Origin of the sequence: Sphingobacterium sp. UBA1897 (genome assembly GCF_002337775.1) — a bacterium.
Lineage (GTDB): Bacteria > Bacteroidota > Bacteroidia > Sphingobacteriales > Sphingobacteriaceae > Sphingobacterium > Sphingobacterium siyangense.
The window spans coordinates 393,481-480,569 of the sequence record NZ_DDGR01000018.1; the positions used below are offsets into that span (position 1 = coordinate 393,481).

At 40.4% G+C, this 87,089-nt stretch carries 65 protein-coding genes; 35 read left to right on the forward strand and 30 right to left on the reverse strand.

What is annotated here, in order from left to right; translation table 11 throughout:
* Positions 1-59 precede the first annotated feature (59 nt).
* Positions 60-1,022, reverse strand: coding sequence for an isopenicillin N synthase family dioxygenase (locus B4N43_RS09925; RefSeq protein ID WP_088163168.1), 963 nt, complete (start codon positions 1,020-1,022; stop codon positions 60-62).
* Between the two features lie 276 nt (positions 1,023-1,298).
* Here B4N43_RS09925 and B4N43_RS09930 point away from each other — a divergent pair, with 276 nt between their 5' ends.
* The 8 genes from B4N43_RS09930 (at position 1,299) to B4N43_RS09965 (ending at position 13,470) form a co-directional block, all read left to right on the forward strand.
* Positions 1,299-1,739, forward strand: coding sequence for a MarR family winged helix-turn-helix transcriptional regulator (locus B4N43_RS09930; RefSeq protein ID WP_075995002.1), 441 nt, complete (start codon positions 1,299-1,301; stop codon positions 1,737-1,739).
* 40 nt (positions 1,740-1,779) lie between these two features.
* Positions 1,780-4,209 carry a 3-hydroxyacyl-CoA dehydrogenase/enoyl-CoA hydratase family protein gene (locus B4N43_RS09935; RefSeq protein WP_286734439.1) on the forward strand — a complete coding sequence of 810 codons (2,430 nt, stop codon included), beginning with the start codon at positions 1,780-1,782 and terminating at the stop codon, positions 4,207-4,209.
* A 30-nt stretch (positions 4,210-4,239) separates the two neighbouring features.
* Positions 4,240-5,415, forward strand: a complete 1,176-nt coding sequence (locus B4N43_RS09940; RefSeq protein WP_088163166.1) for an acetyl-CoA C-acyltransferase — start codon at positions 4,240-4,242, stop codon at positions 5,413-5,415.
* Positions 5,416-5,550: 135 nt separating this feature from the next.
* Positions 5,551-7,332 carry an acyl-CoA dehydrogenase family protein gene (locus B4N43_RS09945; protein ID WP_120335063.1) on the forward strand — a complete coding sequence of 594 codons (1,782 nt, stop codon included), beginning with the start codon at positions 5,551-5,553 and terminating at the stop codon, positions 7,330-7,332.
* A 122-nt stretch (positions 7,333-7,454) separates the two neighbouring features.
* Complete coding sequence (locus B4N43_RS09950; RefSeq protein WP_075995001.1) at positions 7,455-8,711, forward strand: YeiH family protein; 1,257 nt, start codon at positions 7,455-7,457, stop codon at positions 8,709-8,711.
* A gap of 771 nt (positions 8,712-9,482) precedes the next feature.
* Positions 9,483-12,080: a TonB-dependent receptor gene (locus B4N43_RS09955; RefSeq protein WP_075995000.1), complete on the forward strand. Its 2,598-nt coding sequence runs from the start codon at positions 9,483-9,485 to the stop codon at positions 12,078-12,080.
* A gap of 144 nt (positions 12,081-12,224) precedes the next feature.
* On the forward strand, positions 12,225-12,773 hold the full coding sequence (locus B4N43_RS09960; protein ID WP_075994424.1) for an RNA polymerase sigma factor: 549 nt from the start codon (positions 12,225-12,227) through the stop codon (positions 12,771-12,773).
* Positions 12,763-13,470, forward strand: a complete 708-nt coding sequence (locus B4N43_RS09965) for a hypothetical protein (protein WP_286734445.1) — start codon at positions 12,763-12,765, stop codon at positions 13,468-13,470. The genes B4N43_RS09960 and B4N43_RS09965 overlap by 11 nt, the downstream gene beginning before the upstream one ends.
* A 77-nt stretch (positions 13,471-13,547) precedes the next feature.
* On the opposite strand, the gene B4N43_RS09970 is transcribed toward B4N43_RS09965, so the two are convergent.
* Positions 13,548-16,721, reverse strand: a complete 3,174-nt coding sequence (locus tag B4N43_RS09970; RefSeq protein WP_182982209.1) for a TonB-dependent receptor — start codon at positions 16,719-16,721, stop codon at positions 13,548-13,550.
* 312 nt (positions 16,722-17,033) lie between these two features.
* Here B4N43_RS09970 and B4N43_RS09975 point away from each other — a divergent pair, with 312 nt between their 5' ends.
* Positions 17,034-18,230, forward strand: a complete 1,197-nt coding sequence (locus B4N43_RS09975; RefSeq protein ID WP_145327488.1) for an ATP-binding protein — start codon at positions 17,034-17,036, stop codon at positions 18,228-18,230.
* Between the two features lie 90 nt (positions 18,231-18,320).
* On the opposite strand, the gene B4N43_RS09980 is transcribed toward B4N43_RS09975, so the two are convergent.
* From B4N43_RS09980 to B4N43_RS10010, 7 genes are all read right to left on the reverse strand, one after another.
* Complete coding sequence (locus B4N43_RS09980) at positions 18,321-18,884, reverse strand: nitroreductase family protein (RefSeq protein ID WP_227550060.1); 564 nt, start codon at positions 18,882-18,884, stop codon at positions 18,321-18,323.
* A gap of 17 nt (positions 18,885-18,901) precedes the next feature.
* Complete coding sequence (pepT, locus tag B4N43_RS09985; protein WP_286734450.1) at positions 18,902-20,164, reverse strand: peptidase T; 1,263 nt, start codon at positions 20,162-20,164, stop codon at positions 18,902-18,904.
* Positions 20,165-20,510: 346 nt separating this feature from the next.
* Complete coding sequence (locus tag B4N43_RS09990; protein WP_240199704.1) at positions 20,511-21,329, reverse strand: DUF4197 domain-containing protein; 819 nt, start codon at positions 21,327-21,329, stop codon at positions 20,511-20,513.
* Between the two features lie 229 nt (positions 21,330-21,558).
* Positions 21,559-22,395: an endonuclease/exonuclease/phosphatase family protein gene (locus tag B4N43_RS09995; protein ID WP_075994419.1), complete on the reverse strand. Its 837-nt coding sequence runs from the start codon at positions 22,393-22,395 to the stop codon at positions 21,559-21,561.
* A gap of 102 nt (positions 22,396-22,497) precedes the next feature.
* Positions 22,498-23,265, reverse strand: coding sequence for a glycerophosphodiester phosphodiesterase (locus tag B4N43_RS10000; RefSeq protein WP_088163159.1), 768 nt, complete (start codon positions 23,263-23,265; stop codon positions 22,498-22,500).
* Between the two features lie 263 nt (positions 23,266-23,528).
* Positions 23,529-24,176 (reverse strand): HD domain-containing protein, encoded by a 648-nt coding sequence (locus tag B4N43_RS10005; protein WP_088163158.1) that lies wholly within the window; start codon positions 24,174-24,176, stop codon positions 23,529-23,531.
* Entirely contained in the window at positions 24,169-25,347 is a 1,179-nt protein-coding gene (locus B4N43_RS10010) for a THUMP domain-containing class I SAM-dependent RNA methyltransferase (RefSeq protein WP_286734646.1), read from the reverse strand. Before B4N43_RS10010 ends, B4N43_RS10005 begins: the two co-directional genes overlap by 8 nt.
* Before the next feature lie 77 nt (positions 25,348-25,424).
* Here B4N43_RS10010 and B4N43_RS10015 point away from each other — a divergent pair, with 77 nt between their 5' ends.
* Together B4N43_RS10015 and B4N43_RS10020 are read left to right on the forward strand one after the other, a co-directional pair.
* Entirely contained in the window at positions 25,425-25,799 is a 375-nt protein-coding gene (locus tag B4N43_RS10015) for a DUF3127 domain-containing protein (RefSeq protein WP_075994416.1), read from the forward strand.
* Positions 25,800-25,994: 195 nt separating this feature from the next.
* Complete coding sequence (locus tag B4N43_RS10020; RefSeq protein WP_286734455.1) at positions 25,995-26,459, forward strand: copper resistance protein NlpE; 465 nt, start codon at positions 25,995-25,997, stop codon at positions 26,457-26,459.
* 21 nt (positions 26,460-26,480) lie between these two features.
* Here the strand turns inward: B4N43_RS10020 and B4N43_RS10025 are convergent, their stop codons facing one another.
* The 5 genes from B4N43_RS10025 to B4N43_RS10045 all read right to left on the reverse strand — a co-directional run bounded on the left by B4N43_RS10025 (position 26,481) and on the right by B4N43_RS10045 (position 31,350).
* Complete coding sequence (locus tag B4N43_RS10025) at positions 26,481-27,482, reverse strand: acyltransferase (RefSeq protein WP_286734458.1); 1,002 nt, start codon at positions 27,480-27,482, stop codon at positions 26,481-26,483.
* A 15-nt stretch (positions 27,483-27,497) separates the two neighbouring features.
* Complete coding sequence (locus B4N43_RS10030) at positions 27,498-28,652, reverse strand: MFS transporter (protein WP_088163156.1); 1,155 nt, start codon at positions 28,650-28,652, stop codon at positions 27,498-27,500.
* A gap of 63 nt (positions 28,653-28,715) precedes the next feature.
* Positions 28,716-29,204, reverse strand: coding sequence for a fumarate hydratase (locus B4N43_RS10035; protein ID WP_232475629.1), 489 nt, complete (start codon positions 29,202-29,204; stop codon positions 28,716-28,718).
* A 48-nt stretch (positions 29,205-29,252) separates the two neighbouring features.
* The gene (gene fumC / locus B4N43_RS10040; RefSeq protein WP_088163154.1) at positions 29,253-30,650 is read right to left on the reverse strand and encodes a class II fumarate hydratase; all 1,398 of its coding nucleotides are present in this window, start codon (positions 30,648-30,650) and stop codon (positions 29,253-29,255) included.
* A gap of 130 nt (positions 30,651-30,780) precedes the next feature.
* Positions 30,781-31,350, reverse strand: coding sequence for a hypothetical protein (locus B4N43_RS10045; RefSeq protein ID WP_075994411.1), 570 nt, complete (start codon positions 31,348-31,350; stop codon positions 30,781-30,783).
* Between the two features lie 309 nt (positions 31,351-31,659).
* Between B4N43_RS10045 and B4N43_RS10050 the strand changes: the two genes are divergently transcribed.
* Positions 31,660-33,270 (forward strand): S41 family peptidase, encoded by a 1,611-nt coding sequence (locus B4N43_RS10050; RefSeq protein WP_286734464.1) that lies wholly within the window; start codon positions 31,660-31,662, stop codon positions 33,268-33,270.
* Here the strand turns inward: B4N43_RS10050 and B4N43_RS10055 are convergent.
* The 5 genes from B4N43_RS10055 to uvrA form a co-directional block, all read right to left on the reverse strand.
* Positions 33,260-34,423: an endonuclease/exonuclease/phosphatase family protein gene (locus B4N43_RS10055; RefSeq protein WP_244294384.1), complete on the reverse strand. Its 1,164-nt coding sequence runs from the start codon at positions 34,421-34,423 to the stop codon at positions 33,260-33,262. The two genes, B4N43_RS10050 and B4N43_RS10055, sit on opposite strands and share 11 nt — an antisense overlap.
* Positions 34,368-35,246 (reverse strand): rhomboid family intramembrane serine protease, encoded by an 879-nt coding sequence (locus tag B4N43_RS10060; RefSeq protein ID WP_286734465.1) that lies wholly within the window; start codon positions 35,244-35,246, stop codon positions 34,368-34,370. The genes B4N43_RS10055 and B4N43_RS10060 overlap by 56 nt, the downstream gene beginning before the upstream one ends.
* Positions 35,247-35,257: 11 nt before the next feature.
* Positions 35,258-35,944, reverse strand: coding sequence for a rhomboid family intramembrane serine protease (locus tag B4N43_RS10065; protein ID WP_286734468.1), 687 nt, complete (start codon positions 35,942-35,944; stop codon positions 35,258-35,260).
* 12 nt (positions 35,945-35,956) lie between these two features.
* A complete protein-coding gene (mutL, locus tag B4N43_RS10070) occupies positions 35,957-37,843 on the reverse strand; it encodes a DNA mismatch repair endonuclease MutL (protein ID WP_286734469.1) in 1,887 nt (628 codons plus the stop codon).
* Between the two features lie 303 nt (positions 37,844-38,146).
* Positions 38,147-40,987 (reverse strand): excinuclease ABC subunit UvrA, encoded by a 2,841-nt coding sequence (gene uvrA / locus B4N43_RS10075; protein ID WP_070570252.1) that lies wholly within the window; start codon positions 40,985-40,987, stop codon positions 38,147-38,149.
* A 156-nt stretch (positions 40,988-41,143) separates the two neighbouring features.
* Here uvrA and B4N43_RS10080 point away from each other — a divergent pair, with 156 nt between their 5' ends.
* The gene (locus B4N43_RS10080) at positions 41,144-42,199 is read left to right on the forward strand and encodes a DUF2157 domain-containing protein (protein WP_120335049.1); all 1,056 of its coding nucleotides are present in this window, start codon (positions 41,144-41,146) and stop codon (positions 42,197-42,199) included.
* A 3-nt stretch (positions 42,200-42,202) separates the two neighbouring features.
* Here B4N43_RS10080 and B4N43_RS10085 read toward each other — a convergent pair whose 3' ends face one another.
* The gene (locus tag B4N43_RS10085; RefSeq protein WP_070570249.1) at positions 42,203-42,877 is read right to left on the reverse strand and encodes a response regulator transcription factor; all 675 of its coding nucleotides are present in this window, start codon (positions 42,875-42,877) and stop codon (positions 42,203-42,205) included.
* A gap of 83 nt (positions 42,878-42,960) precedes the next feature.
* Positions 42,961-44,304, reverse strand: a complete 1,344-nt coding sequence (locus tag B4N43_RS10090; protein ID WP_088163148.1) for a sensor histidine kinase — start codon at positions 44,302-44,304, stop codon at positions 42,961-42,963.
* Positions 44,305-44,491: 187 nt separating this feature from the next.
* On the opposite strand from B4N43_RS10090, the gene B4N43_RS10095 reads away from it, so the two are divergent.
* A complete protein-coding gene (locus tag B4N43_RS10095; protein WP_286734473.1) occupies positions 44,492-46,864 on the forward strand; it encodes an outer membrane beta-barrel family protein in 2,373 nt (790 codons plus the stop codon).
* Positions 46,865-47,017: 153 nt separating this feature from the next.
* On the opposite strand, the gene B4N43_RS10100 is transcribed toward B4N43_RS10095, so the two are convergent.
* From B4N43_RS10100 to B4N43_RS10110, 3 genes are all read right to left on the reverse strand, one after another.
* The gene (locus B4N43_RS10100; RefSeq protein ID WP_286734475.1) at positions 47,018-47,434 is read right to left on the reverse strand and encodes an OsmC family protein; all 417 of its coding nucleotides are present in this window, start codon (positions 47,432-47,434) and stop codon (positions 47,018-47,020) included.
* Positions 47,435-47,601: 167 nt separating this feature from the next.
* Positions 47,602-48,906, reverse strand: a complete 1,305-nt coding sequence (locus B4N43_RS10105; RefSeq protein WP_286734476.1) for an SGNH/GDSL hydrolase family protein — start codon at positions 48,904-48,906, stop codon at positions 47,602-47,604.
* A gap of 25 nt (positions 48,907-48,931) precedes the next feature.
* Positions 48,932-50,155, reverse strand: a complete 1,224-nt coding sequence (locus B4N43_RS10110) for an OmpP1/FadL family transporter (protein ID WP_286734479.1) — start codon at positions 50,153-50,155, stop codon at positions 48,932-48,934.
* Between the two features lie 148 nt (positions 50,156-50,303).
* Between B4N43_RS10110 and tpx the strand changes: the two genes are divergently transcribed.
* Complete coding sequence (tpx, locus tag B4N43_RS10115; protein ID WP_286734480.1) at positions 50,304-50,804, forward strand: thiol peroxidase; 501 nt, start codon at positions 50,304-50,306, stop codon at positions 50,802-50,804.
* Between the two features lie 87 nt (positions 50,805-50,891).
* Here the strand turns inward: tpx and B4N43_RS10120 are convergent, their stop codons facing one another.
* On the reverse strand, positions 50,892-52,064 hold the full coding sequence (locus B4N43_RS10120) for a trans-sulfuration enzyme family protein (RefSeq protein ID WP_070570235.1): 1,173 nt from the start codon (positions 52,062-52,064) through the stop codon (positions 50,892-50,894).
* A gap of 488 nt (positions 52,065-52,552) precedes the next feature.
* Between B4N43_RS10120 and B4N43_RS10125 the strand changes: the two genes are divergently transcribed.
* The 4 genes from B4N43_RS10125 to B4N43_RS10140 all read left to right on the forward strand — a co-directional run bounded on the left by B4N43_RS10125 (position 52,553) and on the right by B4N43_RS10140 (position 54,551).
* Entirely contained in the window at positions 52,553-52,756 is a 204-nt protein-coding gene (locus B4N43_RS10125; protein ID WP_286734483.1) for a hypothetical protein, read from the forward strand.
* 78 nt (positions 52,757-52,834) lie between these two features.
* Entirely contained in the window at positions 52,835-53,254 is a 420-nt protein-coding gene (locus B4N43_RS10130; protein WP_286734485.1) for a hypothetical protein, read from the forward strand.
* A gap of 279 nt (positions 53,255-53,533) precedes the next feature.
* A complete protein-coding gene (locus tag B4N43_RS10135) occupies positions 53,534-53,938 on the forward strand; it encodes a hypothetical protein (protein WP_286734487.1) in 405 nt (134 codons plus the stop codon).
* 154 nt (positions 53,939-54,092) lie between these two features.
* Positions 54,093-54,551, forward strand: a complete 459-nt coding sequence (locus B4N43_RS10140) for a hypothetical protein (protein WP_286734490.1) — start codon at positions 54,093-54,095, stop codon at positions 54,549-54,551.
* Positions 54,552-54,716: 165 nt separating this feature from the next.
* Here B4N43_RS10140 and B4N43_RS10145 read toward each other — a convergent pair whose 3' ends face one another.
* Positions 54,717-55,205, reverse strand: coding sequence for an META domain-containing protein (locus B4N43_RS10145; RefSeq protein ID WP_286734492.1), 489 nt, complete (start codon positions 55,203-55,205; stop codon positions 54,717-54,719).
* Positions 55,206-55,798: 593 nt separating this feature from the next.
* Between B4N43_RS10145 and B4N43_RS10150 the strand changes: the two genes are divergently transcribed.
* From B4N43_RS10150 to B4N43_RS10175, 6 genes are all read left to right on the forward strand, one after another.
* A complete protein-coding gene (locus B4N43_RS10150) occupies positions 55,799-57,682 on the forward strand; it encodes an alpha-L-fucosidase (protein ID WP_286734494.1) in 1,884 nt (627 codons plus the stop codon).
* Positions 57,672-60,011, forward strand: coding sequence for a glycoside hydrolase family 95 protein (locus B4N43_RS10155; protein ID WP_286734496.1), 2,340 nt, complete (start codon positions 57,672-57,674; stop codon positions 60,009-60,011). The genes B4N43_RS10150 and B4N43_RS10155 overlap by 11 nt, the downstream gene beginning before the upstream one ends.
* Entirely contained in the window at positions 59,998-61,200 is a 1,203-nt protein-coding gene (locus B4N43_RS10160) for a DUF4369 domain-containing protein (RefSeq protein WP_286734498.1), read from the forward strand. The genes B4N43_RS10155 and B4N43_RS10160 overlap by 14 nt, the downstream gene beginning before the upstream one ends.
* A gap of 65 nt (positions 61,201-61,265) precedes the next feature.
* The gene (locus B4N43_RS10165; protein WP_070570223.1) at positions 61,266-62,126 is read left to right on the forward strand and encodes a helix-turn-helix domain-containing protein; all 861 of its coding nucleotides are present in this window, start codon (positions 61,266-61,268) and stop codon (positions 62,124-62,126) included.
* 216 nt (positions 62,127-62,342) lie between these two features.
* Positions 62,343-64,061 (forward strand): M64 family metallopeptidase, encoded by a 1,719-nt coding sequence (locus B4N43_RS10170; RefSeq protein WP_286734499.1) that lies wholly within the window; start codon positions 62,343-62,345, stop codon positions 64,059-64,061.
* A 76-nt stretch (positions 64,062-64,137) separates the two neighbouring features.
* Positions 64,138-65,577 carry a hypothetical protein gene (locus B4N43_RS10175; RefSeq protein WP_286734501.1) on the forward strand — a complete coding sequence of 480 codons (1,440 nt, stop codon included), beginning with the start codon at positions 64,138-64,140 and terminating at the stop codon, positions 65,575-65,577.
* Positions 65,578-65,669: 92 nt separating this feature from the next.
* Here the strand turns inward: B4N43_RS10175 and B4N43_RS10180 are convergent, their stop codons facing one another.
* From B4N43_RS10180 to B4N43_RS10195, 4 genes are all read right to left on the reverse strand, one after another.
* On the reverse strand, positions 65,670-67,139 hold the full coding sequence (locus B4N43_RS10180) for a glycine--tRNA ligase (protein WP_145327506.1): 1,470 nt from the start codon (positions 67,137-67,139) through the stop codon (positions 65,670-65,672).
* A gap of 63 nt (positions 67,140-67,202) precedes the next feature.
* Positions 67,203-67,664, reverse strand: coding sequence for a thioredoxin-dependent thiol peroxidase (gene bcp, locus B4N43_RS10185; RefSeq protein ID WP_145327507.1), 462 nt, complete (start codon positions 67,662-67,664; stop codon positions 67,203-67,205).
* A 74-nt stretch (positions 67,665-67,738) separates the two neighbouring features.
* A complete protein-coding gene (locus B4N43_RS10190) occupies positions 67,739-69,463 on the reverse strand; it encodes a M23 family metallopeptidase (protein WP_286734503.1) in 1,725 nt (574 codons plus the stop codon).
* A 13-nt stretch (positions 69,464-69,476) separates the two neighbouring features.
* Entirely contained in the window at positions 69,477-70,088 is a 612-nt protein-coding gene (locus B4N43_RS10195; RefSeq protein WP_286734504.1) for a fumarylacetoacetate hydrolase family protein, read from the reverse strand.
* A 482-nt stretch (positions 70,089-70,570) separates the two neighbouring features.
* On the opposite strand from B4N43_RS10195, the gene B4N43_RS10200 reads away from it, so the two are divergent.
* The 10 genes from B4N43_RS10200 to B4N43_RS10245 all read left to right on the forward strand — a co-directional run bounded on the left by B4N43_RS10200 (position 70,571) and on the right by B4N43_RS10245 (position 87,036).
* Complete coding sequence (locus B4N43_RS10200) at positions 70,571-71,206, forward strand: DUF6266 family protein (protein WP_286734505.1); 636 nt, start codon at positions 70,571-70,573, stop codon at positions 71,204-71,206.
* Positions 71,207-71,242: 36 nt separating this feature from the next.
* Complete coding sequence (locus B4N43_RS10205; RefSeq protein ID WP_070570193.1) at positions 71,243-71,902, forward strand: HAD family hydrolase; 660 nt, start codon at positions 71,243-71,245, stop codon at positions 71,900-71,902.
* 87 nt (positions 71,903-71,989) lie between these two features.
* On the forward strand, positions 71,990-72,478 hold the full coding sequence (locus B4N43_RS10210) for a gluconate 2-dehydrogenase subunit 3 family protein (protein WP_070570191.1): 489 nt from the start codon (positions 71,990-71,992) through the stop codon (positions 72,476-72,478).
* A 7-nt stretch (positions 72,479-72,485) separates the two neighbouring features.
* Entirely contained in the window at positions 72,486-74,201 is a 1,716-nt protein-coding gene (locus B4N43_RS10215; RefSeq protein WP_286734507.1) for a GMC oxidoreductase, read from the forward strand.
* Between the two features lie 424 nt (positions 74,202-74,625).
* Entirely contained in the window at positions 74,626-77,772 is a 3,147-nt protein-coding gene (locus B4N43_RS10220; protein WP_286734508.1) for a SusC/RagA family TonB-linked outer membrane protein, read from the forward strand.
* Positions 77,773-77,790: 18 nt separating this feature from the next.
* Positions 77,791-79,356 (forward strand): RagB/SusD family nutrient uptake outer membrane protein, encoded by a 1,566-nt coding sequence (locus B4N43_RS10225; RefSeq protein WP_088163119.1) that lies wholly within the window; start codon positions 77,791-77,793, stop codon positions 79,354-79,356.
* A gap of 513 nt (positions 79,357-79,869) precedes the next feature.
* A complete protein-coding gene (locus B4N43_RS10230) occupies positions 79,870-82,914 on the forward strand; it encodes a SusC/RagA family TonB-linked outer membrane protein (RefSeq protein ID WP_286734509.1) in 3,045 nt (1,014 codons plus the stop codon).
* A gap of 12 nt (positions 82,915-82,926) precedes the next feature.
* Positions 82,927-84,558: a RagB/SusD family nutrient uptake outer membrane protein gene (locus B4N43_RS10235; RefSeq protein WP_286734510.1), complete on the forward strand. Its 1,632-nt coding sequence runs from the start codon at positions 82,927-82,929 to the stop codon at positions 84,556-84,558.
* A gap of 55 nt (positions 84,559-84,613) precedes the next feature.
* Positions 84,614-85,780 carry a glycoside hydrolase family 76 protein gene (locus B4N43_RS10240; protein WP_286734512.1) on the forward strand — a complete coding sequence of 389 codons (1,167 nt, stop codon included), beginning with the start codon at positions 84,614-84,616 and terminating at the stop codon, positions 85,778-85,780.
* Positions 85,781-86,166: 386 nt separating this feature from the next.
* Positions 86,167-87,036 carry an alkaline phosphatase gene (locus B4N43_RS10245; RefSeq protein WP_286734514.1) on the forward strand — a complete coding sequence of 290 codons (870 nt, stop codon included), beginning with the start codon at positions 86,167-86,169 and terminating at the stop codon, positions 87,034-87,036.
* Positions 87,037-87,089 lie beyond the last annotated feature (53 nt).

Sequence of the window (87,089 nt, forward strand, 5' to 3'; positions counted from 1 at the left end):
GCCATTTCTTTTTTATATGCTGTTCTGCTCATTTAAACCAATTTAAATGATGCGGAGTTTTACATTTTTAATCCGATTTCTCTTAAGCGTTCATCCAGGTATTGACCAGCGGTATAATCTTCGTAGACTTTCGGGTGTTCTGCATCGATGCAGGAATCTAATGAAGCCAAACTCATGGCGGATTTTGGGTGTAAAAAGAATGGAATAGAAAAACGGGAAGTGCCCATTTTTTCACGTGGCGGGTTTACTACGCGATGCGTAGTAGATTTCAACTTATTGTTTGTTAACCGTTGCAACATATCACCCACATTGATGACGATATCTTCACCTTTGGCTTTGATAGGGAACCATTCTCCGTCTTTTGTCAATACTTCAAGTCCATCCGCACTAGCCCCAATCAATAAGGTGATAAGGTTGATATCTTCGTGAGCGCCTGCACGTACGGCATCTGGAGATAAGGCATCAGGATCGCTGATTGGAAAGTAGTGTATTGCACGTAGAATAGAATTACCATTGATAACATATTTTTCAAAGTAATCTTCTTCCAGATCAAGGTAGGTAGCAATCGCTTTTAATAAGTCCCGGCCTGTATCTTCTAATTTTTTATAGACCTCAGCTGTCACACCATTAAAGCGAGGTATTTCAGCCACTTCAGGATTGTCTGGAAAATCTGCTTTGGAGTATTCTTCACCAACGATCGTTTGACCGCGTTGCCAAAATTCCTTTAAATCAGGAGTCTTCGCATCTTTCGCTTTTTCTCTTCCTTTTGCTGTATAGCCACGTTGACCTGCAAGTTCTGGAAATTCATATTTTTCCTTCGTCTCGGTCGGCAAACCAAAAAACTCAGGAACTACCTGATATAATTCTTCAATCAGCTCTTTTGATAAGCCATGATTTGCAATCGTTACAAAGCCCGTTTCGTTAAAAGCCTTGCCAATATCTTGGATGAATTGATTTCGTTGTTCTTGGGTTCCTTGAGTATAATGTAGCAAGTCCAAGCGAGGTATGTTTACTAAAGCCATACGGTGTTGATGTTTGTTCAGGACAAAGTTAACGGAATTAATTTTGATTATTAAACAGGGGCTGTTAATAAAAGTTTTGTGTTTTGTTTTATTTAGTTGTATTTCAGTGCTTAAAAGTTTTCCACATTTTCTATTATTGGCAAATTCAGCTAAGAAATATGAAGCGCAGTCATGCTGACGAATATATGACAAAATTTATATTTTGGATCTTGTTATTCTGATTACTAACTGGTATATTTGTTATGCAAGCATAACAAATAGCTTGTGAGTACGCTTATGAACCAAAATCAGACAATCGACTATTTTTTAAAAACAGGCTGGCAGACAATTGCCAATAAATATAATCAAATTGCTTCGCAGTACGGTTTTACCCAGGCCGCAGGTTATATTTTGATTAACATTCATAAAGAGGGTACACCTGTTTCTCAGATTGCAAATTTGACAGGAGTTAAAACAACTAGTTTGTCTCGGGTGTTGAATAATTTGGAGTCATTGGGATTTATATACCGTGAGACGAGTGAGACCGACAAGAGATCTGTAAAAGTATACTTGACTGAATTGGGTCGGGAGAAAAGAAGAATTGCCAAGGATGTGGTGCGTAATTTCAATCAATACTTAGCGGATAATTTTTCAGAAAATGAACGTGATCAATTGATTGCTTCTTTAGCGAAACTCAATGAGCTTGCAACCAGTTACAAGGAAGAAGTAATCGTTTAGAAGTTAAACCAAATGTACAGAAGTGCATAATAAATATGTTATGATGAACAGAAATATTAGAAAAGTGGCGGTTCTCGGTTCGGGTGTTATGGGCTCGCGAATTGCTTGTCATTTTGCTAACATTGGTGTTGAGGTTTTATTGTTGGATATCGTTCCACGTGAACTGCTGCCAGCGGAACAAGCCAAAGGTCTCACGCTGGAGAGTAAGGTTGTTCGGGACCGAATTGTCAACAGCTCCCTAGAAACGGCTTTAAAAACAAACCCTTCGCCAATTTATAGCAAGTCATTTGTCAGACGTATCAAAACAGGTAATTTTGATGATAATCTAAAAGACATTGCTCATGTGGACTGGATCATAGAGGTTGTTGTTGAGCGACTTGATGTTAAAAAGTCTGTTTTTGAGCGTGTTGAGCAATTTCGTAAACCAGGAACATTGATTACTTCCAATACTTCTGGTATTCCTATTCATTTAATGACAGCGGACAGAAGTGAAGATTTTAAAGATCATTTCTGCGGTACACACTTCTTCAATCCGCCACGCTATCTTCCTTTATTGGAGGTTATTCCCACACCGCACACGAAGCCTGAGGTCGTTGACTTTATTCTTCATTTTGGCGATAAGATGCTGGGAAAATCTGTTGTATTATGTAAAGATACACCTGCATTTATTGGTAATCGTATCGGTGTTTATTCGATGTTGGCAGTTACTCATTTGGTAGAACCTCTTGGGTTGACAGTGGAAGAGGTCGACAAATATACCGGTCCCGCAATGGGGCATCCCAAATCGGCAACTTTTCGTACGGCTGATGTTGTAGGGCTTGATACCCTGGTGAATGTTGCCAATGGGCTGGCACAAAATGCGCCTGAAGATGAAGCCAAGGGTGTCTTTCAACTTCCAACATTCATCAGTAAGATGGTAGAGAATAAATGGTTGGGTGAGAAAACCAAGAAAGGGTTTTATGAAAAAGTAAAAGCTGCCGATGGTAATTCGGAGATTTTGTCTCTAAATCTAAAAACACTGGAATTTGGTTCACAGCAAAAAGTGAAATCAGCAACTTTGGAAGCCACCAAGCCTGTGGAGGATATCCGCAAGCGGATGAAAGTATATGAACAAGGGGGAGATAAAGCGGCGGAACTTTTCCGTGCCATGCATTATCCATTGTTTGAATATGTGTCCCGCCGTGTTCCCGAAATTACAGATGACTTCTTCCGCATTGATGATGCCATGCGTGCTGGATTTGGTTGGGAGTTAGGACCATTTGAAGTATGGGATGCGCTAGGTGTCCGAGAGACCTTAGCTAAAATTAAGGCCGAAGAAAAACGACTTCCAGGTCAGGATGGGGAGGTTGCTTCCTGGGTACACGAGATGTTGGAAGCGGGATGTGAATCATTCTATAAAATTGAAAATGGTGTACGTCACTATTATGATATTGCGACCAAATCTTATAAAGCTATTCCCGGAACGGAAGATCTGATCGTATTGGATCATATTCGGGAAAGTAATACAATCTGGAAAAATACGGGGGTTTCTATTATTGATCTTGGCGATGGTGTCATTAACTGTGAATTTCATACCAAGATGAATACCATCGGCGGAGATGTTATCCAGGGCTTGAATAAAGCTATTGATCTCGCTGAAAAGGAATATCGCGGTTTAGTGGTGTCCAATGATGGGAAAAACTTTTCTGCTGGCGCCAACATTGGAATGATTTTCATGATGGCCGTAGAACAGGATTTTGATGAATTGAATATGGCAGTCCGTGCCTTTCAAAATACATCCATGCGCTTACGCTATTCGTCAATACCTGTAGTCGTTGCGCCATTTCAAATGACCCTCGGTGGGGGCTGTGAATTCTCCATGCATGCTGATTTTGTTCAGGCTCACGCCGAAACCTATATGGGCTTGGTTGAACTTGGCGTTGGTGTTATTCCCGGTGGCGGTGGAACCAAAGAATTTACACTACGTGCCTCGGAGGAATTTAAGGAGGATCAGATTGTTCAGAACACCTTGAAAGATAAATTCCTGACCATTGGGCAGGCGAAAGTTTCGACTTCTGCTTATGAAGCCTATGAACTAGGCTATTTGCAGAAAGATAAATTTGCCGTTACAATGAACCGTGCCCGCCTTTTGGCAGATGCCAAAGCAAAGGCACTGGAATTGGCTGATGCGGGTTATGTTCAGCCTGCTCCACGCAATGATATCAAGGTTTTAGGAAACCAAGGATTAGGGATCGTGTATGTGGGGGCTTCATCGATGCGTGAAGGTAATTATATCTCTGATTATGATCGAAAGATCTCAGAAAAACTAGGCTGGGTGATGTGTGGTGGAAATTTATCGTCACCGACCGAAGTATCTGAACAGTATCTACTGGATCTTGAACGTAAAACTTTCCTCGAGCTTTGTGCCGAACGCAAAACGCTTGAAAGGATTCAATTTATGCTGACCAAGGGTAAGCCTTTACGGAACTAAAAATCACTACTCACGAAAAAAATAAAAATAATGGAAGCATACATAGTAGCAGGATTTCGTACAGCAGTAGGCAAAGCGCCGCGGGGAGTATTTCGCTTCATGCGGGCGGATGATTTAGCCACGGATGTTATTAAACATCTTGTATCCACTGTGCCAAATTTAAATAAAGAAGATATAGACGATGTCATCGTTGGGAATGCGATGCCGGAAGCGGAGCAGGGACTCAATATGGCTCGTTTCATTTCACTGATGGGATTGGATACGGATAAGGTCCCGGGAGTAACCGTTAATCGGTACTGCGCTTCAGGTTTGGAGACTATTGCAACAGCGGTCGCAAAGATCAAGACTGGCATGGCAGATGTTATTATCGCCGGTGGGGTAGAGGTGATGTCCGGAATGCCCTTTGGAGGTTGGAAAATTGTTCCTAATCCTGTCGTAGCAAAAGAGCATCCCGATTGGTATTGGGGTATGGGATTGACTGCCGAAGCTGTAGCCAAAGATTACAATGTCTCACGTGAAGATCAGGATGCTTTTGCACTTAAATCAAATCAAAAGGCAGTTGCAGCTATTCAAAATGGTCATTTGAAAGATGGTATTGTGCCTATCACCGTAAAGGAAAATTACTTGAAAGACGGCAAGATTGCAACGCGTGAATATGTCGTTGATACGGATGAAGGTCCTCGAGCTGATACTTCCCTGGAGGCTTTAGGGAAATTAAAACCAGTTTTTGCAGCGAATGGTTCCGTGACAGCAGGGAATTCCTCACAAACTTCTGATGGGGCTGCATTTGTCTTGGTGATGTCTGAAGCAAAAGTGAAAGAGCTTGGTGTAAAACCTATAGCAAAGCTCGTTAGTTTTGCTGTAGCAGGTGTTCCACCTCGCATTATGGGTATTGGACCTATCTATGCCATACCCAAGGCTTTGGCAAGAGCCGGTCTTAAAAAGGAAGATATTGATCTCTTTGAGCTGAATGAAGCTTTCGCCTCTCAATCGCTAGCCGTAATTCGTGAACTTGGATTAGACGAAGAGAAAGTAAATGTCAATGGCGGTGCCATCGCTTTAGGGCATCCTCTTGGATGTACAGGAGCTAAATTGACGGTCCAAGTCTTAAACGAGTTGAAACGCAGAGGCAAAAAATATGGCATGGTGACGATGTGTGTCGGAACTGGTCAAGGAGCTGCTGGTATTTTTGAGTTATTGGATTAAAATTAGCCGCTAAGAATAGCAATATAAACGAAATATGGATCTCTGATCTCATAACGCATAGAAGTATTTAAAAACATGGTGGACAGCAGCATCACTAAGCAGTGATTTCCTGGTCCATATAAATCTAAAAAGACAATGAGCGAAAATAAAGCAATTAAAGGCGGAGAGTTCGTGATTAGAGAGACTCCCTATACAGCCGTTTTTATTCCGGAAGAATTTGATGAAGAAGCCAAAATGATTCGTCAGACCTGCTTGGATTTCTTGGATACGGAAGTATTGAACAAGCTGGACCGTATCGATGCGCAAGAAGAAGGACTTATGCCTAGTTTGATGGATAAGGCCGGTGAACTGGGGATGTTGGGTGTTTCTATTCCCGAAGAATATGGTGGTTTCGGCAAGAATTTCAATACTTCTATGCTTGTTGCCGATGCGGTAGGTGGCGGGTTTTCTTTTGCTGTCGCATTGTCTGCTCATACGGGAATCGGTACGCTGCCTATTTTGTATTATGGTAATGATGCCCAAAAGGCGAAATATGTTCCAAAGCTTGCTACTGGTGAATGGAAGGCGTCGTATTGTTTGACAGAGCCCAATGCTGGATCGGACGCAAATTCGGGCCGTACTTCCGCAAAATTAAATGCCGAAGGGACACATTATTTGATCAACGGACAAAAAATGTGGATTACAAACGGTGGTTTTGCAGATATCTTTATCGTATTTGCAAAAATCGATGATGATAAAAACCTGACGGCATTTATTGTCGAGAAAGATTTTGGTGGCATCACGATGAATCCCGAAGAACATAAATTGGGTATCAAGGGATCTTCAACACGTCAGATCTTTTTCAACGATTGCGCCGTTCCTGTAGAGAATATGCTTTCTGATCGTGAAAATGGATTTAAGATTGCTGTAAATATCCTGAATATTGGTCGTATAAAACTGGGCGCTGCCACGATCGGTTCGGCACGTATGGTGATCAACCATGCGGTGCAGTATGCCAATGAACGTGTGCAGTTTAATCTGCCGATTTCTAAATTTGGCGCCATTCGTTATAAGCTGGCTGAGATGGCAACACGTTTGTTTGCTGTGGAGTCGGCATCGTATCGTGCCGGTCAAAATATTGATGATGCCTACGATGCATTGATTGCCGGCGGGATGGATGAAGCAAAAGCAAAATTGAAGTCGGTGGAGCAGTTTGCAATTGAGTGTGCGATCATCAAAGTATGGTGCTCGGAGATGTTGGATTATGTGGTAGACGAAGGGGTACAGATTTATGGTGGAATGGGTTACTCAGCAGATGCGCCAATGGAACGCGCTTATCGGGATTCACGGATCAACAGGATCTTTGAAGGTACGAATGAAGTGAATCGATTGCTTGTCGTTGACATGCTGTTAAAACGGGCCATGAAAGGTGAATTGGATCTGATGGGACCTGCCCAAGCTGTAGCTGGAGAGCTTCTAGCTATTCCAGATTTTGGTGAAGAGGACGATGCGCCTTTCGCTGCAGAAAAGAAAATTGTGGCAAACCTTAAAAAAGCTGGGTTATTGATTGCGGGAGCAGCAGTGCAAAAATTGATGATGTCTCTTTCCAAAGAAGAGGAAATCCTCATGAATATTGCAGATATTATCGGGTATGTTTATATCACCGAATCAGTCTTGTTACGTGCAGAAAAATTGCTGCATACAGGATCTGATAAAGCAGACTATGCAAAAGATATGGCTAAGATCTATCTGTATGGTGCTATTGATAAAATCAGCGCTGCCGGTAAAGAAGCATTATATTCTTTTGGAGAGGGTGATGAACTGAATATGATGTTGGTTGGTTTGCGCAGATTTACAAAAGCACAGCCATTTAATGTGAAAGATGCACGTCAGCGAATCGCTAAGAAATTGATAGATGAGAATAAATATTGTTTTTGATTGATAATAGATTATTGGTTTTGGTTAATGGCCGGAGAGAAATCTTCGGCCATTTTTGTGTTACAATCCTAGAAAGTCACTGTAATTATGCTAAATTTAACCTTTTAAACCCTAACCATTATATGACATCTTCAAGATCATTTACATTTACAGAAGACTGGGTAGTCGTCATTTTGGGGATCGCTACCATATTTCTCGCACTCTCAGGAATTGTTGCGCCAGTACCTAGTTTTTCGTGGAGTAATTCCGCCGAACTCGTCGCAACGGTTTTCGACCCGACAAATTTAATGAAGCTTTTTGAGCAGTTTATTTTTGTATTCGTTACCGCGATATTGGGCGCCTTTCTTTTGGGGAAATCTGTAAAACATTTATTCGTTGTATTTCCTGTTGTATTTATCCTTACCGTATTTGCATTGGTGCTGGCAGGGAATGCAACAGTTAAAGAATACAATCTCGAAGCTGTAATTTTTAGTTTGATTATCGGTTTAGTCATCAGCAATTGCTTTAAACTGCCTAATTGGTTTAAAGAGGCGCTCAGTACCGAACTGTATGTCAAGATAGGCCTAATTCTGCTCGGGACTACCGTGATCTTCGGGGATATCCTGAAAGCGGGATCCTTGGGGCTTATTCAAGCACTGGCTGTCGTATTGTCTGTTTGGTATTTTGCGTTCTGGATCTGTAAAAAATTAAAGATTGACAAGGAGATGTCCCTAATGCTGTCGAGTGCAGTATCTATTTGTGGTGTTTCCGCAGCGATAGCAACTTCGGGAGCAATTAAAGGTGATAGCAAAAAGCTTTCCTATGTCATTTCACTGGTCCTTATTACAGCGATTCCAATGATGATTTTCATGCCTTATATGGCGGAGTGGATGGGCTTGTCGCAAGAAGTTACCGGTGCTTGGCTCGGCGGGAGTATTGATACAACCGGTGCTGTCGTGGCTTCAGGTTCGCTGGTCGGAGAAGAAGCGTTGAAGATCAGTACCATTGTGAAATTTTCCCAAAACGTATTGTTGGGGCTGGCTGCTTTTGCAATCAGTATTTATTGGACTTATGCGAAATCGGTTGATGATGAAACCAAGCGGGATAAACCTACGCTAAAAATTATATGGGAACGTTTCCCGAAGTTTGTGTTGGGATTTGTATTTGCATCGCTGCTCTTTTCATTCGTGATATCTCCTGAGAAGATTGATGCCGTCAAAGGAAGTTTGAAAAACTTACAGGGCCTCTGGTTTACCCTGGCATTTACATCCATTGGTTTGGAAACGAACTTTAAGGATCTTTTTGCTCAAGATAACAAGAAACCGCTATATGCTTTTCTGATTGCCCAGACTTTTAATGTTATTATTACCTTATTGATTGCTCTGGTGCTATTTCGCTAAGACGCTAAGTGTTTCAAGGTGAAATAGATCGTTAAAATATGATTGTGAAGATGGCCGTCTAACTAGGACGGCCTTTTTTATGCTTTTTCATCAAGGGTTTATGCGTGAATTTTTTTCTGATTCGTAGCACAGATCTTCGTTTTTTATAAAATCGCTTGCTTCTTGATTTTCGCTGGATTGTTGGTGATTAGGATGGCTGCCTTCATGATTTTTTTCATGCTGAAAGAAATTCGAAGCACTTTTTATTTGCTTTAAGTGTCTTAAAATTAAGGTTTAATGGCTTTTTTTAAAAATATATCATTAAATCTATCAAATTAGTAGTCTTTTAAAAAATATTTATATATTTGTATCGTTATCTGATTTACAGATAAATAGGAAGGCGGGCAAAAAGGACTGACTTGATTATGAATCGAACTAGCCATGAAATTGATTTTATAAAAAAGAAATGTGATGAAAGTTGTTTGAAATTGCCGCCTGATAAGTGCATATACGGATTCGTTTATGCAGCAGGAAATAAAAGAAAATAACAAGATAAAAAGAATGAAACAAAATTACTCTCCAAAAACAAATTTATTGGTTGCTTCGGTAGAAGGATCTGTTGTTACCCTAAAAAGTGACAAGAAACGAATGTGTTGTTAAAATTTCTCTCTTACACTCTCTTATATTAGAAAAGGGAAGCCGAGGCTTCCCTTTTACAAAGTTTTAACAATGAAGCAAGTATCGATTGGCGTTGGCACTTGTTTTAGATTCACCATTAAACTGAATAAATTTATGAAAAAAAATGCTATTTTTCGAATTAGCGTCATTTTTAGCTTGCTTTTAACAGGTTCTTACCATACCTACGCGCAAGTAGAAAACCCTAAACCTATTATAAATGCCTCGTTAACAGGTACCGTAATTGACGCCGTAACAAAAGAGCCCCTGCAAGGCGTAACGGTTCAGTTGGAGGCCGTTACACACCAGGTGAAAACCGACAGTAAAGGCGTTTTCCAGTTTGTAACTGGACAAAAATTGCCATTTTCATTGATCGTATCCATTGTTGGTTATCAAACTCGTCATATCGTGGTGGACCATTCTCCAGCAGTGATTGAGCTTACCCCACGATTGGAAGCATTGGATCAAGTAGTGGTCACCGCACGCCGTCGTAAGGAGCAGTTACAGGATGTTCCGATTCCCGTATCGATTATTCGTGGCGCTGCATTGGAGGATGCAGGGGCATTTAATGTCAATCGACTGAAAGAGCTTGTACCTACAGTTCAGTTATATGCATCGAATGCACGTAATACGACGCTTAATATCCGGGGACTGGGCTCAACTTATGGCCTCACCAATGATGGTATCGATCCTGGTGTAGGATTTTATCTTGATGGTGTATATATCGCCCGCCCTGCCGCGACTTGGCTGGACTTTATTGATATCGACCAGATAGAGGTGCTACGTGGACCTCAAGGTACACTCTTTGGAAAGAATACAACAGCAGGTGCATTTAATATAACCTCACGTTTACCACAATTCACACCAGAGGCCAATGTGGAAGTCAGCTACGGAAACCAAGGTTTTATTCAGGCGAAGACTTCAATCTCGGGGCCATTGGCCAAAAACCTGGCTGCGAGAGCTTCTTTCTCTGGCACACAGCGGGATGGAAACTTGTTTAATGTACATACCAATAGGAAGATCAATGATATCAACAACCTGGGCTTTAGAGGGCAATTGCTGTTTACCCCAACCGAGAATATCAAACTGGTGCTTTCGGGTGATGTGTCATCACAAAAACCCGATGGTTACGGCTGGGCGGTTGCCGGAGTTGTAAAAACACAGCGTGCAGACTACAGACAATTTGATGCAATTATTAAAGATCTGGGCTACGAGTTGCCTTATAAAAGTGCCTTCGAGCGTAAGATAGATTTGGATACGCAATCTAAAGCTGATAATAAATTGGGTGGGGTCGCATTGAATGCCGATATCAAGATTGGAGAAGGGACACTGACCTCAACCTCTGCGTGGCGGACATGGACATGGGTCCCGCTCAATGACCGCGATTATTTAGGACTTCCGGTATACACCGTTTCAGCAGGTAATTCCGTCCATAACCAGTGGTCACAGGAGTTCAGATACTCTGGAAAAATCAGTGAAAAGGTTAGCGGGGTTGTCGGTTTATTTGGCCTTTGGCAGGATCTGGGCACAGATCCCGTACATACCGAAGAAACAGGATCTGCCTTTTGGCGTTTTCAAAAAAGCTCTACCAGTGCTTTGTGGCAGACACCGGGATTATTTGACAATTTTGGAATCAAGACCGTTTACGGGATTAAAAGCACAAGCTTGGCAGCCTATACACAGATTGATTGGGCTGTGACGCCAAAATTACATATCCTCCCAGGGCTGCGCTACAATTACGATAAAAAGGTGGCCAACTACGATAGGCAGACCTATGGTGGTTTGCAGACCTCAGATCCCGCCCTGCTTGCCTTAAAGAACGGTGTATATACCAATCAGACTTTTGATGTCAATGCGGATGCAGACAATTTCTCTGGTCAACTCTCCGCAAGATATCGCTTCAATCCAAAGATAAATGCTTACGCAACGTATTCCATCAGCTATAAACCTGTCGGTATCAACGTCGGCGGATTGCCGACAGCCAATGGAGCAGTGTTGCTGGATCTCGCCGAAGTAAAACCTGAGGCTGTCCGTCATAAGGAAATTGGTGTGAAGACGAATCCAACACGCAATTCACTGCTCAATCTGACCGTCTACCAAACGGATATCAAAGACTACCAGACCCAAGTGCAGACTCCTGAACCAGGGGTGAACCGTGGTTATCTGGCCAATGCCGAGAAGGTGCGTGTAAAGGGTGTTGAATTGGATGGAAACATCAACATCGGACATTTTCTCCGATTGAATGGAGCACTGGCCTATACAGATGCCAAGTATGTCAAATTTACCAATGCACCTGTCCCTTTAGAAGAGGTTGGCGGAGCTCAGGCTTTTAAAGATATTTCTGGTGGCGTCCTTCCTGGTGTTTCCAAATGGTCCTGGTCGCTGGGTGGCGAAGCGAATAAAAGCGGTAAGCTGATCGGGCTTAATGGATCTTACTTTTTAGGTGCAGACCTATTTCACCGTTCTAAATTTTCGTCCAGTTCTTCACCATCCCAATACCTAAATATTGATGCCTATTCGGTCTTGAACGCCAGGCTAGGATTCAGGGGATCGAATGGTATTTCGGTGTTTGTGTGGAGTAGAAATCTAACAAATAAAGATTACTACGAGCAGTTGCTGGCGGCACCTGGAAGTTATGGGCAATACGCAGGTGTAGTTGCAGATCCGAGGACTTACGGCGTTACACTGCGATACAATTGGAAACAAGGGAATTAAATCCGTAATTCATAGTATATTCTTATCGACCGTCTCCATTTTATCATGGGGACGGTTTTTGTTTTTTCGGTAATTTTGAATAGCTCCTTTTTTTATATATGGAAATTTGTATATTAAATCATCATTAAGGTGAATGATTTGCGCATGAACGAAAAAGAGCTTTTACAACACTATAAAACAAGCGGTGACTTGTCTACACTGGGGAAACTATATTCGCCCTATATGTCTTTGCTTTATGGTGTGTGCTTTAAATACTTACAGGATCCCGATCGTAGTCAGGATGCTGTGATGCAGATATTTGAAGAACTGATACCGAAGCTTCGTCAATATGAAGTCGATAATTTTAAGAGCTGGTTACACGTTTACAGTAAAAATTATTGCCTTATGCAATTACGTAAGGATAAGCGGACGACGCAGGTTGATATTGAAAACAATTTGTTTGAAAGCGAACAAAAGCTAAATGATACCAGTGAAGCGAAGTGGGAAGAAAAGGATTTCGAGAAACTGGAAGGCTGTATGCAAACTTTAAACCGCGAACAAGAGGAATGTGTACGTTTGTTCTATCTCGAGCAAAAATGTTATAAAGATATTGCAGATTTGACTGGATATGATTTGAATAAGGTCAAAAGTGCTATTCAAAATGGAAAGCGCAATCTGAAAATCTGTATGGAAAGGAAAGAAAATGGAAAATAATTATCAATTATCAAGGATCCATAATTACATCCATGGTTTGATGAGTAAAGAGGAGATGTTTCAGTTGGAACGTGAAGCGTTGGAAGATCCCTTTTTACAAGATGCCATCGATGGTTACCGATTGCAAAATGGTGTGGATGCCCGGCAATTGAGCCTATTGCAACAACGCCTGAATCGTAGGGTGGAAGATACTGTTGCAACAAGACACGCCCAGTATTTCACATGGCAGCGTTTGGCCATAGGTGCTACCGCGGGTGTACTTTTTGTGACTTTATTGGCCCTGCTATATTTTAAACATTTTAGCGGTAAAGCTGAGCGCACAACGGATGTAGAATTAAGTGAACCTGAAAATAGGGTATCTGTTCAACCTTTGCTGAATGGGGGGGATGCAACACCCCGTGAAGGATGGAAAATTTTTGAACAGTACCTCAACCAGAAGTCCGTAGCGCCTGCAGGAGGTGGCGAAATTATTGTCAATTTTACAGTCGACAAAAATGGAGTGCCCACTAATATTAGTACCGAAGGGCAACCCGATCAATCACTCTATAATGAAACGGTTCGCCTTCTCCAGAATGGACCAAAATGGCAGGGAACAAAAGGACGTTTAAAGATTGTTTTCCCCGCGAAAGCGGAAAATAATCCGGCACAAGCAGCTGTCATTAAACCTCCGCATTGTTTTGGAATTGAGAAGAAATAGAAGTGATCTGATAAAAGCAGCGAGCCATTTCTTTCATAGGAAATGGCTCGCTGCTCTTTTTATAGGGTCTGAATTACTTAAAATGCATATCTCAGGCCCAGTTGTACTTGATAAGGATTACCATTTAAGTTAGATACGCCAACGCCTGAACTCATATTATAAACATATTGTTGATTCGCTGCATCAAAGCTTTTGATGGCATATAGATTTTGTTTACCCAGATTGTGTCCTACGCCCCAAGTTTTTTTCAAAAGGTTGGCTACATTGAAAATGTCTATCGAAGCTTCGATGCCATGTTTCTTGTAAACTTTTAGATTTTTGGCCAAGTGCAAGTCAAATACGCCATAAAAACCGTTGATGCCTCCGTTACGTTCGGCTATGCGGTCGAGGTTTCCATTGATGTATTTTTTGATGCTTTGCTCTGCATTTGGATCGTCTAAAATAGCTTGAATGCCGGTTTTGATGTAATCGGGGGTGTTTTTGTTATTTGGATCGTATACGAAGGCAAGATCGTTGGAATTTACAAAATCACCGTTGACATTCCCATTGACCGCTAAAGAATAGCGTGTTCCTGCAATTCCGCTGAAACGTAAACCCATCGAAACACCCCATAATGATGGCATGGTACCATAAAAGACGACTTTATGGCGGAATTGATTGTCCGAATATGTCATCGTACTCAAGTCGCGTGGATCATCTTTGACCATCAGGGAAAGGGTGGCGGAGTTGGCAACATTACCGTTATAGGAGGTATTATCTTTTGTATCGTTCCAAGTGTAAGACATGGTGATCTGACCGTCCTTATAATAACGATAAGTTCCGTCCAGTACAACGGTGTAAGAATTATTTTTCCCTTCACTGTTCATTTCTAATACACGGCCTATTTGTTTGGTTTTACGGCTATTGGTCCAGTTGGCGGCACCATTTGTCGTGTTGATGCTCGATGCAGGAACATACACCCCACGGTTACCTTCGGCAGTAAGTCTAAAGTAAGGGTCCTCCACCATATTGCGATCTACATACATATAATTGTTGCGTCCCCAAGTTCCGTAAGCACTTAATCCGATACGTAATGAAGGTGTGAAAAAGTGATTGATGGAGATATTGGCTTTATATACCGTCGGCACTTTCACATCCTTACTATTGGTATTGATGGTGACAAGTTTTTCAATCTTTGGATTGTCCAACAATTCACGTCCCGGAGCTGTATCGGGATCCTTGCGATATCCTGCAAAATTTGGCTTGGGAATTAAGGTCGGGTCAGTAATATCTACACCGGCAATGCGTGAACCATCAAACAACATATTGTTTAACATAGAATAGGGGTTGAGGGCCGAACCGAATATACCAGCGCCAAAACGGATGATATTTTTCTTTTCTTCATTGATATCCCAGTTGAACTGCACACGGGGCTGTATCTGAAAGGTATTGATCCCATTATCGGTCGAGAGACCCAGTTCGTCATAGACCGTTTGGTTGAATGTTGCCTTCTTTAGGTATTTCGTGTTGTCTAGACGTAGGCCGCCGACAACATCAAGACCTCTTGCGATTTTAGCTTCCATTTGTCCATAAAGGCCTACAGCCAGATTGTTGACCAGGGTGTTTTCTTTGTCGGTCATATATACATCACGGGCATAGCGATAAGGAGTCAGGTTGTCGAAATTTTGCAGACCGGTAAAATAAAAGCGACCATTCATTTCGCTGCCGTAGCGGAAGTCCATGTTGGTATACATGACATCTGCACCGAAGGTATATTTGATTTTATCTGTATTATAATATAGGTTGTTGACCAATTGTAACATATTTCCGTTGAACCATTCTGGCGCGTAACGCTGACCACCAAGCTGTATTGAATTGGTATATTTATTTGTACCGTCTACAGATTGAACGGATTCGACGATCGCACGCGGAATACTGTGTGATTGATCAAATCCAGCAACATTATGCTGTGCTTCTGAGCGTTCATAGAAATGTTGTACCTTCAAATCGTTGGTCAGTTTGGAGTTGATAGACGTACGCAAGGAGGCCATTAGGCTATTGTTTATGTATCTTCTGTTGGTATAAGATTCAAAAGCATTGATCCCTGTATTGTCCCCTTCCTGTTGATTGTCCATATCGTAGACAAAGTTGTTACGAATTGTCAATAGGTTTTTATCGTTCAACTGCCAGTCAATGCGGGCAAAGGCAGCATCGGTCTTTTTCTTTTTGTCGAAAGAGCCAAACAGACGATCGGCGCTAGCGCCATATTTGCCCACAGCAATGCGGGTAAACTCATCTAAAGTAGCCTGCGTTACTTTGTAACGTGCAATATCCTCGGTTGTTTGAATATCAGCGATCTGAAGTGGGCGGGTATCCATTTGACGGTCCCAGGTTACAAAGAAATGGGCTTTGTCCTTGATGATTGGCCCACCAAGTGAAAATCCATATTGATAGGTGGAGAATTTTTGTTTACGTGCCGTTCCATTCAGGTTGTACTTGCTCGAAAGCCAGCCCGCACGAGCAAAAGTGAACGCACTTCCCGTTAAGGTGTTGGTGCCTGATTTGGTTACTGTGGTAATACTTCCGCCACCGCTGCGGCCGAACGTGACATCGTAGTCATTGGTCACTACCTTGAATTCCCGAATCGCTTCCATGGAGATTGAATAGGCGCCACCGCTGTTCCCGCCAGCGACGGTACTCCGTGAATTCATGCCGTCTACCGTAAAATTGGTCGAAGATGCTCGTTGTCCGGCTAGATTTGTTCCACTGCTAACAGGTGATAAATCAATTAGCGAGGAGAAATTACGTCCATTTACAGGCATTTTTTTGAGATCATTGGCCGTAATAGCTGTGGATGCACCCAATGTCTTGATCTTGTTTTTTAGATCAGCTGCAGTTCCCTGAACGATGACTTCATCCAATTTATTTTCGGCTGATGATAAGGTAAAATCTACATTGAGTTCGTCACCATAGCTTAATTTATAGTCGGTCTTTTTTTGTTCGGCATAGCCAACATGGTTTACTGATATGCTGTACGGTGACCCTAAAGGTAATTGTGGAAAGGTATAGATACCATTTTGATTCGTCAGTGTTGTTTGTTTAAACCCGGTAGATTCATTTTTTACCGATACAGACGTTCCTTTTACGGGGCCATTGTTGTCCATGATACGACCTGTAATGGTTGCTTCCGTACCCTGAGCCCAGCTGTTGGTTGGAATTTGAAAAAATGTAATGATGGTCAATGAGATTAACCAAATGATCTGTCTTTGCATAATAATTTCACTTTTTAGTTGATTAGTGTCTGTCACAAGTATGTTGCGAAATTATCCCTGCAAGATTGTTAAATGGTTAAGGGCTCATTATTAAATATTTAATAAAAATGGATTTAGGTTGCCTATTGCGTATAATTAATTAACCTATACACAGAGCGGGCGGCTCGGAAGAAACCGAGCGGTTTGCTATTAAAATATCTTTAAATAGATAAATATTTGTTTCTTTTGTTCAGTGCAGTGAACGATTTTTTATATTTTTGTTTTTTATAATAAACAAAATAGGCATTTTTCAAACAAAATAAACATTATCACATGGAAGAACTAGTTCAACAATTTAAACGACGCATAAGGTTTGTGGATATGAATTTTGTGCGAAATATAATGTATGAAATTAATTGGTCCGCTCGCTTAATTGGAATTAAAGGAGCAAGGGGAATTGGTAAGACGACCTTATTGCTTCAATACATTAAGCTAAATTTGTTCGACAGGTTGGACGAAGTGCTTTATGTCAGTTTGGATGCAGTGTGGTTCAATAATAAGTCTTTGCTGGATTTAGTATATGAATTCGATCAAAAAGGAGGAAAGTATCTGTTTCTGGATGAAGTACATAAATATGAAGGCTGGGCCCAAATATTAAAAAATATTTATGACGACTACCCTGAGATGAAGATCATCTTTACTGGCTCCTCCCTTTTAGAAATTCTGAATGCCCGTGCTGATTTAAGTCGTAGGGCAGTAGTTTACAAAATGCAGGGATTTTCCTTTCGTGAATTTCTTTCATTGGAAACAAAAACTACTTTCCCAATATTTAGCCTGGATCAAATTTTAGAAGAGCATAGCAAAGTGGACTATAAAATCAATGCCATAGTTAAACCTTTTCAGCATTTTGAGAAATATTTGAAATATGGTTATTATCCTTATTACCGAGAACAGCTTGATTTATATGAGATGCGAGTAATGGAGGTCATTAATATGATTCTGGAAATTGAATTGCCGCTCTTACGAAATGTAGATATCGCTTATGTTACTAAGATTAAGCAATTGCTTGTTATCATTGCTGAATCTGTCCCTTTTGTGCCTAACATCAGTAAGCTCAGTGAAAAGATTGGTATTAGCCGGACAACTCTGTTGTCTTATCTCTACTATTTGGATGAAATTAGTTTAACGCATAATCTCTATAAGGTGGGTGAAGGTATAAGTCAGTTACAAAAACCATCTAAAATTTTTCTAGACAATACCAACCTTTCCTTCTTATTTGCACATGAAAATGTTAACCCTGGAAATCTAAGGGAAACATTTTTTGTTAACCAACTTGCATTTCAACATCAGGTGAACTATGCGGAGCAAGGAGATTTTATTGTTGATGAAAAGTACACCTTTGAGGTAGGAGGGAGAGACAAGTCCAATAAACAAATTAAAGGAATAAACAATGCCTACATTGCAGCAGATGACATTGAGTTTGGTCATCAAAATAAGGTCCCACTATGGTTGTTTGGCTTTTTATATTAATAGCATACTATTTGATGCAAATGGTAGCAAGAAAAAATCAGAAGCGGCCTGGAAGTGTGGCTAGACCGCTCTGTATTTCTATATAGAGATTTACTCTTCCCAACGAATTTTATCTGCAATGGGTGTACGGATAGGTTCACGCGCCTCAGATTGGTGGTGTCCTAAGTAGAATAGACCGATACATTTTTGATTTTCTTCGAGATTTAAGAAACCACCCAAGTGATTGATTAAACCTGGAGTCGCCCAGTATCCCCCGATATTTAGCGAGTGTGCAGCCAACCACATGTTTTCAACTGCAGCAGCTGTACAAGCCAATTCTTCCCATTCAGGAACTTCGCCCGTATAATTGACAACAATCGCAATGGCAACGTTTGACTGTGTTGCTTTTTTGCCCATTGTTATTTCTGTTGCTTCAGTATATTTCTCTGTAGGTGTTACCGATTTGTAGATACGTGATAATTCGGTGCCTAAACGTTCTAATCCTTCTTTGCGGAAGATCACAAAACGCCAAGGTTGTGTTCTTTTGTGTGTTGGAGCAGCATTGGCCGCTTCCAAGATACTCAAGATATCCTCTTTACTGACTTCTTCTTCAGTAAAGGAAGCTTGAAATACGGATCTTCTGTAGTGTATTGCTTTTAATACGTCGTTTTTCATTATAATTTATTTTTCCTTTATGCTTTTTCTTCCCATAAAGATACAACATGCAAAATTGTTTTGACGGCTTTTTCCATATCTTGTACAGCTACCCACTCTTGTTTTCCGTGGAAAGCATGCCCTCCAGCAAAAATATTTGGACAAGGTAAGCCCATAAATGAAAGGCGGGAGCCATCTGTTCCACCGCGGATACTTCTTCTTTCGGCCACCATTCCTGCACGGTTGATGGCTTCCATACCGATTTCCATAATTTCAGGATGCTGATCCAGCACTTCTTTCATGTTACGGTATTGTTCTTTTACGACAAAAGTATAGGTGCAGTTTGGATATTGTTCGACAATCGATTTTGCGATGCCTTCCAGCTCATCTTCATGTTTCTTTAGATTGGCTGTAACGTGATCGCGTACGATAAATTGAATTTCAGCTTTTTCCACAGATCCACTGATATGAACAGGGTGTACAAAGCCGTCTTTTTTATTGGTACTTTCAGGTGAAAGTCGATCTTTTGGTAGTGCATCAATTACCGCACTGGCGATTTTGATGGCACTTTGCATTTTACCCTTAGCAAAGCCCGGATGTACGGACACACCATGAATAGTTAATGTAGCTCCATCCGCTGAAAATGTTTCATCCTCAATGGTTCCAGCTCTTTCGCCATCCATTGTATAAGCAAAATCTGCTGCTAAACGTTTCAAATCTGCTTTATCAACACCTCTGCCAATCTCCTCATCTGGTGTGAAAAGAATTTTGATATCACCATGTTTGATTTCAGGATGTTTCATTAATAAACGGGCAGCATCCATGATTTCGGCCACACCTGCTTTGTCATCTGCACCCAACAAAGTGGTGCCACTCGCTGTAATGATATCATGGCCAATTTGATTGGCTAGATCGGGATGTTCGGCGTATTTGATAATAATACTCTTGTCGTCAGGAAGCACAAGATCCTGGCCCTGATAATTAGGATGAACCAGTGGTTTAACATCTTTTCCAGAAGAGTCCGGAGATGTATCCATATGAGAACAGAAGCAGATAACAGGAACTTGCTTGGCAGTATTGGATGGAATAGTTGCATAGATATAGCCATTTTCATCCATTGCCGCGTCCGAAATACCCAATTCCAGCAACTCCGCTACAAGTAACTTTCCAAGGTTCTTTTGCTTTTCCGTAGAAGGACATGTTGGTGAATTTGCATCAGATTGTGTGTCAATCTGTACATAGCGTTGAAATCTTTCGGATACCGAAAAATCACTTATGTTGTTGATCTCAAATGTGCTCATTTTCTAATAGCCTTAATGTGATAAGGGTGGTCAAACTTAGATAAATTGCTTTTTATTTGCAATTTAATTTGGTTGCATTTACAAACAATTTGTCCCTACTCTACAGGTTTGATTCTATTTGTTAACAAACTGACAATAACTGAAACTCATAGGAGGGGGCACGCCCCCAATTCCCGCTGAAAGGAATTTATTGTTATCTATAATTTATTGCTACATACAATGTGCTGTAGCGCTTTTGAACAGTAAAGTTTTACCCATAGCTATGTGAACAGAAATCTTGGATGATCCCACATTAAAAAAAAACCTATCAAATCGTTGACAGGTCCTCTTTTTATTGTATCGTTCTCTATTTCTTTTCGTCTGCGTAACCAAATACTTTCTGTAAAATATTGGTATTTCTGCTGCCGCCTATGTTCTGTCTAATTTTTGACTCCTGGTCGGCAACTTTGATGAAAAGACCATCAATTGCTTTCTGCGTAACGTAGGCTGTAAGATTTGTCTCCACTTTATTGCCTAAAGGGAGGTTGTTGTAAGCTGAGGTCAATTGTGTCCAATACTGGTCCACATTGTTTGTACCCATGGCAGATTTGATAACAGGACTAAATTTGTTCGTTAATTCTGTCGATGTATTTGTTTTAAAAAACGTTGTCGCGGCGTCTTCTTTGCTGCCTAGAAGAATATTGGTCGCATCTGTAATTGTCATCTTTGAAAGTGCATTGACAAATACGGGGGCAGCCTCTTTGACGGCTCCCTCAGCAGCTCTGTTCATGCTCTGTATAAACTGATCGCATAATTTTCCCATACCAACAGCACGAAGTGTTTTTTCTACTTTCTGTGCTTCGGCAGGCATCAAAATCTTTACTGCCGCATCACCCAAAAAACCATCCTTCTTGGCTAAAGATTCGATACTCAGATTTAAACCATTGCTTAAAGCCTGTTTGATCCCCAATGAAGCATCTTTGTTGGATAAAGACGTCAAGGTGTTGGATTTTGATGCTGTTGCTTTAGTATTTGATGCTGTCGTCGTTTTAGTACTGTCGGTTTGGCCCTGACTTGCTTTTGTCAATGTTTCACTGATTTTCTTAAAAATCTGTGCTTCGCTTGCATTGGAGTAAAGTAGTCCTGAGACAAATAGTGTACAATATAATAGTGGAAATTTCATCATGTTATTGTTTTGCTGTCAAAATTAAACATATCGACTGTTAATTTATGTGAAAGTTTAAAGCAATTGCTAGGAACCATAGCTATTGTCAAGAATCGTAGCAGATGCGCTACACCGTGCTGAATCGCTATCCCTGATGCGGTATAAATAAAAAGCTGTTCCAAAAAATAAAACAGCAGATTCTAAGCGAACCTGCTGTTTGTGTTATAGGGTTGTTGTAATTAACCTGATATTATTTCCAGGAGAGCGTCGTTGCTACTGGAAAGTGATCTGAGGGGAATTTATTCATATACGTGTCCGTCAGGATACCATATTTTTTAACCTGGAAAGGTTTGGTAATAAAAATATGATCAATGCGGCCTGTTGGTCTGATGCTTTTGCCCCAGCCATTGAAGGAAGAATTGGGTTCATATTTGAATGTTGCCAGTTCATGTACGTCAGTGACTACTTTGCTATTGGCTAATGTGAAATAAGCCTCATCTTTTTCATCCACATTGAAGTCGCCGGTTAAAATCAAAGGTAGGTCTTTGGCAAACTCTTTTGCTTTTTCTAGAATCAACTTGGCACTCTCGGTGCGTGCAGTACGGCCGATATGGTCAAAGTGCGTGTTCATGAAGATGAAGCGTTTTTTGTTGGCCTTGTCTTCAAAAATACCCCAGGTACAGATCCGCGGTAGTGCTGCATCCCAGCCTTTATTGGGGTGTTCGGTATCTGTCGCCGAAAGCCAGAAAGTTCCGCTCTTTATTGCTTTAAAGCGATTTGTATTGTAATAAATAGCCGAGTGCTCGCCCTCTTGTGCACCATCGTCGCGACCAACACCCACATAATCAAATCCAGGAAGGAGCTTTTTAAGATCTTGAACCTGATCAAAAAAACCTTCTTGGATACCAAAGATATCAAAGCCATGGTATTTAATCAGATTGGTTAGCGGAACTTTGCGGTCGTTCCACATGTTGTCAACATCGACGGTATTTCTTTGACGGATATTATAGCTTGCTGCAATAAATTCCTGTGCATAAGACAGAAAGGATAGGCAGAGCGCTAAAGCGAGAATAATACTTTTTTTCATTTAGAATCTAGTTTTTAAAAAGGTACTGAAACGGTCATGCTCATTAAGTCGGCCTGATAAGTGGTCGACTGATTAGGAACCATGACTATTTCAACGGTATTGTTATTTCTTTAATACACGGAGCAACAATTCAGGTTCGTCAGTTGTAATAAAATCAATTTTCTGATTAATTAGATTTGTCATTTCCTCTTCTGTGTTTACTGTCCACGCGTTCACTTTCATGCCAAGTTGATGTGCATCTTTCAGCCATGTCGCGTTCTTTTTGAAAACCGAAAAGTGATAATCCAAACCATTTATTCCTGCGGCCTTCACCTCAGCAGGAGTTTTATCGCCTGTGAGGTATTGAATATTGGCCTTAGGCGCCAGTTCGTGAATCTTCTGACAAGCCTCAAAGCTAAAGGAAATATAATCAGTGACTTTCTCTGCTTTCAAGTTTTTAACCATTTCCACCGTTTTTGTGGTCGCTTCAAGTGTACGCTCTACCCCTAGTTTATTGATTTTCAATTCAAGGATAAGACGTAAACCTTTCAATTTTTTACCAGCGTTAAGATATTCTTCCAAGGTGGGAATAGATTCACCGTTAGGATGCTTCTTTTCTAAGAGCTCCTTGTACGTTGCTGTGGCAATATCGATACCATAGAAATCATTATCGTGGTTGACCACAAGAATATTGTCTTTGGTCAAATGCACATCAAATTCGGATCCGAAGAGCTTAAGGTCGTGGGCTGCTGTTAAAGAAGCAATGGAATTTTGCGGAAGGTGGCTGTTTTTCCATACGCCACGATGTGCAATGGCCTTAGTTTGTGCAAATAATGCCGACGATGAGATCACCATGGCTAGTGTCAGACAGCTAAAAATATGTTTTTTCATGTGATAATTATGTATGAGTGTTTGTTTTCAACGGCATAATTTGCACGTTTCACTCGTTGATTTATTCCTATTCTATTTCTCTTTTTGGGCATTATATTACCGATTAAGATGTTTATGGTAAAAAATCGACCCCTAATGATAGGATCGTTTCTTACAAAGCTGTTTAAAAGCTGATTTTACATGGACAAAAAAAGTGGTACTTTTTATCTCGATGTACAAGATCTAAAGTACCACTTTTATATTTAGGAATTGTTAAGTGTAATTTATTTTTTACCGTTCCATTCGGCCATGAACTCATCTAGGAAGCTGAGCATATAATCATGGCGATGCGCTGCGATTCTTTTCGCGGCTTCTGTATTCATCTTATTCTTTAACAATAGTAGCTTTTCGTAGAAGTGATTGATTGTAGGAGCTTCCGAATGCTTGTACGCTTCCTTATCCTTATATTCCTGAACGGGAACATTGGGATTATACATCTCACGGCCTTTGTTTCCGCCAAAGCTAAACGCGCGGGCAATACCTATTGCGCCAATAGCATCTAGACGGTCAGCATCTTGCACGATCTCCATCTCTTTTGAATGGAATGAAACTTCACCTAAACTTGCTTTGAAAGACATGTTGAAGATGATTTTCTTGACATGGTCAATGATCTCAGGCGAAATTTCTAGACTTGCCAAAAACTCTCCGGCAACACGAGGGCCGATTGTTTCGTCGCCATCATGGAATTTACTGTCAGCGATGTCATGTAATAGCGCCGCCAGTTCGCACACCATAACATCTGCTTCTTCATCTTCTAAAATTAACTTCGTATTGTTCCATACGCGTTGAATATGCGACCAATCGTGGCCTGCTTCTGCAAATTTCAACCGGTCTTGCACAAATGCTACTGTGCGCTCAATAATGTTATTCATACAATACTTTTGTTTTTTCGCGAGTACCCTCGTATAATTCGTATTCTAATAATCTACAATCTAATTTACCATTATAAAATTCTATACGTCGGGATGCGCGCAACCCGATTTTCTTTGCCAGATCTGGATTTCCAGTAAATATATAGCCTCTATAACCTTTGCATTCCTGTTTCATGAAATCTCCCATACGCTTATAGGTAATTTCTAGCTTGCTGTGTGTGCCCAAACGTTCACCATATTCAGGATTGAATAAAATGACACCTCCTTCTTTAGGAACGTGTGTTTCGGCAAAATCGCATACTTCAAATGAAATTAATTGCTCTACACCAGCAGTTCTTGCGTTCATCTTGGAGACGTTGATAGCCTCTTCCGAGATATCACTTGCGATAATTTGCGGAGCCGCTTTTTTATTGATCTGATCTTTGAGTAGTCGGCGCTCCTGGAAGAAAACTGTTTCATCATAACCGATGAAATGCATAAATGAATAGTTCATGCGTAATAATCCAGGTTTTCTGTTTGTAGCAATCAGAGCTGCCTCAATAGCTAAGGTTCCGGATCCACACATCGGGTTCACAAAAGGAGAATTACCATCCCATTTGGATGCAATAATAGTTGAGGCTGCCAGGGCTTCTAACATTGGCGCTTTTCCAGGGATTTTCCGGTAGCCATGTTTCGCTAGTGTTTCACCTGAGGTATCGAGAAAAATTTCAGCACGGTCATCTTTCCAGTACAAGTGCACAACCGCTTTATTATTGTCCGGACCTGAATTAGGGCGCATACCCTTTTTTTCCTTGATACGGTCTACGATTGCATCTTTAACCTTGACGTTTGCAAATAATGGTGTGCTGATTGTCTCATTGTCCACATTGGAACTGACAGAGAAGTATCCGTCAAATTGAATGAGTTCTTCCCATGCGATTTGACGCAATTCGTCATAGAGCTCCGTCGGATTATTGGCCGTAAACTCTTTTAACGAATACAAAATCTGAGATGCTGTGCGCAGGTTCAGATTGAGCTTGATCGTATCGTTTATACTGACCTTTAATTCTACTCCTGTAGGAAATGCCCTGACAATGTCAAAACCTAACTCTTTAACTTCCTGTTGCAAATAAGGTGATAAGCGCTTATTGCACGTTATAATAACTTTATTGGGGGTGTTGAAAACTTCCATCATATTTTGTACAAAGTTAATTAAACTCTTCCTCAAAAATTGCTTAATTTTACGCTTTAATATTTATTTTTTTGATTATGGAAATTAGAGGAAAAGTACACGAGATAGGAGCGACACAACAAGTGACAGAATCATTCAAAAAACGCGATATGATTGTAGCTTATGCCGAAAACCCACAATTTGTTGAGTATATCCGTTTTGAATCAACACAAGACAGAACGTCAATTTTTGATAACCTAGCAATTGGTGAAGAGGTAGAAGTATCTTTTAATCTTCGTGGTCGTCCTTGGACTAATAAAGATGGCGTAACAACTTATTTCAATTCATTGGTCGCATGGCGTGTAACAAAATTAGGTAATGCTGCTCCAGCACCATCTTCTCCAGGTTACGCGGATATGCCTGCTCCTGTAGATTTGGCTGGTTCATCAGATGATGATGATCTACCATTCTAATCTGAATAGGATTTTATGCACTATCGCCCTTGCGGTAGCCAATAGATTATTTGAACTGTAAACAATTCAGTTATTTACAATAGAAAGGCTTCTTCAAGAAGCCTTTTTTCTTTCATAGCATCAGCATGGGCACCTGATTTTTCTTGGCGCTGAAATTGCTTGCTATACGGTGTCGTACATCAAAAAACAATAAATATGAAATCATCCGTATTATTTCTTTGCTTAGCAGCAGTTTCGCTAAGTGCATGCAATCAAACTTCAAAAGAGAGTCCGCATGCTACAGCAGATTCTTCAGTACATGAGACCGCGGCAGTAGATACTGCTCATACATCGCAAAACTCACTGGATTGGGCTGGTACCTATGAAGCTACTATTCCCTGTGCAGATTGTGAAGGTATCAAAACCAATATCACCTTAAAGAATGATAATACCTTTGCCATCGTCAGTGAATATATTAATAAAAATACCAAGGTTGAAGATACTGGCAAAGTCATGTGGCATGACAACGGATCCGTTGTTCATCTCACGGGGAAAGAGACAAATATGAAATTGAAGGTCGGCGAAAATAAGCTGATTGGACTAGATCAGGAAGGCCATGCGATCGATGGCCCCAATGCACATCTCTATGTGTACAATAAGGTCGAAGGAGAGAAACTGTAAAACGAAGCTCCGATGAAAGAATTAGCCGCTGACGTATTTACCGTAGGGAACTTTTCGGAGAAGATACGTCAGTAAGGCACTCGCCAACAGGGTGATCACTGTTGCTGCCGGGATTTTCCACAAAGTGGATAATGGAAGCAAAGGATGAATATAATTCAGCAATAAAATATGGCATAAGTAAATGCCAAAGCTGTGAATGTCGATAAATTCCCAGAAGGGGTTGAGCTGTTCTGAGAGTTTAAGGCCTTGCACGAAGATGAATAAAAAGCCTGCACTCAATGCGATATTTGGCGAAAGATAGTTGTAAAGTGTCGGGTCAAACTCTCCGCGAGAAACACTCAGATGCGATGTCACCGAAGCCGTAATTAAACAACAGATCAGAAAAAACGTAAAACTTGATAATTTGACCATTTGGATTGGATAATTACGTAAATAATGCCCCAAGACAAGGTAACCCGCATACCCCGAGAAAAAGGTCAGGTCAAAATTAGGTAGGTAACTATTGAACCATTTATTCGTAAAAAATAACGCTGCAAACCACAATCCCAAAAAGATCTCAAGTTCCCTTTTACTGCAGTTGCCAACAATTTTGCGTATGAAAGGAACTGCAAGGTAGAGCCCAAGTATCATGTATAGATACCAAAGGTGTGCATTCGTTCCTGATTTTAAGCGAATTAACACAATGTTAATAACTTGTGGAAAACCAATGTAGTCAAAATCAATGTACCGAATAAAATAATAGAGAAGATAGACGATCGTCCAAAAAAGAAAGGGCGGGACAATTTTTAACAGACGTTTCCGATAAAATTGTCCCGTGCTTTCGTCTTTCTGAAGCAGCAGAGCGCCTGAAATAATGACAAACAGGGGTACTGCAAAGCGCGAGAAGCTATTGATCCAATTGGCATAACTCCAGTCGAATGACTCAAATTCATTGCTGTTTAGGTAGCCCGAAGAGGAATGAATCAAGATAACGAGGAATATCGCAACAATACGTAGTACACTGATATAACTGGTTCGCGCCATTTGATTATGCTATTTTTATTGACTTTTACTGTCGTAGGCTTTCAAATACAGCAGCGTTAGGAGTGCGCCAATGCTCGCCATGCCAACGCCAACAAGCGAAGGTGTGTTATAGGCTAAACCCCAGGTTATTGGAATTCCACCTAAAAATGCACCTAAGGTATTGCCCAGGTTAAAGGCAGCCTGGCCACCTGCCGCAGCCAATGTTGCAGCTTCTTTTGAAGCGCGAATTAACATCAGTTGTGTCGGCGAACCAATGGTGAAGGATACCAGTCCAGTAATAAATGCCAAAGGATAAGCAGTCCAGCCCAATGGCGATATAAAGTAAACCATCACAAGGCATAGCGCCATGGCAGAAAAACTAGCGATCGCAGCTTTGGTTGGGGAGATTGTATCGGCCAATTTTCCGCCGATAAGATTCCCGAAAAACATACCAACACCGATCAGGACCATAATCAACGGTACGCGATCAGCAGCGATGCCCGACACATTGGTCACTAAAGGTGCGATGTAACTGATCCATGCAAAAAGTCCACCGGTACCGATGGCGATAATAGCCATTAATAGCCAGGCAATTTTTTTGTTGAAGAAGTTGAGCTGGCTAAAGATGTTATTCCCTTTGGAAGCTTCAATTTTTGGCATCCAAGCATAAATTGCTGCAAAAGTGATTAACCCCAATATACTGATGATACCATACGTCAAACGCCATGAATAATGATGGCCGAGGTAGGTTCCTAGCGGTACTCCAGCCAAATTGGCAATGGTCATTCCTGTAAACATGATAGATATAGCCTGGGCTTCTTTTCCCTTTGGTGCCAACCGAGCAGCAACAACAGATCCAACACCAAAAAATGCACCATGCGGAAACCCCGCCATAAAACGGGAGAGGCTGATCAAAAATTGACCTGGAGCAATACTAAATAGGCCGTTGAAAATAAAGAAGAGCAACATTAAAAAAAGTAATACCTTCTTTGGCGGATATTTTCCCGTAAATAGGACTAATGTTGGGGCACCTACAACAACACCCAGTGCGTATAGTGCAATCAGGTGCGCGGCAGTAGGGATCTCGATATGAAGATCTTTGGCAATATCAGGCAGGATACCCATCATCGTGAATTCGGTCATTCCGATGGCAAGTCCGCCAAATGCCAAAGCGATAATTCCTTTGTTCATTGTATTTTAAGGTTGAGGTTGTACGATAATGGTACGAAGATAATAAATAGATTGTACTAAAAATTATTGATACCTTTTTTGAGGGACACAAGTAACATTTTTAGTCTTTCTTAAGATGATCTGACGTTGATCTAATCTGCTTTCCAGTACCACCGAATCCGCAGCATGATAAACAACTTTAAAGCGGGGGATATACTGGCCGGAAAGATAGCAGCCTGAAATTTTCTGCTTGCCATTCTCTTTAGTATAAATACCATCGACAATGATGGAGTCTCCACGCAAAACATAAATACCCTTTGCATGTTCTGTCCAGGATCCATTTTTGTAACAGCTATCCGGAATTGTTTGTACCTTATTGTTGACGTGCATGGTCGCGTAAACAGAATCACAGGTAAACTTGAAATCGGTCAAGGTATATTGCATCATCTGCTGTTGTCCTGGAATACTGTCTTGGACCCATTCTCCCTGTAAAAAGGGTGCGCCTTCGTTCTGCATATCCGAATTGAATTTGCAGGCAGTAAAAAAGAAAAACATACCTATGGCAAGTGCCAATAGGTATGTTTTTGTTCGTATGTTTTTTATTGAAATAAAAGTCACAGCTTATTTTAAACTTCCAACCATATCTTCTGGTTTTACCCAGGCATCGAAATCTTCAGGAGTCACATAACCTAAGCGTACGGCTTCTTCTTTAAGCGTAGTACCATTTTTATGTGCTGTTTGTGCGATTTCTGCTGATTTGTAGTAACCAATTTTTGTGTTCAGTGCCGTTACTAACATCAATGAGTTGTCTACCAATTCTTTGATGCGTTTGTAGTTCGGTTCAATACCAGCTGCACAGTGCTCTTCAAATGAAACACAAGCATCACCCAATAGGCGAGCAGACTGTAAGAAGTTTGCGGCCATCAATGGTTTGAACACGTTTAGTTCATAGTGACCTTGCGTTCCACCAATTGTAATAGCCACATCATTACCCATCACTTGCGCCGCAACCATTGTCAATGCTTCACATTGCGTTGGATTAACTTTACCTGGCATAATCGATGATCCTGGTTCGTTCTCAGGGATCAAGATTTCACCGATACCTGAACGTGGGCCAGAAGCCAACATACGGATATCATTTGCAATTTTATTTAATGAAACAGCCAATTGCTTCAATGCACCGTGTGTTTCAACGATTGCGTCGTGAGCAGCCAATGCCTCAAATTTATTTTCAGCGGTTACGAAAGGTAGGCCGGTAAATTCAGCGATATATTTAGCAACGACAACGTCATAGCCGTTTGGTGTATTTAATCCTGTACCTACAGCAGTACCACCCAATGCAAGTTCTGACAAATGCGAAAGTGTATTTCTTAAAGCTTTCAGACCATGGTTCAATTGAGCAACATAACCTGAAATCTCTTGACCTAAAGTCAATGGGGTAGCATCCATTAAGTGTGTACGGCCAATTTTAACCACGCTTTTAAACTCCTCAGCTTTTTTCGCCAATGTGTCACGCAATTTTTCTACACCTGGAATGGTAACTTCAGCAACAGCTTTGTAAGCCGCAATATGCATTCCTGTAGGGAAAGTATCGTTAGATGATTGTGATTTGTTTACATCATCATTTGCTTTTAATACAGGTTCACCTTCACCAATTTTATGTCCAGCCAATACTTGTGCACGGTTTGCGACAACCTCGTTCACATTCATATTGGATTGTGTACCCGAGCCCGTTTGCCAAATAACCAATGGAAATTGATCATCCAATTTACCTGCCAAGATCTCATCACATACTGTAGCGATCGCATCACGTTTCTCTACAGGTAATACCCCCAACTCGTGGTTAGCATAAGCAGCTGCTTTTTTCAAATAAGCAAAGCCTGCGACGATTTCGTGTGGCATTGAAGCTGCCGGTCCGATTTTAAAGTTGTTGCGTGAACGCTCTGTTTGTGCACCCCAGTATTTGTCTGCAGGTACTTGAACTTCACCCATTGTGTCTTTTTCAATTCTGAATGACATAGTATGTAAGTATAAGTAAAACGTAAAAATTAAAAGCATATGTGCAAAGCACATTATACATCACTCACAAAGTTACAGGATAATACAGTAAAGAACAAGGATTAAAGCATAAAGACACAATAAGCAGGTTTTAAAAACCAAGACGTTTTGTCAAGGAATCATTCACATGATGGAAAACCTGTTTCGGTTTTAACGTCCGCCAGGGAATTACGTTCAATGTACCACCGAAATTAATGTAATAATCTATATTTTGCTGTTGGAATTCTTCAATAACATGCTCTCGGAAACCAATACCCGCAATCCATCCGTCCTCGATATCCTGAAACCATTCCTCGTAGTAAGAGTCGTCTGAAGCATGAAAATTCAGTACATTCTCTCCGATTAGAATAAAATACTTGATCCCTTGACTGATCAATACATCGATAATCTCTCGCTTGAGCAACATGATGTCATTGTAGATTGCATCATTCCATTCACCAATCAGTTCGATAATACAGTATTGTTTTTCATAGTCTACAAATAGTATTTTCAGATATAAGGTAAGCGAACCGAATTCATCCCATTGTGGGTGCAGAAGGAAATTATAGATCTGTTTGTCAAAATCGAATTCGCTGTAGACTGTACCATAAAATGGGGATTGTTCATCTTCAGCGGCAATGTAATAGTCCCGCCAATTGTAATAAGGTTCGATTTCGTGCATAAAGTGGAATCTTTTTCAATTCAAACTAAGATAAATTTATGCGCATTTGCAAGTTAAATTATAGACATTATTGTCATCTATGGAAACTAAATGTTTGCCTCTCCAATCGGTGGTTTGCTGATTTTTTAATAAGGATTTTTCGCCAAGTGCAGCTTTGCTCTTTAATGAAAACAAGGTCGTGAATTTTTTGTTTTTAATGTAAAAATATGGGTTCAAAAACTCGTTTAACCGAATAAACTTGCTATTTTTGATAAAGTAATTAATTGTTGAATAGTTTGTCTCATCTTCGGTAATTCATGAAGATTTCCCATGCAGAAAAGTATTAAACGAAATATTTTTGTAGCCGCTACATATGCTGCAGTATTGCTTCTCGGCTTGCTGTTGGGACAAAATTATGCCGAGGAGCAGGGAAGTAACCAGAAAACCACCTTTTCAAGTTTGCGCTCCAATGGCAATTCCGATAAATTACAATATCTCATTCAGTTAATTTCCGAGAATTACGTCGACAATGTCAGTATAGACACCGTGCAGGATGAAGCCATTGAGCATGTTGTTTCCCGCCTGGATCCTTTTTCCACCTTTTTGAAACCCAATCAAGTGCTAGCAAAGCAAGAAACTCTTGAGGGAACATTTGATGGTATCGGAGTAGAGTACTTTCGCCTGAAAGATACGCTACTTGTTGTTGGGATGGTTGCAGCTGGTCCCGCTGAAAAAGCAGGTATGCGTATTGGCGACCGCATTTTAAAGATCGGAAATAAGGATCTTGTCGGAAGAAAGGTTGCGGAATCCGAAATTGAAAAACTGATCCGCGGAAAGAAGGGGACAGCTGTATTGATCTCCATTCAACGCAATGGAGTAGTATTGGGCAATCCAATAAAAGTCATTCGTGATCAGGTAAATGTTTCGAGTTTAGATGCATCGTATATGATCGCTCCGAAAACAGCTTATGTGAAAATTCGAAGATTTGGACATAAGACAGCGGATGAATTCCGGCAGTCACTCATTGACTTACGAAAAAGCGGAGCTCAAGATCTTATTTTGGACCTACGTAATAATGGTGGCGGATTTGTACATACGGCAATTGATCTGGCTGGTCAATTTTTCAAAGAAAAGAGACTGTTGATGTATACCGAGGGTGCGAATGAACTACGCCAGGATTTCTATTCTGAGAAGGCGGGTGATTTTGGTGATGGCCGGGTCATTGTGCTGATCAATGAAAGCACAGCATCAGCAAGCGAAATCTTGAGCGGTGCTCTTCAGGATTTGGATCGGGCAACGATTGTCGGCCGCAGGTCCTATGGCAAAGGTTTGGTGCAAGAGCAATTTGATTTTTCAGACGGTTCTGCAATCAATCTGACTGTCGCTCGCTATTATACCCCTCTTGGAAGATGCATTCAGCGAAAATACACACGCGCTAATTTTGATGCAGCAAAATACATGACAGGCTTCGATCTATGGACAATGGATACCGAATTCAGTCAAAAGGAAATGTTTACAACCAGTAAAGGAAAGCTTGTCTTCGGTGGTGGCGGTATTCTTCCGGACGTGACTATCCCGATTGACACCAATGAAACCAGTGCCAAGTACCGCGAGATATTTCATTCCAATGCGATCGAAGAGTTTGTTTATGATCGTTTCACGAAACATCTGCCGGCATATTCTATCGAAAATTTTATTAGTGGCTATCACTTGCCAGCAACAGAATTTGATCTATTCATTTCATATCTTAATAGCCAAAAGCGGATCGCGGTCACAGCCAAAGAAGCAAAAAACTTACATGATTTAATTCAATCCGATATCGAGGCCTTGGTCGGTCGGTATTATTTTGGTCGTGAAGCGTATTACAAAATCAAAAACCGAAGGGATAAATTTATTGAAATAGGTCTTAAAACGTTGGGGTATCAAATGCCTAAGGTTTAAGTCTAAGATCAGACCATACAGGATAATGATCCGACAATTTCTGTTTGACAATCTGATAATTCATTACCTGAAATTTCGGACTGGCAAAAATATAATCGATCTGGAATATCGGAAGCAGGGCATGATGGGTTACTCCCCAGCCATTACCTTTCTCCTTAAATGCATTATACAGCCTGTCTCCAATTAGATTGACCGAGTAGCTCATTGGCGTATCATTGAAATCACCTACCGCAATATAAGGATATTGACATTCATTCATGTGTTTCTTTAACGAATGCGCCTGTTCGCTACGAAGCTCGAAGGCATTCTTAAGTTTACGGCTCAATTTACGTGTCCTCGAATTATCCGATTCATTATTATTCGACAGATTTTGGATAAATTCCTTGTCTTCATTTTGAAGCGCAAAAGAACGTAAATGTATATTGTAAATGCGGATCAGTGTATCCTGTTTTTTGATATCTACATAACTAATCCGGTTGATTCCGTAATCGTTGTCTCTGATGGTACCTGAATCATAGATTGGGAAGCGGGATAGGACAGCCATTCCATAAGCCTCGTAATCGTTTTTAGAACTAGGCTCAAAGAAAAAATAATCATAGCCCAGTTTATCTTTGAATTCCTCTGAGAACACATGTTTTCCTTTAATCTTGCTAATATATTCCTGAAAGCAGATCACATCGGGAGATATGCTGTCAATAATTCGGACAACGTCGGCTTTAAAGTTTTTTTTCTCATCGTTTACTTTTTTGAACAAATGAGCATTGAAGGTCATGATGCGAAGGGTACGTGTCTCGGAGGATACAGGGGCATTCTCTTTGCGAATGTTCCAATGTTTAGTCAAAAAAGGCCATCCAATGAGGATTGTAACGAGTGAATAAAGTGCAATTTTCCGTTTGCGGAGTAGCCAGTAAAAGATAAATCCAATATTAATGAGGAGGATCGGAAGGTAGCCCAGGCCCATAAATGCAATGGGCCAAAAAGATTTTGGATTAATGAAGGTCGCCGAATAGCTCATAAGTAATGCAACGATCGCAAGCATATTTGCCAGGAACATTGTTTTACTTATAAAGCCCAGTTTTCTTCTTAAAAATGTCCTTTTATCCATCAACCTTGTCACCACTATTGCTTGCCCTAAAGAGCGTTTCTTTTTCATGGTTCGTTAGACTGTCGTAGCCAGAAACAGAAATTTTATCTAAGATAGCATCGATTTCGTCCTGATTGGGTAAGTCATAACGATGTTTCCGATTTGTCGGAATATTGTTACCTACAACGACTTTCATTTTTGCAGGCTTCTGTTGTTTTTTCTGAAAAATCGTAGACCAGTCCATTCCCGATTTTAGCGCATAAGTGAATCCCATTCCAAAAAGTATAACTGCAAAATACGAGATGGCAGCAGGTCGATTGGTCATCGTAAGGGCAAGAAATTCTAGCCCAAAATAAACAATGGCCACTAATTTTAGCTTAACAGTACCAATAAGCAGGAAGCGTAATTCGTACTTGGGAACCAAAGTAACAATTGCTGCCAATATCGCTGCCAGGGGGAGAGAGCCGCCCATGAGCTGCACGCTATCAGAAACGGGAATAAGTGACCCAAAGCCCACATAAAGAAGACTGCCGAGCAACCACGAAGCAATATAGACAAATAGAAATTGCCGTTTGTTTAAGAAGGTAAAGAAGATCTGACCGACCCAATAGAGCCAGAGACTATCAAAAAGTATGGTCCAGAGCTTGACGTAAACGAAATTCGATGTAACCAATGACCAGGGTTGTGCAATAAAGCTTGAGAAATTACTCGGTAAACTTAATAGACGCACCGTAGGTTCCAAAAAGCTTTGTGGTACAATTTTTAATTCGAAGAGCAGGTCTAAAAAATAAATGAGGACAAATAAACAGACCTGAATACTGATCACCAAAGGTACAGGCGAGCCAGTTTTATAGGTTTGTCTCCAAAAATCTTTTAAACCGATGTTATTCATTGCGCACGATATTAATAAATTCCTTTTCTAATCTTCCACAGTTTAAGCAGTAGATAGCCAAATAGTGCACCACCGACATGAGCCAGGTGAGCCACAGAATCCCCTGGTCTAGACAAACTCATATAAATTTCGATGAGGATAAATCCACCGATCATATACTTCGCTTTGACTGGTACAGGAATAAACAAAAATTGAAGCGGTATGTTTGGAAAAAGATAGGCAAATGCCAATAGAACACCATAAATAGCTCCTGAGGCTCCTAGCATCGGAATGAGGTAAGTTAGGGCTTCATTATTTCCGGTATTGGCCATCGCAATAAGTTCGTTTCCGCTTAAGCCGTGAAGTGGAGCGAAAGAACCTGTCGCATTATAGAGTTGTATACCATTTACAGCTGTATAAAGAAACCAGGCACCGATTCCCGAAACCAGGTAGAAATTTAAAAAACGTTTTGAACCAAGGACCTGCTCAATCATAGGACCGAACATGACCAGGGAAAACATATTGAAGAAGATATGACTAATATCTTTCTTGTCATGCATAAACATATGCGTGATCACCTGCCAGATTTTAAAATAAGGGGAGTCCGGATAATAGACCGCAAGATAATCATATGCTACAGGTACAAGTTGTGATCCAATATAAAATATAATATTGATGATCAATAAATTCTTGATAACAGGTGTCAGTTGTGGAAACATATATTTTATCTTCTAATTTTTGCCAAATTTTTCCGCTAATTCTTGCAATGTAAATGTTACAATCACAGGGTTGCCATAGATGGAGATATTGGGTGAGTGACAGGCAAATAGTCTGTCCACAAGCTCTGCCATTGCTGTATTGTCCAACGCGGTACCAGGTTTAATGGCCGCATTACGGGCAAGGCTTTTTGCAAGACTTTCGCGCTTAGCGAGCTTATACTCAGATTGATTGTTTTTGTAATCCTCCAATATTTTCTCAATCATCTTTATTTCGTCGAATCCTGTCCCTAAGTCTGCAGGAATTCCGTCAATAATATAGGAATTTTTTCCAAATTCACGAATTTGAAAGCCTAAGCCATTGATGTCCTCCAAAAGGTCTTTCATTAATTCATTATCTGCAGCATTTAGGTCCAAAGTCTGTGGAAACAAACTTTGTTGACTCAGACCTTTATGTTGGTCCAGTTGCGCAAGAAATTGCTCAAAGAGAATACGCTCATGTGCAGCCTGTTGATCGATTAGAATAAATCCAGAGTGAATCTGAGAAACAATATATTTATTATGGAGCTGAAAAAAGAGCTTTGAGGATGACTTATCTTCGACCTGAATGGCCTGTGAGCTATCCGTATGCAATTCCGGCTCCGCATGCAATGGCAGCTGAACAGATTCCTCCTCTTCGACGATTTGGTACAGGGAATCCCAATTGCTGGGTATGCCACCTGTTTTCTTACTGAGTCCTTCAGCGTAGCTTTCTGAGCGTGTGTAGCTCGAGCCAGATTTTGATTTGTCTGTATCAAATGGATTGAAGTCTGGATTAAAAGTTACCGTTGGAACGATAATTTCATCCAATGCCTTTTTTGTAATAAGATTGGTGAAGCTTGTTTCCTGTTCAAAATCCAAAGATGGCATGATATTGTACCGTCCCAACGATCTTTTTACGGCTGAACGGATAATGGCGTAAATAGCCTTATCGTCTTCATACTTAATTTCGGTCTTGGTAGGGTGTACGTTGATATCGATGCGTGCAGGATCTATGTCGATAAATAATACATAGAAAGGGAATGTTTCGGCCTGTAAAATATCTTCATAAGCATTCATGACTGCATGGTGCAGGTATGGATCACGTACAAAGCGTTTGTTGACAAAGAAAAACTGTTCACCACGTGTTTTTTTTGCAAATTCAGGTTTCCCAACAAAACCTTCTACCTTGATGATGGATGTATCTTCTTCCACCGGGACAAGTCGCTGATTGTAATTGTTGCCAAAAATATGGACAATACGTTGTTTCAGCGTCTCAGCCGGCAAATGGTAGATCTCATTTCCGTCGCTATGTAGGGTTAGGAAAATCTGTGGATTTGATAAGGCAATACGTTGAAATTCATCAATGATATGACGCATTTCTACCGAGTTGCTCTTTAGGAAGTTCCGCCGTGCAGGAATATTGTAAAAAAGATTTTTAACTAAAATATTTGTTCCGGCAGCAACAGCTTCCGGGTATTGGTTGACAACTTTTGATCCCTCGATCTCAACAACTGTACCCAGTTCATCTTCAATGCGGCGTGTTTTGAGCTCTACCTGTGCAATCGCAGCAATGGATGCCATTGCTTCGCCACGGAAACCCATCGTACGGATAGCGAATAAGTCTTCAGCCTTACGAATTTTCGATGTTGCGTGACGTTCAAAACAAAGACGAGCATCAGTTACGCTCATGCCACAGCCATTGTCAATGACCTGGATCAATGACTTGCCTGCATCTTTAACAATAAGTTTTATTTTGTCAGCTCCAGCATCAATAGCATTCTCAATCAATTCTTTAATGGCAGACGCTGGTCGCTGCACCACTTCTCCCGCCGCAATCTGATTAGCAACATTATCTGGAAGTAATTGAATAATATCCGACATATAATACAAAGTTAAGAAATATCCATATTTACAGCGTATAAACACTGATGAAAATCAACTGGACATTCCGTATGTTCTTTAAAAGCAAAAACCTTTAATGTGTTCATTTATACAAATGAAAATGGATGGCATTGATAAATAGTTGTGTCCTATTCCTCGGCCGTCAACGTCAGTGTTCGATATCTATTGCCCCTGTAAGACAAAGCCCAAGGAGTTGGAAAACATTCCTGCGCAATAACCGAGCCATCCCGGGCAAACAGCAGCCGTGAAACATAATACTTCGCGGCTGCCGTTTCAAAGGCATTACATTTCCAATTTTAAGAAACGTGCTGTTTCGCTTTTATTATTTTTAATTAAGTTTTCAGGTGTTCCTTCAAATAGAACCTGCCCGCCGTCTTTGCCACCTTCGGGACCGATATCAATGACCCAATCGGCCGATTTAACGACATCAAGGTTATGCTCAATAATCAAAATGGTATTCCCGCGCTCGACCAGACGATTGATAACGCCCATAAGGACATTGACATCTTCAAAGTGAAGACCTGTTGTCGGTTCATCAAGGATATAGAATGTATTTCCAGTGTCTTTTTTAGAAAGTTCAGTAGCCAATTTTACCCGTTGTGCCTCACCTCCCGATAAGGTTGTGGAGGACTGTCCTAAGGTGATATAACCCAAACCTACATCCTGCAGTGTTTTGATCTTTCGGTAAATACTCGGTACATTTTCGAAGAAATCCACAGCATCGTTGATGCTCATATCAAGTACATCGGAAATGGATTTTCCTTTGTAGCGTACCTCTAAAGTTTCTCGGTTGTAGCGTTTTCCGTGACATGTTTCACAAGGAACCTGTACATCGGGAAGGAAATTCATTTCGATGACTTTCAGCCCGGCTCCCTGACAGGTTTCACAACGACCACCTTTGACGTTAAAGGAAAATCTTCCTGGTTTATAGCCTCTGATCTTAGCTTCTGGAAGTTGAACAAACAAGGTTCTGATATCCGAAAATACACCGGTATAGGTCGAAGGGTTGGACCGTGGTGTACGGCCGATAGGACTTTGGTCGATCTCGATGACTTTGTCAATATGTTCTAACCCTTCAATTTTTTTGAAAGGAAGTGGAATTGCTTTGGCTCTGAAAAAATGTTTATTCAAAATCGGGTATAAAGTACCTGTGATTAGGCTTGATTTACCCGAACCTGAAACACCCGATACAACAATGAGTTTTCCTAATGGAAAAGAGACAGACAGATTTTTTAAGTTATGTCCGGTTGCTCCATGTAATGACAATGTTTTTCCATTGCCCTCACGGCGTTTCTCGGGAATCTTAACCTCTTTTGTCCCGTTGAGGTAAGCTGCTGTTAAAGAGTTCGATTTTAGGATTTCTGTTGGTGTACCTTCGGCAACCACAGTCCCACCATGAACGCCTGCAGCAGGTCCCATGTCGATAACATGGTCGGCATGTAGGATCATGTCTTTGTCATGTTCCACAACAAGGACCGAATTGCCAATATCGCGTAGGTTTTTAAGCGCATTGATCAAACGTTCGTTATCCCGCTGATGGAGCCCAATACTCGGTTCATCCAGAATATAAAGTACATTCACCAGTTGGGAACCAATCTGTGTGGCCAAACGGATCCGCTGTGCTTCACCACCCGAAAGTGTTTTAGCTGTACGGTCCAAGGTCAAGTAATTTAGGCCGACATCCAGCAGGAAGCCTAAACGTGCGCGGATTTCCTTTAAAATCTCTGTTGCAATAATGAGCTGGCGTTCATCAAGTTTGCTTTCTACCTGATCAAACCATTCTTTGATGGATGTAATGTCCATCGTTGAGAGCTCATGGATGTTTTTATCCGCAATTTTAAAATGTAAAGATTCTTTTTTCAGACGCGCTCCCGCACAGGTTGGACAGGTCACTTTCGTTCTGAAGTCATCTAAAGAAGGTGCCTCATCCGATGATTTTCCCGAAAACTCTTCCAGCATCTTAAAGATTCCTTCAAATTCAACACGATATTCACGTGTGCCATAACTTCCATAAGATACGGTGACAACGATAGGCTCTTCCTTATTGCCAAATAAAAGCTGGTCAATCTGTTCTTCAGTTAGTTTTTCAAGCGGTGTTGTAATGGTAAAATCTAATTTTTTTGCGACAGCTTTCAATACTTCCGAAGTCCAATTTTCCCGGGTAGGTCCCAAAGGGGCCAAACCACCTTTTTGAATACTTAGTTTTTTATCCGGGATAACGGCATTCTTATCAATTTCAAAAATATAGCCCAAACCATCACATGTCGGACACGCACCGTATGGGGAATTGAATGAGAAGGTATTTGGCTGTGGCTCATCATAAGAGATCCCCGATTCGGCATCCATGAGATAACGGCTATAGAATTGCTCCTGATTATCTTTCGTGGAGACCTTGATGATACCTTTCGCTGTTTTCATCGCCTGCATCACGGAAGTTTGTAAGCGCTTTTTATCTTCACGCTCTACTTTCAGACGATCTACGACGATTTCAATATCGTGTATTTTGTAGCGGTCAACCTGCATTTTTGGAACAAGGTCCAATATTTCTCCATCCACACGTACTTTCACATAGCCTTGCTTACGGATTTGTTCAAACAACTCACGGTAGTGGCCTTTACGCCCCTTAACCACTGGTGCCAGGATGTTCAGTGCCTGTCCTTCAAACTCAGTCAAAATCCGTTCGATAACCTGATCGTCCGACATACGCTCCATTTTCTTCCCAGTCACATAGGAGAAAGCTTCTCCTGCTCGGGCAAATAGTAGACGCATAAAGTCATACACCTCAGTAATGGTCCCAACAGTGGACCTCGGGTTTTTGCTGGTGGTTTTCTGTTCAATGGAGATCACTGGACTTAAGCCCGATATCTTGTCCACATCCGGACGTTCCATGCCTCCCAAAAACTGACGGCTGTAGGCACTGAATGTCTCCATATACCGACGTTGTCCTTCGGCATAAATGGTGTCAAAAGCCAAGGAAGACTTTCCGCTGCCACTTAAACCTGTGATAACAACCAATTCATTTCTCGGAAAAGAAACATCTATATTTTTTAGATTATGCGCACGCGCTCCAAATACCTGAACTTCACTTTGTTCGCCCAAATCTGGGCTTCTTTTTACTGCCATGAAAACTCCTTAAGGTCCCGTGTGAGGGATTAAATGCAAAACATGCAAAATTACAGATTTTAAAGGAATTATGCGAGCATTTCTGACTTTTGGAACAAAATGTGATATACAAGTGATTTAAAAAAATAATGTACCTTGCACAGTAAATCTAAATTTATGCGAAAATACGACGTCAGCAAACAAGAGAAACAATCGATCGACGATATTGTCCAATTTTGGAAGAAAGAGAACTTATTAGATGAGCAAAAAGCGAACGAGCTGATGGATAGTTTAGACGTGAAAAGTTTTGATTGGGGACAACTGGCTAGATATGCCTTTTGGATTGCCTTGGCATCTCTGGTCTTCGCTGTCTTTTCGTTGTTTACAGATGCATCATTCTTGGCCTTTGTGGATACACTCTACGAAGCACCTAATATCCTATTTTGCTTCTTTTTCGCTGCCGTGGCTGTATTATTCTATACGCTGGGTTTTCGGTATAAGAAACGCTATCCTTATAAAAATCTATCTACGGAAACCATGATGCTGATTGGAGTTTTCGGAACTGCGGCCTGTATCGGGTTTATGGGTAAAGTATTGGATAAAGATACGATGCACTATTCCCTGTTATTTTTACTCTCCGTGGCGATTTATGGCTTTCTTGCCGTTAAGCTCGACAGTAAATTGATCTGGACGTTTATGCTTTTGGCCTTGGGAGTATGGTTTGCGACCGAGACCGCCTACCATAGCAATTGGGGATTTAAGTTTTGGGGGATGAACTACCCGCTGCGTTTTACCATTTTTGGGGCACTGATAACCGCGTTGGCTGTTTGGGTTCAACCCAGGTTTGAAAGGCTACAAATCTTTCAGCCCATCAGTTATATTGTGGGATTGATCTATCTGATGGTATCCTTGTGGACCCTTTCTATTTTTGGAAATTATGCTGATTTCTATGAATGGACGACTGTACGTCAATACCATATGTTCTACTGGGGTATTTTATCCACTGCCGTGTCGGTATTCCTGGTTGTCTACGGCTTAAAAGCGAAAGATAACGTCAGCAGAGAAGTAGGCTTTGTATTTTTAGTGCTCAATATCTATACCCGCTATGTCGAGTATCTCTGGGATAATATCAATAGAGCAGTGTTCTTTTTAATTTTGGCCGTGTCCTTTTGGTTTGTCGGCCGTTGGGCAGAGAAATTATGGAACAAACGGAAGGAAGAGATTGCTGGATAACTCTTAAAATTGAATCGTAAATCCGACACCTCTATTCGAACTGATGCTCAGATTAGGATCCAGGCTTAAATATTTGCGGATCCGGGTAATAAAGACATCCATGCTCCTTCCTGTGAAGAAATCTGCATTTCCCCATACTTTTTCAAGGATTTCTTCACGCGTGACAAGCTGATCATTGTGTTGCCATAGAAAGAGGAGAAGTTGGGCTTCACGTTCAGTGAGCTTATATTGTTTCGAAGCATGGCTTAATAATAATTGTTCAGGATGGAATAGATAGCTCCCGATGGCGATCGATTTTGGAGTACTATTTTTCTGATTCCGCTTTAATATATTTTGTATGCGAAGCAATAGTTCCTCGGGATCACAAGGTTTAGTGACATAATCATCGGCACCGATTTTTAGTCCCGTGAGCTTATCTATTTTTTGCTCTTTGGCTGTTAAAAAGATAAAGGGTAAAGTAGGGTATAGTGCATTGATTTCTTTGGCGAGGCTAAAACCACTGATTTGAGGAAGCATAACATCCAGTATAACCAGATCGTAATCGGCTAGCTGCTGGAAATTTTCCGTAAGATCATTGGGCTGTGCTATCCAGTCTATGGCAAATGTGGATAGCTCAAGGTATTGCTTAAGCATAAAACCAAAATCGGGATCGTCTTCAACGAGTAATATTTTATTCATTTTTGTTTTCAGTAGTTGAGTTAATATAAATACTTTAGTCTATGGCCGTCTATTGTCTTTTCACAGCTTATCCTTGTTTTTGGTCATATTTCCGATGATGGGACAAGCGCATGCGGCAGCTGGATTTTAAACGTAGTCCCGACATTGGGTTCGCTGGTTACAGTAAGTTGTCCGTGATAACGATCGACGATTTTTTTTACAAGGAAAAGACCTATTCCCAGGCCTTTGGTGTCGTGAATATTGTCTTTTTGGATGCGGTAAAACTTGTCGAAAATATAGGGTAGCTCGGACTCCTCCATGCCGTAACCGTTATCCTGTATATAAACCGAGAGTTTGCCTTTCTGATCCTCAAAAGAGATATTAATCCAAGTTGCACCATATTTTACGGCATTGTTCATCAGGTTCTGAAATAGTGTTGTCGCATCATTTGGGCTCAGGCATAGTTTGCCGTCAGGCAAGAGACTTAATTGGAATGCAATAGCGGAGTTGGTCAGTTGAAAATCGTCGAAAATAGCTTGTAGTTCTGTGCTTTTAACAGGAGGCTGATCAATAGTTTGAAGATTTTCGTTAAGTGGATCAAGGGTTTGTTCCAAGCGATTTACTTGTCGTTCAATGACGGTTATAATGCTTTCGTCTGTTGATTTCCGAAGTGTTTTAGCAGCAATTTTCAGGGTTGCAATAGGTGTTTTGAGTTCATGTGAAATATTGTCGACGACATCGTGCAGTACAGTGATCTGTTTCTGCTGTTTTCGGAGATTCTGAATGGTTCTATAAAAAAGCCAAAGAAAAGCGGCCAGAATAAATAGGGTGCTCAGTAGAAGCGAAGTGAGTTCCCTGAACAATATCCAGTTGAGATTTGTCACCTCAAAGGAAGTCTTCCGGTGAACAAAAAAGGTGTACAAGATCTCCCTGCTTTGGATACTGTCTTTGACTTTCTGTGTTTCCGTTTTTTCTGTTATCCACTCGCTTGAAGAGAGTTCTACAGGCTGACGAAATGTCCCATTCGTTATGTAAACCGTGATTGGACCAGCCGCAATCTGTTTTTCTAGGTTCTTAAAGTAGATACCCAAAATTTCCTTTTTCAGGATAACATCCATTCCCAAGGGTTTAAATAAGCTGTCGACGTATCGTGTAAGCTTTTGGGATGTTTTATGGGCGTTTGTGCGGTATAGCTCTTTTAGTTTTTCGGCCGTTATCTCATGTTTAACCAATTTGATGTAGTAATCTCTTGCAATGTCTTTGCTCATTAAATCATCATCAAAAAGCCTATCATTTTCATGGAGCTTGCTCAGCTTATTTTTCACCGTGGTAAAAATATCGCGTTGTTTGAGCTGATAGGTGTTGTGTAATTGATAGCTCTGTATGCCGATAAGAACGGCAAAAAATAATGTAAAGAGAACGATATAACTTTTGGGCTTCAATTCCATATACAAATATAACTGCTGAGGGCTAAGATAATATACCTTAACCCAGTATTAACCCTTTATTAACCATTATTTGCCGTCACTATAGACACTTTTGAAGCATAGAATATCAGCATATGAAATGGCCGCGATTGTCAAATAGAATAATGCGGATAAGCTATACTAGAATTAAAAGACTAATTATTTGTACATGAAATTGATCCTATTTTTTCTGACTTTCCCCCTGTTGCTTTCGGCGCAGACTAAACAAATCGGGGGACAAGTACAGGATGCAAACAAAATTGTGCTGGCGGGTGCGACCGTTATGCTATTGGATAGCAACTATCAAGAGATCCGTGAAGTGAAGACTGACCATTTTGGAAAATTTGTAGTTACGCTGGATCATCCTAGTGGATACTATCTACGGACAACCTATCTGAACTTCAAGTCTCAGGAACTTTTTTTTCGCAGCGATACCATTTCACGCCCTTTGTTACTTGAGCTCCTTCCCGAAGCAAAGGTACTCGAAGAAGCACAGGTCGTGGGTCGAGCTCCCCGATTGATCCGCAAGTTGGATCGCTTAGAGTTCAACGTTCAGAATTCCAATCTTTCAGCACTCAATAGCTGGGATATTTTGAAGCGTACGCCATTGGTGATGGTGAATGGTGCGGATTTAATGGTCCGGGGGAACAAAAATATTGTTGTCCTCATTAATGATCGAAAAGTAATGCTCACGGGGGACGAACTGAAAACCTATCTGGAGAATACAGCAGGTAGCGACGTGCAATCGATAGAGGTTATTACCAATCCACCTGCAAAATATGAAGCTGAGGGAAGCACGATTATCAATATTAAACTTTCCAAATCCAACCTATATGGCTATAGAGGCTCGGTGGTTGCATTGGCCGAAAAAAGCAGTACCTGGAAGCAACTGTTTGGACTGACCCAGTATTATAAAAATGAAAAATTCAATCTTCGAGGTACTTATAATTTCGGACGAGGGACTTACGCACGCTATGAAACGAATTATGTTTATTATCCGAATGATCAAACCTCATGGGAAGGTGTCATGGATCGATTTGATACCAATAACAGTCAGAACAGCTATGTGTTTTCGATAGACTATACACCCGATACAACCTGGACGGTTAATGCTGGACTAAATGGTTATTACGGGCCGAAAACCTATGGTATTTATGAGGTGCCCACCATTATATACGATAAAAATCATGTACAGGAGTCCAGTTATTTTACCACCAATGATCATCAACGATCGACAAAAACGAATAACCTCTACCTTCAGGTAACAAAGAAGCTTAATTCCAGGTGGAGCATAAATTGGTCATCCTACTTCACTGACAATCATTCGACAAATGATCAAGACGTGCTGACGGCACTGCGATTTAAGGGGGAGCAACCCACAGATACCCGATTTATCAGTAATAATGGAAATAAAAATCGGCTTTTTTCTTCACAGATAGATTTCACCGGAAAAATAAAGAAGCTGGGGCTGGAGTTTGGTGGAAAATTTAGCGATGTGAAAACGACGAGTACCCTTACTTTCTTTGACGATGAATCAGGCAAGCTCGAGCAAAGGCCTGATAAGAGTAGTGTGTTTGATTACAAAGAACGTAATGTGGCTTTGTATGGCTCATTGGACTATGCCTGGAAAAAATGGAGCTGGAAAGCAGGTCTAAGGGGAGAATATACCGATTTGGAAGGTATTGTATCCGAACCAGCTGATATTAATAAGCGTGATTATTTTGTGCTCTTTCCGACATTTTACATGCAATATGCCTTGACTGACGATCAGCAGTTTGGTTTTTCCTATGGAAAGCGTATCAGCCGACCTTCTTACTCTTGGCTTAATCCTGCAAAATCCTATTACAATCGTTTTTCTTATTTTCAGGGAGATCCACGTTTAAGGGCGACGATCGTTCATAACCTCAATCTGACCTGGACAAAAAACAACTGGAATATTGATCTCTTCTACCGATTTGAAAAGTGGCCCAATATGGAAATTTCCCGCCAAGATAACAACAATCATCAACTGATTTTCCAATATACCAATATCAAGAAAGGACAAGGGGCGGGGATAGACTTAGGAAAGAGTTTTCAGCTGACCGGACGCTGGGGATTGAATCTGCAGCTAGAGGGGATGTATAACCAGAATTACTTTATGGGGACTGATGACGTATTGCACAAGAATGATGTGTATATCGGCAACGGAAACGTAAGCACCAACTATGTGCTGAATAAGGATGCCGGTTGGAACCTTGAACTGGGTAATACATTTACATCGCCCACGATACAGGGGCCATTTAATATTACAGGGTATTCAAGTACCTATGTGATGACAAATCGAAAATTCTTTAAAAAGAAATTTGAAGTAAATCTATCATTTATAGATATTTTCAAAACAGAGAAAATGACGATATCATCCAAGTACGGCGATCAAAATAATTTTTATAGGGACTATCGGGATACCAGAAAAGTAAATCTGACGCTGCGGTATCATTTTGGAAATCAGAAAGTCAAAAGCAGTAATCAACCCACTAGAACAGAAGAGCAGAATCGTTTGTAAATCAGTTAACCTTAGTAAAGTTAAATCCTTCCGATTCCCTGTACCTATTTTATTCATAATACATTGGTAAAGGAAATGGATGTAGCATTCATTAAAAACAATAATCCTCCACATCGCATGTGGAGGATTATCAGATGCTAAGAAAGTATTTTCTTAGTTTATTTTCAACGAATACGTGATATTAATACCACCAGCGGCAAGCATATCGTGTACTGAGCAATACTTTTTAACGGCTAATTCAGCCGCTTTGGCTGCTTTTACCTCATCAATTTCACCTTTTAGGAAAAAATTAATGTGAATATATGTAAATACTTGTGGAATTTCTTCCCGGCGTTTACCTTCAACTTCGACCTGGATATCGTCAATTTGTTGGCGTTGTTTTACCAGTATGCTATGGAGGTCAAAGACGCTGCAAGAACCCAGTGCCATTAAAACCAATTCCATTGGACGAACACCTTTTCCTTCACCGCCGATAGCTTCCGAGCCATCAATGTTGACTTTGACAGGGGATAATTCACTGCTGGCTTCGAAATGCACAGCTTGGTTGACACGGTTTAATTTGATTTTCATCTTATTCTATTTTATTTTTTTTGCTCGTTTAGGCTGTGGAACGCGAGACAGTAAGTCACCCTTTCTACAATCAAAACGAGTTTCTTTCAGTTCAATCTATACTAAACAAATATACAAAAAAGGCAGACGATTATTCGTCTGCCTTTTGTCAGTATATTGATCACTGTTTATTTTGAAACAGTATCAGGTAATTTAACACCACGATATTTTGCTACGTCAACTTGTGGGATCTTCGATCCATATTTTGAATTGATCGCACTGATGAAGATGTTGGCCATTAGGGCATTTCCAATTGGTGTTAGGTGGATACCATCCAAAGAGAAAGCATTTCCAGTAATATATTTTGCACTAACGGCTAATCCGTTGATGCGGACACCGCCTTTTACATTGTTCAAGAAATCGTGTACATCAGCTAAGGCCAAACCTTTTGAGTTTGCAGCAGCTTTAATAGCCGCATTATACTCGTTGATACGTTGTACGACTGTTGCCGTTTCGCTTACATCAAGTACGTATTTGTCTTCCACAGGATTCAATGGATGTAAGCCATAAGGAATTTGTGCCGCATTTGGTTTCCCCAATAACCCTGTTGAGGAGAAAGGGAGCACAAAATAATCTTGATCAGTAGCTGCACGAGGACCTGACTTTGTGGCGATGTAGATATTTGTTACCGGTGTCGGAGGGTTTGTTGCATTGACAGCCGCTAATAAAGCTGCACGGGTTACCGTCGTAAAATAAGGTGTTGCTGTTACATCAGGAATTGTGGCCAGTACGCCTTTTTGACCTCCTGCAGTTAATGTCGTTACATAGTTGCCCAATAAAGACGTGAAGAGCGCAGTAGAGGTCAATGTTGATGTTGGTCCATCTTCTACACCACCGTTAGTCGCCCAGCCTAAAGCATCGTTATTGCCTAAAGCAAAACTAAAGAACGTATGGTTTTGCGTGGTGGAATAGGCAAAATATGTTTTCATCGCATCTGCATCGGGGAGCAAACGTTCGAAGTACATATTTCCAGCTTGGGATCCCACGCCAGCAGCAAAGGCCATATCCATACGCATGCCTGGTACACCAAGGTTGTTGATCGGATCTGTATATTTTGTTAATAATTTTGGTGAAGCTGAGCGATAGGCCAATTTATCCGTTACCTGTGCCGTAACAGGCTGTCCATTGACAAGTGCTGTAAGCGTAATATAGCCAGAACCATTGGCTTGATCTTCACTGAAAAACGGCGATTTGAACTCACCACCACCCACTTGTTTTAATTGCTCCGCAATTAAATTTGGATAGGCTACCTTTTGGCCTTCTAGATACAGTCCCCCATCCGCATACCCAGCAGTCAATGAATTTCCGATGGCAACATATTTTGAAAAATTAAGCGATCCCGCCGAAGGCGTATATTCGTCCAACGAAGGCTTGCACGAGGCGATTGCTAAAAGTGCTAACGCCGCAGCTATATAAAGTTTGTTTTTTTTCATTTTAGTTGAATTTGGCTGTCAATAATTACCATTTATAGCTTACACCAATACCCGGAGCAAATATATTTGTTTTATATGTCCCTGAGAGATGACTATCTACATTAGTTGCCTGACGAGCAATGATGCGTTGGTATGCAAAAGAGCCCGTTATATCAAATTTTGACGATGGTTTAACCGTAAAACCACCAGAAATTAAATATCTATTATTATCAGGAGTTTCTGGGTACACATAATCTTTAGCGACTGGAGTTGCGATATAGCCACCACCTACGCGCAATTGTACTTTTTCAGAAGCAAGATATTCAATCCCAGCCTTGATGGAGCCTGCTTTGGTGTAATTCTTGGGTGATCGTGTATCTTGTAGTACAGGTGTATTTTCTTTATAATCAAAGTTTAATTCCTTGTATATGTCATAATCAATTACAGTGGCATCAACTGCCATCTTCAATTTTTCCGAAATTGGGAATGCAATTCCCGCAGCAAAAGTTGAAGGTAAAGGCAATTCTGCACTAAACTTATTTCCTGCAGGAAAATTACTTGCTACGGCACCGGGTACCTCGAAAATAGCATCTCCATCTTTAAGTTTGGTAACTACCTTAGAGCGATAACTTAATGATAAGGCAAAATCATTATCTAGATTGTAATGAATACCTACATTGTAACCTGTGCCAGTTCCAGTTCCCTTGAGGGTAGCTAGTCCGGCATGACCGTCTGGATAGAATACGGGAACGGAGTTTTCTAGATCAACAGTACCAATATTATAGACAAACCCTCCCCCAATACTGAAGTTATCAGTTAGTTTAATACTTAGTGTAGGTTGGATATAGATGGCGCGTAAAGAAAGACTTACTAGGCTGAATTTTCCAATCCATTCTTTCCCCCAATCGACAGCTCCTCCGTAAGGGGTATAAATACCAATACCTGCTTTCCACCAGGAGCTTTTGGGTCCAAGAGCAGCAAATACAGAAAAAGGAGGGGTAACTTGGTTTTTTGTATGATAAACTACTGTGCTTCCAATCTCTTGAAATGCGGATTTGTACATCACAGCATTGCCGGCAACTGATATGGCATTATGGTCCATTTTTGCTAAAGCTCCCGGACTATAGAAAATGGAAGATTCGTCTATAAAGTAAGCAGAACCTGCTCCCCCCATTCCCACTGCCTTGGGACTTTGTAGATTCACTTGTGATCCTTGTGCAAACAAGAGTGACGGACTTGCACAAAGTATTGAGAATAGTAGTTTCTTCATACTAGTGTTTATTGTTTGGTTAACATTCCTCTTTCAAATACAATGCTAACATAATAAATGTTTGACTAAAATTAATAAATGTTGTGTAATATTTTTTTTGCTCGTACCTTTAAATGCAAGGATACTAAAAATTAAACGATCATATTATATGGCTACAATCACTTTTAAAGGCAATCCAGTAAACACGAAAGGCAGTTTACCACAGGTTGGCGAGCAAGCTCCTGATTTTAAATTAACTGCGGGCGATCTTTCCGATAAGTCTCTTACAGACTTCAAAGGAAAAAAAATTGTATTGAATATTTTTCCTAGTGTAGATACCGGAACTTGTGCCGCTTCCGTACGTGCATTTAATAAAGAGGCTTCTCAGTTGGATAATACTGTCGTGTTATGTATATCGAAAGATCTACCTTTTGCACAAGGTCGCTTTTGTGCGGCAGAAGGTCTAAATAATGTCGTGACATTATCAGAGTATAAAGATTCAAACTTTTCTGACGCTTATCAATTGGCTATTGCGGACGGACCTTTGGCGGGTTTATTGAGCCGTGTTGTCATTACATTAGATGAAACTGGAAAAGTGTTGTATGAAGAGCAAGTTGCAGAAATTGCTGATGAGCCAAATTATGCTGCAGCGATCGCATCGTTGAATTAAGTAGGATGTGAGTGAATAAAAAAGCCTTTGCTTATGCAAAGGCTTTTTTAGTTGATGTATATTCGCTAACTATAACAAAGCGAATGTTTATTTTGTTTTCTCTAAAGCCTGCAAGATATCGTTGATGATATCTTGTTGATCTTCCAGACCCACAGACAGGCGGATACTGCCTGGTTTGATGCCCAGATTCAAACGTTCTTCTTCCGATAATTTTGAATGCGTCGTTGAAGCTGGATGCGTTGCGATTGATCTTGAATCTCCTAAATTAGAAGTATATAAAATCATTTCCAAATGATCCACAAAGGCTTTTGCTCGTTCAAAACCACCTTTGACAACAAAGGTTACAATACCGCCACCAGCTTTCATTTGTTTCTTGGCCAGCTCATATTGTGGATGGCTTGGTAAAAATGGATATTTTACATCCTCAATTTCCGCATGATTTTCCAATGCCTCGGCCAAAGCCAATGCGTTAGAACAATGGCGGTCCATACGGATGCCCAACGTGTCTAAACTTTTTGATATGATCCAGGCATTGAAAGGCGATAATGCCGGGCCTGTATGACGGATAAAGAACATCAATTTATCGATAAGCTCTTGTTTTCCGACAACAATTCCACCCAAAACACGACCCTGTCCATCCATATATTTGGTCGCCGAATGGATAACCAGGTCAAATCCATATTGAATCGGTTTCTGAAGATAAGGTGTGGCAAAGCAGTTGTCGATCGACAGAATGATATGAGGATATTTCTCCTTGAATTTACCCAACCATTCCAAATCAACCAATTCTAGACCGGGGTTGGATGGCGATTCTAAAAAGATGATTTTCGTATTTGGCTGGATCGCTTTTTCCCATTCTTCGGGATTAGCCGCGTCTACGTAAGTTGTTGTAACACCCCAACGTGGGAAGAGTTCCGTAAATAACTGATGTGTAGAGCCAAATATTGCACGTGAAGAAACGATATGGTCTCCACTTTCGATAATTCCTGCAAAGGAGGCAAATACTGCTGCCATACCTGAGGCAAAAGACAATCCTGCTTCTGCACCTTCAAGAATACAAACTTTGTTGATGAATTCTGAAGTATTTGGATTAGCATAGCGGGAATAAATCATTGCATCCTCTTCGCCAGCAAAGACCGCCCGACCTTGTTCAGCGCTGTCGAAGATAAAACTTGATGTAAGGTATAAAGGAGTCGAATGTTCGCGAAGTGCTGAACGATCGACCTGTTCACGTATGATTTTAGATTGATCTTGTTTCATGATGTGTAAAGGTACGAGATGAAAATTTTATATCCACATTTTTGGGGCATGAAATCATTTAATTTTATGAAATTTATAATGTTATTTCATTGTCTTGTAGAAGAGTTTGATTTTGGAACGCAAATCCTTGTTTACTTCTGATTAATAGTTAATAAGATTTTGAAAATTCAAAATCAGTTTCTTACATTTATTATAGCTTTTATAACAGCCAATTATAATTTATTAACCGATAAAATCCTATTTTTCTATGTATTCCAATATTAAAGTGAACTGGTTTTTCAGTTTGTTGTTTGCGGGAGTGATTGCCACAATTTTTCCTGGCAAAAGCTATGGTCAACGCGTCGATGTATCCCCTTTAACAGTTGGGCCCAAATGAATATTCCACTCTATTTATTAATCCAGCGGGGTTATATCCAGATCCCGATCAATCTCTCCTGCCGGTATTTACCCATAACAGAATTAGCCTGAAAAGGCAGAAACTCTCTAGAATGGAAAGTGGCAATAATTGGGGACTTATAGTGGATGGGTTTGGAGTATTAAAATATTATGAAAATCCCAATTCACCTAATGCATTAGGTCCGGGCAAAGCTCTTCTTAATACGAGAAAGAGTGGATTAGGTTTTACAGGAGTAGGTACTATACCATCTTTAATGTATTTTGGTATTGATGCCTTTTATCCTGGTGAAACGTAAGGTTATATGTCTGATTACAGTGATATTATTTATCGTAACCTAGGATACTATCCACGTTTTAGTTTTTAATTTATTATTATGAAAGATTTAAAAAGAGCATATTACTATTTGTTCTATTCTTTTTATAGATTTTGGGAAAAAACTTCACACCCCAAATTCTTAAGCGAGTGGAAATCTGGAGTTTGTATAGGGGCTTTAGAAATTTGGTTCATACTGTCTTTGGGCGTTTATTATACTGTTATAACAAAAGATGTGACAGATTTAAGTTTTAAAATGCCTATAGTTTTTGTTCCATTTTTGATAATAGTTTTAACAAAATATTTTGTCTTTGTCCACACAGACGTTTGGAAAGATTATGTCAAAGAATTTGATAAATTACCAAAAGAACAGAATAGAAAGGGAAGCTGGATTGTTTTTGCGATCGTGGTATTTGTTATTTCTAATTTGATCTTTTCCTTTTATTTGATGAGTCAGATTGACTGGAGTAAGTATCGGTAATGTGATCGAAGAAGATCACGGTCAGATTTTCATACTAGAATAGGCGAAGGAAAATTTATTTTCCGAGGATAATATGAATATTACATTGTAACTATCGCCCTAGGCGGCGCTAAATTTTGCAAAATCGATGATGACAGAAAATAATAGTTGGGGACTTTATGATGGATGTTCAGCTAATTATGAGTATTTATCTGTGGATACTTTATTTGATAAACCAACACAATAATGAAAATATACAATTATCTCTTATTTCGAATCTATCGTTTTTATACGGATGTTATGAAAGAGAAAGCAATTCCGCTGGTCTATGTAACCACTGTTAGTTCATTATTTATATATTTAAATCTTTTTACCATATATGGCTATCTATTATATAGAGATCTCATTGATGAAATGATATCTGGTAAATTCCAAGTGATTGTATTTATGGTGATTGTACTATGTCTTAATTATATCCTTTTTATTAAGGGAAAGCGATTTTTGAATTATAATTTTAAAAAGGATTTTAAAGGAGGACTCATGATAGCTATCTACATGTTATTAACTGCAACTAGTTTAATCTGGGTAATTAATTTAAATAGGGCTAAGATATTTGAACAGCGACGTAGAGAGCCATTGAAGGAACATACACCGAGAAGGCCATCACTTGAAGGTAAAATAAGAGAGTGGTTTAAGAACCATTAATTGATTGATTGTTGTTGACATACTGTGGGTATTTCTATAGTTGAAGGCAGCGCCGGGAAACGACAGAAAATAATAGCTGAGGACTTTATGAGGGTTGGTCAGCTAATTATGAGCATTTTTCTGGGGATACTTTATTTGATAAACCAATACAATAATGAAAATATACAATTATCTCTTATTTCGAATCTATCGTTTCTATACGGATGTTATGAAAGAGAAAGAAATTCCGCTAGTCTATGTAACCACTGTTAGTACACTATTCATAGGTTTTAATCTTTACACAATATCTTCCTATTTGGTATTCAAGGATATTATTCATGAAGTCATATCGAGTAAAAGTAGAGTGATTGTATTTATGGTGATTGTACTATGTCTTAATTATATCCTTTTTATTAAGGGAAAGCGATTTTTGAATTATAATTTTAAAAAGGATTTTAGAGGAGGGATAAGCATTATTTTTTACATGCTATTTACTGCAATAATATCTATTTGGGTAGCTAATTTAAACAGGGCTAAGATATTTGAACAGCGACGTAGAGAGCCATCGAAGGAACATATACTGAGAAGGCCATCACTTGAAGGTAAAATAAGAGAGTGGTTTAAGAACCATTAATTGATTGTTGTTGACATACAGGGATGTATTTCCATAGTTGAAGGCAGCGCTGGGAAGCAGCTGGGATAACGGGACCATATGGAGACTTTTGAAACTATATTATGGCATTCACTTTAAGAAAAAAGCCGGTATATGTACCGGCCTCTCTTTTATCAGAAGATCAACTTATTTTTTGACGAATTGCATCACCACGATATCTCCGGAAATAAATGTCAATTCATTATCCCGTACATCAAAGTTTGTCGTAGACTTTAAACCATTCATAAATTCGTTGTAAGCCGCATTCTCACAGTGCATCATGGTTGAAACCAATTTATCACCGATTTTGATCGAATTGCCTTTTTCACTTTCATAGGTTCCACCAATACCATTACAGCCGTTGTTACCCTCTACTTTGTGGTCTTTTGTATTGAAAGTCAATGTTGGAACTTTGTCCTTAAATAAATCCTTAAGTTGTTTTCCTGCAGTTTCTGGTGTGGTCAGGGATTTAAGTTCCCAAGTGCCTTCTAAAGACGTATTGTCCACTGTGCTTGGTTTTTGAACGGTAGTAGCCGTGTCGCCAGTACCTGTTGCCTCAGCTTTTTTTCCAGTTGTGTTACATGCGATTGTTGAAAACGCCAATGCAACCGCTAAAATCATTAAATTACCTCTCATAATCATTTTTAATAATATAAAACTTTCATTATTTCTTCAGCATCAAAAACCATGAAAACAACCTGAAGTTTCTTTTTGGTCAATAAAGACAGACACTTTCAGAAAAAACATTCCTTTTTCTGCCCTATACTTATAATTATCATGCCAATCTCAAGTATAGCCCAATGAAGCATCTATTTGAATGCTGTTAACTACTTTATCCTCTATTAATAACGGATGGATGATTTTTGTTTGACCGATAAGCGAAAGAATCTGATTTTTGGGGAAATTAGGGTGAAAAAAGGATAGTTTTGGGTTGATATAACATATCAATCGAGGTAAAGCATGTTTTTCTTTGGTGTTGAAAGTAAAAAATCGCTTATGCAGATATACAAAAAGTTAAATAACTGGCTGTAAATAGTACCATTGATAAATTGGAATTCTTGTTTTAATCAATCGATTGATTTGAACAAAGAATACGATTTGACCTAGGGATAAATTCTGTTGGAGCTGAGCATCGATCGGTTTTGTACGCAAATGTTACATACAGCATTTTGCAAAACTTCTTATCTTAGGGCTTTACAACCTAATTTTCTAGAACATAAATATAGACTATGTTGACAATCTTGTTATCCTCCATTTTACTTTCCAGCGGGCCTGTAGCCAAATCAGATACTTTAAAAGCTTACGGGGCTCTGCCAACCGAGCGTCAATTAAAGTGGCAAGAGATGGAAACGTATTGTTTGATTCATTATACGCCGACAACTTTCCAAAATAAGGAGTGGGGTTATGGTGATGCACAGCCCTCATTGTTTAATCCTTCGGCTTTTGATGCAAATCAAATTGCTAAGGCAGCGGCAGCGGGTGGTTTCAGGGGCTTAATTAGTGTGGCAAAACACCATGATGGATTCTGTTTGTGGCCAACCAAGACAACATCCTATAGTATCGCTTCTTCGCCATGGGAAAATGGAAAAGGTGATATGGTCAAAGATTTTATGCAAGCGACCCATCGAAATGGGATGAAATTTGGTGTATATCTTTCTGCTTGGGATCGTCACGATGAACGTTACGGTACTCCGGCCTATGCTGAAGCCTACAGACAGCAGCTGACTGAATTGATGAGCAATTATGGCCCTTTGTTTACATCCTGGCATGACGGAGCAAATGGTGGTGATGGCTTTTATGGTGGCCATGAAGGAAAGCGTATCATCGATCGAACAACTTACTATGAGTGGCATGAAAAAACCTGGCCAATTGTACGAAAATTACAGCCTGAAGCGGTTATTTTCTCAGATATCGGTCCCGATATGCGTTGGGTGGGTAACGAAAAAGGATTTGCTGCTGAAACTTCATGGGCAACATTTACGCCGATTGGCTTAAACGGAAAAGTCGCTGTACCCGGAGCGACAGAATCACATAATGCCGAAACAGGTGACCGTAATGGTAAATATTGGATACCTGCTGAATGTGACGTGCCACAACGTCCGGGATGGTTTTATCATGAAGAACAAGATAGCCGTGTAAAAACACCAAATCAGCTTTTTGAGATCTATTTAAAATCCGTTGGAAGAGGAGCATGCATGAATCTTGGCTTAGCACCGATGCCTTCTGGTACATTACATGAGAATGATGTGAAGTCGCTGCAGGCTTTTGGGAAAAAAGTGAAGGAAACTTTCCGTACCAATTTAGCCAAAGGAGCGACCATCACGGCATCCAATGTCCGTAACGGTGATTCAAAATCCTATGGTACTTCATTTATTATCGATAACGACCGCTATAGCTATTGGGCAACAGACGATTCCAAAACATCGGCTACATTGGAAATAAAATTAAAATCCCCAGCGAAGTTCGACCTTATTCAGTTGAGAGAGAATATTAAGTTGGGACAACGTATCGATAGTGTTTCGATTGAACGTTGGGAAAATAACAGCTGGAAGCCTTTGGCCAAAGCAACAAGTATCGGCGCAAACCGCCTCATCAAACTCGAGCAACCTCAAACTGCAAGTAAATTACGTCTTCATGTTTATGCTCCTGTAGCGATTACGCTCAGTGATTTTGGATTGTTCAAGGAGTATAACGAGCCTTTTGCATTTAATACCAAAGAGGTGAAAAAGCTGACTGGATTTAAGATTTCGACAGGTAGATCCAATAATAATGCTTATATATCTGACGGAAAACCAGGTACTTTTGCGACTGTTGCCGATCAAGGTGTAATCGTTGTCGCTACAGACAAACCTGTTTCTGGTATCGGCTTCCTTCCTCGTCAGGATGGAAAGAACATAGGGACACCAACACATTATAAAATATCAACCAGTACCGACGGAAAAACATGGACCCTTGTTAAAGAGGGCGAGTTTTCCAATATTAAGGCAAATCCAATTTTGCAACAGGTGTTTTTTGATACAAACAGTGCAACCAAGTTTATCAAATTTGAACCAAAACAATTTATCGACGGCAATGAATTGGCCATAGCGGAATTTGAATTGTATGGCAAATAAATTCTTAATGTTTATCGTGGTATGTATATGTCATACCACGTTGCTTTTTGCCCAACAAAATCCACTCGTACTTTGGTATAATAAGCCCGCGAAGGTTTGGGAAGAAACTCTGCCATTGGGAAATGGACTCATCGGCATGATGCCAGATGGAAATCCTAGTCAGGAAAAGATCGTGCTCAACGAGATCAGTATGTGGTCGGGCAGTCCAGAAGATCCCAATAATTATGAAGCCTACAAAAATGTTGAAGCTATTCAGGCACTGCTTAAAGCTGGTAAAAATGATGAAGCCGAAAAACTGGTCAATGAAACTTTTGTGACCAAAGGCAAGGGATCTGGTTTTGGTAATGGTGCAAAGGTTCCCTATGGCTGTTATCAGTTATTCGGTGACCTTTTGCTGGATTATAAATTGCCCGCGGGAACGATCGAAGAGTACAAGCGTTCCTTGGACTTAGCGACTGCCTCGGCACAAACTTCATTCAAGATAAACGGACAACAGTTCCAACGTCGTTATTATACTTCTTTTGACAATAATGTAGGTATTATCCAATTGAACCAACATAACGATGAGGTACAGCAGTTAGGCATATCATTCCAGCGGCAGGAAAATATTGACCGTTACACCTTGTTGGACGATGGGATTCTGATCGAGGGATTTTTGCCTGATGGAAAAGGAGGTAAAAATCTGAAATTCGTTGGATTAATTCAGGTTAAAGGTAAAAATCTGCAGATCAGCAAAAAGGATAAAACCTTAGAGGTGTCTGCAAAAGGTGGTCTCACGGTCTATTTCTCAGCAAGTACTTCCTATTATGGGAAGGATCCTTTACCTGTTGTCAAAGCGGCTGTTGCAGCAGCAAAAACTGCTGAAGAACAGAAAATATATAAAAACCATCTTGCTGCCTATCAAAAAATCTTTAATCGGGTAAATCTTAATTTGTTTGGAAATCCGGCGAATAACGCTATCCCTACCAATGAACGGATTGCCAATTTCTATAAAAATGTAGTTCAGGACCCTGATCTGGCCACAATTTATTATCAGTATGGAAGGTATTTGAATATTTCAAGTGCTGCTCCTAAAAATAGAAATTCTCTGCCGCCAAATCTGCAGGGACTATGGGCTAATCAGATCAATACACCTTGGAATGGTGATTATCATCTCAATATCAATGCACAGATGAATCATTGGGGCGTGGAGGTCAATAACCTGAGCGAATATCATAAGCCTTTTATTGAAATGATAAAGCGGATTGCAAAAACTGGCGAGCAGACAGCAAAGGCTTACTATAACGCACCGGGTTGGGTGGTCTATATGATGACGAATATCTGGGGGTATTCCGCTCCGGGTGAGCAGGCTTCCTGGGGAGCGAGTACGGCCTCAGGCTGGCTATGTAACCATCTCTGGGAACATTATCTGTTTACCGGGGATAAAAATTACCTCAAAGAGATTTATCCGATACTCAAAGGAGCGGCAGAGTTCTACGATCATACATTGGTTCAGGACCCTAAAACAGGATGGTGGGTCACTTCACCGTCGGTGTCGCCGGAAAATGCTTTCCGAATGGCCAATGGAAAAGTTGCTGCGGTTGTGATGGGACCTACCATTGATAACCAGATCGTACGGGAATTATACCAGGCAGTGATTCAAGCTGATTCTATTCTTGCGACAAAAGATAGTTTTGCCAATGCCTTGAAAGCGAAGCTGAACGATATCCCTCCGCCTGTAGTCGTTAGCCCATCGGGGCGTGTGATGGAATGGCTCGAGGACTATCAGGAAGTTGAACCTAAACATCGGCATGTATCGCATTTATATGGTCTGTATCCTGCGGCATTTATCTCGCCACAGACGACACCTGAATGGGCTGACGCAGCACGTAAGACTTTAGCTGTACGTGGCGATGAAGGAACCGGCTGGTCTAGAGCCTGGAAAATATTGTTTTGGGCGAGATTACAGGATGGTGATCATGCACTCGAAATTCTAAGGCAGTTGCTTAAACCTGCTTTTACCAATGAAACAACCTATCAGGGAGTCGGGGCAGGTACCTACCCTAATTTGTTCTGTGCGCATCCGCCTTTTCAGATAGACGGAAACTTTGGCGGTGCAGCCGGGATTGCCGAGATGTTGATACAGAGCCACAATGGTTATATCCATCTATTACCTGCTCTGCCTAAAGCCTGGTCAAAGGGTGAAGTTAAGGGACTTAAAACCCGTGGAAACTATACCGTAGACATCAAATGGGAAAATGGAAAGGTTTCCGCCGTGCAGATTAAAGGTAAAAAAGGAAAGCTTCGTCTATTTGAAAACGGAAACTATAAAGATTATGAAGTTCGTTAAATATTTTTGCTTGATTTCTGTGCTGGCCTTGGGTACGACAGCCTGTATCCAAAAGTCCGAATCGGCGAAGACAGCCGCCTTATTGAATAGCTTTAGCTATAAGATAACTGGAAAAACCACTGCCGGGGACGGGACTCAGGTGAGCCTCGTCGATCACGACAATAAACTGCAGCAATTTGTAAAAACACAGGTTGCTAATGGGCAATTTGTTTTGGAAGGCGAACTAGCCATGGCCGGATTTTATGATATTCAGATAAAGGGTATGGAGGCCTATACATTATTTGTCGAAGGCGGGAGTGACTATGATCTGAGTGAAAATCAGGGTAAGTTTACCTTGACAACCTCTTCGCAGAATGCCAAGGATTTCATACAGTTCAATGCGAACTATAAACAGCGTGAAGAGGAGGAAAAAAATAAAACAGCAAATAAAAGCCAACGGGTAAGGCAGCTGGAGAGTCAGTTGCCTTCGATGGCTGCAAGAAATGATGGTTCCTATGAGAAAACAGTGGATGAAATACAGCGCTTAAGCGGTAATGCCGCATTTAATCCACGCACACTATACGCCGATTTTATTCTCGATAGTACCCACCGTTCATCCTTAGTATTGCCTTATTTTTTTAAATACATCTCCTTGGATCAGACGAATTATAAAAAATTCGATGCCGCATTGCTGAGTTTTAATACGGATTTGCAGAAGCATCCTTATTTTAAATTTGCCCGCGAAAAGGTCGATAGGGTGAAAGACTTCTATGAAAATATGCCTGTATTTCCTGCTATTAGCCCGATGAATGTAGAACGGGATAGTTTGAATTTAAAGAATATTTCAAAGGCTAAAATGCTGATTGCCGCGTTTTGGAGAACTTCCAATACAAATAGCAAGGCCGATATGGAGATGTTACGGAAAAAAGAATCTCAATTGAACGCTATGGGGGTAAGGGTTATCTATTTTTCGCTGGATAAGGATCTGGATAAATGGATCAAATCAAGTAAGGAGCTGGCGCTAGGGAAGCAGAGCTACTTTTTGAATTATAATGACCAGGCAACGATGGAAAATGATTTTGGTATAGATCGTACGCCAAGTTATCTATGGATAAATCCGCAGACCTTCCAAATTTTATCCTTGAGTGGTGAGGATCCAGCAATGCCACAGTTTTTAGGAAAGGTAAAGGAATTTCTTGCTAAAAATTAACGATTATTGTCTTAAAAAATCTTACATTTGAATTAACTGTTTAATATTTGTTATTTCAATACATAATGAAAGTCGTTCAATTTACAGTTCCGGTTGTTTACCAAGGATCTATTTGTGTGCAGGAAGACATTCTGCCTTCATTCTATAGCAACTATCACCGACACAAGGAAATCCAACTGACCTACATCCTGAAAGGGCGGGGAACCTTTATGATTGGCAACTTTACACATAGTTTTGAAGAGGACGAGATCTATATCGTTGATGCGGATGAACCGCATATGTTCAAAACGGGGGAAGATATAAGGGATGGCATTCATGCCATCCATATTTTTTTCGACTACGAACATTTTAAACCCTTTCTGGATTTCCCTGAATTCGATGATGTTAAGTATTTCCTGGAACACATCAACGTCAGTAAAAAATTGGATGCGGAGCATTCCGTCGCGTTGAAAGAAAAATTTGTACAGATTAACGTGAGTGCGGGCATAGATCGTCTCCTCTCGTTTGTGAAGCTGATTAATTTTTTAAGTAAAAAAGTAGATCAATGGACTTCGCTGTATACAGGTATTCCACAAAAGAAGTTCTCAGATGCCGAAGGATTGCGAATCAATGAAATATTCCAATATACTTTCCAGCATTTTGGAGACAAGATTTCCTTGGAAGATATAGCAGCGGTAGCACACATGACACCACACGCATTTTGCAAGTATTTTAAGAAACATACCCGGAAAACCTATGTTACCTTCCTCAATGAAATCCGGATTGAACGCGCCTGTAAAATGTTGATTGACGAATCTTCGGAAAGTGTTTCTAATATCGCTTTTAAAACAGGGTTTAACAATGTTGTCAATTTCAATCGGGTGTTCAAGAAAATAACCAAACTGTCGCCGAGTGAATATGTACAGGAACATCGTATGCGCGACTAGGTTGTTTGGCGGATGTTACTATGCCGTTTAATGGAATAGTCTATGGAGATTTCCGAGCTATAGCTGGATCCTCATACCGTTGATTTTTGGTGGGCTCCCCTCCACGGAAATCGGAAGAATGGTTTTGTTGACAATATCGGAGAAAGACTCGTCAATAAAATTTAAAAATAGCAGGTGCTAAAATGGTATTTTTGAGTTCTAACGATAACCATTCCGATGAATAAAAATCTATTTATTGCACTCCTAGTTTTATGTATATCTGCGCTGCAGCTTCGGGCCCAATCTTCTCTTTTTAAGATCGATACGCTGCAATACCAAGGAACGGATAAGCATATTGTCAATTTGGTCATTTTGGGGGACGGTTACACCAAAGCACAGCTGGATGATTACGCTGCCGATGCCAAGCAGTTTACCAACTATTTTTTCTCGATCGAACCCTTCAAACAATACAGCAGTTTTTTTAATGTGTTTGCTATTCGTACGATCTCCGAGGAATCTGGTGCAGTGCACGACTGCAAAGCGGGTGACTGTGTGCATGGTGAAACCGATCTGAGTAAATATCCCCCACGTTACAATAAGTTTACACGGGATCATGCTGTTCCGATTGCTCATCCGAACACGATTTTTGGAAGCAGCTTTGACAATGGTGGTTTACATCGTTTGGTTGTACCGCAGAAAAATGATCGTATTGAAGAGGTCTTGAAAATGCATACCCCAAATTATACACAGGTCGTTGTGCTGGTCAATTCCCCATTTTATGGTGGTTCAGGAGGAAAATGGGCAACTTCTACGGTTAATTTTAAGAGCAATGACATCGCGGTGCACGAAATTGGACATTCCTTTGCCCAGCTTGCGGATGAGTATTGGGCTGGTAATCAATATGCCATTGAGTCTGTAAATCGCTCACAATCGGCAGATGTAAAGCAGGTCCCCTGGAAATACTGGCTTGGAAAAGACGGAGTTGGTATTTACTCTTATGGTGGTAAAGGCTCGCCCTCTAACTGGTTTAGACCACATGAATATTGTAAAATGCAATACCTGGTAGCTCCATTTTGTCCCGTTTGTCAAGAGCAATTTGTTGCTTCCATCAAGAAGAAGTCAAGTCCATTTATTCAGGTAAAACCTGCCCTCGATAAGCCGATTACCTTAGATAGTGTTCAGAAGTTTTCGCTACGTTTGGCAAAACCTTCTCCGAACACCTTTAAAATGTCCTGGTTGTTGAATGATCAAACAATTGCGACCGACATTGACTCGATTTACCTCGATCCGGGAATGCTAAGCGTTGGAGCGAATACGTTGAAGGTGATGATTCAAGATACGACAAATCTATTACGTAATCCATCCTATGTCAACCATCGAGACTCGGTTGTATGGACATTTAATCAGGTAAAATTGATTGATTTAGCGATACCATCGACCAGATGGGGCGATACATTGGAAACCTGTTATGGTGGTGCTCAGGTGCTTACAGTAAAGCATCCTATTGCCGGACTTGAATATCGCTGGTATGATGCCGCCACAGGATTTTGGGAAGAAACGGGCAATAATATTTTTTTGCAAAATATTGTGGAGTCAAAAGTGTACCTCGTCCGTGGTATTTGGGATGACCGGGTTTCCGAGAAAACAAAAGTTTACATCAACACATTGGACGAAATTGATAAGCCAAAGAATATTCAGGTTAAAATCGACAAGAAGAAAAACACAGTACAATTGACGGTAAAAGATAAAGTCGATACGCGTTATAACTATATCTGGTTGAATGAAGAGGGGAATCCGATTTATGAATGGGACGAATTTAATGGGGAGTATGTACGTCCAACAGGGGTGAATAATGTGCTCAAAATGAAATTAACAACCTCTTCTGGAAAGATATACGTTCAAAAAATAGATAAAGAGACCACTTGCAAAAGTGAGAAAACGATTGTAACTTTTTAGTTATACTGTTGGAGTGAAATGATTTATAAGTTAATTTTAATCTGCCGGTTAATTAACTTATAAATCATTTATATTTATGAAAAGAAAATCCAAGTCAACTTGGGGAATTCTTTCATGTGTATTCATCCTGGTTTTAGCCGCATTGCCTTCGTGCAAAAAGCATGCAAAACTTCCCGATGAAAACGATGAAACAATTCATGCGGTAAAATTCAAAGTCAAGGATTTTGAAGCGATTGTTACTCCTCTAAAAAAACAATCAACCACGGCAAAACGAGCTGCGCTGAGCGGAGCTTCTTCCGAAAACGAATTGCTGTATCATTGGACCTTTGATAACAGCGATGTTGTTCCCGAAAATGCACTTGATGATGCCGTTGTGATCGATTACAACAATGGAAAGACAGACTATGATTTTTTAGGCGGTTGGCCTGCAACGGGAAAAGCCATTAGTTTCAAAGGTGGTAAAGAGATCCTAGTCAAAATCCCTGCCACAGGTATTCATTCGCTGGGTAGCTGGACCTTTGATTGCAATAGTTCGAGTACAGGACCAAGGGCACTGCTTTTGAGTTATTCCCTGGATAAGGGGAATAGTTTTTTGATGCTCTCGGATACAATCAATTATCCATCGAATGTGTCACTTTCAGCCAAAATCCCTGTGAGTGCATCATTGGCAGATATTTCGTTTGGCAACAGCAAGGAGCTCTGGTTGAAAATTTCATTATTTGCCGGTAGCAGGGATGGAGGAGCGGGTTACAGCCCAACGACTGGTACATTCAAGATGGATAACTTGATGGTTTACGGACAAGTCAACCCGGCCGCTTTGCCTAGCAAATTTTACTACCATGTGTTTGATGCAAAATCGAAGGCTATGATCAAATCGGGCGTACTTAATTCGCAGGAAGCTTTCGATGTTGAATTGCCGAACGGAACCTATTACCTAAGTCTGATTGCTAAAAATTCGACATTGCCGCTGATCCTGGCAGGGGCGGTGGATTTTGAGCACTTTTATGCGACGAATGCTTTTTCAGAACAATCTGCAGAGTTATTTGCTAGCCGGGATACCTTTGAGGTTAAAGGGGCTATGGAACGGGTCCTAAACTTAAGTCGGATCTACAGTGAGGTCAAGTTGACTTTTACAGACAGCGAAGATCTGAGCGCAATTGATAGTATTCAGGTGAAGCAGCTTCATCCTGTGTTTCATTATTATCCTTTTATGACGCATAGTAACGACCAGGTTGATGAAAGTCTTTTGACGGTTATCCCACATTTTACGGCAGCTGATCAAAGTTTTTCGTTCAACCAATTTATGGGCTATTATCTCAACAATACCGCTATTAAATATCAGTTCCAAGTTTTCAAGGAAGGTAAATTGCTGCGTACATTTGAACTGGAAAGCGAAATCCGAAATAATGTTCAAATACAGTTTAAGGGCAAATTGCTGGAGACTGCCAATGGGAATTTGGGTTTTCAGATCGTGAAGAATGAACAGTGGGACGATCATATTGTGATAGAATACTAGCACAGTTATTGTACTTAGCATCTAGCCGCCCTACATCTATTAAAACAAAAAGGTGTCCAGCAATGGACACCTTTTCTGTGATAGCATATTGGCTATATCAATTTTTTTAGCAAGGTATTCCAACCAGCCAAGTCATTCAATATTTTTTCAAGATCGGCAATGGCAACACGTTCCTGTGCCATCGTATCACGGTGACGGATGGTTACGGTGTTGTCTTCCAATGAATCGTAATCGACTGTGATACAGATTGGTGTTCCGATTGCATCTTGACGACGGTAACGTTTTCCAATGGCATCTTTTTCGTCATATTGAACGTTGTAATCCAATTTTAGTGTATTTAGGATCTCACGTGCTTTTTCTGGTAAACCATCTTTTTTGGTCAATGGTAAAATTGCAGCTTTTACCGGTGCCAATGCTGGTGGAAATTTCAATACAACGCGCGAATCTTGTTTTTCTGCTGTAGAAAGATCTTCTGTTACCAAAGAGTTACATAATACAGTTAAGAAAAGGCGGTCCAATCCGATTGAAGTTTCAATGACATATGGAATGTAGTTTTGATTGATCTCCGGATCAAAATATTGCATTTTCTTTTTAGAAAATTCCTGATGTTGTTTCAAGTCAAAATCTGTACGGGAGTGGATACCTTCAACTTCTTTGAATCCGAATGGGAAGTTGAATTCAATATCAACTGCAGCATTTGCGTAATGCGCTAATTTATCGTGGTCGTGGTAACGGTAGTTTGATGAATCGAAGCCCAATGCCAAATGCCATTTCAAGCGTGTCTCTTTCCATTTGTTATACCATTCCAATTCAGTACCCGGGCGGCAGAAAAATTGCATTTCCATTTGCTCGAATTCGCGCATACGCATGATAAACTGGCGGGCAATTACTTCGTTACGGAAAGCTTTACCAATTTGGGCGATACCAAAAGGAATTTTCATACGTCCTGTCTTTTGAACGTTCAGGAAGTTGACGAAAATACCTTGTGCGGTTTCAGGACGAAGGTAAACCTGATCAGCTCCATCTGCCATAGCACCCATTTGGGTTGCAAACATCAAATTAAATTGACGTACTTCAGTCCAATTTTTGGTGCCTGAAACCGGACATACGATATTATGTTCTTCAATGATGGTTTTCAGTCCAGCTAAATCGTCTGCATTCAATGCGGTATTCAAAGCGTCTAATAGGGCAGCAGCTTCAGCTGTCTTACCATCTGCCTCATAACGTGCAATCTTATCTTCGATCAATTGATCGGCACGGTAACGTTTTTTTGAATCCTTATTGTCGATCATTGGGTCGTTAAAACCATCAACGTGACCAGATGCTTTCCATGTTGTTGGGTGCATGAAAATTGCGGCATCAATACCAACAATGTTTTCGTGCAATTGCACCATGGATTTCCACCAATAAGTCTTTAGGTTGTTTTTTAATTCCGAACCCAATTGACCATAATCGTAGACGGCACTTAATCCGTCATATATTTCGCTCGATTGAAATACAAAACCGTATTCCTTCGCGTGTGATACTACACTTTTGAAAAAGTCGTCTGTCTGTTTGCTCATAAGTGGCAAATATAGATATTAGTTTTAGATTTTAGATATAAGATTCTTGATAAGAGGTATTCTTTAAATGCCTAAATCACGGATCTGCTGGGACGCATTTTTGTTATCTACTTTTTTGATGATATGTTGGATAATGCCATCTGCATCAATCACAAAAGTGGTACGTGCTGTGCCCATATACTTTTTGCCATACATGTTCTTTTCGACCCATACACCATAGGCCTCTACAAGGCTCTTGTCTTCATCTACAAGCAGCTGAAAAGGAAGCTCATGTTTGCTGATGAATTTTTGGTGCGATGCTTCGCTGTCCACACTTACGCCTATGATTTCAAAACCATCTTTTTTCAAAGACTGATAATTGTCTCTGAAATTACAGGCTTCCGTGGTGCAACCTGGTGTATTGTCTTTTGGATAAAAATATAAAATAACTTTTTTCCCTTTAAAATCTGAAAGATGGACTGTTTCACCATGTTGATTTTTTGCACTGAAATCCGGTGCTTTCTGTCCTATTTCTAGTGTTGCCATATTACATTGTATTTAGTCGATTAAGATACGATTAATCTCTTGAACCCCCTGATTTATTGCTAAAAATTAGGGATCTACCTTATAAAAGAAGCTTCGTATGTCTTTAAATTCCCTTTGTTGTCTTTCACTTCGAGTTTAAACGCATGTCGGCCACTGCTTAAGTCGGGTTCGAAGTCGTGCCAGATATGTCTCGTTTTAGGGTCATATTTCATCAAGGCCCATTTTCCATCAATATAAGCGTCAAAAGTATCTATTCCAGAGAGATTGTCGCTGATTGTAAAGTCAATGGATTGCTGTCCACTCACATTCTTTCCATCGGTCAGGTTACGTGCCACAATATTCGGTGCAATGGTGTCAACAGCAACATAAAAACCGCCAAACTCGCGTACATTGGCCACGACCCAACCGTTCTCATATTTACCTCCCTGTGCTCCACCGTCGGAGGAAACAATCAAAGCCTTGTCATAAAGATTTTCAGACAAGCTGTAGTCTGGTTTGATCATGAGCTTGTAATATCCGAAGACCGGTGTATAAGCGTTGTGGATATAGTGCATTGCTGAGTAGCCCTTTGCAGGTTTTGCTCCCTGCGAATAATTGAAGTAAAGGTCGTCATACAATATATTTTTGCTCATATAAACCCGAGCATTCTCCGCTTCATATTTGTTCTCGTCAGCATAGTGGAACATTTTGAGGCCTGTAGCACCTGTACGGCTGATGGAAAGTGAAGGGTTATTCTGCACCTTAAAATTCAATTCGCTCGTATTCCCTTGAACATCCTTGACAACATATTTTACCTCATGCACCTCATTGTCTTTCAATTCGATTTTTCCCAGGTTGTCCAGGTGTTTATAGATGTTGATCGGATTGTTTGGGTCTTTAAAACTTTTTTGAACGCGTACACCGGACTTTTTTAAGTAGGGGTAGTCGACGTAAGACTGGATCGCACGGGTCTGATCAAAAGGGATTGATTCAAACAACACCGTACTGATGTTTTTGTTGTCCAAGAAAAGTTCGATCGAGTAGACACCATACGTAAATGAGATACCACTGCGTTTATCAACCGTGTTAATGCCTAGCCCAAAGGTGCCATTCACAGAGATAGGGGCGTTTGTTGCTAAACTATAATTGCCGCTACCAACAGATCTGATGGTTTGATGCCTGCGGGGCGTATTTTCATCAAACAGTTCGGAGCCTAAATCATAGACCGTCATGCCGCGGATGATCGGTTTTACACCATCCGGAAAGAGCAGCCCGAACAATTGTGGATTGAGGGGTAGCTGCGCTTTTGTGTCACGGATTTCAAAATGAAGATGTGGACCTGCAGACCCGCCTGTATTGCCCGAATTTGCAATAAACTCGCCTTTTTTCACCGGGACCTGATTTGGTTTGAGGAATACATCGACATCAAAACGTTTCTGCTTGTACTGCTCATCTTTGATGATTTTAGCAAGATCCGAATTGAAACTTTCTAGGTGCATGTATACCGAGGTGTAACCATTGGGGTGATCAATATAAACATAATTACCACCACCACCTATCTGTACCCTGACGCGGGATACAAAACCTTCCGCCGCTGCATGCACAGGAATATTGATGCGTTGTTGTGTCCGGTAATCGTCTCCACCATGGAAATGCGTTGCGCGCAATTCGCCGAACGATCCTGAAGCCTGCGGCGCAATGTCCATGGGCCGTACAAAATAGTTTTGTGGATAATTGCGGCTTTTGATAATATCTTGCCCTTGGCTTAGGCCTGCCATACAAGTGAGGAGGGCCAGTAATGCTATTCTTTTTTTTGTCATAAGATGTCCCAGCTTATTTAATTTTACAGCTAAACATCTTCTGTTCGCCGATGAAACCTTCCAATAAATCGCCGATGGCTACAGAGCCGACACCAACAGGCGTACCCGTGTAAATGAGGTCCCCTTTGCGGAGGGTAATAAATTTGGAGGTATACACAATCAGATCTTCGTAGGAGAAAATCATGTCCTTGGTATTTCCCTGCTGAACTGTTTGCCCATTTTGCTGCAGGGAGAACTCAATCGAGTTCACATCTGCAAGCTCTTCTTTAGGAATCAAGTTGCTTATCACTGCAGAATGGTCAAATGCTTTTGCCAATTCCCAGGGAAGGCTTTTTGCTTTTAGTTCTTGCTGTACATCCCTTGCGGTGAAGTCAATTCCCAGGCCGACAGCATCGAAGTATGTTGATGCAAATTTTGGGGTGACATGTTTCCCTTCTTTACAGACCCGGAGGACAACTTCGGTTTCGAACTGAATATTTTTGGAGAATTCCGGGTAATAGAAATCTTTGTTATCCTTTAATACCGCAGTATCAGGTTTTAAAAATATAATGGGATTCTCTGGGACTGGATTATTGAGCTCTTTCGCGTGGTCGATGTAATTGCGACCGATTGCAATTATTTTCATGATATAAATTTTTAAGGCAATGAAGCTTTCAGATTTCTTGCGAACCCATGAGCTCGGTTTTCATCGCGTGAACGTTTGAGGCGGTATTAGAAAGTACTATATGCTATTTGTGAATTACCTACACTTGGCCGGAATGCGCTATGCTAACGAACGTAATGGCTATCTTCTAAAAGCTTGTCGTGCATTCATACTCGGTATACATTAGTTTTCGTTTACCACAACAAACTTAATAAATGTCCAAAGCTTATCCAAAAATGAAGGAAAACAACTGCTTTTGTACATACTATCAAAGTAACTATTTACATAGGGTTTAGTTAGGGTTAGCTTAGGGTTTAGTTAGGGTTTGTTTAGGTATAACCTAAATAAACCCTAACTTAAACCTAGCTAAATTCTAATTTATTGCTAAACTAAGTGAAACATCGATAACTATTATTTGTTAGGGTGTAAAATAGATCCCGCAATTACAATAAAAAGGTTAAAAAATGGCAATATTAGAAGATGGTCCAAATGGTGGATTTCGAGGTAAAGTAGGTTCAGTATATGGCTACAATCTCAATGGAAAATGTGTTATACGGGGGGCGAGGAAGAAAAGTACCAAACCACCCACTGCCGCGCAATTGGCTCATCGTCAGAAAATAAAATTGGTAAGTAAGTTTTGTGGCTGGATAAAGCCTATTGTTAACTTTGGGTATCAATTTGAAGAAACTAAAAACTCCGGACGAGGGAAATTTCAACTTGCACAGCAGCATATTTTCAAAAATGCGCTTGATGTGGATGTCGAAAATAAACCAGTTATTAATATGGAAAAAGTGCAGGTATTTGTCGGGGAGCTCGTGTCACCCGAAGGTGTTCAGGCTCGCTGGGAAGATGATCTGTTGAAATTATCGTGGATACCGAACCCAAAATACAGGGATAGCATGTTTAAATTAAATGTGGCCTTAGTCAGTTTAGATCGGGAGGGCGACCTCAAAATGGCCGTCGCGGACGCAGCGCAGGGGGAGTGTACGGTTGACATCGCGACATTTAGAAAGGATAAATTTGATTATCATGTCTACATCGGTTTTTGGGATACTTATCATGGGAGGTTTTCAAATTCGGCCTATTGTGGCGTCATTTAATAGGATTTTTCCACCTACTTGTGTATCTTTAACACTATGAATAAAATACAGGCGGTATTGTTCGATCTGGACGGTACGTTAATTGATTCGGAATATTTCTATTTCAAAAACTGGGCACCTATATTAAAACAGGAATTTAACCTTCAGATCAACTATGAAGATTGGATTCGCGATTTTGCTGGACATACTTTAGCACATAATGTCAAGCGTCTTACCGAGGACTATGGCTACGACGTGACGGAAGAACATATGTGGAAGCGTACACGTGCGGCTTATGCCGATTCTAATATGAGCGATATTGAATTGATGCCTGGAGCACGAGAAATTTTAGCTTTTTTGAAAGCAGAAGATATCCGTATTGGGCTTGTGACCTCGAGTTATAGAAGCACAGTCGATACTGTTTTGGGCAAGCACGAGCTTTTGGATTATTTTGAGTTTTTTGTCACGCGTGAGTGTGTGGAGCTGCCAAAACCCAATCCGGAACCTTATCGTTTGGCATTGACACATCTGGGTCTACCAGCCGACCGCTGTGTGGCTATTGAGGATACGTCAACAGGAAGTACATCGGCATTGGGAGCAGGGACGCAGTTGATTGCAGTTACGAAGCAAGAGGTAGAACGTGCTAGACTAACAGCTGTTGATAACATTGTGGAAAACTTATCTGAGGCGAAAGCCCTGTTGGCGCAATGGATTTGAGGGTTGTAAAATAATTTAATCGTTTTAGCATTTGTATTTTTATTCGGATATATGTAATATTACCGAATTGTAAAGGGAACTCTGATTATGAACCGTAGAACCGCAATAAAGCAATTTTTCATTATAGCTGGCGGACTGACAATTTTGTCGTCCTGTCTGAATGATGGAGGTGCATCAATTGTATTAAATAAGCTGAAGATTTCGGCGGAAGATGAGCAATTTTTGGGCGATCTGGCTAACATCCTGATTCCGAAATCGGATACACCGGGAGGAAAGGATCTGAACCTGCATCTTTTCGTCATCAAAATGGTAGATGACTGTGAGTCGCCAGAAAATCAGGCTAAATTTGTCGCTGGTTTCAACAAGTTGCGAAAACAGTTGAATTTAAAAAATAACAAAGAGACTGAGACCACTTTGGCGGGGTTAAAAGACCAAACCGACGAGAAGGCTTTTTTTGAGACCTTCAAATCGCGTGCAATTCAGGGGTATATGAACTCAGAATACGTGATGAAGAATAAGGTGATCTATAAACTTATTCCGGGTCCGTACAATGGTGCGGTAAAAGTTAAGGCATAAATAGCACATGGCAAATCTAAATATTGACAGTGAAAAAAACAGAACCTACGATGCGATCGTGATCGGTTCGGGAATTAGTGGCGGTTGGTCCGCAAAAGAGTTGTGCGAGAAGGGCTTGAAAACATTGGTTTTGGAACGCGGACGTGATGTGCAACATATCAAGGATTACCCAACCACCAATATGATGCCTTGGGAGTTTGAACATCGGAATGAAATGCCTTTCAAAGTAAAAGAAGAAAATCCGATTGTCAGCAAATGTTATGCATTCCATGAAGATGCAGCCCATTTTTTTGTAAAAGACAAGGAACACCCTTATATTCAAGAGAAACCTTTTGACTGGATCAGAGGCTATCAAGTTGGCGGCAAGTCGTTATTATGGGCGAGACAGACGCAACGTTGGTCTGACTTTGATTTCGAAGGGCCAGCGAGAGATGGTTTTGCAGTAGATTGGCCGATACGTTATGCTGATTTAGCACCTTGGTATGCTTATGTCGAAAAATTTGCCGGTATTGCAGGTAATCACGATGGACTTCCTGAATTGCCAGACGGCGAGTTTCTGCCAGGGTACCCCTTAAATATTGTCGAGAAGTATTTTAAAGAAAGCGTCCAAAAGAAATTTCCGGAGCGCAAAGTGATTTCAGCACGTTGTGCACACTTATCTAAACCAAATCAGATTCACATCGAACAAGGACGTGTACAGTGTCAGAATCGCGTACTTTGTCAGCGAGGATGTCCTTTTGGTGGATATTTCAGTTCCAATGCAACGACAATTCCTTGGGCGGCCAAAACCGGAAATATGACGCTACGCCCATTTTCAGTTGTTCATTCGATTCTCTATGATGAACAAAAGGGAAAGGCAGTGGGTGTACGTGTTATTGATACCAATACAAAAGAGGAAATTGATTTTTATGCCAAACTGATTTTTGTCAATGCGGCTGCAATCAATACGAATTTGATCTTATTGAATTCTAAATCGAACCGTTTTCCAAATGGTTTGGGTAATGATAGTGGTGTGCTCGGAAAATATGTTGCCTTTCACAACTATAGTGCACGCATTTATGCAGAGTATGAAGGGATGTTGGATTTTACGGCCGAAGGGCGGAATCCCGCAGGTGGAGGGTATATTCCACGTTTCAGAAACTTGCACAAACAGGAAACGGACTTTTTAAGGGGCTATGCCGCCGGTTTCGGAGCTTCGCGTAGTAAAGAGTCGGATCGTTCGGGTTTAGGGCTAGATCTGAAGAACAATTTGTTGAATCCTAAATTAGGTGTTTGGCAGGTTGGATCTCACATGATGGGTGAAACGATACCCAAAGAATCAGGAATGGTTTCATTGGATAGCAGTAAGAAAGATGACTGGGGTATTCCATTGTTAAAAATTGCTGTCGATTATGATGAGAATGATGAAAAAATGAAAAAGGATTACATCGCTGTCATGACGGAGATGTTTACGGATGCTGGCTTCACAAACATTCGCCCGGATTCACACTGGCAGGCTCCAGGTTTGGATATCCATGAAATGGGCGGTGCACGTATGGGGCACGACCCGAAAACTTCGGTATTGAATAAATGGAATCAGATGCATGCTGTGAAAAACGTTTTTGTCACAGACGGTGCAAGTATGACCTCGACATCAACACAAAATCCTTCATTGACCTATATGGCATTTTCGGCACGATCTGTCGATTATGCGATTAACGAGATGAAGAAAGGAAATATTTAGTTTACAGGGGAAAGGTTTTGAAAATAAATCTTTCCCCTGTAAAATTAAAGTGCTATCTTTCCACCTGAATAGCACGTTAAAACCAAGAAAGAATAACCAAAAAGGAAAACAATAACGAATAAACAATTAATGAACCAATAAGTAATCGAAAAAAAGCAATTAAAAAACCAAAATAGGGAAACCAAAAAATTTTACAACAAAAGCAAAAGCGATTTAGCAGACTTTATTGCAAATTCTATGCGGCAATAATACCATAGACATTTGAACCCAGACGTTTTCTGTTAAGTGAAAGCAATGGAATATAGCAGGCAATTTTAAGAAAGTAGATCGATTTTAAAACTATCAATTAAGGGAAACTAAATTAAACTAGACGTTCTAAGTATCTTTTTGCTAAAACGTTTTTATAAACCAAATCACTATTAATATGAGCAAAGTTGACGTAAAATCACTTGCGCAGCTTGGGAAAAAATCAAAGTTATTTTTCTCATTGGCTGTCATTGCTGGTACTTTCCAACAAGTCAATGCCGCGGTCGGAACTTCAGCCAATTACGATGGAAAATCCTTCGTAAAAGAAGTAAACCATGTGCAGCAGCAAGTTAAAGGAAAAGTATTGGATGCTACTGGAAAACCAATTTCAGGAGTTAACATCGCCGTTAAAGGTACTTCAAAGGGCACACAATCTGATGCTTTGGGTAATTTTACATTGGATGCTAAAGCGGGGGATGTATTGGTGGTTTCTTCCATTGGTTATAAAGCCAAAGAAGTCACTGTTTCCGGGGCAACTGTTTCTGTACAATTGGATGATGATCAGAGCCAATTGGACGAAGTTGTCGTTGTGGGTTATGGTACAATGCGTAAATCTGATGTAACAGGTTCCATTGCTATGGTTAAAGGAGCCGACATGATCAAAGATCAGAACTTTAGTCCCTTGGATAACTTAAGAGGTAAGGCTTCGGGGGTTAATATCTTTTCTAATTCGAGCCAACCTGGTGCTTATGCGAACCGTGTGGTCATTCGTGGTGTGGCCACAATCAATTCATCATCCAATCCACTGTATGTCGTGGATGGGGTTGTGATGGAAGACTTTCAGTTGTTAAATCCGAATGATATCGAGAATATCGAGGTATTGAAAGACGCATCTTCGGCAGCGATCTACGGTGCACGTGGTGCAAACGGGGTTATCTTAGTAACGACAAAACGCGGAAATAAAGATGGATCCAGAACAATTAACTATCAAGGTTCAGCTGGTGTAAGCTCTGTTCAACGGTATATGGATTTATTGAATGGACAGGAATGGGTAGATGCCTTTATGATCGGCTTGGAAAATGAAAATAAGTATCAAGGAAAATCCTGGTCCTTGGATAAAAAGACCTGGTTTAATGATCCTAACTATTTTGATGCCAATGGTAACCCTTTGTATAATACAGATTGGCAGCGTGAAGCAACGCGTACAGCCATTTCACATAATCATCAGTTAAGTGTACAACAAGGCGATGATAAATCATCTGTTGGGGCTTTCTTAAATTATACCGATCAACAAGGTGTAATGAATAATACCTGGAATAAACGGGTAAATGCAAAAATGGCCTATGATGCTAAACCAACTTCTTGGCTGTCTACGGCGATTAATTTAACCGTTAACCATACTTGGGGACGTTATACACCAGAAGATGGTGGCGGACAGGAGGCACGTCGTACCATGATTGAAATGCTTCCTTGGTATCCTGTGTACGATAAAAATGGACAATATACATTTTCATCATCTTCGACTGTTTCAGACAAATTAGGGTTTGAAGGAATGGCTAATCCGGTGTCTATTCTAGATTTGCAAAAGAGGATGCGTTATAATACACAGATATTTGGTAATGCGGCACTAACATTTCATTTGGCCGATGGTTTGGATCTTAAGACACAATTGGGGATAGATAATCATAAAAAAGCGTATAAAGGCTATTCTTCCATTACCTTGAATAATATCTCTAGACCAAATGGCTGGGCTGAAATGAACAATACCAATACCCTGTATTGGCAAGAAGAGACTTATCTTACCTATAATAAGCAATTTGATAAACACCGCATTAATGCTATGGCAGGTTTATCCTGGCAAGAAAGAACTTACGACTTCAATAGTTCTAGAACCGAAGGCTTTTTCGACGATGCTTATGAGTATAATAATATGGGAATTGGAATTACACCATCGACACCAGGGTCTAGCTGGAACAAATGGGCTATGAATTCCTATTTCTTAAGAGCAGCTTACTCCTATAACGATCGTTACTCGGCGACAATTACAGGACGTTATGATGGATCATCCAAATTCGGTAAGAATAATAAATATGCTTTCTTCCCATCTGCTGGTTTCGCATGGAATGTGTCGAATGAGGACTTTCTGAAAGACAATACCACAGTTAGCAATTTAAAGGTCCATACAAGTTACGGATTAACAGGTAACTCGGAGATTGATCCGTACAGGTCCCTGGCAATTGTTGATGCCGGAACGATATTGCTAAACAATTCAAGAGCTCCATATTCCTTTGTGAATTCTATTTCGAATCCAAATCTGAAATGGGAAAAAACCGCTCAGGTTGATGCTGGAGTTGAATTGGGCTTATTTCAAAATCGTTTAAATTTTGATGTGTCTTTCTATCATAAGAAAACGACCGACTTGCTCCTGGATGCGCCAATTCCAACCGCATCAGGATTTAGTACAGTGATGAAAAATATCGGATCTGTGCAAAATCAGGGTCTAGACATTATGATTAAGGGAACAATTATCAATAAGGAAGACTTTAGCTGGAATGCTTCACTTAATGCCAATTACAATAAAAATAAGGTATTGAAATTAGGTGAGAACAATGCCGATATTCAGATGAATAGCTGGGTAGGCGGTGCTAATAGTGTTATCCGTGTTGGTGAGAACTTAAATAGTTTTTATGGTTACCGAAGATTAGGGGTATATACTCAAGCCGATGTAGATGCCGGAAATGCTACGCTGAGTCAAATTGGACGTGCAAAAAGAACGACTGAGAAAGAGATTATCGGTAAAGGATTGCCCGATTGGACAGGCAGTTTTATCAACAATTTAAAATATAAGAATTTTGATTTTACCTTGGACCTGCAGTTTGTTAAAGGTGTAGATGTCATGCAACAATTCTTCCATTCAACGTATGACCGTTTCGGTATTACCAATGGTTTGAAAAATATCTTGACCGATGCGTACAATGGCTCAAATCCAAATACGATGGAACAAGCTATTTACTTGACCAATAATGGACATGCCGGACAAGATACCAATGTGGATGATGCTTGGGTAGCTGATGGTTCGTATTTACGGGTTAACTTAATTCAGTTGGGATATACGTTCAATCCAGAAGCATTGCAACGTATCGGTCTAAAACGTGTTAGAATATACGCAAATGCAAATAATCCGTTTTTATTCACTGCAAAAGAATTTTTAGGATACGATCCTGAAAGTACTTCACAGGGAGAGAGTAAGTTTGGCCAAAATATGACATTTTTCTCTTACCCAAGAGCAAAAACCTTTTCATTGGGTCTGAACGTAACATTTTAAAAATTAGAAAATAAGGAAATGAAAAATAAATTTTTTATGTTGTTAATGCTTGGATTAAGTCTTACAACATCATGTAATAAATTTTTGGAAGAGGATCCGCAGTCTAATTTGTCCCTAGACGGGTATTACGAGAATCCGGCACAAGCACAAGCTACGGTAAACTCATTATATAGAAGAGGTGCTCCACAACGTTATTCGGTTGCAGGAAGCGCTTATATTGGACCAGCAGCTTCGGTGAATACCATGTTGACAGGCTATTTTACCAATAGCTATGAGGGGCAGGAACGAGTATGTTTATTTGCTAGACAGTTAACTAGACAGCAAAATACAAACCTGATCACCGGCTCAATGAACACCATTTGGGATGAAAGTTATAAAGCAATTAATATTGCAAACGCCGGAATAAAATATATTCCTACTATCTCATTTGTTTCCCAAGATCAGCAAAAATCCTTATTAGCAGAAGCGAAGTTTTTTAGAGCCTATAACTACTTTTATCTGGTTAAGACGTTTGGTGCCATTCCGCTCAGCACAACGCCTGTTGAAACATTAGAAGATAATCTCTATTTAGAAAGAACAGAGGTTGCGAAAGTGTATCAGTTAATCGAGACTGATCTTAAAGAAGCTGTACAAGATTTACCTGCTAAAACGTTTGCTGATAATGGACATCGAATTACAAAATATGTAGCGGCCATGACATTGGCTAATGTTTATTTACAAGAAGGCAAGTATAGTGAAGCTGCAGAGATGGCAAAAATTGTTGTCAATTCTGCTCATAAAATGACTGAAAATGTCGATCTTAAAATGAGTAGCGCTTATAATAAATTGCGTACAACGGATGATTTAAGTGAAGTGATTTATGCACAGGAATATGACGCAACAATTAGCACAAGCAGCTGGTGGACAACTTATGCATTTAGTTCTTCGGCAACATCCGTGTTTGATAAATATTCGATATTTGAACGTGTTTTTGGGCCTACAAAGCAATTTTTAAATGTCTACGATACGAAAGACCTGCGGATTCAACCAAATCAGTTTTTCCATTGGAAATATACAAACCCGGTGAACAACAAGACCTGGGAATCTACGGAAGCCGGCATCTGGTATTATTTTGATGAGCAAGCAACTACTGTTACTGGTCGAGGAACCAAAGACTGGAACTTCTACCGTTATCCTGAGGCCTTGCTTATAGCTGCAGAAGGAATCGCTAAAACATCTGGTGTGAGTGCCGAGGCTGCAGGTTATTTAGCTCAGGTAAAAGCACGGGCAAATACCGAAGGAAAATCAGTTGCTGCTTATACAACCGAATTGCAAACATTATCAGCAGATAATTTCGTGAAAGAATGCTGGAAAGAGCGTCTCCGCGAGTTCCCATTGGAATTTAAAATGTGGGACGATATTGTTAGAACTAAAATGTTCCCTGTAATTTCAACGACTGAGGCTGGTAAAGTCGATTTCGTGCCATTGATTGGAGCTAAGAACGGATCTGGTGCAACATTCAAAGAAACAGATTTATTATGGCCAATTTCTCCTGATGAAATTCAGCGCAATAATAAATTGACACAAAATGCAGGCTATCAATAGTCTTTAAAATCTGAGTTTAAAATGGCCATCAATTGATGGCCATTTTTTTTATAAACAATGGCTAAAGCAATCTAGTGACAATAAATGGAGCAATTATTTGTTTAGGTAACATCTATAGCGACACTGTTTAAAATTTTTAAAAAACCTTTTCCCTTTAAAATTAAAATCCTATCTTGAATCCACAATCAAACACTTAAACTAAAAACAATAACCAAAAAGAGAAAAATCAACAAAACATATAATTTAGATAAAATCACATTCGCTTTTTTTTCTTCAAATAGCAAAACCGATTTTGCTTTGTTTTTTACAATGATTATATACTGAGTTGTTCCAGCTTAGGGGCATTTTTACGTTTTTTTTAAAATAAATAATTAATAGACTGCCAGATTTAATCTATTACGATAGAGATGGGGATCAGGTATTCGTATTAATTATTGAAGATGATACTAATTAAACATGATCGTTTAAGCTTATCAAAGCTAAAACGTTTTATAAACCAAAATCACTAGTTATATGAGCAGAATCGATTTAGAATCATTTGCCCGCTTAACGAAAAATACCAAGCTGTTTTTTTCGTTGGCTATTATCGCAGGTACGATACATCAGGCAAATGCGCATGTCATCGCCAAGAGGGAAGACCCAAAAGAGACCTTTACCTATAAGGTCGCTAAGTTTCAGGGTTTAATTAAAGGAAGGGTACAGGATGCAAAGACTGGAGAAGGGGTCTCCGGTGTTTCGGTTACCGTCAAGGGATCAGCAAAAGGTACAACATCGGATGGCCAGGGTAATTTTGCCCTGCAAGCCAAGATAGGAGATGTCCTGGTCGTGTCGTCCATTGGTTATCGAACAAACGAAGTCAAAGTAATAGGAAATGCCCCGATTGATATTCGACTATCCGCGACAGAAGACCAATTGGAGGAGGTTATTGTTGTCGGTTATGGTACGCAAAAGAAAAGTGAAGTGACTTCAGCAGTGGCCTCTGTAAAAGAAAAGGATTTCAATCAAGGTGGTATGCGCAACCCAATGGATCTGGTGCAAGGTAAAGTTGCCGGGCTAAACGTGACGAGAACCCAGGGCAGTAATCCAAATGCTGGTTCGGATATCCAATTGCGGGGTATGGCCTCCATGAAAGGTGGAAACTCCCCGCTGATTGTCATTGATGGTATTCCTGGTGGAAATCTAGATTTGATCAAGCAAGGAGATATTGAATCTATTGACGTGTTAAAGGACGGATCTGCAGCCGCTATTTATGGGACGCGTGGTAATGGTGGTGTAATTTTAGTGACCACTAAAAAAGGCAAATCCGGAGAGCCGCGATTTGAATATTATACCTATGGTCAACATGAGTCTGTAGCAAAGAAACCTTCCATGCTGAATGCACAGCAATTTAGAGACTATGTAGTCAAGGGGCAGAATAAACCTGATCTTGACCTGGGTGCATCAACAGATTTATATGATGAATTGATCAATAAAGGTAATTTTTCAACATTCCATAATTTTGTTGCCAGCGGTGGTGGCGATAAATCCAACTACCGTGCTTCAATTAACTATGAAAATGCCGTAGGTATTGCAAAACAGAATGGACGTCAGCAATTTGGCGGTCGTGTCAATTTTTCCCAAACTGGATTAAAAGATCGATTGACTTTCTCCGGTAATATTGCTGCCAATTTCAATAAAGCAGATCTTTTGGGTGGAAAACCGGAATATTTCGAACAGGCAATCCAGCGCAATCCAACTGCTCCACTATACAATCCCGATGGAAGTTTTTACCAAACCCAGGGTTATAATAATTTTAATCCGCTGGATCGTATGGCCAACCGCGTAGATCAACGCAATCAGGAAACTTTTTCGGGAGACGCCCGTATGAAACTCAAGATTATAGAACCATTGAGCATCTCAGCCTTCGGATCCTATCTTAGAAATAATTGGAACGATCGTCAATATCGGTCGATCAAAGATTGGGACCAACGCCAAAATTCTGAGTATCAGGGTATGGGCTATGCCTGGAAAAGAAATGAGTTAAATTGGTCCAAGACCTTTGAAACAACAATTGATTACAACCAGACATTCAATGAAAAGCATAATATAACGGGTTTACTCGGTTACAGTTTTCAATATAATGGTTATGAGCGGTTTGAGATGTCCAATAATGGTTTTACAACAGACGCTTTTCAAGACTGGGATATGGGAAGTGGTACGGCTCTGACAAATACAAAACTTCCGCGACCATCGATGGGATCATTTAAGGAAGACAATAAACTGATTGCCTTTTTTGGACGGGTAAATTATAATTATGACCAAAAGTATTTTGTGAGTGCAATTCTCCGTCGGGAGGGCTCCTCACGATTTGGTGCTAATCATAAATGGGGTAATTTCCCGGCGATTTCTGCGGGATGGACCATTACCAATGAAGACTTTTTCTCCAATAAAGAGCTTGTCAACAATCTGAAGCTCCGTGTGGGGTATGGGGTAACCGGTAATCAGGGTTTCCCGAATTACAATTCATTGATCTTGTTGGGAACAGGCGGGGTATATCCGCAGGATGGCATCTATTATCAAACGTATGGACCGACACAGAACCCCAATCCAGACTTAAAATGGGAACAAAAAGCCGAATTGAATATCGGGCTTGATTTTGGTTTGTGGAATAACCGACTAACAGGATCTCTGGATGTCTATAATCGTAAAACCAAAGATTTATTATACCAATATAAGGCGCAACAGCCAGCCTATGTGAGTACAAACATTTGGTACAATGTAGGCGAGGTTTCGAATAAAGGTGTTGAATTGCAATTGTCTGGAGTTCCAATTCAAAAAGAAGATTTTAAATGGACGGTGGATTTTGCCGGAAGTTATCAAAAGAATAAACTCGTTACCATGTCCAATGATATCTTTAAAAGTAATTGGATGACTTTTGGCGGTCTGCCTTCTCCAGGTAATCTCGGAGATGCCATTCGTCTTGAAGAAGGCGGTGAAATTGGTTCCTTCTATGGAAAACGTTATGCGGGTCTGAATGATGCTGGAGAATGGCTCTTCTATAAAGCCGACGGCTCCAAGGCTACCATTGCTGATATAAATGATAATGATCGCGCCTATATTGGAAATGGTGTTCCCAAATTCAATGCGTCGCTAGGTAACCGGTTTGCCTATAAGGGCTTCGATCTGACCGTGTTTTTCAGAGGTAAATTTAAGTATGATATCTTAAATACAGCGGATATGTTCTTTGGTAATCAAAAATGGTTGCCTAATAATGTGTTCGAAAGTGCTTTTACTAAGCATGCCGACCTTAAACAGGATCCACAGTATTCGGATTACTACCTCGAGAACGGAAGTTTTGTGAAACTGGATAATATTACATTGGGATATAACTTTAAACTAAAGACCGATTATATCAAAAGTCTGTATGTATATGCAACTGGAAGAAATATTGCAACCATGACCAAATATACGGGGATTGATCCGGAGCTGCAGGATACAGGTTTTGAAGCAGGGATTGATTCGCGCAGTTTCTACCCAAGAACAAGATCTTGGACAATTGGTTTAAATGTTGGATTTTAAAATAGTAAGGTTATGAAAAAAACAAATAAATATTTATGTTCCATCCTGAGCGCTGTTACCTTAGGTATCTCTTTTAGTTCCTGCACCAAGTTGGATGAGACAGTCTATAGTCAGATCAAGGATGATAATTTTTACAAGAATAAACGGGAGGTTATGCAAGCTGCGCTCCGCCCTTTTACGCATATGCAGGCCTGGCTTGCACCCACAGGAGGAAATGGCTTTTATTATCATTCCGAATTAAGTGCCGATCAAGTGGCCTGGCCGCAAAAGGGGCGCCATGGATATGACGGTGGAGACCATATCCGGCAGCACTATCATACCTGGACAAGCAATGAAAGCCGGCTGCGTGGGGCCTGGGAGTTGATGTGGGGTGGCGTTGGCTATGTCAATAATGCTATTCAGGATATTGAGAAACTGGATATTACTAAAATTGCCGATTTGACGGAGGAAGAGCGCACTCAGATACTTGTGCAATTAAAAGTAATGCGGGCCTTCCACTATATTAAAATTATGGATCTTTGGGGCAACGTCCCTATCGTGACAAAGGTTGCTGATCCAATTAACCCTGAAACCAAACCGAGAACAGAGGTTTTTGCATTTGTGCAGAAGGAACTGGAAGAAAATGTGGGTAAGTTGCCTAAAACCTCGGCCAGTAATATCGGTCAGGTATCTATGGCTGCGGGTTATGCCATGCTGGCTGAACTCTATCTCAATGCCGAAAAATGGTCGGGTAAAGCAATGAATGATGAATGTATCGCTGCTTGTGATAAGATTATTTCCGGACAGGCTGGCGGCATTGGAGGGGCTCCCAAATTGAGCTCTGATTTGAATGCATTGTTCAGTAATACCAATTCGGCGAATCCGGAATCCTTATTTCAATTTCAATATAGCAGACAGGCGGGGTTTACATTCGATTGGTCGGGATTCTATATGAGTTATGACTATATGAAGGAAGTGCTCAAAGTTGGCTACGGTGGATGGAATGCATTTGTTGTTATCCCTACCGCATTTAGTGCCTATGCTGAAAATGACTTGCGGAAGAAAGAATGGTTTTTGTTTGGACCACAATATAAATACGGCACCACTACGCCTGTATTGGGGACGGAAGAGTATTCAGGTAAACCGCTGGTGTTTGTCAATTCGATCCGCAGAGAAAGCGAAGGTGATAAGACTTCAGAAGGTGGTATGACAAAAGGAGAGGAGAATTCTGGCGCTCGTTTTAATAAATATAAATCAGGTACCCTGGACGATGCCAACTACTGGGAGAATGATTATATTATTTATCGTTTAACGGAGATCTATTTCGATAAAGCCGAAGCCCTCATGCGTAAGAATGGTGGGAAAGCCAGTAGTGAAGCTGTGGAATTGGTCAATGAATCCAGAAAAAGAGCATTTAGCATGGCTGATTGGCCTGTGGCGCAGTATACTGTCGCTACATTGACGCTGGATGAATTACTGGCGGAACGGGGACGTGAATTTATTTTTGAAGGAAAGCGTCGGACAGATCTAATCCGATTCGGAAAATATATATCCGGATCTTGGTGGGATCATAAAGCTACGAACGATAAGAATAAAGAACTTTATGCGGTACCGATGGATCAATTGGCAATCAATCCCAATTTAAAACAAAACCCTGGTTATTAATGTTCAGGAATAGTAGATGCCGCATAGGCATCTACTATTCTTTTACCTAAAACACATGAAAAGATATTTTACGTTGTTTCTTTTGAACTTTATTGGTGTAACCTTATTTGCACAAAAAAATAATTTTCAAAACTATGCTATCCAAACTTTAGATAGCATCTATAGCAAGTTTGGAAATACCAAGAATCAGCTCTTGGCTGAAAAATATCCCTTTGATGAAAACTTCAAAGCTGATTATCTGGATAATAATCAACAGGCAGCACAGCAAAAGAAATATGCTTATCTATGGCCTTTCTCGGGTAGTTTCTCGGCTGTAAATGCCTTGATGGAATTACCAAAAACAAAAAAGGCATTTCAGTTCATACTTGACAAAAAAGTCCTGGTGGGCTTACAGGAATATAGAGATGAAAGTAGATCGCCTATTGGCTATGCTTCTTATTTAAATACAGCTCCTCCCTCGGATCGTTTTTATGACGATAATATCTGGTTGGGTATCGATTTTACAGATAGCTATATCCATACAAAAAAAATAAACTACCTGACTTCGGCCAAAGAGATCTGGAATTTTGTAAAGAGTGGGCAGGATGATAAATTAGGTGGTGGCGTATATTGGTGTGAACAGAAAAAAGAATCTAAAAATACGTGTTCGAATGCACCAGCAAGTGTATTTGCACTTAAATTATTTATGGCAACCAATGATAGGTACTATCTGGAAGAAGGGGAGCGTCTTTATGAATGGACAAAAAGAAATCTTCAGGATCCCGAAGATAAGTTATATTGGGACAACATGCAGCTCAATGGAAAGATTGGAAAAGCTAAGTTTTCGTACAACGCCGGACAAATGTTGCAGGCAGCTGCATTGCTTTATAAGTTAACGAAAAATAACCGGTACCTCGCGGATGCACAACAGATGGCTGAGGCATGTTTCGGCTATTTTTTCGAAACGGAAGAGAAATTGAATTTTCCAAAATTGAAAAATAGCAATTTGTGGTTTCATGCTGTTATGATGCGTGGTTACATAGAGCTCGCTGTAGTGAATGGCGACCAAAAGTACCTCACAGTGTTTGCGAAGAATCTTGAATTTGCCTGGCAGCATATGCGCGATAAAGAAGGGCTTTTCAGCCCAGACTGGACCCTGAAAGATCAGCATAAATCGAAATGGCTGCTCGATCAATGTGCTTTTGTCGAAATGTACGCACGGTTGGCAAAAGCTGGGTATTAAAATCGATGTAAAACGGTATAAGGTTAAGACGCTGAAAATAATTTTTCAGCGTCTTTTTTTTGTTCTGTAACATATTGGTTAGAGAGATTAAATAATGTTTACTTAACATAATAGACACTGTAAGATTTCTATTTTTGAAATAGGTCAACTTATTATCAGCGTGATTTGTAAAATATGATCGATAAACCTTGAGCTAGCATGTGAACGATTCATTGGATAGGCGGAACATCAGGTTATCTATTCTGGATACAAGAAAGCTTGAGTAGGTTGCGTACTCATTGAATACCAGGTTATTTTATTATGAAACCATCATGATTTATTCAATCACATTAGGGAATGAATAAATCTGATAGCTTCATCGCAATTGAAAAAACAAATTTATACAGATGAAAATTAAAAATCTATTATTACCATTGATCGTACTGGGGCTATCCACAAGTGCTGTGTCGGCACAGAGCAAAAAGATCAAACACGTTGTTTTAGTTGGTTTTGACGGTTTTGGAGCGTATGCTTTACCAAAAGCGGAAATGCCAAATCTTAAAAAAATAATGCAGGAGGGGACATATAGTACACATGTACGTACCGTATTACCCTCCTCTAGTGCTGTAAACTGGGCTTCCATGATTATGGGGGCTGGTCCTACCGCACATGGGTATACAGAATGGGATAGCAAGACGCCCGAGATTCCTTCTACAGCCAAAACAGCAAACGGAATGTTTCCTTCTTTATTTAATGCCGTTGCCAGCAAGAATCCCAAGGCACAGTTTGCTGTGGTACATAGCTGGCCGGGTATAGGCTATTTGATCGACAATAAAGTCGTGCAAAAAATCATTAACACCAAGGATGATGATGAAGCGGCATTGAATACCGCCGTGGATATCATAAAAAAGGAGAAACCGACGATTACTTTTGTGCATTTCGACCAACCTGATGGTGTAGGCCATAATATCGGGCACAATACACCGGAATACTATGCTGAACTAAAACAGGTTGACAGACGTATTGGCTCCTTACAGCAAGCTGTAAAAGACGCAGGAATTGCAGACGAAACAATTTTTGTTATTGCTGCGGATCATGGCGGTACCGGAAAAGGACACGGTGGTAAATCGCTGGCCGAGGTAGAGATTCCTTGGGTAATGACCGGACCCGGTGTGCCAAAAGGAAAAGAAATCAAGGAAACTTTGATGATTTATGATATCGCACCTACGTTAACATGGTTGCTTGGTGCACCGCTTGATGCCGCTTGGCGCGGATAGGTGATCAAAGCATTCCAACAATAGTTGTTGCCCGTCAAACAAAAAGCCCCAAA

What these genes read in the sequence shown, in the direction of transcription:
- B4N43_RS10015 (WP_075994416.1), top strand. Translation starts at nt 25,425, where the DNA reads ATGGAAATTAGAGGAAAAGTACACGAGATAGGAGCGACACAACAAGTG.
- B4N43_RS09990 (WP_240199704.1), bottom strand. Translation starts at nt 21,329, where the DNA reads ATGATGAAATTTCCACTATTATATTGTACACTATTTGTCTCAGGACTA.
- B4N43_RS09980 (WP_227550060.1), bottom strand. Translation starts at nt 18,884, where the DNA reads ATGAAAAACGACGTATTAAAAGCAATACACTACAGAAGATCCGTATTT.
- B4N43_RS10065 (WP_286734468.1), bottom strand. Translation starts at nt 35,944, where the DNA reads ATGTTTCCACAACTGACACCTGTTATCAAGAATTTATTGATCATCAAT.
- B4N43_RS09970 (WP_182982209.1), bottom strand. Translation starts at nt 16,721, where the DNA reads ATGCAAAGACAGATCATTTGGTTAATCTCATTGACCATCATTACATTT.
- mutL (WP_286734469.1), bottom strand. Translation starts at nt 37,843, where the DNA reads ATGTCGGATATTATTCAATTACTTCCAGATAATGTTGCTAATCAGATT.
- B4N43_RS10020 (WP_286734455.1), top strand. Translation starts at nt 25,995, where the DNA reads ATGAAATCATCCGTATTATTTCTTTGCTTAGCAGCAGTTTCGCTAAGT.
- B4N43_RS09965 (WP_286734445.1), top strand. Translation starts at nt 12,763, where the DNA reads ATGGAAAATAATTATCAATTATCAAGGATCCATAATTACATCCATGGT.
- B4N43_RS10170 (WP_286734499.1), top strand. Translation starts at nt 62,343, where the DNA reads ATGAATAAAAATCTATTTATTGCACTCCTAGTTTTATGTATATCTGCG.
- B4N43_RS10030 (WP_088163156.1), bottom strand. Translation starts at nt 28,652, where the DNA reads ATGAACAAAGGAATTATCGCTTTGGCATTTGGCGGACTTGCCATCGGA.
- B4N43_RS10190 (WP_286734503.1), bottom strand. Translation starts at nt 69,463, where the DNA reads ATGACAAAAAAAAGAATAGCATTACTGGCCCTCCTCACTTGTATGGCA.
- B4N43_RS09945 (WP_120335063.1), top strand. Translation starts at nt 5,551, where the DNA reads ATGAGCGAAAATAAAGCAATTAAAGGCGGAGAGTTCGTGATTAGAGAG.
- B4N43_RS10100 (WP_286734475.1), bottom strand. Translation starts at nt 47,434, where the DNA reads ATGAAAATCAAATTAAACCGTGTCAACCAAGCTGTGCATTTCGAAGCC.
- B4N43_RS10215 (WP_286734507.1), top strand. Translation starts at nt 72,486, where the DNA reads ATGGCAAATCTAAATATTGACAGTGAAAAAAACAGAACCTACGATGCG.
- B4N43_RS10135 (WP_286734487.1), top strand. Translation starts at nt 53,534, where the DNA reads ATGAAAGAGAAAGCAATTCCGCTGGTCTATGTAACCACTGTTAGTTCA.
- B4N43_RS10085 (WP_070570249.1), bottom strand. Translation starts at nt 42,877, where the DNA reads ATGAATAAAATATTACTCGTTGAAGACGATCCCGATTTTGGTTTTATG.
- B4N43_RS09950 (WP_075995001.1), top strand. Translation starts at nt 7,455, where the DNA reads ATGACATCTTCAAGATCATTTACATTTACAGAAGACTGGGTAGTCGTC.
- B4N43_RS10080 (WP_120335049.1), top strand. Translation starts at nt 41,144, where the DNA reads ATGCGAAAATACGACGTCAGCAAACAAGAGAAACAATCGATCGACGAT.
- B4N43_RS10205 (WP_070570193.1), top strand. Translation starts at nt 71,243, where the DNA reads ATGAATAAAATACAGGCGGTATTGTTCGATCTGGACGGTACGTTAATT.
- B4N43_RS10210 (WP_070570191.1), top strand. Translation starts at nt 71,990, where the DNA reads ATGAACCGTAGAACCGCAATAAAGCAATTTTTCATTATAGCTGGCGGA.
- B4N43_RS10110 (WP_286734479.1), bottom strand. Translation starts at nt 50,155, where the DNA reads ATGAAGAAACTACTATTCTCAATACTTTGTGCAAGTCCGTCACTCTTG.
- B4N43_RS10045 (WP_075994411.1), bottom strand. Translation starts at nt 31,350, where the DNA reads ATGCACGAAATCGAACCTTATTACAATTGGCGGGACTATTACATTGCC.
- B4N43_RS10090 (WP_088163148.1), bottom strand. Translation starts at nt 44,304, where the DNA reads ATGGAATTGAAGCCCAAAAGTTATATCGTTCTCTTTACATTATTTTTT.
- B4N43_RS09935 (WP_286734439.1), top strand. Translation starts at nt 1,780, where the DNA reads ATGATGAACAGAAATATTAGAAAAGTGGCGGTTCTCGGTTCGGGTGTT.
- uvrA (WP_070570252.1), bottom strand. Translation starts at nt 40,987, where the DNA reads ATGGCAGTAAAAAGAAGCCCAGATTTGGGCGAACAAAGTGAAGTTCAG.
- B4N43_RS10105 (WP_286734476.1), bottom strand. Translation starts at nt 48,906, where the DNA reads ATGAAAAAAAACAAACTTTATATAGCTGCGGCGTTAGCACTTTTAGCA.
- B4N43_RS10055 (WP_244294384.1), bottom strand. Translation starts at nt 34,423, where the DNA reads ATGAAAAAGAAACGCTCTTTAGGGCAAGCAATAGTGGTGACAAGGTTG.
- fumC (WP_088163154.1), bottom strand. Translation starts at nt 30,650, where the DNA reads ATGTCATTCAGAATTGAAAAAGACACAATGGGTGAAGTTCAAGTACCT.
- B4N43_RS09930 (WP_075995002.1), top strand. Translation starts at nt 1,299, where the DNA reads ATGAACCAAAATCAGACAATCGACTATTTTTTAAAAACAGGCTGGCAG.
- B4N43_RS10225 (WP_088163119.1), top strand. Translation starts at nt 77,791, where the DNA reads ATGAAAAATAAATTTTTTATGTTGTTAATGCTTGGATTAAGTCTTACA.
- B4N43_RS10095 (WP_286734473.1), top strand. Translation starts at nt 44,492, where the DNA reads ATGAAATTGATCCTATTTTTTCTGACTTTCCCCCTGTTGCTTTCGGCG.
- B4N43_RS09925 (WP_088163168.1), bottom strand. Translation starts at nt 1,022, where the DNA reads ATGGCTTTAGTAAACATACCTCGCTTGGACTTGCTACATTATACTCAA.
- B4N43_RS10180 (WP_145327506.1), bottom strand. Translation starts at nt 67,139, where the DNA reads ATGAGCAAACAGACAGACGACTTTTTCAAAAGTGTAGTATCACACGCG.
- tpx (WP_286734480.1), top strand. Translation starts at nt 50,304, where the DNA reads ATGGCTACAATCACTTTTAAAGGCAATCCAGTAAACACGAAAGGCAGT.
- B4N43_RS10220 (WP_286734508.1), top strand. Translation starts at nt 74,626, where the DNA reads ATGAGCAAAGTTGACGTAAAATCACTTGCGCAGCTTGGGAAAAAATCA.
- B4N43_RS10245 (WP_286734514.1), top strand. Translation starts at nt 86,167, where the DNA reads ATGAAAATTAAAAATCTATTATTACCATTGATCGTACTGGGGCTATCC.
- B4N43_RS09995 (WP_075994419.1), bottom strand. Translation starts at nt 22,395, where the DNA reads ATGAAAAAAAGTATTATTCTCGCTTTAGCGCTCTGCCTATCCTTTCTG.
- B4N43_RS10240 (WP_286734512.1), top strand. Translation starts at nt 84,614, where the DNA reads ATGAAAAGATATTTTACGTTGTTTCTTTTGAACTTTATTGGTGTAACC.
- B4N43_RS10120 (WP_070570235.1), bottom strand. Translation starts at nt 52,064, where the DNA reads ATGAAACAAGATCAATCTAAAATCATACGTGAACAGGTCGATCGTTCA.
- B4N43_RS09960 (WP_075994424.1), top strand. Translation starts at nt 12,225, where the DNA reads ATGAACGAAAAAGAGCTTTTACAACACTATAAAACAAGCGGTGACTTG.
- B4N43_RS09940 (WP_088163166.1), top strand. Translation starts at nt 4,240, where the DNA reads ATGGAAGCATACATAGTAGCAGGATTTCGTACAGCAGTAGGCAAAGCG.
- B4N43_RS09955 (WP_075995000.1), top strand. Translation starts at nt 9,483, where the DNA reads ATGAAAAAAAATGCTATTTTTCGAATTAGCGTCATTTTTAGCTTGCTT.
- B4N43_RS10235 (WP_286734510.1), top strand. Translation starts at nt 82,927, where the DNA reads ATGAAAAAAACAAATAAATATTTATGTTCCATCCTGAGCGCTGTTACC.
- B4N43_RS10130 (WP_286734485.1), top strand. Translation starts at nt 52,835, where the DNA reads ATGAAAGATTTAAAAAGAGCATATTACTATTTGTTCTATTCTTTTTAT.
- B4N43_RS10060 (WP_286734465.1), bottom strand. Translation starts at nt 35,246, where the DNA reads ATGAATAACATCGGTTTAAAAGATTTTTGGAGACAAACCTATAAAACT.
- B4N43_RS10150 (WP_286734494.1), top strand. Translation starts at nt 55,799, where the DNA reads ATGTTGACAATCTTGTTATCCTCCATTTTACTTTCCAGCGGGCCTGTA.
- B4N43_RS10230 (WP_286734509.1), top strand. Translation starts at nt 79,870, where the DNA reads ATGAGCAGAATCGATTTAGAATCATTTGCCCGCTTAACGAAAAATACC.
- B4N43_RS10125 (WP_286734483.1), top strand. Translation starts at nt 52,553, where the DNA reads ATGGAAAGTGGCAATAATTGGGGACTTATAGTGGATGGGTTTGGAGTA.
- B4N43_RS10200 (WP_286734505.1), top strand. Translation starts at nt 70,571, where the DNA reads ATGGCAATATTAGAAGATGGTCCAAATGGTGGATTTCGAGGTAAAGTA.
- B4N43_RS10005 (WP_088163158.1), bottom strand. Translation starts at nt 24,176, where the DNA reads ATGAATAACATTATTGAGCGCACAGTAGCATTTGTGCAAGACCGGTTG.
- B4N43_RS10195 (WP_286734504.1), bottom strand. Translation starts at nt 70,088, where the DNA reads ATGAAAATAATTGCAATCGGTCGCAATTACATCGACCACGCGAAAGAG.
- B4N43_RS10010 (WP_286734646.1), bottom strand. Translation starts at nt 25,347, where the DNA reads ATGGAAGTTTTCAACACCCCCAATAAAGTTATTATAACGTGCAATAAG.
- bcp (WP_145327507.1), bottom strand. Translation starts at nt 67,664, where the DNA reads ATGGCAACACTAGAAATAGGACAGAAAGCACCGGATTTCAGTGCAAAA.
- B4N43_RS10155 (WP_286734496.1), top strand. Translation starts at nt 57,672, where the DNA reads ATGGCAAATAAATTCTTAATGTTTATCGTGGTATGTATATGTCATACC.
- B4N43_RS10000 (WP_088163159.1), bottom strand. Translation starts at nt 23,265, where the DNA reads ATGAAAAAACATATTTTTAGCTGTCTGACACTAGCCATGGTGATCTCA.
- B4N43_RS10140 (WP_286734490.1), top strand. Translation starts at nt 54,093, where the DNA reads ATGAAAATATACAATTATCTCTTATTTCGAATCTATCGTTTCTATACG.
- B4N43_RS10160 (WP_286734498.1), top strand. Translation starts at nt 59,998, where the DNA reads ATGAAGTTCGTTAAATATTTTTGCTTGATTTCTGTGCTGGCCTTGGGT.
- B4N43_RS10050 (WP_286734464.1), top strand. Translation starts at nt 31,660, where the DNA reads ATGCAGAAAAGTATTAAACGAAATATTTTTGTAGCCGCTACATATGCT.
- B4N43_RS10145 (WP_286734492.1), bottom strand. Translation starts at nt 55,205, where the DNA reads ATGAGAGGTAATTTAATGATTTTAGCGGTTGCATTGGCGTTTTCAACA.
- pepT (WP_286734450.1), bottom strand. Translation starts at nt 20,164, where the DNA reads ATGAGCACATTTGAGATCAACAACATAAGTGATTTTTCGGTATCCGAA.
- B4N43_RS09975 (WP_145327488.1), top strand. Translation starts at nt 17,034, where the DNA reads ATGGAAGAACTAGTTCAACAATTTAAACGACGCATAAGGTTTGTGGAT.
- B4N43_RS10165 (WP_070570223.1), top strand. Translation starts at nt 61,266, where the DNA reads ATGAAAGTCGTTCAATTTACAGTTCCGGTTGTTTACCAAGGATCTATT.
- B4N43_RS10025 (WP_286734458.1), bottom strand. Translation starts at nt 27,482, where the DNA reads ATGGCGCGAACCAGTTATATCAGTGTACTACGTATTGTTGCGATATTC.
- B4N43_RS10175 (WP_286734501.1), top strand. Translation starts at nt 64,138, where the DNA reads ATGAAAAGAAAATCCAAGTCAACTTGGGGAATTCTTTCATGTGTATTC.